This window comes from Lysinibacillus sp. FSL K6-1151 (genome assembly GCF_038630755.1).
GTDB classification, from domain to species: Bacteria; Bacillota; Bacilli; order Bacillales_A; family Planococcaceae; genus Lysinibacillus; species Lysinibacillus fusiformis_D.
In genome coordinates, this window is sequence record NZ_CP152040.1 from 3,061,246 (window position 1) to 3,176,588 (window position 115,343).

Annotated in this window: 112 protein-coding genes, 2 pseudogenes, 1 riboswitch and 1 other annotated feature (2 of these 116 only partly in view); of the genes and pseudogenes, 20 read left to right on the forward strand and 94 right to left on the reverse strand. The window is 38.2% G+C overall.

Annotated elements, in window-relative coordinates:
• Positions 1-15, reverse strand: the beginning of a protein-coding gene (locus MHI04_RS14750) for a hypothetical protein (protein ID WP_036120464.1). It extends 612 nt beyond the left edge of the window; 15 of the gene's 627 nt are visible here — the first part of the coding sequence; it begins with the start codon at positions 13-15; its stop codon lies beyond the left edge, outside the window.
• A 232-nt stretch (positions 16-247) separates the two neighbouring features.
• Between MHI04_RS14750 and MHI04_RS14755 the strand changes: the two genes are divergently transcribed.
• Positions 248-427: a hypothetical protein gene (locus MHI04_RS14755; RefSeq protein WP_036120467.1), complete on the forward strand. Its 180-nt coding sequence runs from the start codon at positions 248-250 to the stop codon at positions 425-427.
• A gap of 184 nt (positions 428-611) precedes the next feature.
• Here the strand turns inward: MHI04_RS14755 and MHI04_RS14760 are convergent, their stop codons facing one another.
• From MHI04_RS14760 to MHI04_RS14835, 16 genes are all read right to left on the reverse strand, one after another.
• Positions 612-1,937, reverse strand: coding sequence for a cytosine permease (locus tag MHI04_RS14760; protein WP_342534972.1), 1,326 nt, complete (start codon positions 1,935-1,937; stop codon positions 612-614).
• 58 nt (positions 1,938-1,995) lie between these two features.
• Positions 1,996-2,313 (reverse strand): cupin domain-containing protein, encoded by a 318-nt coding sequence (locus MHI04_RS14765; protein ID WP_036125397.1) that lies wholly within the window; start codon positions 2,311-2,313, stop codon positions 1,996-1,998.
• Positions 2,314-2,315: 2 nt separating this feature from the next.
• Positions 2,316-4,070 (reverse strand): hydantoinase B/oxoprolinase family protein, encoded by a 1,755-nt coding sequence (locus MHI04_RS14770; protein ID WP_036125401.1) that lies wholly within the window; start codon positions 4,068-4,070, stop codon positions 2,316-2,318.
• On the reverse strand, positions 4,070-6,112 hold the full coding sequence (locus MHI04_RS14775; RefSeq protein ID WP_036125405.1) for a hydantoinase/oxoprolinase family protein: 2,043 nt from the start codon (positions 6,110-6,112) through the stop codon (positions 4,070-4,072). Before MHI04_RS14775 ends, MHI04_RS14770 begins: the two co-directional genes overlap by 1 nt.
• A 25-nt stretch (positions 6,113-6,137) precedes the next feature.
• Entirely contained in the window at positions 6,138-6,683 is a 546-nt protein-coding gene (locus tag MHI04_RS14780) for an XRE family transcriptional regulator (protein WP_036125407.1), read from the reverse strand.
• 225 nt (positions 6,684-6,908) lie between these two features.
• Positions 6,909-7,448, reverse strand: coding sequence for an NADPH-dependent FMN reductase (locus MHI04_RS14785; RefSeq protein ID WP_036125410.1), 540 nt, complete (start codon positions 7,446-7,448; stop codon positions 6,909-6,911).
• Between the two features lie 187 nt (positions 7,449-7,635).
• Positions 7,636-7,884 (reverse strand): DUF2164 domain-containing protein, encoded by a 249-nt coding sequence (locus MHI04_RS14790; protein ID WP_036125412.1) that lies wholly within the window; start codon positions 7,882-7,884, stop codon positions 7,636-7,638.
• A gap of 113 nt (positions 7,885-7,997) precedes the next feature.
• Positions 7,998-8,222, reverse strand: coding sequence for a hypothetical protein (locus tag MHI04_RS14795; RefSeq protein ID WP_036120485.1), 225 nt, complete (start codon positions 8,220-8,222; stop codon positions 7,998-8,000).
• A 15-nt stretch (positions 8,223-8,237) separates the two neighbouring features.
• Positions 8,238-9,359, reverse strand: a complete 1,122-nt coding sequence (locus MHI04_RS14800; RefSeq protein ID WP_342534973.1) for a Nif3-like dinuclear metal center hexameric protein — start codon at positions 9,357-9,359, stop codon at positions 8,238-8,240.
• Between the two features lies 1 nt (position 9,360).
• The gene (locus tag MHI04_RS14805; protein ID WP_342534974.1) at positions 9,361-10,053 is read right to left on the reverse strand and encodes a tRNA (adenine(22)-N(1))-methyltransferase TrmK; all 693 of its coding nucleotides are present in this window, start codon (positions 10,051-10,053) and stop codon (positions 9,361-9,363) included.
• 163 nt (positions 10,054-10,216) lie between these two features.
• Positions 10,217-10,576 (reverse strand): cytochrome c550, encoded by a 360-nt coding sequence (gene cccA / locus MHI04_RS14810; RefSeq protein WP_036120495.1) that lies wholly within the window; start codon positions 10,574-10,576, stop codon positions 10,217-10,219.
• A gap of 340 nt (positions 10,577-10,916) precedes the next feature.
• Positions 10,917-11,483, reverse strand: a complete 567-nt coding sequence (locus tag MHI04_RS14815) for a hypothetical protein (protein WP_036120498.1) — start codon at positions 11,481-11,483, stop codon at positions 10,917-10,919.
• Between the two features lie 233 nt (positions 11,484-11,716).
• Positions 11,717-12,844, reverse strand: coding sequence for an RNA polymerase sigma factor RpoD (rpoD, locus tag MHI04_RS14820; RefSeq protein WP_342503596.1), 1,128 nt, complete (start codon positions 12,842-12,844; stop codon positions 11,717-11,719).
• Positions 12,845-12,876: 32 nt separating this feature from the next.
• On the reverse strand, positions 12,877-14,709 hold the full coding sequence (dnaG, locus tag MHI04_RS14825) for a DNA primase (RefSeq protein ID WP_080717049.1): 1,833 nt from the start codon (positions 14,707-14,709) through the stop codon (positions 12,877-12,879).
• Positions 14,710-14,914: 205 nt separating this feature from the next.
• A complete protein-coding gene (locus MHI04_RS14830; RefSeq protein ID WP_036120506.1) occupies positions 14,915-15,727 on the reverse strand; it encodes a pyruvate, water dikinase regulatory protein in 813 nt (270 codons plus the stop codon).
• A gap of 17 nt (positions 15,728-15,744) precedes the next feature.
• Positions 15,745-16,377 (reverse strand): helix-turn-helix transcriptional regulator, encoded by a 633-nt coding sequence (locus tag MHI04_RS14835; RefSeq protein WP_036120509.1) that lies wholly within the window; start codon positions 16,375-16,377, stop codon positions 15,745-15,747.
• A gap of 429 nt (positions 16,378-16,806) precedes the next feature.
• Between MHI04_RS14835 and MHI04_RS14840 the strand changes: the two genes are divergently transcribed.
• Positions 16,807-18,192, forward strand: coding sequence for a glycine--tRNA ligase (locus MHI04_RS14840; protein WP_036120515.1), 1,386 nt, complete (start codon positions 16,807-16,809; stop codon positions 18,190-18,192).
• Positions 18,193-18,242: 50 nt separating this feature from the next.
• Here MHI04_RS14840 and MHI04_RS14845 read toward each other — a convergent pair whose 3' ends face one another.
• Positions 18,243-19,961, reverse strand: a complete 1,719-nt coding sequence (locus tag MHI04_RS14845; RefSeq protein WP_089933549.1) for an HD domain-containing phosphohydrolase — start codon at positions 19,959-19,961, stop codon at positions 18,243-18,245.
• A gap of 1,055 nt (positions 19,962-21,016) precedes the next feature.
• On the opposite strand from MHI04_RS14845, the gene MHI04_RS14850 reads away from it, so the two are divergent.
• The gene (locus MHI04_RS14850) at positions 21,017-22,405 is read left to right on the forward strand and encodes an S-layer homology domain-containing protein (protein WP_342534975.1); all 1,389 of its coding nucleotides are present in this window, start codon (positions 21,017-21,019) and stop codon (positions 22,403-22,405) included.
• A gap of 36 nt (positions 22,406-22,441) precedes the next feature.
• Here the strand turns inward: MHI04_RS14850 and recO are convergent, their stop codons facing one another.
• From recO to MHI04_RS14985, 27 genes are all read right to left on the reverse strand, one after another.
• A complete protein-coding gene (recO, locus tag MHI04_RS14855) occupies positions 22,442-23,227 on the reverse strand; it encodes a DNA repair protein RecO (RefSeq protein WP_036120522.1) in 786 nt (261 codons plus the stop codon).
• 240 nt (positions 23,228-23,467) lie between these two features.
• Positions 23,468-24,385, reverse strand: a complete 918-nt coding sequence (gene era / locus MHI04_RS14860) for a GTPase Era (RefSeq protein ID WP_340834698.1) — start codon at positions 24,383-24,385, stop codon at positions 23,468-23,470.
• Complete coding sequence (locus tag MHI04_RS14865) at positions 24,372-24,785, reverse strand: cytidine deaminase (protein ID WP_080717050.1); 414 nt, start codon at positions 24,783-24,785, stop codon at positions 24,372-24,374. Before MHI04_RS14865 ends, era begins: the two co-directional genes overlap by 14 nt.
• Before the next feature lie 58 nt (positions 24,786-24,843).
• Positions 24,844-25,194 carry a diacylglycerol kinase family protein gene (locus MHI04_RS14870; protein ID WP_036120529.1) on the reverse strand — a complete coding sequence of 117 codons (351 nt, stop codon included), beginning with the start codon at positions 25,192-25,194 and terminating at the stop codon, positions 24,844-24,846.
• The gene (gene ybeY / locus MHI04_RS14875; protein ID WP_036120532.1) at positions 25,195-25,668 is read right to left on the reverse strand and encodes an rRNA maturation RNase YbeY; all 474 of its coding nucleotides are present in this window, start codon (positions 25,666-25,668) and stop codon (positions 25,195-25,197) included.
• 8 nt (positions 25,669-25,676) lie between these two features.
• Complete coding sequence (locus MHI04_RS14880; protein WP_058844758.1) at positions 25,677-27,797, reverse strand: HD family phosphohydrolase; 2,121 nt, start codon at positions 27,795-27,797, stop codon at positions 25,677-25,679.
• A 580-nt stretch (positions 27,798-28,377) separates the two neighbouring features.
• Positions 28,378-29,334 (reverse strand): PhoH family protein, encoded by a 957-nt coding sequence (locus MHI04_RS14885; protein ID WP_036121651.1) that lies wholly within the window; start codon positions 29,332-29,334, stop codon positions 28,378-28,380.
• A 2-nt stretch (positions 29,335-29,336) separates the two neighbouring features.
• Positions 29,337-30,449: a sporulation protein YqfD gene (locus MHI04_RS14890; protein WP_036121654.1), complete on the reverse strand. Its 1,113-nt coding sequence runs from the start codon at positions 30,447-30,449 to the stop codon at positions 29,337-29,339.
• Position 30,450: 1 nt separating this feature from the next.
• On the reverse strand, positions 30,451-30,699 hold the full coding sequence (locus tag MHI04_RS14895) for a hypothetical protein (protein ID WP_036121657.1): 249 nt from the start codon (positions 30,697-30,699) through the stop codon (positions 30,451-30,453).
• Positions 30,700-30,753: 54 nt separating this feature from the next.
• On the reverse strand, positions 30,754-31,233 hold the full coding sequence (locus MHI04_RS14900; protein WP_036121662.1) for a hypothetical protein: 480 nt from the start codon (positions 31,231-31,233) through the stop codon (positions 30,754-30,756).
• Positions 31,234-31,258: 25 nt separating this feature from the next.
• The gene (gene floA, locus MHI04_RS14905; protein WP_036121665.1) at positions 31,259-32,263 is read right to left on the reverse strand and encodes a flotillin-like protein FloA; all 1,005 of its coding nucleotides are present in this window, start codon (positions 32,261-32,263) and stop codon (positions 31,259-31,261) included.
• Positions 32,264-32,266: 3 nt separating this feature from the next.
• Positions 32,267-33,595 carry a nodulation protein NfeD gene (locus MHI04_RS14910; RefSeq protein ID WP_036121667.1) on the reverse strand — a complete coding sequence of 443 codons (1,329 nt, stop codon included), beginning with the start codon at positions 33,593-33,595 and terminating at the stop codon, positions 32,267-32,269.
• Positions 33,596-33,908: 313 nt separating this feature from the next.
• A complete protein-coding gene (gene rpsU, locus MHI04_RS14915) occupies positions 33,909-34,082 on the reverse strand; it encodes a 30S ribosomal protein S21 (RefSeq protein ID WP_004227078.1) in 174 nt (57 codons plus the stop codon).
• A 271-nt stretch (positions 34,083-34,353) separates the two neighbouring features.
• Positions 34,354-34,923 carry a manganese catalase family protein gene (locus MHI04_RS14920; protein WP_036121670.1) on the reverse strand — a complete coding sequence of 190 codons (570 nt, stop codon included), beginning with the start codon at positions 34,921-34,923 and terminating at the stop codon, positions 34,354-34,356.
• A gap of 25 nt (positions 34,924-34,948) precedes the next feature.
• On the reverse strand, positions 34,949-35,212 hold the full coding sequence (locus tag MHI04_RS14925) for a spore coat protein CotJB (protein WP_036121673.1): 264 nt from the start codon (positions 35,210-35,212) through the stop codon (positions 34,949-34,951).
• A complete protein-coding gene (locus MHI04_RS14930) occupies positions 35,209-35,433 on the reverse strand; it encodes a spore coat associated protein CotJA (RefSeq protein ID WP_101966494.1) in 225 nt (74 codons plus the stop codon). Before MHI04_RS14930 ends, MHI04_RS14925 begins: the two co-directional genes overlap by 4 nt.
• A gap of 125 nt (positions 35,434-35,558) precedes the next feature.
• The gene (gene deoC / locus MHI04_RS14935) at positions 35,559-36,230 is read right to left on the reverse strand and encodes a deoxyribose-phosphate aldolase (RefSeq protein ID WP_036121676.1); all 672 of its coding nucleotides are present in this window, start codon (positions 36,228-36,230) and stop codon (positions 35,559-35,561) included.
• Positions 36,231-36,581: 351 nt separating this feature from the next.
• Positions 36,582-37,916, reverse strand: coding sequence for a tRNA (N(6)-L-threonylcarbamoyladenosine(37)-C(2))-methylthiotransferase MtaB (mtaB, locus tag MHI04_RS14940; protein WP_036121680.1), 1,335 nt, complete (start codon positions 37,914-37,916; stop codon positions 36,582-36,584).
• 15 nt (positions 37,917-37,931) lie between these two features.
• On the reverse strand, positions 37,932-38,669 hold the full coding sequence (locus MHI04_RS14945; protein ID WP_271910445.1) for a 16S rRNA (uracil(1498)-N(3))-methyltransferase: 738 nt from the start codon (positions 38,667-38,669) through the stop codon (positions 37,932-37,934).
• Between the two features lie 81 nt (positions 38,670-38,750).
• The gene (gene prmA / locus MHI04_RS14950) at positions 38,751-39,692 is read right to left on the reverse strand and encodes a 50S ribosomal protein L11 methyltransferase (RefSeq protein ID WP_036121686.1); all 942 of its coding nucleotides are present in this window, start codon (positions 39,690-39,692) and stop codon (positions 38,751-38,753) included.
• Between the two features lie 22 nt (positions 39,693-39,714).
• Entirely contained in the window at positions 39,715-40,833 is a 1,119-nt protein-coding gene (dnaJ, locus tag MHI04_RS14955; protein ID WP_036121690.1) for a molecular chaperone DnaJ, read from the reverse strand.
• Between the two features lie 227 nt (positions 40,834-41,060).
• Positions 41,061-42,902 carry a molecular chaperone DnaK gene (gene dnaK, locus MHI04_RS14960; protein ID WP_036121693.1) on the reverse strand — a complete coding sequence of 614 codons (1,842 nt, stop codon included), beginning with the start codon at positions 42,900-42,902 and terminating at the stop codon, positions 41,061-41,063.
• A gap of 75 nt (positions 42,903-42,977) precedes the next feature.
• Entirely contained in the window at positions 42,978-43,550 is a 573-nt protein-coding gene (gene grpE / locus MHI04_RS14965) for a nucleotide exchange factor GrpE (RefSeq protein ID WP_340811712.1), read from the reverse strand.
• Positions 43,551-43,567: 17 nt separating this feature from the next.
• Positions 43,568-44,596 (reverse strand): heat-inducible transcriptional repressor HrcA, encoded by a 1,029-nt coding sequence (gene hrcA, locus MHI04_RS14970; RefSeq protein ID WP_058844752.1) that lies wholly within the window; start codon positions 44,594-44,596, stop codon positions 43,568-43,570.
• An 89-nt stretch (positions 44,597-44,685) separates the two neighbouring features.
• Positions 44,686-45,831 (reverse strand): radical SAM family heme chaperone HemW, encoded by a 1,146-nt coding sequence (hemW, locus tag MHI04_RS14975; RefSeq protein WP_342534976.1) that lies wholly within the window; start codon positions 45,829-45,831, stop codon positions 44,686-44,688.
• Positions 45,832-46,050: 219 nt separating this feature from the next.
• A complete protein-coding gene (locus MHI04_RS14980) occupies positions 46,051-46,899 on the reverse strand; it encodes a DUF4179 domain-containing protein (protein WP_271910448.1) in 849 nt (282 codons plus the stop codon).
• A gap of 115 nt (positions 46,900-47,014) precedes the next feature.
• Complete coding sequence (locus MHI04_RS14985) at positions 47,015-48,214, reverse strand: oligoribonuclease (protein ID WP_271910450.1); 1,200 nt, start codon at positions 48,212-48,214, stop codon at positions 47,015-47,017.
• Between the two features lie 156 nt (positions 48,215-48,370).
• Between MHI04_RS14985 and MHI04_RS14990 the strand changes: the two genes are divergently transcribed.
• The 3 genes from MHI04_RS14990 to MHI04_RS15000 all read left to right on the forward strand — a co-directional run bounded on the left by MHI04_RS14990 (position 48,371) and on the right by MHI04_RS15000 (position 52,756).
• The gene (locus MHI04_RS14990) at positions 48,371-49,075 is read left to right on the forward strand and encodes a polysaccharide deacetylase family protein (protein WP_036121717.1); all 705 of its coding nucleotides are present in this window, start codon (positions 48,371-48,373) and stop codon (positions 49,073-49,075) included.
• Between the two features lie 356 nt (positions 49,076-49,431).
• Positions 49,432-51,075 carry a pyridoxal-dependent decarboxylase gene (locus MHI04_RS14995; protein ID WP_089933511.1) on the forward strand — a complete coding sequence of 548 codons (1,644 nt, stop codon included), beginning with the start codon at positions 49,432-49,434 and terminating at the stop codon, positions 51,073-51,075.
• Positions 51,059-52,756: a methyl-accepting chemotaxis protein gene (locus MHI04_RS15000; protein ID WP_036121723.1), complete on the forward strand. Its 1,698-nt coding sequence runs from the start codon at positions 51,059-51,061 to the stop codon at positions 52,754-52,756. The genes MHI04_RS14995 and MHI04_RS15000 overlap by 17 nt, the downstream gene beginning before the upstream one ends.
• A gap of 80 nt (positions 52,757-52,836) precedes the next feature.
• On the opposite strand, the gene MHI04_RS15005 is transcribed toward MHI04_RS15000, so the two are convergent.
• From MHI04_RS15005 to MHI04_RS15025, 5 genes are all read right to left on the reverse strand, one after another.
• The gene (locus MHI04_RS15005) at positions 52,837-53,265 is read right to left on the reverse strand and encodes a GatB/YqeY domain-containing protein (RefSeq protein ID WP_089933508.1); all 429 of its coding nucleotides are present in this window, start codon (positions 53,263-53,265) and stop codon (positions 52,837-52,839) included.
• 76 nt (positions 53,266-53,341) lie between these two features.
• Positions 53,342-54,355 carry a DUF1835 domain-containing protein gene (locus MHI04_RS15010; protein ID WP_089933505.1) on the reverse strand — a complete coding sequence of 338 codons (1,014 nt, stop codon included), beginning with the start codon at positions 54,353-54,355 and terminating at the stop codon, positions 53,342-53,344.
• Between the two features lie 344 nt (positions 54,356-54,699).
• Entirely contained in the window at positions 54,700-55,689 is a 990-nt protein-coding gene (locus tag MHI04_RS15015) for a zinc-dependent alcohol dehydrogenase family protein (protein WP_058844225.1), read from the reverse strand.
• Between the two features lie 78 nt (positions 55,690-55,767).
• The gene (locus tag MHI04_RS15020; RefSeq protein WP_342534977.1) at positions 55,768-56,454 is read right to left on the reverse strand and encodes a VOC family protein; all 687 of its coding nucleotides are present in this window, start codon (positions 56,452-56,454) and stop codon (positions 55,768-55,770) included.
• Positions 56,455-56,588: 134 nt separating this feature from the next.
• The gene (locus MHI04_RS15025; protein WP_036121739.1) at positions 56,589-57,341 is read right to left on the reverse strand and encodes an SMI1/KNR4 family protein; all 753 of its coding nucleotides are present in this window, start codon (positions 57,339-57,341) and stop codon (positions 56,589-56,591) included.
• 425 nt (positions 57,342-57,766) lie between these two features.
• Between MHI04_RS15025 and MHI04_RS15030 the strand changes: the two genes are divergently transcribed.
• From MHI04_RS15030 to MHI04_RS15040, 3 genes and pseudogenes are all read left to right on the forward strand, one after another.
• The gene (locus MHI04_RS15030) at positions 57,767-58,318 is read left to right on the forward strand and encodes a GNAT family N-acetyltransferase (protein WP_342534978.1); all 552 of its coding nucleotides are present in this window, start codon (positions 57,767-57,769) and stop codon (positions 58,316-58,318) included.
• Positions 58,319-58,321: 3 nt separating this feature from the next.
• Positions 58,322-58,756, forward strand: a pseudogene (locus tag MHI04_RS15035) (GNAT family N-acetyltransferase).
• A 321-nt stretch (positions 58,757-59,077) separates the two neighbouring features.
• On the forward strand, positions 59,078-59,212 hold the full coding sequence (locus MHI04_RS15040; RefSeq protein ID WP_004226973.1) for a hypothetical protein: 135 nt from the start codon (positions 59,078-59,080) through the stop codon (positions 59,210-59,212).
• Between the two features lie 285 nt (positions 59,213-59,497).
• Here the strand turns inward: MHI04_RS15040 and lepA are convergent, their stop codons facing one another.
• From lepA to gpr, 4 genes are all read right to left on the reverse strand, one after another.
• A complete protein-coding gene (gene lepA / locus MHI04_RS15045) occupies positions 59,498-61,324 on the reverse strand; it encodes a translation elongation factor 4 (RefSeq protein ID WP_058844222.1) in 1,827 nt (608 codons plus the stop codon).
• A 247-nt stretch (positions 61,325-61,571) separates the two neighbouring features.
• Positions 61,572-63,467: an acyltransferase family protein gene (locus MHI04_RS15050; RefSeq protein WP_342534979.1), complete on the reverse strand. Its 1,896-nt coding sequence runs from the start codon at positions 63,465-63,467 to the stop codon at positions 61,572-61,574.
• A 465-nt stretch (positions 63,468-63,932) separates the two neighbouring features.
• Positions 63,933-64,787 (reverse strand): stage II sporulation protein P, encoded by an 855-nt coding sequence (gene spoIIP / locus MHI04_RS15055; protein WP_249646113.1) that lies wholly within the window; start codon positions 64,785-64,787, stop codon positions 63,933-63,935.
• Positions 64,788-64,906: 119 nt separating this feature from the next.
• Complete coding sequence (gpr, locus tag MHI04_RS15060) at positions 64,907-65,923, reverse strand: GPR endopeptidase (protein WP_036121869.1); 1,017 nt, start codon at positions 65,921-65,923, stop codon at positions 64,907-64,909.
• A 163-nt stretch (positions 65,924-66,086) separates the two neighbouring features.
• Between gpr and rpsT the strand changes: the two genes are divergently transcribed.
• Positions 66,087-66,335 (forward strand): 30S ribosomal protein S20, encoded by a 249-nt coding sequence (gene rpsT / locus MHI04_RS15065; protein ID WP_036121871.1) that lies wholly within the window; start codon positions 66,087-66,089, stop codon positions 66,333-66,335.
• A gap of 95 nt (positions 66,336-66,430) precedes the next feature.
• Here the strand turns inward: rpsT and holA are convergent, their stop codons facing one another.
• A complete protein-coding gene (gene holA, locus MHI04_RS15070; RefSeq protein WP_058844220.1) occupies positions 66,431-67,441 on the reverse strand; it encodes a DNA polymerase III subunit delta in 1,011 nt (336 codons plus the stop codon).
• Positions 67,442-67,606: 165 nt separating this feature from the next.
• On the opposite strand from holA, the gene MHI04_RS15075 reads away from it, so the two are divergent.
• On the forward strand, positions 67,607-67,744 hold the full coding sequence (locus MHI04_RS15075) for a YqzM family protein (protein ID WP_036121877.1): 138 nt from the start codon (positions 67,607-67,609) through the stop codon (positions 67,742-67,744).
• 28 nt (positions 67,745-67,772) lie between these two features.
• On the opposite strand, the gene MHI04_RS15080 is transcribed toward MHI04_RS15075, so the two are convergent.
• The 12 genes from MHI04_RS15080 to MHI04_RS15135 form a co-directional block, all read right to left on the reverse strand.
• On the reverse strand, positions 67,773-69,920 hold the full coding sequence (locus MHI04_RS15080) for a DNA internalization-related competence protein ComEC/Rec2 (RefSeq protein ID WP_342535777.1): 2,148 nt from the start codon (positions 69,918-69,920) through the stop codon (positions 67,773-67,775).
• Between the two features lie 143 nt (positions 69,921-70,063).
• Entirely contained in the window at positions 70,064-70,633 is a 570-nt protein-coding gene (locus tag MHI04_RS15085) for a ComE operon protein 2 (protein ID WP_036121883.1), read from the reverse strand.
• A 105-nt stretch (positions 70,634-70,738) separates the two neighbouring features.
• Positions 70,739-71,368, reverse strand: coding sequence for a helix-hairpin-helix domain-containing protein (locus MHI04_RS15090; RefSeq protein ID WP_058844218.1), 630 nt, complete (start codon positions 71,366-71,368; stop codon positions 70,739-70,741).
• 279 nt (positions 71,369-71,647) lie between these two features.
• Positions 71,648-72,388, reverse strand: a complete 741-nt coding sequence (locus MHI04_RS15095; RefSeq protein ID WP_036121889.1) for a class I SAM-dependent methyltransferase — start codon at positions 72,386-72,388, stop codon at positions 71,648-71,650.
• Between the two features lie 5 nt (positions 72,389-72,393).
• Positions 72,394-72,738 carry a ribosome silencing factor gene (gene rsfS, locus MHI04_RS15100; RefSeq protein WP_036121893.1) on the reverse strand — a complete coding sequence of 115 codons (345 nt, stop codon included), beginning with the start codon at positions 72,736-72,738 and terminating at the stop codon, positions 72,394-72,396.
• Positions 72,735-73,307, reverse strand: coding sequence for a bis(5'-nucleosyl)-tetraphosphatase (symmetrical) YqeK (gene yqeK / locus MHI04_RS15105; RefSeq protein WP_036121894.1), 573 nt, complete (start codon positions 73,305-73,307; stop codon positions 72,735-72,737). The genes rsfS and yqeK overlap by 4 nt, the downstream gene beginning before the upstream one ends.
• Positions 73,276-73,866 carry a nicotinate-nucleotide adenylyltransferase gene (locus tag MHI04_RS15110; protein ID WP_036121897.1) on the reverse strand — a complete coding sequence of 197 codons (591 nt, stop codon included), beginning with the start codon at positions 73,864-73,866 and terminating at the stop codon, positions 73,276-73,278. The genes yqeK and MHI04_RS15110 overlap by 32 nt, the downstream gene beginning before the upstream one ends.
• Positions 73,867-73,875: 9 nt before the next feature.
• Positions 73,876-74,178 (reverse strand): ribosome assembly RNA-binding protein YhbY, encoded by a 303-nt coding sequence (gene yhbY / locus MHI04_RS15115; RefSeq protein WP_036121900.1) that lies wholly within the window; start codon positions 74,176-74,178, stop codon positions 73,876-73,878.
• Between the two features lie 5 nt (positions 74,179-74,183).
• Positions 74,184-75,014: a shikimate dehydrogenase gene (aroE, locus tag MHI04_RS15120; RefSeq protein ID WP_036121902.1), complete on the reverse strand. Its 831-nt coding sequence runs from the start codon at positions 75,012-75,014 to the stop codon at positions 74,184-74,186.
• Positions 75,015-75,047: 33 nt separating this feature from the next.
• On the reverse strand, positions 75,048-76,151 hold the full coding sequence (gene yqeH / locus MHI04_RS15125; protein ID WP_036121905.1) for a ribosome biogenesis GTPase YqeH: 1,104 nt from the start codon (positions 76,149-76,151) through the stop codon (positions 75,048-75,050).
• Positions 76,148-76,669 (reverse strand): YqeG family HAD IIIA-type phosphatase, encoded by a 522-nt coding sequence (locus MHI04_RS15130; protein ID WP_249646111.1) that lies wholly within the window; start codon positions 76,667-76,669, stop codon positions 76,148-76,150. Before MHI04_RS15130 ends, yqeH begins: the two co-directional genes overlap by 4 nt.
• 36 nt (positions 76,670-76,705) lie before the next feature.
• A complete protein-coding gene (locus MHI04_RS15135) occupies positions 76,706-77,488 on the reverse strand; it encodes a phosphatidylserine decarboxylase (RefSeq protein WP_036121911.1) in 783 nt (260 codons plus the stop codon).
• A 136-nt stretch (positions 77,489-77,624) separates the two neighbouring features.
• Between MHI04_RS15135 and pssA the strand changes: the two genes are divergently transcribed.
• A complete protein-coding gene (pssA, locus tag MHI04_RS15140) occupies positions 77,625-78,125 on the forward strand; it encodes a CDP-diacylglycerol--serine O-phosphatidyltransferase (protein WP_051891644.1) in 501 nt (166 codons plus the stop codon).
• A gap of 86 nt (positions 78,126-78,211) precedes the next feature.
• Entirely contained in the window at positions 78,212-78,919 is a 708-nt protein-coding gene (gene sigK, locus MHI04_RS15145) for an RNA polymerase sporulation sigma factor SigK (protein ID WP_036121917.1), read from the forward strand.
• Between the two features lie 329 nt (positions 78,920-79,248).
• Here sigK and mtnN read toward each other — a convergent pair whose 3' ends face one another.
• The 22 genes from mtnN to MHI04_RS15255 form a co-directional block, all read right to left on the reverse strand.
• Positions 79,249-79,941, reverse strand: coding sequence for a 5'-methylthioadenosine/S-adenosylhomocysteine nucleosidase (mtnN, locus tag MHI04_RS15150; RefSeq protein WP_036121923.1), 693 nt, complete (start codon positions 79,939-79,941; stop codon positions 79,249-79,251).
• Positions 79,942-80,000: 59 nt separating this feature from the next.
• The gene (locus MHI04_RS15155; RefSeq protein WP_342534981.1) at positions 80,001-80,660 is read right to left on the reverse strand and encodes a DUF1510 family protein; all 660 of its coding nucleotides are present in this window, start codon (positions 80,658-80,660) and stop codon (positions 80,001-80,003) included.
• Between the two features lie 131 nt (positions 80,661-80,791).
• The gene (gene greA, locus MHI04_RS15160) at positions 80,792-81,280 is read right to left on the reverse strand and encodes a transcription elongation factor GreA (RefSeq protein ID WP_036121930.1); all 489 of its coding nucleotides are present in this window, start codon (positions 81,278-81,280) and stop codon (positions 80,792-80,794) included.
• 175 nt (positions 81,281-81,455) lie between these two features.
• Positions 81,456-82,094 (reverse strand): uridine kinase, encoded by a 639-nt coding sequence (gene udk / locus MHI04_RS15165; RefSeq protein WP_036121933.1) that lies wholly within the window; start codon positions 82,092-82,094, stop codon positions 81,456-81,458.
• Positions 82,094-83,374, reverse strand: coding sequence for a U32 family peptidase (locus MHI04_RS15170; protein WP_340811757.1), 1,281 nt, complete (start codon positions 83,372-83,374; stop codon positions 82,094-82,096). The genes udk and MHI04_RS15170 overlap by 1 nt, the downstream gene beginning before the upstream one ends.
• 13 nt (positions 83,375-83,387) lie before the next feature.
• Complete coding sequence (locus MHI04_RS15175; RefSeq protein ID WP_036121940.1) at positions 83,388-84,320, reverse strand: peptidase U32 family protein; 933 nt, start codon at positions 84,318-84,320, stop codon at positions 83,388-83,390.
• Positions 84,321-84,325: 5 nt separating this feature from the next.
• A complete protein-coding gene (locus tag MHI04_RS15180; RefSeq protein WP_036121943.1) occupies positions 84,326-84,958 on the reverse strand; it encodes an O-methyltransferase in 633 nt (210 codons plus the stop codon).
• Positions 84,959-85,243: 285 nt separating this feature from the next.
• Entirely contained in the window at positions 85,244-86,371 is a 1,128-nt protein-coding gene (gene mltG / locus MHI04_RS15185; RefSeq protein ID WP_036121947.1) for an endolytic transglycosylase MltG, read from the reverse strand.
• 171 nt (positions 86,372-86,542) lie between these two features.
• Complete coding sequence (locus MHI04_RS15190) at positions 86,543-87,730, reverse strand: acyl-CoA dehydrogenase family protein (protein ID WP_036121950.1); 1,188 nt, start codon at positions 87,728-87,730, stop codon at positions 86,543-86,545.
• On the reverse strand, positions 87,727-89,073 hold the full coding sequence (locus tag MHI04_RS15195) for an LLM class flavin-dependent oxidoreductase (RefSeq protein ID WP_342534982.1): 1,347 nt from the start codon (positions 89,071-89,073) through the stop codon (positions 87,727-87,729). Before MHI04_RS15195 ends, MHI04_RS15190 begins: the two co-directional genes overlap by 4 nt.
• Positions 89,074-89,087: 14 nt before the next feature.
• Positions 89,088-89,924 carry a MetQ/NlpA family ABC transporter substrate-binding protein gene (locus MHI04_RS15200; protein WP_036121957.1) on the reverse strand — a complete coding sequence of 279 codons (837 nt, stop codon included), beginning with the start codon at positions 89,922-89,924 and terminating at the stop codon, positions 89,088-89,090.
• A 14-nt stretch (positions 89,925-89,938) separates the two neighbouring features.
• Positions 89,939-90,541: a methionine ABC transporter permease gene (locus MHI04_RS15205; RefSeq protein ID WP_230593802.1), complete on the reverse strand. Its 603-nt coding sequence runs from the start codon at positions 90,539-90,541 to the stop codon at positions 89,939-89,941.
• Positions 90,534-91,613 carry an ATP-binding cassette domain-containing protein gene (locus MHI04_RS15210; RefSeq protein ID WP_036121963.1) on the reverse strand — a complete coding sequence of 360 codons (1,080 nt, stop codon included), beginning with the start codon at positions 91,611-91,613 and terminating at the stop codon, positions 90,534-90,536. Before MHI04_RS15210 ends, MHI04_RS15205 begins: the two co-directional genes overlap by 8 nt.
• 39 nt (positions 91,614-91,652) lie before the next feature.
• Positions 91,653-92,462 carry a MetQ/NlpA family ABC transporter substrate-binding protein gene (locus MHI04_RS15215; RefSeq protein WP_342534983.1) on the reverse strand — a complete coding sequence of 270 codons (810 nt, stop codon included), beginning with the start codon at positions 92,460-92,462 and terminating at the stop codon, positions 91,653-91,655.
• 810 nt (positions 92,463-93,272) lie between these two features.
• Positions 93,273-93,800 carry a DUF1292 domain-containing protein gene (locus MHI04_RS15220; RefSeq protein ID WP_036124330.1) on the reverse strand — a complete coding sequence of 176 codons (528 nt, stop codon included), beginning with the start codon at positions 93,798-93,800 and terminating at the stop codon, positions 93,273-93,275.
• Between the two features lie 287 nt (positions 93,801-94,087).
• The gene (locus MHI04_RS15225) at positions 94,088-94,396 is read right to left on the reverse strand and encodes a DUF1292 domain-containing protein (RefSeq protein ID WP_036124332.1); all 309 of its coding nucleotides are present in this window, start codon (positions 94,394-94,396) and stop codon (positions 94,088-94,090) included.
• A gap of 19 nt (positions 94,397-94,415) precedes the next feature.
• The gene (gene ruvX / locus MHI04_RS15230; RefSeq protein ID WP_036124334.1) at positions 94,416-94,832 is read right to left on the reverse strand and encodes a Holliday junction resolvase RuvX; all 417 of its coding nucleotides are present in this window, start codon (positions 94,830-94,832) and stop codon (positions 94,416-94,418) included.
• Positions 94,833-94,834: 2 nt separating this feature from the next.
• Positions 94,835-95,101, reverse strand: a complete 267-nt coding sequence (locus MHI04_RS15235; protein ID WP_004226839.1) for an IreB family regulatory phosphoprotein — start codon at positions 95,099-95,101, stop codon at positions 94,835-94,837.
• Between the two features lie 156 nt (positions 95,102-95,257).
• Complete coding sequence (alaS, locus tag MHI04_RS15240; protein WP_342534984.1) at positions 95,258-97,918, reverse strand: alanine--tRNA ligase; 2,661 nt, start codon at positions 97,916-97,918, stop codon at positions 95,258-95,260.
• 114 nt (positions 97,919-98,032) lie between these two features.
• Positions 98,033-98,250, reverse strand: a binding site (T-box leader).
• Positions 98,251-98,317: 67 nt separating this feature from the next.
• Complete coding sequence (locus MHI04_RS15245) at positions 98,318-99,283, reverse strand: magnesium transporter CorA family protein (protein WP_036124338.1); 966 nt, start codon at positions 99,281-99,283, stop codon at positions 98,318-98,320.
• 247 nt (positions 99,284-99,530) lie between these two features.
• Positions 99,531-99,696, reverse strand: a riboswitch (M-box (ykoK) riboswitch).
• 56 nt (positions 99,697-99,752) lie between these two features.
• Positions 99,753-101,186 carry a 4-hydroxyphenylacetate 3-monooxygenase, oxygenase component gene (hpaB, locus tag MHI04_RS15250; RefSeq protein WP_036124339.1) on the reverse strand — a complete coding sequence of 478 codons (1,434 nt, stop codon included), beginning with the start codon at positions 101,184-101,186 and terminating at the stop codon, positions 99,753-99,755.
• Between the two features lie 137 nt (positions 101,187-101,323).
• Positions 101,324-103,756 carry an ATP-dependent RecD-like DNA helicase gene (locus MHI04_RS15255; RefSeq protein WP_058844063.1) on the reverse strand — a complete coding sequence of 811 codons (2,433 nt, stop codon included), beginning with the start codon at positions 103,754-103,756 and terminating at the stop codon, positions 101,324-101,326.
• Positions 103,757-103,945: 189 nt separating this feature from the next.
• Between MHI04_RS15255 and hisA the strand changes: the two genes are divergently transcribed.
• The 4 genes from hisA (at position 103,946) to MHI04_RS15275 (ending at position 106,706) form a co-directional block, all read left to right on the forward strand.
• Positions 103,946-104,713: a phosphoribosylformimino-5-aminoimidazole carboxamide ribotide isomerase gene (gene hisA / locus MHI04_RS15260; RefSeq protein ID WP_342534985.1), complete on the forward strand. Its 768-nt coding sequence runs from the start codon at positions 103,946-103,948 to the stop codon at positions 104,711-104,713.
• Positions 104,710-104,997 (forward strand): hypothetical protein, encoded by a 288-nt coding sequence (locus tag MHI04_RS15265; protein ID WP_036124345.1) that lies wholly within the window; start codon positions 104,710-104,712, stop codon positions 104,995-104,997. The genes hisA and MHI04_RS15265 overlap by 4 nt, the downstream gene beginning before the upstream one ends.
• A 331-nt stretch (positions 104,998-105,328) precedes the next feature.
• Positions 105,329-105,967, forward strand: coding sequence for a hypothetical protein (locus MHI04_RS15270; RefSeq protein ID WP_342534986.1), 639 nt, complete (start codon positions 105,329-105,331; stop codon positions 105,965-105,967).
• 16 nt (positions 105,968-105,983) lie between these two features.
• Positions 105,984-106,706: a GTP pyrophosphokinase family protein gene (locus tag MHI04_RS15275; RefSeq protein ID WP_036124348.1), complete on the forward strand. Its 723-nt coding sequence runs from the start codon at positions 105,984-105,986 to the stop codon at positions 106,704-106,706.
• A 143-nt stretch (positions 106,707-106,849) separates the two neighbouring features.
• Here the strand turns inward: MHI04_RS15275 and MHI04_RS15280 are convergent, their stop codons facing one another.
• The 5 genes from MHI04_RS15280 to MHI04_RS15300 form a co-directional block, all read right to left on the reverse strand.
• Entirely contained in the window at positions 106,850-108,292 is a 1,443-nt protein-coding gene (locus MHI04_RS15280) for an MDR family MFS transporter (RefSeq protein WP_342534987.1), read from the reverse strand.
• A gap of 170 nt (positions 108,293-108,462) precedes the next feature.
• Positions 108,463-109,122 carry a tetratricopeptide repeat protein gene (locus tag MHI04_RS15285; protein ID WP_058844059.1) on the reverse strand — a complete coding sequence of 220 codons (660 nt, stop codon included), beginning with the start codon at positions 109,120-109,122 and terminating at the stop codon, positions 108,463-108,465.
• Between the two features lie 74 nt (positions 109,123-109,196).
• Positions 109,197-110,321, reverse strand: a complete 1,125-nt coding sequence (gene mnmA, locus MHI04_RS15290) for a tRNA 2-thiouridine(34) synthase MnmA (RefSeq protein WP_058844058.1) — start codon at positions 110,319-110,321, stop codon at positions 109,197-109,199.
• Between the two features lie 76 nt (positions 110,322-110,397).
• Positions 110,398-111,546: a cysteine desulfurase family protein gene (locus tag MHI04_RS15295; RefSeq protein WP_036124356.1), complete on the reverse strand. Its 1,149-nt coding sequence runs from the start codon at positions 111,544-111,546 to the stop codon at positions 110,398-110,400.
• A 402-nt stretch (positions 111,547-111,948) separates the two neighbouring features.
• Complete coding sequence (locus MHI04_RS15300) at positions 111,949-112,368, reverse strand: Rrf2 family transcriptional regulator (RefSeq protein WP_008181126.1); 420 nt, start codon at positions 112,366-112,368, stop codon at positions 111,949-111,951.
• Positions 112,369-112,572: 204 nt separating this feature from the next.
• On the opposite strand from MHI04_RS15300, the pseudogene MHI04_RS15305 reads away from it, so the two are divergent.
• The 3 genes and pseudogenes from MHI04_RS15305 to MHI04_RS15315 form a co-directional block, all read left to right on the forward strand.
• Positions 112,573-112,875: pseudogene (locus MHI04_RS15305) on the forward strand (AAA family ATPase); the annotation flags it as partial.
• A 129-nt stretch (positions 112,876-113,004) separates the two neighbouring features.
• On the forward strand, positions 113,005-114,318 hold the full coding sequence (locus tag MHI04_RS15310; protein WP_342534988.1) for a hypothetical protein: 1,314 nt from the start codon (positions 113,005-113,007) through the stop codon (positions 114,316-114,318).
• Positions 114,296-115,343: the beginning of a hypothetical protein gene (locus MHI04_RS15315; protein ID WP_342534990.1), read on the forward strand. The gene runs 1,757 nt beyond the window's last position; the window shows 1,048 of its 2,805 coding nt (coding positions 1-1,048); its start codon is at positions 114,296-114,298; its stop codon lies off the right edge, out of view. The genes MHI04_RS15310 and MHI04_RS15315 overlap by 23 nt, the downstream gene beginning before the upstream one ends.

The window sequence follows — 115,343 nt, forward strand, 5'->3', positions numbered from 1 at the left end:
AAACCGTTTGACCATTGAATCCCTCCTGTTACGAAGGTATGACCCCATTCAAAACAATATTCACTGTTTTCATGGTCCTGTTCTATCAAATTTATCTCATCGAATAGCTTGTCATTGGATTGCTTATTTTTACCCACATATTCCGGGACACGAAATAAATTTGCTTGTTTTTGTCCATTCTGTGTTACGCTTTTCAAAAAGGAGTACACTAAAGGGGTAGTAATTCTATCATTTTGGAGGGTTTTATATGGGGACAAAAGCAGCGGAAATTAAAAATATGCTAACATTGAATCTACTTATACAAATTTTAGAGGAACGTGGCATTATGACTGATAAAGAATTAAAGGAACGCCTCACAAATACAGTAAAACTATCTTCTATGGAGAATGATTTAAAAGAAAAAGTCATTGAAGAAATCAAACATTAATGGTAGCTGTCTCAACCAAAGGGCCACTTTCATGTTGATCGTATTACTGAAAGTGGCCGTTCTATTAATTTGAAACTCATAGGAAAAATCTCTACTCCTGTTACGATTTCCATTGTAAAGTTGCATTTTATTTTAATATGGAACTACCTTCAAAAATGATCCTCCAGTATCCTTTGATTAATCCCTAATCCGATAGATTATTTCCTGTAAATTGATCAGGGGCCACTTGTTTCTTTACTTTCATTGCGATTAAATAAACAACGATCGAAACAAATAAAGATAGTACTGCAGGTAAACCCATTGGATTTACATATTGGAAATAGTACCCAATCATAACAGCTGCAACGACAGCAATGGTAGCCATCCAATTCCATCCTTTTATTTCAACCCATTGTCTTTTACGGATTAAAAAGAAGTCAGCAAACATAACACCTGCTATTGCTGGATAGAGCAAAGCCGTTAAATACAGGAAGTCTGTAAAGTAATCTAGAATGCCCATTAACGCAATGATTATGGCAATTATGGTACCAATAAATGTGAGTAACGCACGTCCCTTACCTGATGTCACATTTAAAACATTAGCTAACGCTAATCCCATACTGTAATTGTTAACCAATTGAGATGTCCAAGTAGCTAACCATAAGATGAGAAAGCCCCAAACTGGAAAACCTAAATTCATCATAACATTCACGATATCAGGATCTCCCACACCCACAGACATGATGGCTCCTACAATAAATAGAGGGAATCCAATTAAAACTATCCCACTTGGAATAATAAAATTGTCTTTCCAAGTCGGCTTTGCGTAACGAGTGTAGTCAGAAGCAATTACCCATTGTGACACATTGACACCAATTACAAGGCTAATAGCTGCCATTATGGTCATCGATGGTTCAGGACTCCAAGTTGCAATTGTCTGCCAGCCCGTATTTTTTAATGCTAAATAAATACCACCAACAATTAACAATAAACCCGATGGGACAGCTAAATAATCTGTCCACTTCATTGAACCATAGCCAATAATTGAAGGTGCAGCAAAAAGAAGACCTGCCACTGTCGTGACTATTGCCCAAGCTAACCAGTCATGTTTATAGTCGATCCCAAACATAGCAGCAATGGCATTTCCAGCAACAGCCGTTTGTAATGCCCACCAGCCAAGTGAAACAATAAATATTGTCAATCCAACTATTAACTTAGCTTGAACCGTTCCAAAGCTTGTTTTGGCAATAACTGAAGAAGGTAGCCCTGTTTTTGCACCGATATATCCTTGTAATGCATTACCAAGCCATTGAAAAACAAATAAAGCAATGATCAATATTAAAAAAATCTTACCTAATCCGAAACTAGCCGATAAACTTGCTCCTACCATTAAAACGGGAATGGTAAATTCAAGCCCACCAAATATCATTGTTGGTGTCATCCAATGTTGACGATCTTTCTCTGGTATTGGCGTTAATGCAGGATCTTTCCCAAGCATAGATGTTTTTTCTGTGTTGACTTCATTTTTCATTTTACTTAACCCCCTTACTGTATGTGTTTATTCGTAGCTTGTTTTCTATTAAATCTCTTTATCTTATATCCAATAGCGCATAGACAAGTTCAACCACTTCATCACTATCATTTTTACACCAATGAGGTTCTCCAGCAGGAATATAGGAAGCTTCTCCTTGTGAAATTCGGTAATTTTCTCCACCGGATTCTCCAGTTAAAGTACCTTTTACAATAAAGGAGTACTCATTTTCTAAATGAGAAGTTGTCCCTTCTAATGGTAACCGCTCCCCTGGTTTTATTTGGACAAAGCCAAACTTTATTTGGCTATCGTTGTATTTGTCTTGAAATAGGTTCTGTTGAACAATATCTTTCTGTGATACTTCTTTAATAATCATAGTTATTCTCCCTTTACTACTCGATTTCTTTCTGGCATTTCTTTAAAGCTGTAGTCTGACTCATCTACAAGAACATGAAAAATAGCTTCTGCTTCTTTTCTTGAAAAATAGCCATTTTTCACATCATGTGCTACCTGTTCCGCTGGACGTTTAAGTGGATTGCCATAGCCTCCACCCGTGCCAGTCATTAATTGAACCACATCATTTTTATCTAGTTTATATCTTGGATAGACCCCGAATGGTCCATCTACCTGGCCATTCGCTTTTTTTACATAAAATTCATTCGGCGAACCTTCATGTCCATTGTCAATCCCCCATGGTAAAAACTTATTCCTACCAAAGGTCACTGTTACTGCTTGATTGTCCGTCATGGCTCTATAGGATCTGATTACTCCTTTGCCACCAATGTATTCTCCAGCCCCTGCTCCATTTCTATCTTCTCTTAAACAATATTCATCAATTAACACACCATAGCGAGTTTCCGCTACCTCAATTGGCACATTATACGTCTCACCATCCGAAAAACAGAATTGACCAGAGGCTCCATCAGCATCGTTTCCACCACCCCATCCACCTACTGATGGCTCAACAATTAAAAATGGCTCTCCTGTATCATGATGTGTACCACTTAACGTTACAGCACAAACGGATAAAAACTGACCAGCAGTTAATCGACTCGGTATATGTGGTGCCAAGGCTTTCCATACTAAATCTAAGCTGCCAAGCAAGGTTTCAAAATAATTGGACACAGGTACTGGTCTTTCCGCAGACATAATTGATTGAGGATCAACAATTATTTTTAGTGGTCTAAACACACCATCATTTACATCCTGCGCTGGATTTGTAATAGCTAAGAAGATTGCACGTACAGCTGATGCTAAACCTGTATAGGAACAATTCATTGGTCCAGGTACTTGAGGAGAACTCCCCCTAAAATCACAAATAAATTCATCATCTGATATTGTCACTTTCACTTTTATTGGAAATGGTCCGTTACCAATCCCATCTGTATCAATAAAATCTTCTGCGTAAAATTCTCCTTTAGGTAATCTAGCAAGCTCCTGCTTGGCCATCGCTTCGCCATGATCTAAATGATATTCAATTGCTGCCAATATGGTAGCTAATGTGTATTTATCACACAATTCCCTTACTCGTTTTTCTCCTGTTCGAAGAGCTGCAACTTGTGCAAACATATCTCCTAAAGATAGATCTGGGAACCGCACATTTGAACGTATTATTTCAACAAGTGCTTCATTCAATTTACCTTCGTCATAAAGTTTGATACATGAAAACTGTAGTCCCTCTTGAAATATGTCAACAGAATCGTTAGTAAATGAACCCGGATCCTTCCCTCCAACTTCAGTCCAATGAGCTTTATTAGCTGAAAAGGCAATTAATTGACCTTTATAAAAAATTGGCATTACGAGTCCAACATCTGAAAGGTGTGAACCGCCGCCTTGATAAGGATCATTAATTATAATGATATCTCCTTCTTTTAATTTATCTCCTGGATATTTTTTTAACGTTTCTTTTACCATAAAAGTGAGCATGCCGATAAAACCTGTCACACCATTACCCTGAGTTAATAAATTACCTTCTGAATCTGTTAAGCCACTCGCATAATCTAATACTTCATAAATAATGGGACTCATTGAAGTTCGTGCTAAAGCTACAAACATTTCATCTCCAGCAGATAGCAGTGCATCCTTCACAATTTCTAAAGTAAATGGATCAATTTGCGGATTGATTGCAGTCATTACGCTTCCTCCTTTTCAATAACAATATTTCCATAAGCATCTATATAGAGTGATTGCTTATGATAGATTACGGTAGCTGCAGCTCTTTCTTCCACAATAGCAGGACCACTTATCTTCATTTCAATAGGTAATAGCTCACGATCATATATATTTGTTCTCACCCAGCCATCATTTTCAAAATAAACATTGCGTTGTTCTATTAATGCGTCTTGTAAGCTAGTATGGCGCTCAATCGTTTTTAATTTAGGTTTACCAACCTTCCCAAAGGCCGTCACATGAATATTAACGATTTCTGTCTCTGCTTCTGGTAGTTTAAATGTAAAATTCTTTTCATGTAATAAATTAAAATCTGCAATCGCTTTATCTAACACTCGTTGATTCCATTCACCGCCCTCTACAGGTACCTTCACAGTATGCTCCTGGCCTAGATAACGCATATCTGCATAGCGTTGGAAAAATACATTATCTTTGTCCATACCTTCTTCTTGGAAATGTTGGAATGCCTGACGCTCAATATTTGCCCATATTGAGTTCATTTTTGTTAAATCAAGATTATTCATTCGTTTAATGTATGTTTGAATATAATCATGACGTAAATCTGTCATGAGCATCCCCCATGCGGAAAACACCGGTGATGCGATTGGAATAATAACCTTTTTAACACCTAATTCCAATGCTAACGCAGGTGCATGCATCGAACCTCCCCCACCAAATGCAATCAAGGTAAAGTCTTGAGGGTTATGACCTTTACGAATAGAAATCAACTTTAGAGCATTTAACATATTGGAATTGGCGATACGAATAATTCCAAGTGCCGCTTCTTCAGCAGACATATGAAAATGTTTCCCAATTTTTTCTTCAATTGCATTTTTCACATTGTTCAAATTCACCTCGTAATCAAAGTTCTTCGGTGATAATCTACCAGTTAATAAATTTGCATCCGTTGTGGTCGGCTCTGTTCCACCTTGACCATACGCAACTGGGCCTGGTCGAGCACCCGCTGACTGCGGCCCTACTTTTAATGAACCTGCACCATCAATCCATGCAATGGAACCACCACCGTTACCAATCTCAACAATATCAACAACTGGTGTTTTAATTGGATAACCTGCGCGTCGAGTATCTTTTTCGATATAGTAATCTGTAGAAACTTTTACTTCGCCATTTTCAATCAATGAACATTTTGCTGTTGTTCCACCAATGTCGAAAGCAATAATATTTTTTTCTCCTAGTAATTCACCGAGTACCGCTGCACCTAAAATACCAGCAACTGGGCCTGATTCTACCATATTAATTGGTAAACGCTTCGCATTATCAAATTTAGTGGTACCACCATTTGACTGCATAATATAACTTTGCTCTATATCAATAGTATCTTGTAATTTTTGCTCAAGTCGATCAATATAAGTTGTTGCAGTTGGTTGTACATAAGCATTTAAAACCGCTGTATTAGTGCGTTCATATTCACGCCACTCTTGTGTAATTTCACTGGAAGCGGTTACCTGAACTTCTGGCCACAATTCCTTTATTTTTTCTACAGCTGCTTTTTCATGCTCGTTATTAACATAGGAGTGTAAAAAAGAGATTGCAATGGCCTCAACCTGTTCCTTCTTGAAATATTCAACTATTTCTTCTAGTTCATTCATTTCCAGAGCTGCTAATACTTGTCCCTTATAATTAAGTCTTTCAGTTACTTCTCTGCGTAAATATCGTTCTACAAATGGCTGTGGTTTTTGATACTTAACATTAAATAAATCAGGTCGATTTCCACGAGCAATTTCCAACACATCCCTAAACCCCTTAGTTGTAATTAGACCCGTCTTTGCTCCTTTACGCTCAGTTAAAGCATTGATAATAACCGTTGTGCCATGGATAAACATTTCTAAATGCTGTTGATCCACTCCACTTTTCTTAATAACATCAATGACTCCTTGTTCAAAATTTGGAGGAGTTGTATTACTTTTTTCATAGCCGAAGTTTCCATGTTCATCAACATACACTAAATCTGTAAATGTACCCCCAATATCTGTTGCGACTCTCATTCCATCCACCCAACCTTCCTTTTTTTTAGAAAATCACTGGCGTTAACACACTTAAAACAATACTTTCTTCATTCAAAGGATTTTCCCATGAATGTGGAACTTCAGAAGGATAATGAATTGTTTCACCTTCTCTAAGAAAATATTCTTGCCCATCAACCTTAAATAGGACAGCACCCTTTAATACGTAATAAAACTCTTCCCCTGGATGACTCGATTCTTGATTTTTGTCCATTTGACCCGGGGCCAGCTTCACAAGCAACGGTTCAAGATTTCTTCCACTAAAATGTCCATTAAGTCGCGTATATTCTATCGAAGATGCTTCTAATTTAAATGGTTTGCGATCAGTTTCTTTTACGACATACGTATTATTTGAATCGGACTCAAAAAAGTAGGTGATCGGAACTCCAAATGCATCAGCTATTTTTTTTAGAGATGTAATAGCCAGTGAAGATGACCCCCTTTCTATTTGTGAAAGAAAACTAATCGATAAGTTTGTTTTTTCACTTAAATTCTTTAATGTCATGCCTTGATCAATCCTTGTTTTTTTTATGGTTTGATGAATATCTTCCAAATTGCCACCTCTTTTTTGATTACACTGTATTTTTTGAAGTATAACTATAATTTTTTTAATAGTATCATATTATTTTCTGAATTGAAAGAATATTTTTAAATATTAGTATTTTATTAAAAATAAAAAAACTCCATTCACCGTACTAGTGAATGAAGAAGAGTAATTTTATCAACACATTTAAATAAAAAAACAATATGCACATAGGGAGTGCATATTGCCATGAAATTATGATCGAATTGTTTTTAAAGCGGTTGCCCACGGTACGAGCTGATCTAACATTTGATGAACAGAATCTGCTTGCACCTCTTTTGGTTTAAAGACAGAGCCATTTTCAAAATCAGTAAATAAAGATAGTGCTGGATGCACACGGACATCGGCAACTAGTAATTCTCCAAGAATACCTCGTAAATGCTCAGCTGCACGAGCACCTCCAACAGAACCATAAGAAACGATTCCAGCAGCTTTATTATTCCATTCCACTCGTAAATAATCTAATGCATTTTTTAATGCACCTGTAATGGAGTGATTGTACTCAGCAACAATAAAGACAAAGCCGTCGCATGCTCCGACTTTTTCTGACCAGGCCGCTACTCCTGAAGCATCTCCGCCCGGCTCCCCTAAAAGCGGTAATTTAAAATCAGCGATATCAATTATTTCATATTCCGCATCACGACGTTTTTCTGCCACTTCCTTTACCCATGTGCCAACCTGTGGGCTTACACGACCCTCTCGCGTACTTCCTAAAATAATGCCGATTTTTAACATATGACGCCTCCTCTTTTTCATCCGTTCTTGTGACTCCATCATCGTTCATTGTACGCGATCGCCACTCGTAACCATTTTGGTCAGGAACATACCCCTTTATTCATCACTAATTTGTCAGCCTAGAATAATCAGAATTAAATTAACATAATTTTTTATTTTCTGTCAATTATTTAAACTAGAGGGGCGATTATTTCATTTTAATAGGTTGCTCCAATGCCTCCAATTCCTCCTCAATAGAGGCATATTGTCTTTCCACTACATATTTGGCATCGGATAGAGCGGCATTATAAATATGAGGAGCAATATGTTCCTTGATAAAATCGAATACACGCTCTGCTTCAAATTCACTAATATCTTCATCACGCTGATTATAGAAAAACCGTTGAATATCAGCCAGTATCATTTCTTGCTGATCTTTTGATAATCGAATAAACAAGTCAAATCTCCCCATTCCTATTCTTTGATTTCTCCTCCATCTTATCACTACCTATAGATTCTTTGCCTATTAAAAAGGCTGAATACTAGTTCCACTAGCATTCAGCCACCATCTTATTGTTTACATTCAAATGAATAGCTAGTGGATAAAAAGTTTTTTTCCTTTGATACAATCGCTTGTCCACCATCATTTTCACATTGCTGTGTCATCGCATCTATTTTCTTGTCATTGATCGTATTTGTCATCACCGTCATACCAATGCCAAAAACAGCAATGAATAAACCAATTATAATCCATAACTTACCCGTCTTATTGCCTCCAGGTCTATCATTCGCCACATTTGTTCCCCTCGCTTATACAAATAAAAATGGTTCTGTATTGATGGTTGATTGTACAAATTCAACATGGTATTTTTTATCCTCACATAGTTCAGCCATTTTTTTGGCTACCCCTGCAATCATCACCTTTTCTACATGATGACCCGGATCTACAATTTGCAAATCAATGGCTTGTGCGTCCTGTGCTGTATGGAAGTACATATCACCCGTTAAGAAAACATCTGCTCCAGCGCGTTTTGCCGCATAAATATATTTATTGCCGTCTCCACCAACAAGCGCCACTCTGTTAATCTTCGATTGTAAATCACCAACCACACGAACTGCTGGAACTTCTAACTGCTGCTTTACAAATTCTGCAAATTGTTGTAGCGTCATTTCTTGTGGCAAGTATCCTACTCGCCCCAACCCCATAACATTAGTTTGCTGCTCAAGACGTATCACATCATAAGCGGGTTCCTCATAAGGATGACTAGTAAGCATCGCCTTTAACACGCGGTTTTTGATGGATTCAGGAAATACGACCTCGACCTTTACCTCTTCCTCCACATGTAATTCATCAATAGTGCCAACGAATGGATTTGCTCCTGCTAATGCACGGAATCGTCCTTCTCCAGTCGTCGTATAACTGCATGCTTCATAGTCACCAATACGACCTGCCCCAGCCTTTGCAAGAGCCTCACGTAATACTTCTGCATTGGCAGTTGGTATAAAGACAGCTAGCTTGAACAGATTTTCGGCATACGTTTCTTCTAATATAGAACGATTTTTTAGCTGTAGGGCATCTGCTAGTAGATCATTGACCCCACCTTCAGCTACATCTAGATTTGTATGGGCCGCATAAACAGCGATATCGTGTTTAATCAGCTTTTCATATAGGCGTCCCGCTGGTTGATCTGTACGGATATTCGACAGACGTCTAAAGATTGGTGGATGGTGCGCGATAATCAGCTCACAGCCCTTTTCTATTGCCTCGTTTGCAACAGCATCATTAACATCTAACGTCACCAATACTCTATGGACAGGTTTATTGAGTGTCCCTATAGCTAACCCAATTGGATCATTGTCCATGCAAGCAAGTTTCTTGGGCGACCATGCTTCGAACACTTGAATGATTTCTTGACCATTCACGGTTTTCATCTTACAAAACTCCTTCCACTAAATGTATCAGAGCCATTAACTCTGCACGCTTTTCTTCAATTTCAGGTGTTTGTTCTGCCTCTTCAATGGATTGTAGCACTCGTTGCCAGTTGTCTTTTTCGCGTAACCATTTTTTCATAAATGCTGGTGATTTGCGTTGGCTTAATTTAGGACCAAATAAAATCTCTGCTGTAGATAGCTTCATTTGTCCTCTTTGCAATACAAGGATTTCATAGATTTTATCATCTTCCTCTAAGATCTCTTCATCCAGAATCGCCCACTGATGTGCTAACGCCCACTCACGAATGACCTTAGCATGAATATTGGGCTGTAAAATAAGACGTGTGACACCTTGAAGCTTTTCAGGATACTTATCTAGGATGGAAACAATCAAAGGTCCACCCATCCCAGCAATTGTGACTGTGTCCACATGGTCAGTCATTTCAATCGCTGCTAATCCATCTGCAAGACGTACGGTAATCTTCTCCCTTAAGCCTTCCTTTTGTACTTGTCCTACAGCTGATTCATAGGGTCCTTTTACAACCTCTCCTGCGATGGCACGAGAAGCAGTTCCCTGATGAATCAAATAGCATGGTAGATAGGCATGGTCACTACCGATATCTGCCATAATAGCTCCTGTGGGAACAAATTTTGCTACTGTTTCTAATCGTTTTGAAAGTTTTTGTGCGTTCATTTTATACCGCCTATCTTCAATAGAGTCCATTAATAGTATGGATGATGTCGTGAAAAAAAACAAATGGAGTTGCCCCACATTTTTTGTGGACAACCCCATTTTCATTATGTAGCTGAAGATAAAAGTAGCTGTACTATGTCAGTACAGCTACTTGTCAGTCATACTATTCTAAAGTAGAAATGTATTCAGCGATTGCTTTTGCTTCCTCTTCAGTTTTCATGTTCGGTTGCATTGGAGTACCTTCGATACCCTTTGTTAAAACTTCAACGATATGGGCTTCATCTAAGCCATGTAGGTTTGGACCCATACTACCACTTAAATCATTACCGTGACAACCGATACAAGATTGTACTAGTGCTGCACCATCATCGTTTGCATCTGTAGTTTCAGTAGTTTCGCCACCGCCCTCATGTTCAGCAGCAATTTCTTTCTTGTTATCTGCACCTTGTAAAGACATGAAGAAAATAAGACCAATACCAAATGCCAGAATTAAGATGTAAGGAACGACTGGATTGTTTTTCATAAGTTTCCCCTCCTCATTTTAAGTCTACTTCTATTATAATATAGAATCAGTCAACATCTAATATTGTACTTCATTAACAAAGAAACGAAAAGCCCTATTCGCTAAGTTTTCCTTTGTTTGTAACAAATTCGACATTTCTGTATCTATTGGATAAAATATGTCTTGCCAACCCCAAAATTTGGTCATATTTATCCTTTTCCATACCATTGTTTTCATTACGATTCTGTTGTTATCATACCCTTTGCACACGTACATATACCAAAAAATTAAAAAATCTGTATGTCTTGTATCAACATACAGATTCTCATGTAATAATAATTTCAATATAATATTTGCTGTATCAAGATAGATTTATGATATAATATCCAATCAGTGCTACTAACCCTAAAACACCTGAGACTGTGAAATATAGCAGTTTCATTTTAATACCCGACCAAAGCCAAATTATACAATTCGCTGCAATCAAACAAAACAAAACCGTATTATTTCCACTAAAATATGTAGTGCAAATACGAATAGACATACTAAATAGCAGAATGGCTGCCAGTACATGAAAAATAGGCGCCAGTAGATGTTTTTTTTGTGCCATTTGCCATGCAGCAATAAATAAGATGCATGCCCCTAATCCCACAACCACAGTTAATATCAAAGTCAAAGATTGCATTGTAAAATAGAGTGTCAAAACAGCCATGATGGCGATACATAGACCCACTACTAATAGGACCATTTTTCTTTTTTCTGATGGCAAAATCGCTTGTTTAGGATGTTGCACTGGCTCTAACTCCTCTATATCAGCCCCTTCTGTATAAAGAGCTGCTAAAAAGTCACAATAGTGCTCTGGTAAAAGTTTATTTTGCTTCCAAAATAAAATTTCATTAAGGATTATTTTCTTTCGAGGATTTGTCATAATGATAGCTCCAAACATTGCTTAATAATGGTTGTATTACAATTTTATCTCACAATTTTGGAAAACACATCTGTATAAAGTCGCAAATCTTTCATTTCCTTCATTCTAATTATCTATTATTGTCGAAAATAAGAAAGTCGAGTAGCGGGGCTTATTACCTTTTCAGTATATAAAAAAGGAGCTATCCCAACTAGGTATATTCACACTAGTCGGATAGCTCCATCTATTTAAATTTATTCTAAGAAATCTTTTAAACGTTTACTGCGAGAAGGATGACGTAATTTTCTTAATGCTTTCGCCTCGATTTGACGAATACGCTCACGAGTTACGCCAAAGACTTTTCCTACCTCTTCTAATGTACGTGTGCGACCATCATCTAATCCAAAACGTAAACGAAGTACGTTTTCTTCACGGTCTGTTAACGTATCTAGTACATCTTCTAATTGCTCTTTTAACAGTTCATAGGCTGCATGGTCAGATGGAGATTGTGCTTCAGAATCCTCAATAAAGTCTCCTAAATGTGAATCATCTTCTTCTCCAATTGGTGTTTCAAGAGATACTGGTTCTTGTGCAATTTTTAAAATTTCACGAACTTTTTCAGGTGTTAAATCCATTTCCTCTCCAATTTCTTCTGGAGAAGGCTCACGACCCAAATCTTGTAAAAGTTGACGTTGTACACGTATTAATTTATTAATGGTTTCGACCATATGAACAGGAATACGAATCGTACGAGCTTGGTCAGCAATCGCGCGTGTAATTGCCTGACGAATCCACCATGTAGCGTAAGTAGAGAATTTAAATCCTTTACGGTAATCGAATTTTTCAACAGCCTTAATCAGACCCATATTCCCTTCTTGGATTAAATCAAGGAATAGCATACCACGACCAACATAACGTTTTGCAATCGATACAACTAAACGTAAGTTCGCCTCTGCTAAACGTTTACGTGCTTCCTCGTCTCCTTGCTCAATACGCTCTGCAAGTGCAATTTCCTGCTCAGCAGATAGTAAATCTACTCGGCCAATTTCTTTTAAATACATACGTACAGGGTCATTTATTTTAACACCTGGTGGTACACTCAAATCGTTTAAGTCGAAAGTTTCTTCATTTGCTTCTTCTTTCATTAGACTTTCTTCTTCAAATTCTTCTTTTCCAATGATTTGAATGTCTTTATGCTTTTCAAGATCCTCAGCAAAATGGAAAATTTCTTCATTTTCCAATTCATAAGGTGTTAGTTTCTCTGAAATTTCTTTCATCGAAATTTCACCTTCTGTTTTCGCTTTTTCTTGTAGGATTTTTTTTGCATCATCTAATGTAATTTCTACTTCTATCTCTTTTGAACGTTCTGACTTGTCCGCCATAAACCTTCCTCCTTCTAAACAACCGAATCGGGTTAAATCGCCGATAACGATTTTCTTAAATGAATAATCTGTTGGGCGATTTCAAGTGCACGTGCATACTCATGCATCTTCTCCGCTTCCTTTGACTCATGCATCTTTTGATAAATTTCTTGCTCAATTCTATATTTTTGAAGCTGACGGATGGAGTCCATTACCTCTGCCTCTGCTTGATCAGGATCTCGCTCAACTAAAGCTGCTTCCATGACAATTTTTCGTAATTCAGCGTCATCCAAAATTTCCACAAAGCGTTGATAATCAGGATGACCATATTCCTCATAAAACCCTACTAAGCGAACAAAAACAGCCATATAAGCATCTCGTACAAATGGCTCCTTTTGCTCACTACGTAATACCCTGTCCACTACATCTATATTATGAAGCATATGAGCCAGTAATAAACGTTCGGCACGTTCGGCTGCGTCCATAGGCTTTTGCTGCTGCGTGACTGGCATTGAAGGCATCTGTGTAGGCATTTCTGATTTTGCAGAACGTACCTGATTAGCCTCCAACTTTCGGAATTGAGCATAAATGGCTTCTTCCGATATATTGGTTTCATTTGATAACTGTCGTATATACAAATCTCGTTCAACTGGTGAGGATCTCCCTACTAGTTGTTCAAGGACTTCTTGAATATACTGAAGCGTATCATTTTCAAATTGAAAGTTCTTATTGCGTCTAGCATGCATCATCATAAAAGCAATATACGCATGAGGATTTTCCAAAATTTGTTCCTTAAATGCTTGTCCACCTAAAGAGTGAATGTATTCATCAGGATCTAATTTTTCTGGCAATACAGCAATATCGACTTTCATGCGCTCCGTATGCAGTAATTGCGCCGCTCGTTTCGCTGCATCAAATCCAGCATTATCACCATCATAGCAAATCGTAATTTGCTCTACTAAGCGTTTTAGCTTTGTGATATGCTGATTTGTTAGCGAAGTTCCCATTGTCGCAACCACATTCATGACACCTACAGAGTTGGCCGCTAAAACATCCATAAAACCTTCCATCAATACTACTTGACGATTTTTTCTGATAGAAGTTCGTGCTTTATCTAGGTTATAAAGCACTTCACTTTTTTGAAATATTGGTGATTCTGGACTATTTAAATATTTCGCTTCTTCACCAGTTGATGTAAGTATTCGACCTGAGAAGGCAATAATTTTACCATTCTCATCTCGAATCGGAAACATAATACGTCCTCTAAAGCGATCAAAGTAGCGTTCTTCTCCCTCTCGCTTAATGATGAGGCCACTTTCCGCAATTTCTTGTAAGTTATAACCTTTTCTTTCAAGCAATATTGTTAATGCTTCAAAGCTTGGGAGAGACCAACCAATGTTATTAGATTCTATAAGTTCCCTTGTAAATCCTCTTTCTAGCAAATAATTTAAAGGTTCTTCGCCATCCTCTGTATTCAACAGTAGATGATGAAAAAAATCTGCTGCAAAAGCGTGTGCTTCTTTCATCCTTTCTTCTGCTTTAGATATCTTTTTTGTTCCCTCTGGAAAGCTTGGCTCAACATCTAAGTGTATGCCAGCACGTTCCCCAAGTTTCACAACGGCATCAGGAAAAGAAATGCCTTCTATATCCATTACAAAAGTAATAGCATTCCCCCCTGCACCACAACCAAAGCAATGAAAGATTTGCTTGTCTGTTGATACAGAAAAAGACGGTGTTTGCTCTCCATGAAATGGACAGAGGCCAAACCAATTTCGCCCACGCTTGGTCAGCTGCATGTATTCACTAATCACATCAACGATATCCGATTGTGTACGAATCTGTTCAATTACTTCTTCTGGAATCTTCCCTGCCAAATCCATCACCATCTTTAATATTTGCGTTCTAGAAACACAATTCGCTATTCGTTTTAAAATTCCTTTATTTCTCGACAAAAAATTAGGATTTTTCTCTTATAAATATTTTTACCACAATTTTATTATTATAAAACAAAAATTAGTTTTTATCTATACTATTTTCAAAATACACTCAAAAAAACCGCCTCTACTAACCGAGGTGGTTTAAATTTCCATCTTATTTACGAGTAAAAATATGTTCAATGATCGTATTTGCAGTCTCTTCGACAGCTTTATTAGTCACATCAATAACTTGACAACCTATTTTACCGACAATTTTTTCAAAATGTTGTATCTCATCTAAAATCCGTTCATGTTGTGCATAGATAGCATCATCATTTAATCCGAGTGACATTAATCTTTCTCTTCTGATAAAGTTTAACTTTTCAGGTGAAATGATTAAGCCAAAGCATTTTTTCGGATCTATTTGTAAAAGCTCTTCCGGTGGCTCTACCTCTGGTACTAAAGGAACATTTGCCACCTTATATTTTTTATGGGCTAAATACTGTGAAAGTGGTGTTTTGGATGTTCTTGATACACCTACGAGTACGATATCAGCCTGTAATAACCCACGTGGATCTCTGCCATCATCATATTTTACCGCAAATTCAATGGCTTCAATTTTTTTAAAATAATCATCATCCAACATATGAACAATCCCTGGCGTTTCTAATGGGTTTTCTTCCATAAAGGTTGCCATAGTTTGTAAGGCTGGTCCTAAAATATCTACTGCCTGAATTTTTTCTTGCTCACATAAATCATGTAATAATTTACGCATTTCTTGACGAACTAATGTATAGACGATAAATGCTCGTTGTTGGGCTGCAAGGAAAACAATTTTACGGATTAGCTCCTCGGACTGAATGTGAGGAAACCGACGAATCACAGTATTTTCTAAACCCGGTCGGAACTGGCTAATAACCGCTTTGGCAACTTGATCACCAGTTTCGCCGACAGAATCAGATACAACAAATACGCGTAGTTTTTTCATGCAGCTCTCCTTCTAATTTAGACGTTTTGTGCAAGAGATAAGAAAGCTCGTGTAATCGTTGTTTTTGTAAGACGACCTACTATGGTTAAACCACCCTCCTGTGGTTCAACTACTGGTAGCGAATCAACTTCTCGTTCAATAAGCTTGTTCGCTGCAACAACTAATGAATCTGATCTTTCACAGTACGAAATATTTGGCATACGTGTCATAATAATATGTACTGGAATTTTATTTAAATCCTGCGTACCAATACTTGTACGTAGTAAATCTTTGCGAGATAGTACGCCTGTCAAAAACTCATTCTTATCTACGACAAAGAGTGTACCAACATCTTCTGAAAACATAAAGCAAATTGCATCATAAACCGTCATTGTTTCCGGGACCACGACAGGACCTGAATGAAAGTCTTTCACTTTTAAATTGTGAATACTATCCAATAAATTAATGGATGTTTTTTTACCTGAATAAAAATAACCAACTCTTGGTCTCGCATCTAAAAATCCTGCCATCGTTAGAATCGCTAAATCTGGTCTTAAAGTTGCTCGTGTCAGATTGAGACGTTCCGCAATATGTTCCCCGGTAATAGGGCCATTTTCTTTCACAATCTGTAAAATGTCTTCCTGACGTTTATTGAGTTCGATTGGACTCACCGCCTCAAATCTAATAGTGTTATACTTATGCTCAATTATTATATACTATTTTAATAATTATTGCGAATTAAAGAACTGCATGCTACAATATTGACACATACGCTTGCTCTATCTGTATTTTCGAGCAAAATTGCGTTATACAGGCGATGATGGGAAAAAAGTATCTGTTCCATTCAATAGCGAGTAGAAGATGGTGAAAGTCTACACAGCAACAGAGAAAAGGCACTCCTTGAGCTAACTTTTTGAAAAGAGGTTTTAAACATTCGTTTAAAACAATCAGGGTGGAACCGCGGGTCTTAGCACTCGTCCCTGGGCATGCATTGTGCCCGGAGACGGGTGCTATTTTCATTTAGTTACTACTAGATGAAATAACTTTAGCGTTTTACCGCTAAAAGAACAATAAGAAAAACTTAGAAGGAGGCTATTTTTATGGCTAACAAATCAATGGAAACCATCGTATCATTAGCAAAACATCGAGGCTTTGTCTTCCCTGGTTCTGAAATCTATGGTGGTTTAGCAAACACTTGGGATTACGGTCCACTAGGTGTCGAATTAAAAAACAATATTAAAAAAGCATGGTGGCAAAAATTCGTTCAAGAATCAGAACACAATGTAGGTATTGATGCTGCGATCTTAATGAACCCAAAAGCATGGGTTGCTTCTGGTCATGTTGGTAACTTCAACGACCCAATGATCGACTGTAAATCATGTAAGGCTCGTCATCGCGCAGATAAAATTATCGAGGATGCTGCATTAGCAAAAGGCGATGAAATCATTGTGGATGGTATGACATTCGATCAAATGAAAGAAACAATGATTAAATATGACGTAGTATGTCCGGATTGCGGAAAAGCGGATTTTACAGATATTCGTCAATTCAACCTAATGTTTAAAACGTTCCAAGGTGTAACGGAATCTTCTACAAACGAAATTTATTTACGTCCCGAAACGGCACAAGGTATTTTCGTGAACTTCAAAAACGTTCAACGTTCTATGCGTAAACGTACACCATTTGGTATCGCACAAATCGGTAAATCTTTCCGTAACGAAATTACACCTGGTAACTTCACATTCCGTACACGTGAATTCGAGCAAATGGAGCTAGAATTCTTCTGCAAACCTGGTGAAGATCTCCAATGGCACGCCTATTGGAAAGAATTCTGTAAAAATTGGTTACTAAACTTAGGCATGAAAGAAGAATCTATGCGTCTTCGTGACCATGAAGATGATGAGCTATCTCACTACTCAAATGCTACAACAGATATCGAATTCAAATTCCCATTCGGTTGGGGAGAGCTTTGGGGCGTAGCTGATCGTACAGATTATGACTTAAAACAACATATGGAACACTCAGGTGAAGATTTCACTTATATCGATCCTGTATCAAACGAACGTTATGTTCCTTATTGTATTGAGCCATCTTTAGGGGCTGACCGTGTCACATTAGCATTCCTATGTGATGCCTATGATGAAGAAGAGCTAGAAGGTGACGATAAACGTACAGTTTTACGTTTCCACCCTGCACTAGCACCATTTAAAGCTGCTGTTCTACCGCTTTCTAAAAAATTATCTGATGAAGCGGCAGATGTTTGGGCAGAGCTCCGCAAAGCGTTCCCTGTTGATTTTGATGAATCACAATCAATCGGTAAACGTTACCGCCGTCAGGATGAAATTGGTACACCATTCTGTATCACATACGATTTTGACTCAAAAGAGGATGGCCAAGTAACAGTACGTCATCGCGATTCTATGACGCAAGTTCGTATGCCAATTGCAGAAGTAAAAGCATATATCGAAAAACATCTTCAATTCTAATCGTTTTGCTGAACAAAAGAGGGAGTAGCCAGTCTGGCAACTCCCTCTTTTTATGCTTTATATGTGGAAAATAAGCGCTCTTGCATTTTTTCCTCGAATGAAAACTTTTTCATGCTCATCCCTACTAAGCTCACTAGTATCTCTTCAATATCAGCTAATGAATAATAAAGAAAGGCACCTTCTCGCATTGGACGAACTCGTTTGTCAACAGTTTGTTCCTCTTCAATAAAATAGGCGACATTGACATCACAATGCCCCATCAATTGTGTAATACGTTGATCATCACCTGGATTGATAAAGAAAGGTACTATTTTATCGATATACAAAATACTTTGCACAAGTTTAATGAAGAAATTTTCACGTAAGGAAGACTCCACCACTAAAATGGTCGTTTGTTCATGCTGATAATCCATATATAATACATTTAATTGCTCTTCTAATAGCTTTTTTAAGATACTAATAGAATTTCTATATTTCGTCATATCTGTTTGTATTTCTCGTGTTAGCAAACGTAGTATACGAAACGCTGGTAAGAAAATTTTTAAGACAATTTCTTTAGGATGTAAATGATCAATTAATTTACTAAAATGAATTCTCAGATTATTCTCATCACAGCGGATTAATTGCTCCACAAATAAGTTAAAAATCTCTTCGAAGCTATTCGCCCTGTAGTCAATCATCTTCGTAATTTTCACACTATAGTTTAAAGGCAAGTTCATAGATTTTTGCTCATCTAGCAACCTCACCTTTGGTAATGTCGGAAATAAATCATAAACTAGCTCTACTTGTGCACTACGATTATCCGATAGCATAACAACCGAGTTGACTGGGTAAATGCCTAAACATTCAACAAACTTATGCATAAAGTTCTCATTATATAAATGACGATCCCTGTATAAAACAGCTAATGCATCTGTAGCACCGTAGCCAACATGGTAGACCCTTTTCGATGTCATGGCTGAATACACATCAATAATTTGTAATAATTGCACACCGTCACTCATTTCATCTGCACAAAGTTGATTTGGATAGCCCTTCCCTGCAAAGCGTTCATGATGATCTCTCGCTAAATAGGCAATGTCTTCCTCCTGATATTCTATTAGTAAGTCATAACCTTTTGTTGTATGTGTTTTGACGATTTCAAACTCATCTTCAGAGAGTTTACGCTTTAAATTTAATATTTCCTGCGGTATAAAGACCTTCCCAATATCGTGGAATAAATAACCTCTTGCTAATGTTTCGATATCCGTTAAACCTAGATATCTAGCAAAGATTGTCCCTAACACAAATACATCAAATGAGTGGACAAATGAATATTCATCCCATTCCTTTAAGCGCATAAGTAGCTCATAGCGATGTTTTTTTTCTAAAATTTTTTCAAAAACACCTCGTACATAAGCCGTATCTTGCATGCTTTTCAGTATTTGTCCATATCGTAATTCATGCACAACATTCTCCAACGTTGTCATAAAAAGCTGACTTACCGTTTCTTTATATTCATCTACTGGTTCAGTTTTTTCAATTAATGGAGCAAATAAATCTTCATATTCTCTTGTTCGTTGAATACTTAAATCATGAACAACTCGAACTGAATCAGATGGTAAATAGACTGACAATTCATCTACTTTTCGAAGTTTAAGTAAGGCAATAATTCGCTCCGTTAAAACTAAATCTTTTTTAGCTAATAGACGATAGTCTGAGAAAATATCTTCAGCTAATATATCATTCGCTTCAACTTCCTGAATACTTAAGGTTACTTTTCGTAGCATATTTTCTGCCACATACGCAATGTACTAAGCACTATGTGACTCCCTCCTTCTTCCATAGGACTGCGTTATTCTGATAACGTATCAATGACTCCTCGCTTTCGCACAGATGAATATGTCCTGATTTTTCCAAGCTTGCTTGAAAAGCTTCTTTTTTAAAACCGTGACATCTAGCGGAGGCTTTATCTTGATTCAGCCAGTGTTTAAACACCCGTTAAAAAAAGCAAAACAAGCATTTATTTTTCCCTATAGAGAGGGAGGCTTTTGTACCTAATGTTGTGCTTTTGATACAAAAAAACATTTGCTGAATCAAGATAAAATACGTTTTGCTGATAGAGGCTTCCATTTCATAGGCATGTCTAAATTGATCTAGCGTACATTTGTGTCGATGGGGATGAAACGACTAAATTATATTTTTAAAATATAAATACGATTATCTATATTTATTACAATATCATAGGTTAAAATACCTTTTCAACTAGTATATGGGACTCAAGTGATCGGTTTCTACTATTAATATATTGAAAACTAAAGAAAAACACAAAACCTTTTACCTATTATTTTTCATTTATCATCGAAATAAAAATTAATAAAAAGTCAAATAGACCCTTTACTCAAATTTCACAATCATAACTTTATTATATAAAACTAATTTTCTATAATCATTTTAATTTGTAAAAATTGAAATTTTATTCATTTACAATCCGCCTCTCATTCCCTTAAAGTATAACCAACGATGCTACTATTGACCTATCCAACTCTCTCCATATAGATGTATAGTTCAAGAGGCAAATCAAGTTTTTTCGTTGCTGTTAAACATTTAATTACCAGTAATGTCACGCTCAAGGATGATATTTCCTCTATTCGCAGTTCCAATTTTTTGGTATAAATAAGGTATTATAGTTAGTATTAGCTGTTAAATAATGAATAATTAACATGCTAAAGACACACCCCTTTTTAACATTCAATCGTCCGGAAGTTTGAACTGATACATAGGAAGGTCTGAACGAAACATTCATACTATAAAATTTTATATTGTACTATTTGGAGGAATTCAATTGAAGTCTCAACGTTTATTTCAACTAGCCATGGCATCTGCCTTAGCAACAAGTGCGATTGTTATCGCACCACCAGCATATGCAGCATTTTTTCCTGATGTTAATCCATCCACTGAAGAAGGAAAAGCTATCATTCAGTTAGCAGAGCGTGGCATTATTTCTGGCTATATGGACGGAACGTTTAAACCTGCAAACCCCATTACACGCACACAGGCTGCGAAAATTTTAGCAGGTATTTTAAAGTTAGATACAGTTCATGTAAAAAATCCTCAATTTAAGGACATTAAACCTGGCGATGAAAATTACGGAGCGATTGCCGCATTAGCCAATGCAGGAATAATTAATGGGGCAAATGGTTACTTCTACCCAAATCAAAATATTACACGCGAACAAATGTCAAAAATGATTGCTAAGGGCTTTGGATTAACGAGTCCAAGTAATACACAATTGCCATTTACAGATGTCAAAAAAGGAACTGAATTCGAGCCTCATATTAAAGCTTTATTTGCCAATGGCATTACAAAAGGAACGTCAGCCACTACATACGGTCCAAAGAGTCCTGTGAAGCGTTCCCAATTGGCTGCCTTCGTTGTACGTGCTGAAAAAATGTTAAGCAATGCAACCGTTTATGCAAGTCAATTTAAACAGGACTATATCTTTGCGTCTTATGGTGGTCTTGAGCCAGCAGAGGATATTTTCACATGGACTGAAGAGGAAGATATGACAGAGTCTATCACGATTACCCCTATAAAAGAAGGTACGGGCAAATTAGTGATTACTGGATTTACTGATGATTCAGAGGACTTTACAACTATTTTTTATTTAGTTCATGTGAAAAATGTCAATGGAAAGCTGAAGGTAACGCTTGAGGAAGTAAAGGAAGAGGATTATACAGAAAATTCACCACTTGATTTAGCAGAAAGTAATTTACCATTCGTGCCAACTGAGGTAACAGTTCAAAATATGAACGGGCAGGCACTTGCATCGAATTTATACAGCTTTAATCAGGATGATCAAACATTAACTATCTCGAAAAATGGACAGTTCATTGTTACATTTTCAGATGGGACACAGCAACAAAAGATGGCGGCTGATGTATATGCCTATGACTTTGTTCGCGGTATTGATTTGTACCATTTAACTGACGAATTAACACTATCAACGCCAGTATTACCTTTCGAGCCAGCTAGTGTAGCTCTTGAAGTTTTTGACTTTGAGCCAGCGCCTGTAAAAGCAACTATTCTTAATGGACAACTACATGTTACACCAAAAACAGAAGGTATTGCCATTCTTCATCTAACAGGTAAAAACGAGGAAACAGTCTATCTCTATGTGGAAAGTAAAAAAATTGCTGGACAATGGGCTTTTCTATATGAATTTGATATCTGAAATAATTTTTTAATAGCACAAAATGCCAGAAGAACATTATGAGTCTTCTGGCATTTCATTTTTAGATCGTATTTGCAATTCAGGCGTTCGCTCTAGTTGCTCAATAAATTTTTTCGTCTTAAAGCGGATACCTGTTTGTTCTTCATAGATGGTTGTAATAATTTTTTTGATGAAATATTTTGTTTCTTTTTTTAGCTCTATTTTTCCGATTTGATCGATTGGAACAGTATAAAACATACGTATAAGCTTCAGTTGTGTTGGTGTTAAACGAATGATATAGGGGTCATACTGATAACAGCGATGACATAAAAACCCTCCTTGTGCAAAGGAAAAAGCAAATTCCCCATCGACAGCACCACACGCAGCACAGGCATGTAAAATAGGTTGCACACCTGTATAGGGTAACATTTTCCACTCAACAAATAGTGTGATAGCTTCGGGATCATAGCCTTCCTCAATTGCTTGTAATGCGTGTAATAATACATCAAAAGCAAATGGCTCTGGTTTCCCTTCTTCCACGACACGTTCCACCAGTTCCATGATATAGCTAGCATAGGCAGTGGCCATAATATCTTCACGAATATGACGCATCGAGTTCAAATGCTCTCCTTGTTGTAATGTCCCCATACCAGTATGATGTTGCACCATAAACATGCCATAGGTAAAGGGTTGTGTGACGGACGCCAATCGACTAGAAGGCTTTTTTGCCCCCCTAGCCATTGTAGCCACTTTGCCAGCTTCTCGTGTTAGCAGAGTGACAATTTTATTGGATTCCCCATAAGCACGTACCTTTAATACAATGCCTTCCCATTTATGAAGCATAGTTCTCCTCCTTTCCTAAAAGAGCTATCCAAGAAAAGAGAGCTATCCAAAATGCTTTGGACAGCTCAAAGTAATACCTCTCAATTACACTCAGATTTTACTGAGCAGACGATTTGAAAAAAGACCTCCAGGAGGCAATCTATAACATCTGCTGAAGTCTATATTTTTAATTCAGCAGGCGTTTGAACATCTGCTAAGAAATTCACCCGATAAACACTGCTGGATTAGGATCACAACAGCTTAATATTCATCATCACGGAATCCAAAATCGCGTAAATGTGTAGATTTATTACGCCAATCTTTTTGTACCTTAACCCATAGCTCTAAATAGACTTTTGAGCCTAACAGCATTTCAATATCCTTTCGTGCACGTGTCCCTACTTCTTTCAGCAAGGCTCCACGTTTCCCAATGACAATGCCTTTTTGAGAATCGCGCTCCACAATAATCGTCGCGGCCACATGAATTTTGTCAGCATTTTCTTCATCACGGCGAATTTTATCAATCACCACTGCAATCGAGTGGGGAATTTCTTCACGTGTTAAATGTAAAACTTTTTCGCGTATCAGCTCTGAGATGATAAATCGCTCAGGATGATCCGTCACTTGATCTGCTGGGTAATATTGTGGTCCTTCTGGTAAATATTTTGCTAACGTCGCTAATAAATTTTCTACATTATTCCCTTGTAGTGCTGAAATCGGTACAATTTCTGCAAAATTATAGCGCTCTTTATAGTTCTCAATAATCCCTATTAATTCGTCTGGATGAATGGCATCAATTTTATTGATGACCAAAAAGACAGGCGTCGGATTCCCCGCCAACAATTCTAAAATGAATTCATCGCCTTTACCAAGTTTTTGCTCAGCATTGACCATAAACATAATAACATCCACTTCACGCAATGTATTTTTAGAAACTTTCAGCATGAAATCGCCTAGTTTATGTTTTGGTTTGTGAATACCTGGTGTATCAATAAAAATCATTTGGCTATCATCTGTTGTCAGTACACCTTGTACTTTATTTCGTGTTGTTTGTGGCTTATCACTCATGATCGCAATTTTTTGGCCAATGACACGATTTAAAAATGTCGATTTTCCTACATTTGGACGACCAATAATGGAGATAAAGCCTGACTTGTAGCCATTGTTAGTTTCCTGCATTCTCTAAATCCTCCGTCGTAAATGCAAACGGTAGTAATTCGCCTACCGACGTTACCGTCACATCACCTTTTAAGTTCGTTAAATAAACAGGCATAGTTGGTGCACAAAACTCCATCATTACCTGACGACATGCTCCACACGGTGCGCATGGCCCGTCCGTATCAGCAACAATGGCAATGGCTTCGAATTCATAAATGCCCTCTGATACAGCTTTAAAGAACGCTGTACGCTCCGCACAATTCGTCATACTATAGCCTGCATTTTCAATATTGCAGCCGTGAATGACCTCTCCCTCTTTTGTTAAAAGAGCTGCACCTACTTTAAATTTCGAGTATGGAACATAGGCTTTTTCACGTGCTTTTTTTGATTCCTCTAATAATCCTTGCATATCCACTGTCATCTATACAAATTCTCCCTCACATTATGGTTTATTTTCATTAAGAAGACACTCATTTCCATTAAAACCATTTTGGCAGAAAGATGAGTAATCCGATTATAGCACTGAATAGCGCAAATACAAGCACTGCACCTGCCGCAATATCTTTCGCCTGCTTAGCAAGTGGATGTATCTCTGGGGAAGCTAAATCAACCGCCCGTTCGATAGCTGTATTGATCATTTCCAGCGCAAACATTAGTGCTATTAATAGTAGCACAATATACCATTCCATACGAGATAAACCTGTCCAATAACCAGCCATTATAACAATGATTGCACTAATTATATGTGATTTTAAATTTTGTTCTTTACTTGCTGTGATAATGCCTTCCAATGCATAGCCAAAAGATCGCAAGTATTTGCGCAAATCCATTTAGTCTCGCCCTAAGCCGAAAGTTTGTAAAATTTCATCTTGCTTTGTAAACATTTTTTTCTCTTCTTCTGGCTCCATATGGTCATAACCAAGCAAATGTAAAAAGCCATGTACAGCTAAAAAACCTAATTCTCGTTCAAAGGAATGATTGTATTCCTCAGCCTGCTCTTTGGCACGGTCTGTAGAAATGATAATATCACCTAGTACACGTGGCATTCCTTCAAAAGTTACCTCGATTTCCCCTTCCCCTAGCTCCTCTAACGCAAAGGAAATGACATCTGTAGGCTGATCCTTGCCACGATACTCACGGTTAATATCTTGAATCGTCTCATTCGTTACAAACGTCACTGAAACCTCAGTTTCTGGCTCAATATTTTCAATACTCGCTGCATGCTGTAAAAGCTTTTCAACAAGCTCTGTATGTGGTGTAGCCACTTCATTTGTTTCATCTGTAAAATCAATTGTTAAAATCATAGATCCTCCTACTTATCTGCCTTTGGATATTCAATACGTGAGTGGAAAATACCATTCAACGTTTCACAAAGAACTCTCTCTATACATTTTAACTCTTTTATCGAAATATCGCATTCATCAAACTGATTATCCTGTACACGATCATCAATGATCGCTCGTACTAGCTTATGGATTTTTTCAGCATTTGGCTCTTTCATTGAACGAACTGCTGCCTCAACACTGTCAGCAACACTAATAACCGCTGCTTCCTTAGTTTGTGGTTTTGGACCTGGATAACGGAGCTTTGCCTCATCAATGCTTTTTCCTTGTTCCTTCGCTTTAAACAAGAAGAACTTTAATAAACTTGTACCATGATGTTGTAAAGCGATATCGATAATTTCTTGCGGCATTTTATAGCGTTTTAACATGTCGGCTCCATCTGTTGTATGGGCGATAATAATTTCTGCACTTGTCTCAGGCGGTAAAGAATCATGCGGATTAATACCTGACATTTGATTTTCAATGAAAAAGGCAGGACGCTTTGTTTTACCTATATCATGATAATAACAACCAACACGCGCTAGTAAACCATCTGCACCAATTTCTTCACAGGCAGCTTCTGCTAAATTCGCTACCATTACACTATGATGATATGTCCCTGGTGCTTCCATTAGTAATTTTTTTAATAAAGGATGATTAGGATTGGATAGCTCAATTAAACGCAGCGACGATAATAAGCTAAATGCTGACTCAAAGAATGGTAGAAGTCCCATTGTTAATGCCCCTGAAAGCAAGGCAGATAACATAGCTGCAATCAAGTAAAACACTAATTCTGGTAAGCCGTAGGATGATTGTGTCATGAGTAAATAAAAGGCGATAAATGCCATGTTGACAAGGGAAATCACACCAACTGCATGTAAAATATGTGAGCGTTTTTCCACACTACGCAAAAAGAACAGGCTTGCAAGCCCTCCAAAAATAATATACAACGTAATTTCCATTTGCATAACAGATGAATAGCCTTCTTGAAAAATAACACCTGCTGAGGCTGCGGTCATAACGGTAATGAGCACAGCTGCTCGTTCATCCGCTAATAATCGTACAAGCATTGTAGCTAATGCCGTCGGGAACAGAAAGGCAATCGTTACATCAAAGCCACCAGATACTAAGCTAATAAATTTCATGAGCAGGATAGACAATGTATAAACAATCACTGTCACTAATAAGGCATTGCGTTTTTTTCGTTCGTCAGCATCCCAACGCTCAAATAAAATATACATAAACATCATTTGCAGTAGCGTTAAAATAATAAGTCCAGCAATTGGCTTCAAGGATGCTTTATTACTTACCATACCCAATAGCTCTAATTGTCGGTAAGCCTCATTATCAATAATTTGACCTTCCTGCACAATGATTTGTCCTTGTAAGATTCGTGTCGGCTCGACGCTTTCCTTCGCCTGCTCTTTGCGAATTTTCGTTTGGTCTTCGTTAATCGTTTCATTTTCAATAATACTTGTACGCCCTATTAACACGACTGTATTGAATATTTTATCAGGATACCCTCGTTGCCCTCGAATCTTTGTCTCAAAATCATTTTGAGCAACAAAGACATTTTCAGGTCGGATAGACTTTTGTAAATAGTCCTCTACAAATTTGGATAATTGCGTACTAGTTCTGTTTAAATCTTCATCACTTTGCACTAACAGACCTTCCAGCTGTGAATCTGTAAAGATTAATGGCATCTGGTCTTCATCTATAGATTCGAATTTTTTGCGAAGCTGTGCAACTTGATCGGCAATAGGTATAGGTTCCTTACTGTTTGCAACATCCTTTTTCACTTCTAGTACATAATCAAACAATGATGTTACAATCGCTGCTCTTTGCTTGGCGACATCCTCCGAAAATTGATAGACTGAATCCACTGCATTGGCGGCTTTTTCCCGCTCTAGCTGCGTCTTATAAGTGTCTTCAATCGTTTTGGTAGATCGTACGGTTTCAGGCGCAAGCTGTAGTGGTTTGAAATCATATGTAACTCCCTTAACATTGCCATACATAAACGCAAACTGTAGGCCGCCTGTTAAAATGAGAATGATGATAATAAAGTAGCGAAAACCGATAAGCTCTGTAAATTTTCGAAGTTGTTTCTCCATTTGGCACCTCCTCTATCTACCTACTATCATACCAATTCAACATACATTTTTCTCGAAAAATGTATAAGAAAGCAAAAAACAGCTATACAATTTTGCATAGCCGTCACATTTTTTCCCATATTTTGATTAATTTCGTAGTTTAGCTATTTGCTTTGTAATGATGATTTTAAAACACTATCACATCTGTCGCTTCACTTTCCGGGCAGACTTTTTAAACCTCGTTGCCCCTGGCGCTTCGCTTGCCGGGCAGATTTTTTAAACCTCGTTGCCCCTGACGCTTCGCTTGCCGGGCAGACTTTTTAAACCTTGTTGCCCCTGACGCTTCGCTTGCCGGGCAGACTTTTTAAACCTTGTTGCCCCTGGCGCTTCGCTTGCCGGGCAGACTTTTTAAACCTCGTTGCCCCTGACGCTTCGCTTACGGGGCAGACTTTTTAAACCTCGTTGCCCCTGACGCTTCGCTTGCGGGGCAGACTTTTTAAACCTCGTTGCCCCTGACGCTTCGCTTACGGGGCAGACTTTTTAAACCTCGTTGCCCCTGACGCTTCGCTTACGGGGCAGACTTTAGAATTGCTTCGCAATTCTAAAGTTGCTGTTCTTCGTAGGCTTGGATGATTTTGGCTACGATTGGGTGGCGTACGACATCGCCTTGTTCTAATACTTGGAAATGTATAGATTTTACATATTTTAATGTACGCTCTGCTACAATCAAGCCAGATTCCGTATTTTTAGGTAGGTCAATTTGCGTTTTATCACCTGTAATGACCATTTTAGAACCGAAGCCTAGACGTGTTAAAAACATTTTCATTTGCTGATGTGTTGTATTTTGAGCCTCATCCAAAATAACAAAGGCATCATCTAATGTACGACCACGCATATAAGCTAATGGCGCGATTTCTATTGTTCCGCGTTCAATCAGTCTTTGTGTTTGTTCAGCCCCGTAAATGTCGTTTAAAGCGTCGTAGAGAGGTCTAAGATAAGGATCTACCTTTTCCTTTAAATCTCCTGGCAGAAATCCTAGAGACTCTCCTGCTTCAACAGCAGGGCGAGTTAAAATAATTCGCTTTACATGCCCATTTTTAAGTGCCTGTGTTGCCATGACTACCGCTAAATACGTTTTCCCAGTACCGGCTGGACCAATACCAAAAACAACGTCTTTATGACGGATTGCTTGTATGTATTCTCGTTGACCAATTGTTTTTGCACGGATTGGCTTGCCTTTCGTCGTGCGTGCTATTTCTTCATCATAAAGTTCTGCAAAATATTCAATCGTGCCTTTTTGTATCATTTCAATCGCTGTTGTAACATCCCGTTGATCAATATTAATTCCTTTGCGAATGACCTTCAATAGTGCATGCAGAAGTAAGGTTGCCTGCTCCTTAGCATTTTCTTCACCAGCCAGCTGAATTTGCTCACCGCGCGTAATGATATGAACATTTAGTGCTTCTTCGACTAATTTCATATTTGCATCTGAAATACCGAGTAGCATAACCGCTTCGTTTGGATTATCCACCTGTAATACAGTTAACTGTTCTGACATAATCATTCTCCTTGTAGGCCTTGTATTGGACTTGCAATGTTTTCATTGACTAAAAATAGAACTTTCCCTTCAACTGTACCATTCCCCCACTTTGCCTGTAAAAGGTTTTCTTTCTTGATCATTGTTTTTGCAGGTAACGAACGTAACACTTTTTCATGCAGTAGAGGGATTAGCAATGACTCTATTTTCGATTCATCAAGCTCCACTTGCATCGTATTTGTCTGTTGTTCCTCTACAATCGAAACATAGGGGTCTAACCAATTCGGTAAATCCTTCTTTTGTACATAATCTACTTTTTCTTTGTGTATCCCCTTTAGCAATACTCGCCACTGCTTTTGCTGCACAGTTTCCATTGTAATCGTTGTTGGGATTTTGAACGAGCATTCAAGCCAATAGTCTGCAAATACCTCTCCCTTAGCCCCAACATAAACTTGATCTGTACCACTTTCAATAACACCACTCACAAGGACGTCTCCCTCATAGGCTGTATCATTTATTGAAATCTTCCGTTCACCATTTTGTATATTAAAATGAGTAATGACACCACTTTTCGTTGCGACTAAATGCGAAGCTAATTTGTCATTCGATTGCTCTGTTTGCTTCGGTGATTCCTGAGGTCTCAGTATTACTCGTCCGCCGTGTTTATCAATATGCACCCATGATAGCTCTCGATGTTGCTCTAACAGCTTTTGACGTATGATGGTATTGGAAGGTAAACTTTTTTTAGAGAGCGGTGTTTCTAGTTGAAAGGTCTCTTGAAAGGTTTTGCCTAGCCGCTGCTCCAGTTCGGGTGTCGCTGCCTCAATGTCCACTCGCCAAATGACTTGTGCGCAGATAATAGGAATGACAATCATCAAGGTTAAGCCAAGCAAAGTCCAAAGCTGTGCTCGGAAAACTTGCAGCTCATCTGCATAAAAAACAGCCATTTTCAAACGAAACTGTCTTCGAGCACGGCGAATTTTTGGTAAGTAATGCATAGTTGTTTCAAAGGAAACTTCTTGCTCACGAAAGACTACACGCTTTAACGGAACATGCTGGGCGTGCAATGCTTGAATAAAAGGATGAACATTTTCATGGCGCTTTATACGTATAATGATAGGCCGATTATTCCACATTTTAGCTCACATCCATATTCTTTGCCTTTTTCATCTGAAGCTCCTGTAGATTATCAACAGAGAGATGAAGCATTTCTTCTTTTAGAGCATTAATCTTCACGGAATCTGCATTGACAGTAATATGATAATCTGCATAAACAAACGAACAGGTCGTAGCATCTGCATGGATAAACCGATAAGGTCCAATAATTTTTAATGATTCGTATTCTAACAATTCGAGTAGTGGCGTTAATTGAAATAATTTTTTCATAAAAAATGCCTCCTTCTTCGGCAATATATGCATCGAAAAAGGAGGACATGCTAGTTATTTTCTTTTTGCTTTAGGTGGTCCTAATATTTCAGCCATTACGATCGCTTGCATGAGATCGTTTTTCGATTGAGGTAATTGAAAAGTCGATGGCGCACCGACTGTTTGCACCTCTTTTTTCCCAGCAGCTAGACGTCCTCTACTTTCTCGAATAGAAGTACGACTAGGAACATCCGTTGGCATAACTGGCGGGGCCATATAGCTTGGTATTTCCTGCTTCACCTGTTCTTCGACCAACTTTTTAGGCTCTTCGGCTTTCTCATTTTCAGGAATCCAATCACCAATAAACTCTCGTGCAAAATCTTCAAAACTTTGCGCTCTCCCTGCACGATGCGGCGTTGTTTCCGCCATAACTGGAGGCTCTGCCGCTGTATCTTCATTAAAAGGAGGCATCTGTTTCTGAGGCTTTTTATTTTTTGATTTTCCGAAAATAGAGCTGGCTATGGCAATTAAGGCAAGAATTATTAATTGTTCCATATGTTAGTTCCGCTCCTTTCCGTTTTTAAGCATTTGGATCATTCGTGTCTGGCTTATCAGTGCTTACTTTTGAAATCGAGTCGCGCATCGCCGTATCCGCTTGAATGTTACGATAATTCATGTAATCCATAATGCCAAGATTACCAGAACGTAATGCTTCAGCCATAGCCTGTGGTACTTCTGCTTCAGCCTCTACTACTTTCGCCTTCATTTCTTGAACACGGGCAATCATTTCCTGCTCATTCGCTACAGCCATTGCACGGCGTTCTTCAGCTTTTGCCTGAGCAATGTTTTTATCCGCCTGTGCTTGTTCAATCTGTAATTCTGCACCGATGTTTTTACCGATATCTACGTCGGCAATATCAATGGATAAGATTTCAAAGGCTGTTCCTGAGTCCAAACCTTTTGATAATACTGTTTGTGAAATCATATCAGGATTTTCTAATACTTCTGTATGGTGCACAGCCGAACCGATTGTCGAAACAATCCCTTCACCAACACGGGCAATAACTGTTTCTTCACCAGCACCACCGACTAAACGCTCGATATTTGCACGCACTGTAATACGTGCCTTTGCTTTAACTTCAATCCCGTTCATTGCTACACCTGAAATAAATGGTGTTTCAATAACTTTTGGATTAACAGACATTTGAACCGCTTCTAATACATCTCGACCAGCTAAATCAATCGCTGCACAACGTTCAAAAGATAGTTCAATATTGGCACGGTGAGCTGCAATTAATGCATTGACAACACGGTCAACATTACCACCTGCTAAATAGTGACTCTCTAACTGATTAATCGTAACAGGTAAACCTGCTTTATGTGCTTTAATCAACGGATTGACAATTCGAGAAGGGATAACTCGACGTAAACGCATCCCAATTAATGTGAAAATACTAACACGAACGCCTGCTGCTAATGCAGAAATCCACAGTGCTACCGGTACAAAGGTAAAGAATACCGCAAGAACAATGAATAAAATAACCAGTCCAGCAATTGGACCAATTAAAGCTAAATCAAAACCCATTTTCTATTCCTCCATCTCTTTATCTGTTTGTCTCACAACAATACGTGAGCCTTCAACTTTAATAATTTCTACATGTTGATTGGCATCGATATAGCCACCTTCTGATACAATATCAATGCGTTCACTACCAAGTACCATTGTACCTGATGGACGTAGTGGTGTAAGCGTTTTCCCAATTTTTCCTAACAGTTCTGTGCGATTGACATTGGACACATACCCTTCTTCTGTCGTAGTTGCATCCATTAACACGAGCCTGTTTAAGACATGCATTTTTTTTCCGAAAAATTTCATCAGAATCACCATTCCTATCATCGCTATCACAAGCGCAATGAGAATTGCTACTATCATTTGCATCATATTTGCACCTGCCAGTATCAGACTTAGTAATATGAGCACGCCACCTAAAATTCCCACAATTCCTCCGGGGACAAAAAACTCTGCAATTACAAGGGCTAAACCAACTATAAATAACAATAATGTTTCATAACCAGCGAAGCCTGCAACCATATGTCCAAAGAAAAATAAACCAAGAGCTGATAGCCCCATTATACCTGGAACGCCAAATCCTGGCGAATATAGCTCCATCACCAGCCCTAAACTTGCGATAGACAATAAAATGGGTACAATGATTGGATTTGTAATAAAACGAGCCAATTTTTCAGAAAATGTTGGTTCGATGGGAACAATATCACTACTCTTTAGATTTGTTTTCGCTAAAAGCTCCTGAAAATTTTTAACCGTTCCTTCAGAATAGCGAACCTCCAATGCCTCTGAAGCAGATAAGGTTAACAAATTCTTTCCGCCAGCACGGTATTCTGGTAGTTCATAGTTGGTATCTGCCATTGCTAATGCATACTTAGGATCGCGACCTGACGTTTCTGCCGCTGCCTGCATTTGAGCAAGCCAAGCACTATTAGCTTTTAAATCTGCTGCATTACCTGCTGAATCAATGACCGCTGCTGCACCGATTGTTCCATTCGGCACCATGTAAATCTCATCCGCATGTAAGGCTAAAAAAGCACCAGCTGAATGCGCATCCTTATTAATATAAGCAATTGTACGTATCTCCGTTGCATCCATAAGCATGGCGATATCACTTGCAGCATTCACAAATCCGCCAGGCGTATGTATATCTAAGATAATCGCCTCTGCATAGTTTTCTTCAGCCTCTTTAAAAGCTCGTTCTAAAAATGCATGAAGCCCTCGCTCTACTTCATTATGAATTGGAACATGGTAGACCTTACTACTTGCAAAAGCTGACGTTAATGGAAACGCTAACAAAAAAGTCATCCATATTACTAGTAAATAGCTGAGGATTCTCCGTCTTCGCATCTTTTTCCCTCCCTTCTAACATGCTTCTCCCTTGTATATACGGTCAATCATGCGAAAAGTTTCACAAATCTTAAAATTTTTTAAGTTTATTTAAGATTCATTTCCTTTGAATGATTGACACTTAGTATGCTACAAAAAAAGCCGAATGAATCAATAAGATATCATTCGGCTTTTTCATATGTACGTAAGCGTGAGCAATGTAAAATACCTGAAATCAATCCTCCATGTGATTAATTTCAGGTATAATTTTGTCTGCTCAGTGAATCATACAATTGCGTGTTATGAACGTAGGGATTTTTAATGGGAAATTAAATTACCACTTACGTTTACGTGCAGCTTCTGATTTCTTTTTACGTTTTACGCTAGGTTTTTCGTAGAACTCGCGCTTTCTAACTTCTTGAATTGTACCACTTTTTGATACAGTACGTTTGAAGCGGCGAAGAGCATCTTCAAGCGATTCGTTTTTGCGAACGACAGTTTTTGACATCTCTCTTTCCCTCCCTCCGAACACACGTCAATACACAATTAGGCAAATTACCTTCTGTTGTGTACTAAAAAATTATATCGTATTGTCTAATAATGGTCAATAGAAAGTGTGCGAAATTATCAAGTGAATTTTTGGTTTTATTTTTGTTAACTTATTCAAATTGTATTTAGCTAGCAATATATCCAATATTTATTCTTCCTTCTAGTAAAACATGATTTATTGACAAACAAAAAGGCTGTTTCAAGTCCCCCTTGATCCAGCCAGCCACTTTTTAGAAAACTTTCTTCTGATCTCTATCATCTTTTAAAATTTCAACAGCCTCTCTAAAACGCTGGGAATGGACAATTTCCCGTTCACGTAAAAACTTTAAGCTATCATTTAAATCTGTGTCATCTGATAAATCAATAATCCATTGATAGGTGGCACGCGCCTTTTCCTCAGCAGCTATATCCTCATACAAATCTGCAATAGGATCACCCTTAGCCTGAATATAGGATGCTGTAAATGGTACCCCTGAAGCATTCTGATAAAATAAAGCACGATCATGATTTACATAATGGTCGCCTAGACCAGCCTCCTTGAGCATTTCAGGTGTCGCATCTTTTGTTAGCTTATAGATCATCGTGGCAATCATTTCTAAATGTGAAAATTCCTCCGTTGCTATATCAGTTAAGAGCCCTACCACTTTGTCTGGTATGGTATAGCGCTGATTCATATAGCGAAGGGCTGCTGCCAGTTCCCCATCTGCTCCTCCATATTGCTCAATTAAAAACTTAGCAAGCATTGGATTGCATGTACTAACTTTTACCGGATACTGGAGCTTTTTTTCGTAATACCACAAAGATTATTCCTCCTAGTTCTTTTGATTAGACCTGCCATGGCCACGGCGTATCAATCCAATTAAACGGATAATTCGAATAGCTTCTTCCAAAATTCATGAGCGGTCCATATTTCTGTTCGAAATCAACTTTAAGCTTCATGCTTTTCTCTGTATTTTCATTAAATTGCTGGATGGCATCATAATCGTGTGGATGGGTGTCTAAATAGAGGTTTAATTCCACGATGACGAAATCAATTGCCTGTATTTCTTCTAATTGCTGATAAAATTCAGGCGGCATCTTTTTAGTCATGCTTCACCCCTCCTTTTTAGGGGAAATGGATACGGGCTAAATAACTGTGGCCAAAGTGTTCCTGCCATTAGAGCTTCTCGTGGGGTTGGGAATTGTGGTAGTCCAGGTGGTTGAAAACCCATATATAATTGTGGTGGTGTAGCAAAGTATTTTACTTCGATAGGCTTACAAGGATCAAAAGGGCTAATATACGGTCTCCAAGCCTTATACTGTGTAAACATGGCATCCTCCTTTCTGTCTTCACATTCATCAGTGGAGTATATGTGCGGAAAAAAATATTATGTTTATTCGACACAAAGAAGCCATAAGCTCATGCAAATCTGTGCAAGAGCTTATGGCTTTAAAATTAGTAATTGGAATCTGCAATTAAGCCATTCATAATGGCAACACCAGAGCTTGCTCCAATACGTGTAGCACCAGCTTCTACCATTTTTTTCATATCCTCTAGGCTACGAACGCCACCTGAAGCTTTTACGCCCAATTCAGGACCTACTGTTTTTCGCATAAGAGCAATATCTTCTGCTGTTGCACCACCAGTTGAAAAACCTGTTGATGTTTTCACATAGTCAGCACCTGCTGCCACAGCTAGCTCACATGCCTTCACTTTCTCTTCATCTGTTAATAAACATGCTTCAATAATCACTTTCACAAGTGCGCTGCCTTTAGCCGCTTCTACAACTGCTGCAATATCAGCTTGTACATGCTCATAGTTTTTATCTTTTAATGCACCGATATTAATAACCATATCTACTTCTTTTGCACCGTTAGCAATCGCATCTTTTGCTTCAAATGCTTTCACTGCTGGTGTATTGGCACCGAGTGGGAAGCCAATAACCGTACAAACTAAAACATCTGACCCTTGCAATAATTCGCTACTACGCTTCACCCATGTTGGATTGACACATACTGAAGCAAAGTTAAATTGCTTAGCTTCTGCACATAATTTTTCAATTTGTTCCTTTGTTGCCTCAGCCTTTAATAATGTATGATCAATCATACGCGCAAAATTTTGTTCCATTGTTAAACGCTCCTTCATTAAGCAAGATGTACGTACCTCTTCGAATCATACCATTTTTTCTCGTTGCCGTCTAATTTCTTTCTTAGCCAATTATTCATTAAATGCTATGTCATTGTTTTTTGAAACTCTACTAAATGAAAATCCGCAGTGAATGGCTTTTCTGACCCTTCCTTATGCCAGTCGTGATAAACGCTCAGTAAGCTTATAAATGACTGATATATCCTCTTCTATTTCTTCTCTCGTCACATTCATTTCTACTCTCTCAGTTTGATTTTCTTCATTATAACAAGAAAAGTGGAATATTCATCCAATAAAAAAGGATTGCCTCAAAAGCAGGCAACCCTTTGCATATTAATTAACTGTTTCTAAAACACGTACAAATTGTCCTTGTGAGTGTGGATAGCCTGCTTGTGTAATTTTTACTTTTACAAGCTGTCCAATCAGACTTTCTGGACCTTCAAATACGATTTTCAAGTAATTATCAGTATAACCTGTTAGAAGACCTTGCTCTTCACTGCCATCATGCACAAATTCTTCAGGAATCACTTCTAATACTTGATCTTCAAAACGAGATGCATATTCTTTTGCCAGTTGATCATTTAAAGAGATCAGACGGTGTACACGCTCATTTTTAATGTCTTCATCAATTTGATCCTCCATGCGGGCAGCTGGTGTGCCTGTACGTGGAGAGAATGGGAAGACATGTAGTTCAGAGAATTTATGATCACGAATAAAGTTGAACGTTTCCATGAACTCTTCCTCTGTCTCACCTGGGAAGCCAACAATAACATCAGATGTTACAGCTAAATCTGGTAAAGCTTCATGTAATTTCGTTAAACGTTCCCCGAAAAATTCCATTGTATATTTACGACGCATACGTTTTAACACCGTATCAGAACCCGATTGGATTGGAATGTGTAAATGATTAACGACAATCTTCGACTCACGAAGGACTTCGATGACTTCATCCGTCAATTGACTAGCTTCAATGGACGAAATACGAAGACGCTTTAAGCCTTTTACATTAGCCTCTAAATCACGTAGTAACTGAGCAAGATTATAATCTTTTAAGTCTTGTCCATAGCCACCCGTATGAATACCCGTTAAAACAATTTCAAGATAGCCAGCCTCAACTAATTGCTGGGCTTGATGTAATACTTCTTGTGGATCACGAGAACGCATTAAGCCACGTGCCCACGGGATAATACAAAATGTACAGAAGTTGTTACAGCCTTCTTGTATTTTTAAGGATGCACGAGTACGGTCTGTAAATGCTGGTACATCTAATTCCTCATAAACGCGATTTTTCATAATATTACGTACGGCATTAATCGGTTGTCGTTCTGAACGATATTGATCGATATAGCCTAATAATTTCGTACGATCCTGTGTTCCTACAACAATATCTACGCCAGGAATCGCCATAATTTCAGCTGGGGATGTCTGTGCATAGCATCCCGTTACACAAATAACAGCATCAGGATTTTGTCGAACTGCGCGACGAATCACCTGACGAGATTTCTTATCTCCAGTATTGGTAACTGTACATGTATTAATGACATAAACGTCTGCTTGATGATCAAACTCTGTACGATCATAGCCATCTTCTTTGAACAGTTGCCAGATTGCTTCTGTTTCGTAATGATTTACTTTACAGCCAAGTGTGTGAAAAGCCACTTTTGACAAGGCTGAACACCTCTTTCATTCAAATTCATAGGATATGGCAGACAGTGCGTATAATGGCGCTGTTTCTGCTCGTAAAATTCTTGGTCCTAATGACATAGTTTGAGCGCCTGCATGTAACAGCGCTTCTGACTCTTGACGAGAAATGCCCCCCTCTGGACCAAAGATTATAAGCATTGATTTCGACTTCTTATCATACACGTTTTTTAGCTTCTCCGCAAACCTTGTGCGCTTTTCAGCCTTTGCATCCTCTTCATCTGCAATAAAAACGGCATCGAATTGATCTATTTGTTGTAGGAGCTGTTTAAAGGTAATTGGTTCAAAAACTTCTGGGATATGTGTACGATGGGCTTGTTCTGCGGCCTCTTTAGCAATTTTTTGTAATCTTTCTTGCTTTTTTGCCCCTTTTTTCTTGTCCCATTTCACAATGGAACGTTCAGCTTCAAATGGCTGTAATGCAAACATCCCAAGCTCCGTCGCTTTTTGTGTAATTAGCTCTAGCTTATCGCCCTTTGGCAAGCCACAAGCTACTGTTACATAAATAGGTAGCTCTGGTGAAGGTATTGTTTGACCAGTCGCTTCAATCACGACCTCATCCCCTTCAAACCCTTCGATTGTACATATATGAGCGGTGTTTTGTGCAACAACAACGATTTTGTCGCCCTGCTTCATCCGCATTACTCGCTCAATATGGCGTGCATCTTCTCCGCTAATACGTGCATTTTCTATGGCTGTTTCAATAAAATAACGTTGCATGCTACACAGTCCTTTCTAGCAAGACAGGAAAACGCCAAATCACAAGCACACGGCTTACGATTTGGCGCTTCTTCAGTCAGGTTATAGCGGTCGACGAGCAATAATAGCTACCCAATCTTCCATTAATAATACTTCTTCAATCACAAAGCCTGAAGCTTCTAGTGCTGCTTTGACATCATCACGTTTTGCCCCGATAATGCCTGAAGTGACATATAATCCACCTGGTTTCACAATTGTAAATGCGTCGTCAGTGAAAGACATAATGATTTCGGCCAAAATATTAGCCACCACCACGTCTGCTGGTTCTTTGACAGTATCTAATAAGTTACCATGGAATACCTCTACCTTATCTTCTACTTTATTCAACGCCACATTTTCTTGTGCCGAACGTACAGCTACCTCGTCTAAATCGAGAGCATGCACACTTTTAGCACCAAGTAATGCTGCACCAATAGATAATACACCGGATCCTGTACCGATATCGACAACTGTATCCTCTTCTTTAATGACCTTTTCAAGTCCTTGTAAACACATCACCGTCGTTGGATGTGTACCTGTACCAAAAGCCATACCAGGATCTAATTCAATAATCAGTTCATCTGTTGAAACAGGTGTATAATCCTCCCATGTTGGTACGATTGTAAAGCGTTCAGAAATTTTGACAGGATGGTAGTATTGCTTCCAGGCAGTTGCCCAATCTTCCTCATTGACTTCAACAATGGAGACAACATTTTCACCGATATCAATGTTAAAGTTCGTCAAGTTTGTGATGGCTGCTTTAATTTCTTCGACCGTTTCATTTAAAAAACTAGACTCTGATAAATAAGCTTTGACAATGACGCCATCTTTCGGAAAATCATCTTCATTTAGCGCATAAATTTCACCATATTGATCTTCACGTGGCTTCGCAAATTCTGCAGAATCTTCGATGACAACACCACTTGCACCTGCTTCATGCAAAATATTCGAAATTGCTTCTACCGCTTCATTTTTTGTATGAATGGATAATTCAGACCACTTCACGTAGCTCTTCAGCTCCCTCTAATTATTCACCTTGGAATTTTTTCTTAATTTTATCGAATAGTGAACTACCTTGTTCTTCAGGGATATCGCCACTAATTTCAGCAAATTCTCGTAGTAATTGCTTTTGCTTTTCTGTTAATTTCTCAGGTGTCATGACTTTGACCGTTACATACTGATTCCCCATACCATAGCCATGAACATTTTTAACGCCTTTATCTTTAAGACGGAATTGGGCGCCTGACTGTGTGCCAGCTGGGATACGTAATTTGACTTTACCATGCACTGTAGGCACTTCAATTTCATCTCCAAGTGCGGCTTGAGGGAATGTCAACTTCAACTCGAAGTAAATATCGTCCCCATCACGTTCAAATTCTTTATGCCCTTGAACACGGAACATAATATATAAATCCCCTGCAGGACCACCGTTAATACCTGGTTCACCTTGACCCGATACACGAATTTGTTGTCCATCATCCACACCTGCTGGAATCGTCACTTTAATTTTCTTGCGTTTTTGAACTTTTCCTTCTCCACGACAAGTTGAACATTTTTCTTTAATGATTTTACCTGTACCATGGCAAGTCGTACATGCACGACGGTTCATCATGCGACCAAACGGTGTATCCACTGCTTGGTTGATTTGTCCAGCCCCATTACATGTCGAACATGTTTCTGGCTGTGTGCCTGGCTTCGCTCCTGAGCCATGACATGTTTCACACGTTTCATCTTTCGGAATTTCTATTTCTGTTTCTTTCCCAAAAATAGCTTCCTCAAATTTAATATTCATGCGATATTGTAGATCATCGCCTTTACGTGGCGCATTTGGGTCTTGACGGCGACCACTACCACCGAAGAAAGAGCTGAAAATATCCTCGAAGCCGCCAAAGCCGCCGCCTCCAAAGCCACCACCAAAGCCCGCATTCGGGTCTTCATGACCAAATTGGTCGTAGCGTGCTTTTTTCTGGTCGTCGCTTAATACTTCATATGCTTCAGCGATTTCTTTGAATTTTTCATCTGCACCCGGCTCTTTATTAAGATCAGGGTGATATTGTTTTGATAATTTACGGTATGCTTTTTTAATTTCATCTTTAGAAGCTGATTTTGTTAAACCAAGCACCTCGTAATAATCGCGTTTCTCCATGATTCACACTCCGCTCTGTTTGCATAAAATCTATTGTAACATGCAGTTGTTAAAACTGCCTTATTTTTTCGATTAATCATCCCATAAAATTGAGGTTTTCACTTCCTAGCAGCTAACGTATGCAACTATTCCATAAATGGTGTCATTTACGTGAAGCGATCACAACATCATGACAAAAGCCAAAGCCGCAAGCGGTCTTTGGCTTTTTCACTTAACTGTGTTACTTCCTATTTATCATCTTTTACTTCTTCGAAATCAGCGTCTACAACACCGTCATCTTTTTTACCAGCGCCAGTGTCTGCACCTGCGTCGCCACCTTGAGCCGCTTGAGCTGCCGCTGCCGCTTGCTCATAAACTTTCATCACTAGTGGCTGTAATACGCCTTCTAATTTTTCTTTTGCTGCTTTAATGCCTTCTAATTCACCAGCTTCAAGCGCTTTTTTCAATTCATCACGAGCGTCTTCAACAGATTTTTTCTCATCTTCTGTAATTTGCTCGCCTAAGTCAGCAATTGTTTTATCCACTTGGAATACTAATTGGTCTGCTTCGTTGCGAAGATCTGCTTCTTCTTTACGTTTAGCATCCGCTTCAGCATTAGACTCTGCGTCTTTTACCATGCGTTCAATTTCTTCCTCTGATAGACCAGAATCAGATTGAATCACAATTGTTTGCTCTTTGTTTGTACCAAGGTCTTTCGCTTTGACAGATACGATACCGTTTTTATCAATATCGAATGTTACTTCGATTTGAGGTACACCACGTGGTGCTGGTGGAATATCTGCTAATTGGAAGCGACCTAATGTTTTATTGTCAGCTGCCATTGAACGCTCACCTTGTAGAACATGAATATCTACTGCTGGTTGGTTATCAGCTGCTGTAGAGAATACTTGTGATTTAGAAGTAGGAATTGTTGTGTTACGGTCGATTAATTTTGTGAACACGCCACCCATTGTTTCAATACCAAGTGAAAGTGGTGTTACGTCAAGTAATACTACGTCTTTTACATCACCTGTTAATACGCCACCTTGTACAGCAGCACCCATAGCTACTACTTCGTCAGGGTTTACACCACGGTGAGGCTCTTTACCAGTTTCTTTACGTACCGCTTCTTGTACTGCTGGAATACGCGTAGAACCACCAACTAAAATAACTTGGTCGATTTCAGAAGTTGAAAGACCTGCATCAGACAATGCTTGACGTACTGGTCCAACTGTACGATTTACTAATGGTAATGTAATTTCGTCAAATTTTGCACGAGTTAAAGAAATTTCTAAGTGTAAAGGACCTGCTTCACCAGCTGTAATGAATGGTAAAGAGATTTGTGTTGATGTTACACCAGATAAATCTTTTTTCGCTTTTTCAGCGGCATCTTTTAAACGTTGCATCGCCATTTTATCTTTTGATAAATCAATACCGTTTTCTTTTTTGAATTCAGCTACTAGATATTCAATAACCGCGTCATCGAAATCATCCCCACCCAGTTTGTTATCACCAGCTGTAGCTAATACTTCAAAGACACCGTCACCTAACTCAAGGATAGATACGTCAAACGTACCGCCACCAAGGTCAAATACTAATACTTTTTGGTCTTGGTCTTGTTTGTCTAAACCATAAGCAAGTGCAGCAGCAGTTGGTTCGTTGATGATACGCTCTACTTCTAGACCTGCGATTTTACCAGCATCTTTTGTAGCTTGGCGTTGTGCATCATTAAAGTAAGCAGGAACTGTAATAACTGCTTTTGTTACTTTTTCCCCTAAGTAATCTTCTGCATAACCTTTTAAGTATTGAAGAATCATAGCCGATACTTCTTGTGGTGTGTAATCTTTATCTTCTACTGTTACTTTATCAGCTGTACCCATTTTTGATTTAATAGACATAATTGTATTAGGGTTTGTTACAGATTGACGTTTCGCTACTTCACCAACTTGACGTTCACCATTTTTAAATGCAACAACAGATGGTGTCGTACGGTTACCTTCTGGATTTGGAATTACTTTTGGTTCTCCACCTTCAAGTACAGAAACGCAAGAGTTTGTTGTTCCTAAGTCAATACCAATAATTTTGCTCATTAAAATTTCCTCCTATTATGTCAACGCAAGGGATGCGTTTTCTAACTAATTTTAATTGACTAAATAGTACAAGGACTATTCGTTCACAGATACCATTGTTGGGCGTAAAACACGATCCTTTAAGATATACCCTTTTTGGAGCTCGCGTAAGACAACACCCGTCTCTTTTTCACTATCTTGTTCTTGCATAACAGCTTGGTGAATAGTTGGATCAAATTGCTCACCTTCAGCTTTAATGACTTGTAGACCTTCTTTTTCTGTCGCTTCAATTAAAGAGCGGTACACCATTTCAATCCCTTTAATGATGGATGCAGTTTCTTCAGAAGTTGTCTCTACTTGTAGAGCACGCTCAAAATTATCAAGAACTGGCAATAAGTCAGATAGTAGGTTTTGCGCACGGTACTTCTCAGCAGCCTCACTGTCTAACTGATGACGACGACGCATATTATCGAAGTCAGCACGTAGACGTAGGTGACGATTTTCCTCGTCATCTAGCTTTGCTTGTAGCTCAGCCAGCTTCGCCTCATACTGTTCTTCAATAGATAATTCTACTGCTTCTTGAACTTCTGATTGTGTTACTTCCTCTGCTGTCGTTTCAGCTTGTACATCTTCTTGTACTAAATCTTTGTTTTCCGTTGTTTCCGTCACTTGAATCCTCCTCATTATCATTCACTACGATTTTTCATAAAGGCTTGTGTTAAATCCAAGCGCATTATGTCTAATAAAGCCACGACACGCTTATAATCCATACGTGTTGGGCCAATGATAGCAATGGCTCCCTGTTGGTCATCACCAATGGAATAGGTAGTGGTAATGACACTGCAATTTTCCATTTCTAATTGTTTATTTTCTGAGCCTATCCGAATATGAATACCTGATTCGTTCGGATGGAAAAGGGACTGCACTTGGCTAGTCGTCTCCATCAAGTCCAAAATCATGCGAACCTTATTTAAATCATGGAATTCTGGTTGGTTGAACATATTCGTTTTCCCACCATAGAAAATTTTACTTTCTGAATTATGCATTGTTGCTGTTACGAGCGCGCGAATAAAATCATCCGCTGATCTAATATGTTGCTGTAACACGGCTAGCACTTCAGCTTCAAGGCTTTTATGGAGATCTTCTAAGGATACACCAATCAGGCGATCATTTAAGATATTGACCATTTTCTCTAAATCAGAAGCGGTAAAATCTGGCGGTAAGTTGAACATGCGATTTTCAACATGCCCATTATTCGTTACGATAATTGCTACTGCTGTATCGCTAGAAAGAGGGACAATTGAAAATCGTTTGACACGATGCCTTTGAACATCAGGTCCTAAAAGTATGGAAGTATACGATGTCAGCTCCGATAGAATGTTGGCTGACTTTCGGATAATATGCTCTACTTCTACTAGTCGATCATTAAAAATTGATTGGATTTGTTGAATGTCCTTCGAATTAATGCCTTGAGGACTCAACAAATGATCTACATAAAATCTGTAACCCTTTTCTGAAGGCACTCGACCAGAGGAAGTATGTGTTTTCTCTAAGAAGCCTAATTCCTCTAAATCCGCCATTTCATTTCGAATAGTGGCTGGACTAAATGTAATCCCTTGTTTTTTGGAGATTTGGCGAGAACCTACCGGCTGTGCAGACACAATAAAGTCGTCTACAATGACTTGCAATATCTGTAACTGCCGATTTGTTAGCATGATTATCACCTCTGTTAGCACTCGACTAAGAGGAGTGCTAATACTATTATTAAGTTATCAAATCCCACATTTTATGTCAACGATATCGCTCAATCTTCTAGCAAAAATTGTTGAAAAACTTCATTGCCCACAAAACGTCCTTTTCTAGTTAGACGAACACCCACCTTATCTTGTTCTAAAAGATCTTTTGAAACTAAATCTTTTATAACAGTCTCATAATGAGCAGCCATTGGTGTTTTAAATTTTTCTTCATATATAGTGTGCATAACCCCCGCTGTTTTTCGCAGCCCTAAAAACATTTGTTCTTCTCTTTTTTCCGCTTGAGATACTTCATGTTCATGAACAATAGGTAGCTCATTTACAAAAACAGCATCCATATATTTTCTTAATGGACCATGATTGGAGTAACGTATGCCCTTTAAATAACCATGGGCACCCGCCCCAAACCCTGCATATTCATCATTATCCCAATAAATTTTGTTATGCTCTGAATGGAAGCCTGGTTTTGCAAAATTACTAATTTCGTATTGTTGAAGTCCATGTAAAGCCATTTGCTGCATCAACACATCATACATATCTGCTTCGAGATCTTCCGTTGGTAAATACAACTTGCCTTTTGTGTATTGATTATAAAAAATCGTTTTTGGCTCTACAATAAGAGAGTAGGCAGAGAAATGGGGCAAATCAAGGGCAAAAGCTTTGTCTAATGAGTCCTTCCATTGAGCCATCGTTTGCCCAGGTAAACCATACATTAAATCAATGCTAATGTTTTGAAAGCCAATTTTTCTAGCCAAAGCGATTGTTTCATAAACATGGTCATTACTATGAGTGCGTCCAATCTTCTGTAACAGCCCTTGGTCAAAAGATTGCACACCCATGCTTAGACGATTGACACCACCATCAAACAACACTCGCAATTTTGCCGCAGACAATTCATCCGGATTAGCCTCTGATGTAAATTCTGTCACACTCTCCATCGGAATATACGTATGAATATACGTTAGTAGTTTGTCCAATTGCTCCGGTGATAAAGCAGTTGGTGTCCCACCTCCAAGAAAAATCGTTTCGATATTACGAAAATTGTCCGGATATTTTTGTGTGGCAAGAGCCATCTCTTTACCAAGTGCTTCTATATATTCATCCACTGGTTGGTTTTTAAAGTAAAATTTATTGAAATCACAATAATTACAAATTTGATGACAGAAAGGAATATGAATGTAAACACCTCGTGCCATAGCAATCCCTTCTTTCTCGTTAAGTCTTTTCCATTTCTACATTATAACGAATCAATAGAAGGAACGCTATGAAACCATCTAGCGAGTTTTCCATACATATCTGCAAGGGTAGCTTCCTTGTCATTTAGTTCTAGAAAAAAACAAACTGCACTCCGATTGTTAGCCCGTTTCTAACAAATCGGAAGTGCAGTTTTTCATATATAACAAATGACTACAACTTTATTCTTTTTTTATTTTGATGCCGTCAGCAACTTTACTGCCATCCTTCTTGACAGGAATTAATGTATAATTTTTTTCTGTTAAATAAAGTGCATCTACGCGACTTCCCCACTTTGTCCCCTCTTTATTTAATGGATAGGGTGTAGCAAAGTTCCATGATTGTCCTGCCTTTGATTGGATTTTAAAATAAACTGCATCATTGACAATGCTTTGATCGGCATGAAAATAAATCGTTGTTGAGATGGGTGTGGAGACAACTTTATCAATCGTTATTTCCTGTTGATCGACATGATTGACTTTTTTATTAATCACAAAGATTTTTCGATCTTCTTGTAATTGTTCCTGAGAAGCCTCTACCTGAAATTCCCAAGGTTTATCAATCGGTGTTTCTACATTCCAATCTTTATAACGAATAGCTAATGCTAAATCTTCGTCTGACGGAAAATCATCCATTTTGATACTATTGTATATGGTATATACATTTTTAGACTGGACAATGGATTGACCTCCATTACGAACCATATAATCTTTCCCATTGACGAGTATTTGAGGGAAGAAAAATATTTGGTGTTTTGGTGTAAATGCTTTCACAGGCTCAAAGGTAGCATTCAGTAAAATTTGATTGTCATCAATAATCACTTCATTTAACGTTAAACGCCCTAAGCTATTGCTTGCTGTCTTCCCCACCTCTGTTTTATAGGCTTCGAAATCCACATCTCGATTCCACCACAAATACAGCAATGATCCACTAACGACCATCAATAAAAAGATAACAACTATTCCTCGTTTTTTTCTGCGTCCTCGATTTTCCTTATCCAAATCCACTACTCGCAGTATATCATTGGACAACCGTACACCTCATTTTTATAAATATCGTTATAATTCATTGTAGTTTGTAACAAAGCATTATATAACCTTGTTTAAAAGCAAGACAGGACGAATCCATTATGTATAAAAGGAATTTTTACATTCCTTTATGCTGATGACGAACTTTGTTGGCCATTTGCATTAAATAGTCCACAAAGAGATCATCTCTTACTAACCACACCTCATAATTTCGCTTTAAAAACCACTCCGCTTCATGAAAGCTAGCAAAGTTTTGCGCTAATGGCGTGTTATTCTTTTCAATCCCCCAGTCAATATCGTCGCTTGAAAAAAGAATAAACACATCCTCTTGCTGATTTTTATAAAATGTTCCAAATGAAGAAGCCTTTAAATTATAACGATTCCTTTTGGCATCCTCTGGAATAGGCTCTATGTGGAAGGTTGCCAATACAAACTGTTTGTAGGCTTCCATCGTTAAAGAGCAGCCCGCAGCCTTTTGATGTCCGCCTCCACCATAAACAGCGGCAATAGCTGACACATCTATATGGTCATGAACCGTTCGAAAGGATATTCTTTTACTGCCCATATTGATCATCGCAATATAATCAAGATGCATGTTTTCCTTACCTAATTCATTACCAAGCTCAGAATGATAGGATTCTGCATAAACAACGCCAGCATAAAAGTCGCCCAAATTGGTTTGCACAAGTTCTCGTTTCTTCCGCCGAATATAACGCTCTATTTTTTCTTCTTCCATGCTTAAAATTTTCTTTTCAAATTCATCAAAATCAAAGCGATCACTTGTTTTTAAACGATCCAGCATTTTCTCTTCAAATTCTTCAATGGATACTAGAAAAAACAGTGCATTTAATCGTTGCGCTTGAAAATTGCCGTTCTTTTCCCATTCCCATGTATCATATTGTCTTACTAACTCTACGAATTCTGAAATGGCGGCTGTTTTTTCTAATAAACCATGGGTCACCAAGTACTGATACAATAAAGAAGTAGCGGACGTTAAATAGCCATGCTCATCTTCAATTAAAACCTTTCCCCATTCATACTGATTGAAATGCAGCGCTGTTTTATGATGATCCAGCAATTGTACATTCCCAGTTGCCTGATAATAGTCCTGAATCCTTTTTTCATTTTCTTCGTTTGGAGAAAGATCTGTAATAAACAAAAATGTTTTCTGTTGATCATTCTCCAAAAAGAATTCTATTTCACGGTCAAGTGCCGTAATAGAATTGTAGCGTATCCTTACCTTATCGTTAAAAGCAAGCTTTGCTAAAATCCCACACCCTACTCCATCTAAATCATTATGTGATAATAATTTATACATCTCTTCACCTCCCATGTAGTATGGTTATTTTTTTGTGATTCAAACAGAAAGTGGTAGCTAAAAATTGCAGTACGGACAAAGCGTCATTGAAATTGGATTCAAGTTAACATACATTTAAAACATGATATCGATCTGGACAAAGAGAGGAGTCTGTTCATGAAACGGAAACTAATTACTATTGGCATAGTTCTTCTACTAATGTGTGCTTTCGCATTTTCAGCTTATAAACTAATGAACGCTCGTAACTATCAATTGTTTGGCAATATTACTTCTCATGTTGACACACAGGAAAAGGTGGCTGCCCTGACATTCGATGATGGACCAACTGACAAGACAGACGCTATTTTAGCGTTACTAGAAGACTACCAAGTAAAAGCAACGTTTTTTCTAATTGGACAGGATATTGAGAAGCATCCAGAAGAAGCAAAGAAAATTGCAGTAGCAGGCCATCAAATTGGCAACCATACGTATTCGCATAAGCGTATGGTATTGAAAAGCCCTTCCTTTATTAAAAATGAAATAGAAAAAACAGATGCACTCATTGCTAGCATTGGCTATCAACAAACACCTTTCGTCAGACCACCCTATGGTAAAAAACTAATCGGCTTTCCCCATTATTTACATAAACATCAACGTGAGACCATTACATGGAACTTAGAGCCCGATACGTTCTTTACAAAGGCAGAGGAAAAAATAAATTATGTGAAAGAAAATATTCAACCAGGTTCTATTATTTTAATGCACCCTATGTACGACCATACAGACAATGAATTACAGGCAATAGAAGGCATTCTTCAAACGCTTATTGATGAAGGCTATACATTTGTTACGATAGAAGAACTTTTACAATATCAAAAATAATCACCCCTGTTGCCAAGAATCTGCATCACCTTTCATGCAGATTTTTTTAGTTAGAAAGGATTAGATTCCCTCTCTTTTTCTATGACCTAAACATTATCTAATTTATAATTTCTAATCTTCCTCTCAATCTCCATATCCAATAGCATGTTCAGCTTATAAACCCCATGGCATAAAGGAAAACAACTTATTTAGAATCTATAAATTGAAGTTGGATTTTTCAGAAATGTTAATAAATATTTTTTCAGTAAAATATAATCACCATCTCTGCTAAAATATGCTATTATACCTTTAGTATAATGTCCTATTTTTATTATATTAAAAATAGAGGAAATATGAACTATAAAAGGATGATGATTATGCAAAATATCCAACAATTATTCCAGAGCGAAGATGGAAATATCCAACAAAGAGAGAATTTTTTATCCCTATTAGAGAAAATTGTTTCCTCATTAGATGAATTAAAAAATCCACATAAGACAACACTTGGTCCAATGAAAGAGCGTTCTGCTAATTTCTATCAAGAGCTGATGCAAGAACATCAAGTGCCAACTACAGGGGTTGGGCTCGATCAAGTTGTAAAAGAAATGACACAATTAATGCAAGGACATCCTTATCATACACGTAACTTTGTAACCAATGTTTTACCAATGGCAAGCATCCCAGGTGTATTAGGTCAATTTACAAATGCCCTACTAAATGGCAACAATTTATGGGATGTTTATGGTCCTGCTGCCGCTGAGTGTGAGGTCAAAGTAGTGGCTATGATGTCTAAATTAGTTGGCTATGATTATACGAAGAGCTTTGGTTATACAACATGGGGTGGACAAGGTGCCGTTTTCAGTGGACTTCGCCTTGCCATCGCCAAACAATTTCCACATGCCAAAGAAGATGGTGTTCCGAATAACTTATATTGCTTTGCTTCAGAAAACGCACATTATAGCCTTTTAAAATCTGTTGAGGCCGTGGGCATTGGCAGTAAACATTTAGTACGTGTAAAAGCTGGCAAAGACCACTCAATGGATGTGGAAGACCTACGTATTCGTATGACAGAAGTAATCGAAAATGGCGGTATCCCTGTCTATGTAGTGGCTACTACAGGAGCGACTGATCAATTTGGTATTGATGATATACAAGCTATTAAAGAGGTTACTACAACGCTTGAGAAGAAGTACAATTTACAGCCAGTACATATTCATGCTGATTCGGCTTTAGGTGGTTTTTATGCCTTCTTCAATGATTATGATTTCGAAAAAAACCCTCTACAATTTGAAGGCGATGTCGTACAAGGCTTACGACATATCCATGACCGCATGCAACATCTAGCTATGGCAGATAGCCTTTGCTTTGACTTCCAAAAGCTTGGACAAACACCTTATTTAACTAGCTTATTCTTAATTAAAGAAGGTAACAGTTTACAGCTATTAGATATTGAGGACTTCGATACACCTTATGTGGGCAATCGTGGTTACGGTTCATACCATACTGGTTATACATTAGAGTGCTCTCGTATGGGTAGCTCCATTGCTATTTTTGCTGCTCTCCAAGCATTCGGTAAGGAAGGTTATCAGCAACTATTAGCCAACTATGTACGTGTGAATTTAGCGTTCCGCACACAATTAGCTGTGAAAACACCAATGCTACAGGTCGTTAATGACACAAATATTGGTCCAGTTACAGCCTTTCGCTTGTATCCTGATGGCTTCAATTGGCAGGCTGAACAAGCTGGTCATTATACACAGGATCAAATCGAACACATTAATGGCATCAATGCATCATTCTTTGAAATTATAGGTGAAGGTCGTGATGATGTATTCTTCGGTGATACAACACGGGTTTGTACGGTTAGCACGAGTGATACAACACAGCATGTTCCCGTTGCAGCGGCAAAATTCTTCTCTATTTCACCATACACAGAGACAGATCATATCCCAAACATGATTCATTTCTTACAGCAAAAGCTAACAGTATTGGAGGCGTCTCACATTGCGTATCGTCACTAAATTTAAAAGTTCTTTACTCTATAAATATATAGCCAGTTTCACCATTCCAATAGCCATTATTTCATTGCTATTTAGTGTTGTTTTATTCGCGGTTTCTTACCGTATTATCGACAATTTTGTCATTAAACAATTCGAAACTACTTTAGAGATCACATCGAATACGATTTTTGAAGATCTTGAGAAAAATGATGTAAAAGCGGCGGATAACGGTAGCTCTGACAATTATAAAAAACTATTAGATCAATTAAACGCTACGGTTAAAAAGTTTGATATAGAAAACGCCTATGTGCTTTCAAAAGCCAATGGTAAGGAGCATATCGTGGCATTAAGTAATACTGACAATCATCAGCAAGACTATGAATTTAGTGATGAAATGCGAAAAGCCGTCGACACACAAACCATTCAAACAAGTGATATATACAAAGATGAATATGGTATCCATAAATCTATTTTCATCCCATTTAAAGATACTGATATTATTTTTGGTTTAGATATGGATGCTTCCTTCATTTCTAAGCTACAAACAGAAACACTTTGGATTTGTATTATTCTAACCGTTGTTTTTGTGATTTTTGGTATTATCGTTGCTTACTTTATTAGTGTAGGTATTACGAAACCAATTAAAAAAATGACTCGCTATGTCGGTCAGGTTGCACAGGGAGATTTAGCCGTCGAGCCTCTCCAAATAAAAGGTTCCAATGAAATTGCCCAGCTATCATCAGGCATTGAAAATATGACGGAAGATTTACGTACATTAATTCAGCAAATAGCTCAAAATGCTGAACAAGTGGCGGCCATGTCAGAGGAATTAACTGCAAGCTCCGAGCAAACAAGTGCTTCCATACAGCAAATTACATCTTCTATGCAAGAGGTTGCAGTGGGCTCAGAAAAACAAACCTCTTCGATTGAAGAAGTGGAAAGCCATATTACAACCATCTCTAGCAAAATGACAGAGGTTGTCACAAGCGTAACTGGTGTGACAGAAAAGGCATTCCAGGCATCTGCGATCTCAGAAAAAGGCAATACAACGATTCAAGATGCTACAGAAAAAATGGCCGTAACATCCCAAGCCATTCAAGAATCAGCAACTGTCGTTGAACGTTTAAGCACATACACGAATGAAATCGGGGATATTGTAGCATTGATTACCCAAATAACGGATCAAACCAACTTACTTGCGTTAAATGCTTCCATTGAAGCAGCGCGTGCAGGTGAGCATGGCAAAGGCTTTGCAGTAGTAGCTGAGGAAGTACGTAAGCTGGCCGATCAATCTTTAGATGCTACAAACAGTATTCGAACACGTATCGAAACCATTAAGGAAGAATCGGCTCAAGCCGTAAAATCGATGGCTATTAGCAGCAGTAATCTTGCGGAAAGCTCCACAACATTTAATGCATCAGGAGAAGCATTTGCTGACATCTATAGCCACGTCACATCACTTACGCAGGAAATGGACCATGTCAATAACATAATGTCCAATATCAATGAAGGCGTGAGCAGCATCGCGATCTCTGTTGAACAAGTGGGCGTAGTAGCTGTGCAAGCCTCAGGCAATATTCAAAACGTTGCTGCTGCTTCTGAGGAGCAATCTGCAAGTATCGAGGAAATCACAGCTTCTTCGAATAACTTAGCAGAAATGGCTCAACAGCTTCGCAATATCACTCAAAAATTTAAGTTATAAAATTAAGAATCCGCTATGCTCCTTTTCGGCATAGCGGATTTTTCTCTGCATAAAAAATCTCCTACCAAAATGGTAGAAGATTAGGCAATAATATTTTTCACAACTTTTGAGATAACTGCACCTTCCGCTTGGCCTGTAAGCAATGGCTTCGCAATTTTCATGGCTTCTCCCATGTTCATTCCTTTACCAACACCTGCCGCTACTAATTTCTCAGCAATCGCTTCTTCGGATAATTGCTTCGGTAAGAAAGATTTCAAAAGTGTCAATTTGGCTTCCTCTTTTTCAATCAAATCTACTCGTCCAGCCGTCTGTGCGCCTTCTAACGCTTGATTCGTTTGTTTGACCTCTCGATGAATAATGGCTATCTCTTCTTCAGCGATTAATGCTGCTCCCTTTTCTTTTTCAGCAGAATCTAAAGCTGATTTCAAAAGAGATAATACACCCTTTGCTAAAGTATCTTTCTCTCTCATTGCCGTTTTTAATTGTTCAAATACTTCTGTTTTTAACAATGATCTCACTCCTTCAAGCCATCTATATTAGAAAACATTATACCATAAAATACCTCAGAACATGACAGTCAGTGCCTCAGTCAAGCAAATAAGCATCTGCTAATTTTACTTGATAATGCAACATCCCTTTTAACTCACCTCGATAAGAAAAGACCCCTTGCTGAATTAATTGACGCAGGCGATATTCAATCCATTCCGCTTCTCTATACTGTTCCATATGCCCTAGCACTTCCCCAATGAGTCTAGCCGCCATTAGATATGGAGCTTCTTCTTGGTCTTCATGTAATCGTTTAGCACAGGCAATGATCCAGTCATCATCTACATTTTCATTGTGATGACTCCAAAGTTCATTGTATTCCCAGGTATGTATACAGTAGTCATCCATTAACATCTTTAATCCTTCTTTAGATAAAGCCTGCTGTACTGATTTTTTTAATGGGCGTCCCTGGTATTGCTCATAAATATGAAGTACATTCTCTACACTGACCTCTCCAGAGGATCTTGGATAATTGTCCTCTGCTAACTGGGGGAATATATGCAACTCATGGAATAACTGAAAAGTATCTAATACATAGATATCATTTGGTTTCTTTTCTAGCATCGCTAAGACAAGTCGAAGCCCTATTTGTTCATGGGCATTTTGACAAGTCCATATGATTATATCTTGATGTGGCGGAATAGATTTTATTTTCTCTACGGCTTCCTTCACCTCGCGCTCAAAAATGGCCAATCCATCGTCTTCTATAAAATAGCGCTCTTGTAGCCATTGAAAACGAGCTTCAATCCCTTCACATAGATGTAAATCTTTCAAAGGACCAACAGAAAAATTACCAGGCATAACGATGATTTCTTCCGTTTTCACGTAGTTACTATTGCGAAATGCAGCCTTCAAACTCCCTCCAGGTGAATGACCAAACACAATATGAACCGTTTCGATCGTTGAAACATCCTGCTCCTCATTTTGCTGCAATAAAAACTGTACCATATCGTCCTTCGACTGTTCATTCATTAAAGTCAAAAAGAGCATAGACTTCGCATCAGCCTCACTCATTCGCTTTATCGCCTTTTTTAATTTGTTGACATGTTCCATTATCTAAACTCCTTTGCACAATGGCCTGTATCTTAAATTCCCTTTCCATAAAAACAGTTACTTCCATCATACCGCAATTTCCGATTACCTTAAATTACTAATTTAGTTTTTTATGAAGATGAAAGATAAAGAATTGCTCTATTTATGTAAAGGTTCTATTCTTTTAAGCGAGGGAGACTTCTTTAGGTAGATTATTTACTTGTTGGAGCGAGGTCATCCTCTTTATGAGCGGATTAACGACTTTCTCATTGTTGGAGCGCATTCCCCCTCAATAGAAAGAAAAAAACTACTACCATCAATAAGAGCTTACAATAAGTTCTTTAACACTGAAGGTAGTAGGGTTCTTAATCAAAATTCGTTAAAAAAATCTTTCCTTTATTAGTAGCTTCAACGGCAGCTATTGCCTGGTGTATGTTCACTAGTGGGAAATGGTCCTGTACCTGCATCATTTTTAACGAATCCGTATGTACCATATTGACGAGCTGTTGCATAGTTTGCTGCCATTTTTCGATTGGTGTTTGGCGTTGCCAGTGGCGCAAATGAAACATCATCGCTTGTACCTTTGCTTCCCTTACAATGTTTGTCCAATTTACCTGTATTCCCGATAAAAGACCGATGGCTAAAAATTTCCCACCAGGCTTCACACAGTATGCAAGTTGATTGCCCGCCTCCCCACCAATCGAATCAATCGCTGCATCAGCACCTCTGCCATTTGTTAAAGCCATTATCGTTTCATGAAGTGGCATCTTAGAAGTATCTATGACAAAGCGGGCCCCAAGCCGCTGTAATTCGTCTGTATGCTGATGACTTCGTGTGACAGCAATAAGCTGAAAACCTAGTAATTTGGCAAATTGAGCATAGATATGTCCAATAGCAGAGCCACATGCATTCACTACTAGTACATCATTTGATTGTAATTTGAGAACTTCTGTACAGGTGACGAAGGCTGTTATCGGATTAATATACATTTGTGCTGCAGTAAAATGATCCATCGTAGAAGGAATAGCTACAGCAAAGTCCGCCTGAGTCTTCACCATTTCCTGCCACGTGCCCTCTCCTCGTAGTGGCAAGACTCGCTGACCAATGAGCTTTGAAGAGATAAGTGGTCCAACATCTTCAACGATTCCAACGCCCTCATAACCCGGAACAGTTGGTAAAGTGATTCGGTGGGCATATTTTCCCCAAATCGGTATTAAATCCGAAGGGTTGATGGGTCTTGCTAGCATACGCACAAGAATTTCTTGACCTTGTGGAGGTGTAATCGTTTTATTTTCAATCCTTAACACCTCATGTGGATTTCCAAATTCATATAGTTTAAGGCATTTTGCTTTCAACGATTCTTGCTCCTTTTTCTGATTAATTCTAGCTCTGTATAATCGTTCTGATACTCTCTCCACTTAGGTATGCCCATCTTATCTTTTTTGACTGATGGTCAATTGACCTTTTTCATCTACAAATAATTGTAACATATCGTTTATTTCGATACAGATTGGACTGATTACTGCTTTCTTATCAGAGAAATACCAAAGTCGTTCACTTGGTCCTAATAGAATATTGGCTCCATCTTCGTAGTTACCTAAAAAATGAAGAGCATCTGGTTGGATTTTCTGATCATTAATAGGTTTAATAGCATATTCATTTAATTTTCTAGCGGCTGCTAGAATGTCGTCGGTCGTTACATTGATTTCACCAATCTTTAGCACTTGCTCCATAGAAAAATAGGCTGTATCCTGTTCTGGATTTACTTCCTGCCTCGCAATAAATTCTAGTATATTGCCTTCAGGATCGTAAAAATAACAAGAGTAAGCTTTTAAAAAATCAAAATACACTTCATCCTGCCCCTCTGAAGTAAGCAAGCCAACACGTTCTTTGGCCCAAATTTTTGCCTGATAAAATAAATTTCTTGGAATATTTAATGCAATATGATATTGCTTTTGAATCGTAGTGGGCACTTTTTCAAAAGTCATCTTACTTTCACCAACTGCTATTGTAAAATAGTCACCTGTACTTTCTAATAAGGCAAAGCCTAGCTGGTCGCTATAAAATTTCTGCATCTTTTGTAAATCGTGAACAAATAGTTGAACCTTCGTAATTTTCATCTTCAAGCACCCCTTTGCTACTCCCCACTATACAAGCAAATATATGATATGGCGTCATGCAAAAGAATGAAGTTCCCTTCGGTCCATTTTAAGTAATTCGTTATCCCTATTATTTACAAAAATCATGTAATGGTTCATTCGATAAATTCAGCTAAGCTAATTTTCTTTTTTTGATAGTTTGCACGAATATGCTGGAGCTCGTCTTCTAACCTTAAAGCACCCGCTTCAACTCCTCTATAAATTAATAGTGGAGGCTGTTCTAACATCTCTCTTGCTCGCGAATAATCACAAGAGAATATTTTCTTAAGTAACAATAATGTCTTTAGCTTATTTTCCCCATCTCCTGTTATAGTCAGTTCATAGTAAGTAGTAGAGTTGTCTTCAGGCAACATCTCCTCTAAACCAGGCGGAATTAGCACACTCTCAAGAAACATGATTAGATTGTCATAGGCCATTGTGAAATCCCAACAGCCTGTCCCATGAAGAGCAGAAAAAATTGCCGTATCCCCTCTTGATAAATCCAAACAATATGGATCTCCTTCATCTGTTGCGATGACCAAATAATTGTGCGGCCAATCCAGAATCACCTCTTCTGTCACTGGATTATAATGATAGCCTTCCTGCCCACGCATTAAATCTCTTGCTCCATAGATCTGTAGATTTATATAATCACCCGTATTCCATGTAACTCTTTCAACGACATAACGCCTTAAAAAATAGACATATTCCGTTGGTAATGACCACTGACTGTCTACAAATTGGCTAATATCCTCCTCGATTTGATTGTGAAAAAACATAGGGTAAGCTGAATCCCTCTCTTGAATATCTTGGATAAAACTGCGCATTTGCTCTAATACTGCATCTAGTTTCTCCTGCAACTCTTTCAACTGCATTCCCTCCTTTCGTTACCTAGTGTCTTTCTTTATATTTTAACATATTCCATCATTAACCAATTAAGGTGAACATGTTATAATCATTAAAATAGACTGGTAGTATGCATAACGTGCTCAACAATAACGGATGGGGGCTATCTGTCATGTCACAATATGCGAACGAACAGACAGTACAATAAACCAAGGTGGCACAAGGAGAACAATGTCTGAAAAAATTAGCTCATCTGGTGAATATCCAACCCTCTATTTGCTATAGAGAGTTGCTTTGGCATACTGAAAAATATGATGCCTCCTATTATTGGCTACAAGCTTGCACTTGATCGATTAACCGCAGTAAAGGCAGATATAGATGTTGACGTGCAAAGAGCTCATACCTTATTAAGCCAAAAATCACCAAATACGAAGGAGCGTAAGAAAATTTGAAATTACTCATAAGACGTCCCGAACAATCGGACATACAAACATTACATCAATTCTTTTTCCACGTCATTCAAGATACTTATGCAAAAGAAGGGATTGCCGAGCTAGTGGACGATCAACAGCGTGAATGGGCAATGAAAAAGCAGTATGTCGCAATAGACTTAGAGAGCCAAGGCAAAAAAAGATTTTTCTGGGTAGCTATGGACGAAGCAACAAATGACATAATAGGAACGATCGAATATGGGGAAGCCAACGAGATCATTCAACAAACGATTAAAGGAGATCTTTCCCATTGTCCAGAAATCGGTACCGTATTTGTTCATCCGGACTATCAAAATCGTGGTATTGGCACCATGCTATTACAGAAAATGCTAACAACGTTGGAAAAACAAAAGGTGCATAGCTTTTGTTTAGATAGTGGATATAAACAGGCACAAGTCATCTGGCAGAAAAAATTTGGACAGCCTGACTATATACTTGAGCACTTTTGGGGAACGAATAGCCATCATATGATTTGGCAACGAGTACTACCATTGCGAGAAAAGAAGTAAAAGATGTCTTATCAAATCACACAAGAACGACATAAGAAGAACAAAGCTTATGTCAATAACATGCTTTATGAATACAATGTAAAACACTTTCCAAAAGATTTACAAGGTCGATATCAGGAAATTAATTTATTTCTAACTGATAGCAATGGTCACGTTTATGGTGGCATACTGGGTGAAATTTGCTGGAATTGGTTAGAAATACACACGCTAATGGTAGACAAAAAGCTTCGTGGGTTAGGGTATGAATCAAAGTTGTAGCAAACAATTGAACAAATTGCCTTCAACCATGAATGTGATTTCATTAAAGTTGACACGCTTAGCTTTCAAGCGTTAACATTTTATGAAAATCATCATTATGAAATTTACGGGACTCTCGACCATGTTGGCAGAGATTTTAAACATGATTATTTAAAAAAGACGCTACGATCTGATCTTTAAAGGGGAGATATTATGAAGGTCCATCAACAATTATTATGGATTAGTATTTTACTACCTGTATCTCTCTATTTTTCGTGACCTATCAACAGACAACTTTTGGAGGACCGATTCCATGGGTACGTTATATCGGAGAAGAAGAAGTCGCAGCCCTTTCCTATTTCAACCCCGCCGTCCTAGTCCAAAGCCATTATCATATGTTTCATTTTTTATGAATGTCTGTATAATCTATCTCACTTTAGCTTTAGGTAAAGATTTTCTGCAATCCGTTAAAGAATAAATCGTTTGTAGTGCCCATACTTATTATGTTTGGAGGGAAATGAAATGTTAAAATTCATTGATGATTTAGCTGGTGCGGTTTTCGATGTTTTTATGTTATTTTGTTATTTCTTTGCAGGCGTAATAATTGTAGGAGTCCCTATTTTTTTATTGGCTAAGTTCTTCCTATTGTTTCATTAAATTGCCTACAAAGAGTATTACAATAAAAGGGATCTCTATTTCAATAGCGATTCCTTTTATTGTTTATGGCGCTTCAGCTTTCTCAGCAGACAATAAAAATGGTCAGGATTTTTTTAAAATGTAGAAAATCTATTTATCTTTTACTAAAATTTTCTCAAAATGTACATGATAGCTACAAAATATAAAAATCGCCAAGAAGCAAACTACTTAGGTGCAGTTTAACTAGAGAAAAAAACAGGGAATGCTACAAAAAAATAGCATTCCCTGTTTTTGAATAGTTGTGTCTTACTTCGAATCATCCATCTTCAGCACAGCCATGAATGCCTCTTGAGGGACTTCGACGGAGCCTACTTGTTTCATACGTTTTTTACCTTCTTTTTGTTTATCAAGAAGTTTGCGCTTACGAGAAATATCCCCACCGTAACATTTCGCTAAAACGTTTTTACGGATGGCTTTAATTGTTGAACGTGCCACAATTTTTTGACCAACTGCTGCTTGAATTGGTACTTCAAATTGTTGGCGTGGAATTAATTCTTTTAATTTTTCTACGATGATTTTGCCTCGATCATAGGCAAAGTCACGGTGTACGATAAAGCTTAGTGCATCGACCTGCTCACCATTTAGTAAAATATCCATTTTCACTAATTTCGATGGCTGGTAACCGATAAGTTCATAGTCGAAGGATGCATAGCCCTTCGTATTTGATTTTAAATAGTCAAAGAAATCATAGACAATTTCGGATAAAGGCATTTCATAAATAATGCTTACACGGGATGTATCAATATAATCCATCGTCATGAAATTACCACGCTTCAATTGACAAAGCTCCATAACCGCTCCCACATAATCATTTGGCACCATAATGGTTGCCTTTACATAAGGTTCCTCAACACGCTCGATTTTTTGTGGGTCTGGCATAAAGGATGGGTTATCTACTTTAATATCAGTGCCATCTGTCATATGAACATTGTAAATTACAGAAGGTGCTGTTGTAATTAAATCAATATTAAATTCACGCTCAATACGCTCCTGAATAATTTCCATATGGAGTAATCCTAAGAAACCGCAGCGGAAACCAAAGCCAAGTGCTTGAGATGTCTCTGGCTCATATTGTAGAGCAGAGTCATTTAGCTCTAGTTTTTCTAACGCTTCACGTAAATCATTGTATTTCGCTGTATCAATTGGGTATAAACCACAATAAACCATTGGGTTCAAGCGACGATAACCTGCTAATGGCTCGGCTGCTGGACGATTTGCATAGGTTACAGTATCACCTACGCGTGTGTCACCTACGTTTTTAATAGATGCTGTTAAATAACCTACATCACCAACTGTTAATTCAGCCTGTGGCACAACCTTTGGTGTATGTACCCCAACTTCAATAACCTCGAATTCCGCACCTGTTGCCATCATACGGATTTTGTCGCCAGGCTTGACAGTCCCGTTGATTACACGAATTGAAATGATAACACCTTTATAGGCATCATACACAGAGTCAAAAATTAAAGCTTGTAGTGGAGCATCAGGATCACCCGTTGGTGCTGGTACCTTCTCCACGATTTGCTCTAAAATATCCTCAATACCAATACCTGCTTTCGCAGAAGCTAATACCGCTTCAGATGCATCCAGCCCGATGACATCCTCTACTTCTTGACGCACACGCTCAGGATCAGCTGCAGGTAAGTCAATTTTATTAATAACAGGTAAAATTTCTAAATCATTATCAAGTGCTAAGTAAACATTTGCTAGTGTTTGCGCTTCAATACCTTGTGCGGCGTCCACAACTAAAATGGCACCCTCACAAGCAGCTAAACTACGGGATACTTCATATGTGAAATCGACGTGTCCTGGTGTGTCGATTAAATGGAATGTATACACTTCGCCGTCTTTTGCTTCGTACTTTAATTGAACTGCATTTAATTTAATCGTTATCCCTCGCTCACGCTCTAAATCCATTGAGTCGAGGAGCTGTGCTTTCATTTCACGGGAAGTTAAAGATTTTGTTTGCTCTAAAATACGGTCAGCAAGCGTTGATTTCCCATGGTCAATATGTGCAATAATAGAGAAATTTCGTATATTCTCTTGTCGTTTTAAACGTGCATCTCGGTTCATCTTTTCCACTCCTAATTAAACTATAATGAATTATACTATGAACATAACGCAAAGTACAACAGCAACTAGACTAGAAAGCCTATAATATCAATACTTTCAGTGTTTAATGCTGTTTTTAGATTTTACAGTATTAAGTATATAAATGCAGAGAAATTAAGGGCGCATTTGTCCAAATTCAACTTTAGCCCATATATTTGCACAGAAAAAGTCAGTCAACAGACAAAGCTGTGTAGACTGACTTTTTTCATTAATTTTTCTTGTTTAAGGATTGTTGAATCAGGTTTGTTAAAACTTCTACCCCTTTTTTCTCTAAATGAACGCCATCTGGGGCGAAGTATTCTGGATGATTGAGTGCTGCAGCATGCCAGTCAATGAGTGTAATATGTTCATGCTCCTGGGCTTTTTGCTGTAATGCTTCATTCACTTTTGCCTCCCATGAACGGGGCACACGTGTATTCACTAAATAAATATCAGCATTTGAAAAAGCGGCAAGGAGTGTGTCCATTTGGTCATTTGTAAAATAACCATTTGTCCCCAATTGAAGAATGACTGCATGATTGGGTTGATTAAAACTTGCATAATTTGGTGCTAGTTTGACAGCTTGTGAAACTTGACGACCTATTTTTCCATCGATTGTAATAGTTGGGTAAATAGTATGTAAGCTCGGGCCAATATCAATCATAAGTGAATCACCAATCGCTACTATTCCACGATAAAACTCATCCCGTTCAGGCACTTTATTTACATCATTTTCTTCTTGCTTTGGTGTTTCTATCTGCTGAACATCCTCCACTTTCTCTTCCTTGGAAGGTTCGTTAGTTGGTAGCTCTGATTGCTGGTCATGCTCGTTTAAATTAGTTGTAGGTTCATCACCATTAATTTTGATGTTTGTTGGATATGAACTCGAAGTGCTTTGCTGACCTTCCCCTACTACTCCTGTCATTCCTGTGAAAAACATAAGAAGGAAAAGTGGAGCCATTACCGTTGAAATTTTTCGTGAGAATGAAAGACTCCCCCATTTATTTTTGTTAAAGACAAAGTATTTCCCATAATAGGCTCGGAATCCTTCTTTACGGATAGGCATTTCAATGAAGCGATAGGATAGCTCTGCTATCATAACAATAAGTATGATTTGAAGTGCAACCCGCCAATAAGATGGGTTGCCAATTTCATGAATAGGTGTACCTAGTACCATGACAGGATAATGCCATAGATATATGCCGTAGGATCGAGAGCCAATCCAACAAAGCGGCCTCCATGCTAGTAGTTTTCCTAAAATGCTGACGGGGTGACAGATACATGCAATCAAAACTGCTGCATTTAAGCAAAATAAGAACATGCCACCTCTATAAAGGAAGGGTTGATATTCATCTACATAAACAATACTAACTAGAAAAATCATAAGCGTAATGAAACTCAAACTATTTAGTTTCTTCACATGGTTTGTTGATAATTTTTGTGCAGATAGCCTTTTCATTGGCCAAACAAGAGCTAGCCAACAGCCAATTAATAGTTCAAAACAGCGTGTGTCCGTTCCATAATAGATACGGCTTGGATCTGCACCTGGCTCATAAAGAATCGCCATTACTAGAGCCGAACAAACCGCTCCGATAAAGACAACTTTAGCCAGTTTACTTTGTTTTTGAAAAATATAAAGGCCAATCATTAAGAGCAAGGGCCAAATCAGATAAAATTGTTCTTCAATAGCTAGCGACCATAAATTTTTTAAAGGTGACGGGGAGCCAAAACTATCAAAATAAGAAAGTTTATGAAAAATGAACCACCAATTACTTGAATAAAAAATAGAGGACAACGCATCTCCACGTAATGTATGAAGAAGTTCTTTATGAAAGAGCGTTGCCCAGACAAATGATATAACAATCATCACGTAGGCCGCTGGTAGTAACCGCCTAAATCGTCCAACCCAAAATTTCTTTAGACTGACTGTTAATTGATTGCCCTTTACAGGCAAAATGGTAGAGGTGATTAAATAGCCTGATAATACAAAAAAGATATCTACTCCTAAAAAGCCACCTCTAGCCCAATTGAAGTTAAAATGATAAGCAATAACTGCTAATACGGCTAATGCTCGAATCCCGTCTAGTCCAGGAATATAACGATGATTTAATGACTTGCCTGACATACTATTCCTTCCTTCAATAATCTATCAATTTCCTTTTGCATAATGGCCTTATAGCTACTATATCAAGATAAAACCTGTTATCCCTTAATAGCACCTGTGATTTGAACATCATCTCCTCTTTATACTTTTTCATTTGTGCACTTATATGTTTGACGTTTGAAATACGATAAAAGTTTTAGAGAAAAATGAAACGTGATCACTCTTTGTCTTTTTAAAATTCATATGTATGTTTGCTATTGTCTTAAAAGGCATTCCCAAAAATGGTAGATGCTTCAAAAGCACATTTTGCCTTACTTGCATATGCCTTCATTAACGTTTTATCATGAAAATCGAAAGCCAACTTGAAAATTATAAGACAAGAATGAAGCAATGGAAAGACAAATAATTAGATTTTGTTCTGGAAATTTTTATGCTAGAATAGCAAAAAAGTGAGCCTGTAACAGACTCACTTTTTTCATCCTTGTTCTATTGTTTTGAATCATTTACAAATGCTTTTGATATGGCCTTGCCAATTACAGCAATCGTACGATTAACCTCTTCCTCCGTATTGCCAATTCCACCAACCTCAACAATCATCATTTGCTTTGCCAAATCCTGATTATATCGCCCATCAACACCATCACCACTTTTGGAAATAACACCTTTTGATATTTTTGGAACGATGGCATTTAATGTGGAGGATAAACTTTCTGCATACGCTGTATTCCAGCGGTAATTTGCATGCTCTGCACCAACCACAATAGCAATTTTTGCATAGTTTTCCCCATTATATGAGATCGTTGTAAGATCATGTTTTAATGAGTCACGATGTAAATCTAGTATTAAATCATAATTATTTGTTTCTAAATGCTTACTTAAATAAGGTCTCATGACATTATAGGATTCATGATATCCCTTACCCTCAGCTTGTAATTTCTTCATAATATCTACATCGAGGATATTTGTCTTCAAGCCATTTACATTAAAATGATTCACAATCTTATCCTTTAGACTCATAATATTGACTGTTTCATGAGAAGTCGCTACCTTACCACTCACAGCTTTCACCATTGGTTCGTATGCTTCATGTGAATGAGTAAATAACACTAACACTTTAAATGGGTCCGGGTCTAGGGCTTGATCTGGTTCAGGCTCTTTCGTTTGTTCCAGTACACTTTGTTCAGCTAAATTGGTAGCGGCAAACACGACTTGCTTATCTTCTGATTGTTTAATCGGAGTCGATGCTTGCTTGTTGAACGGAAGTTGCCCAGCAATGACAGGTAATACGAAAAAGAACAATAATATACCAAATGACCATTGTAGTTTTTTTAGCAAAGTCACACCCTCCTCCCCATATCGTATGGAGAGGGGGTGTCATTTAGAACGAAAATAATTTTCTTGTTTTACGCATAAATCTGAGTGTTTTAGAAGGTCTATCAAGAACATTTTTTTAGCCTTTATTATAAATCACTTGCCCAGTTCATTAGCATGGAAGCCACTAGTTTTGCATAGCGATCAATCCAATAGTCTGCTTCCTTTGGTGTAACCATCAATTGTGTATGTGAGCCAGCGAAGGTTTCTTCAAACAGCTGCTGACGTTCCTCCTTCGTCCATGTCGCCCATTCTCCAAAAATAGGTTGTACTAACGTCATATCAAGCTCTTTATTGATATCGGGTTGCCAAGAGGACAATGAGAGCTTCGATGATGGTTTACTGCGCTCAGCTACACGAGCAGCTATCGAGCGAAGCATCGTTTCTACCGCATCAGCAATTAATACAGGTGCATCTACTACTGTTGGGATACCAATTGCCGTTACAGGAATCCCTAGCATCTCATAGGAAATTTCTTGCCGTTGATTGCCTACACCTGAGCCAGGATGGATGCCCGTATCTGTTAATTGAATTGTTTTACAAAGACGATTACTCGCCCTTGTAGCAAGCGCATCAACCACAATAATTAATTTTGGTTGTAGACGCTCAGCAATCGCAGCCACAAACTCCCCTGTTTCATAGCCCGTTTGCCCTGTAACACCTGGCGCATACATGACAAACTTTTCATCTATCACATCTAAGCTATGCAGATGATCAATTAAATAAGGACCTATGGCATCAGGTGTAATGGTACGATTGCCCAAACCAACAATTAAAATTTTATCATCTTCTTGCCAAGAAAGTGATTCATGCATGTTTTTAAAATTCACAAGTAATTCTTGCTCAAGCTGTGCAAAGCCATCTTGGTCTTCTAATGTCAGTGTTGGGACAGAAAGTGTAATATACTGCCCTTCTTTTTTGCCAATTTGCTTTTCACCCTCAGCATCTACAAGGACATCTGTAATTTTCACTCGACCAGCATTCCGATCTTCTATTTGAACGCCACTCGATTGTTCTAGCTTTTCTTTTTGTTCTTTGGTCTGATGGACAACTACCTCTTCAGATTCATCGATTAAATCTGTTCGTTGCCAATTAAAATTTTGCATACAGTTCACCTCAAGCTGTAGTTTGTTCAAACTGTCAAGTAAATATTCTTTGCATTTATCTATTGCAATTTGGTCAAGCGTTTGTTAAAATGATTTTTGTTGTATTAACACAAGAAATCAATGAGAAGATATCATCTCGTACCTAATTTAGGAGGTGAAATATATGCCAAACATTAAATCTGCGATTAAACGCGTAAAAGTTAACGAAAAAGCAAACATTGCTAATTCTCAAGCTAAATCTGCAATGCGTACTACAGTGAAAAAAGCTGAAAACGCTGTTGTTGCAAACGCTGAAAACAAACAAGAACTTTTACAAGCAGCTTTCAAATCATTAGATAAAGCAGCTTCAAAAGGACTTATCCACAAAAACGCGGCGGCTCGTAAAAAGTCTCGCCTTGCTAAAAAAGCGTAATTGTTTAAAGGATCAGATACTCTATTAGGAGTAGCTGATCTTTTTCATTTTGATAGATAACACAAAAGCTGCCCTTTATTGGACAGCTTTTTATGTTACAGTTGACGTAATAGAAATAATTCTAAATGTCTCTCTCGATTACCACCAGTCGATTTCAGCTGTAAATCAACCTCAGCTAGTTGATATAATGCTCTCAATAAACTTTCTTCTGATGGGCGATGATGCTGCTCAGTCATGAGTTTGACACGATACGGGTGAATTTTTAAATTTTTGGCGATTTGTTGTGGATGATATCCTTTCTTCAACAAATAAAAAACATTGGACATGGTACGAACATTGGATGCAAGCAAGCCAACTAACATAATAGGCTCTTGTTTTTGTCGTAATAAATCATGATAAATGGACAAAGCGCTGACCGAATCATTAGCCAAATAAGCATTGAGCATTTTAAATGCATCTTGCTCCAATGTTTTTGCTACTAGATCCTCCACTAACGAAGCTGTAATTTCTCCACCCTCACCTAAATAGAGGGTAAGCTTGTCAATTTCCATCTGCAATTGCAGCATGTTGGCGCCCACCATCGTTACAAGCAGCTCAATAGCCTCTTGTGTGATGCTGTTGCCCTGTGCCTTGACAACGCCTTGAATCCATACGGCTAAATCCTGCTCTTTTGGGGTTTCGGCTTGTACAAGTAATGCATGCTCTTTGAGCATTTTGGTCACTTTTTTACGTTCATCTAATTTTTCATAAGGGGCAATAAAAACCGTTACGGAGAAATCAGATGGATTCGATAACCACGTTTCCAAACGTTTTACATCATGATCGATTTTTTCTTTCCCTTTCTCAGTTGCTTTTAAAAACGAAGCGTTTTTAGCAATAATAAGCTTACGTTCTGAGAAAAAAGGAATCGTATCTGCTTCATCCATAACCACATCTACTGGCACCTCTTCTAAATCAAATGCGGTCATTTCCAGCTCTTCTTCTGACCCCATCGCTTCTTTTAAACGTTTAATGGTTTCATCTATAAAATAGCTTTCTTCACCAACAAGTAAATAAACCGGTGCCAGCTCACCTTTTTTTATTGTATTCCAAACCTTTGAAATCATAATTTTCCCTCCATCTAGCAATACTATTAGTATACATGATTTCATGGTCCTTTGTGACTTTGACCGAATTGTGTCTATTCCTTGCCAGACTGGGAATTCTCCTTTTCGATATAGCTTTTATGACCATGTTGTCTTATAATAAATAACAGAATTGGAGGGATAACAATGAATCCATTTGAAGGAAAGAACATACAATGTCGACGTAACGATGCCATCGATTCTGGTGTTGGCTTCGGTGTATCATTTGGCGTTTTCACAATTATGTTTATTATTGCAACTATAGTAGAATTCGTATCACAGTAATTGGACTTATGCAGGAAAAAGGCCTTGGTCATTGGACAAGGCCTTTTTCATTTACTGCAGCAGACCAACCATTAGCACGAATACGTATTTCAATGGTTCCATCCACCCCTGTTGTCAAAGTCGCTAAATTGCGACTGACAAAACGTTGTACTACTTCTTCATGTGGATGACCATAGCGATTATGGAGACCTGCACTGAAAACCGTTAATTCGGGCTGGAGCAGCTCAACAAAGGCTTCTGAACTAGATGTCTTACTGCCATGATGTCCCGCTTTCAGCAATGTTAGATTGGCTAATAGATGCCCATAACGCTTGATTAGCTGTTGTTCACCATATTGTTCCAAGTCACCTGTAAATAACGCTGTAAAGTCGTTCTGTTGCATGTACAATACGAGGGAATCATCGTTCCCTTCATAAAGGGTGTCATCAGGCGATAAATAATAAAAATTTGTCCCACCACTATGCCATGCTGTCCCCATCATCTTTTCTTTAACAGGTACATTGTGCTTATTTGCTTCTAGCAATAATTCTTGCATTAAAGGCTGCTGTAAAGAACTTGGTGTCACGTGTATTTCCTTCATCTTAATTTCTTGTAAAACCTCTTCGGCACCTTCTATATGATCTGCATCCGCATGGGTGGCGATAAAAATATCGATGGTGCGTATTCCTTTAGCTTTTAAAAATGGCACTACAACTTGCTTCCCTACCTCATAAGGACTATCTGCTTTTTTCCACTGCTCCTGTTCAAAGCGTAGTATCCCACCCGCATCAATGACATAGACAGCTTTTCTAAAAGGCAATTCAATAACGATACTATCTCCCTGTCCTACATTTAAAAATGTGATCTGTGTTTCGTTAGACAGCATGGGTGACAGATGAATCCAAATGGCGGGAATAACAAGTGCGACAATAGCCTTCCTGAACCTTCTCGTTTCTAAGTAATATAAGCTTGCTAAAACACTTAGCAGTGCTACACAGCTAAGCCAGATCATTGGCTTACCCGGTGACCATAATTGAAATGGTAGCTCCTGCATCTCCATAATCATATGGGTCAGTCCATTACGTAGCGGTTCGTAGCCAGCAAATAGCATATTGGCAAGCGGTAAGGAAATATAGGATAACATAAACACTACAATATTAAATGGTAATATAACAAAGGAAAACAATGGAACAAACAGAATATTGACAAAAAACGAGGACATAGATAATTCATAAAAATGATGAAGTAATAGAGGATAAACGAGCAGCTGGCAGACAAATGTGACGAAAAAAGAACGACTGAGCCAATTCTCCGTCTGTTTGAAAATGATACCTGAATAAACCAAACTAGCGGCAGCTAAATAGGACAGTTGAAAGCCAATTTGAAAAATGACACCTGGTTCAAGCATAACGAAGCCTATAAAGCTGATGGCTAGTGCATCATCTATTGAAAGAGTCCACTTCAAAAAGCGCAGTAACATCATTAGTTCAACTACAGAGACTGCACGCCAAACAGAAGGTGCACCTCCTGCAATGACCCCATAAACGGGTAAAAGGATCAGTAGTGCAGCCGTAGCCATTTCTTTGCGTATGCCTATTCGAAGTAAGCCTTCAAAGAATAACCAAGACACGAGTGCGACATGTAGGCCAGAAATCGCAAACAAATGGGTGATACCAAGCTTTTGATAGGCACGCTGCAGTTCACCCTCCATTTGATCTTGTGCCCCTATCAGAAGTGCTTGTGCCTCTGCTACAAGGGCTTTTGGAAAGGTTCTTTCTATATGTTTTTTCATACTGTGTCTTATTTCAGCCAAAAAGGTGAAGATGGAAGACTGCTTTTCGACATAACGCCAGCTAGCGATTTCCACAATGCCTGTTGCTCCCTTGCTTGTTAAATAGTCAGTCATTGAAAATGCATAAGCATGCGCAGATGGAGACGGTGCTACAAGCTCACCCCTGGCAAGATATGTTTTGCCTGCTAATGAAGTATTTTCATACAAACTTTTTTCTTGCTCTGATGAAAAGGTATATATCACATAAAGCTTTTGACGATTTGTAGTTGTAGCAAAACCACGGAGTTTTTGGCCGTTTATTTTATAATCGTTTGACCAGGTTATAGGGAAGGTTTTTGGTAAGGGGGAAGGTTCCGTCAGTTGATAGGTAGAAAGAAAAAAATAAGCGAATAAAGCACTTATCATTACAAACGTCACAAGAAAACATGACTCACCTTTTAAGATGAGCCACAGGGCTAAAAGCAATAAAAAAGTGAGTAGCCATGCTGACGAGTGTGCTGCAATAGCCGCTATAAGTACAGCAAGAGCTACAAAGATCCATTTATGCTTTAAAGCTCGATGCCAAATAATGCACTCACCTTCTGTTCATATGGGAGCAACTTTTCGGCTGGCACGCCACTCTCGCGAAGCTCATGAAGCATTTCTGTGTACAAGGCTAGTTTTTCATCTCGTAAAAAATCGATTTTACGGTCATCAAAGGGTACATGGACAACTTCCACGCCCGCTTTTGCAAATAATTCCTGGGCATAGGGATTATTTTTATAATCTGTTGCGTAATAGACACGTTCAATGCCCGCTTGAATAATGGATTTTGTACATGGTAGACATGGGAAATGTGTTACATACAAATCAGCACCTTTTGTCGGTGTTCCATATTTAGCACATTGCAGCAAGGCATTCATTTCAGCATGCACCGTACGCACACAATGGTTGTCAACTACATAGCATCCTTGTTCAATACAATGTTCGTCTCCTATAATGGAACCGTTATAACCGCCTGCAATGATGCGTTTTTCACGCACAACAGTTGCTCCTACTGCTAGTCTTGTACATGTACTACGTAATGCGAGTAAATGGCTCTGTGCCATAAAAAATTGATCCCAAGTAATTCGCTCCATATGATTACCTCCAAAAATTGGCTTACAAATTATATTTCTCTTGCTTTTCTACTATAGTGTATCCCTTATAGAAAAGAGGCGTCAATATTACATCCTGTAAAACGTTTACTTTACAGTAATCGCATCTTTTAGCTTCTCAAATGTTTTATCACCAATACCACTTACATTTTTTAAGTCTTCGATCGCTTGAAAGTGTCCGTGTTCCTCTCGATACGTAAGAATACTTTGCGCTTTCGAGGGGCCGATTCCTGGTAAGGTTGCTAGAATTGCTATATCGGCTTGATTAATATTAATCTTCTGCTCTTTAGGAGCACTTTCAGTAGGTATTGTTAAAAGAGTTGTAGCTCCATCTTCTAGCTGTTCACCCTTTGTGGGAATATAAATCACCATTTCATCCTGCACTTTTTGCGCATGATTCATGCGCTGTGTGTCAGCTTGCTCTGTATAGCCACCTGCAAGCTCGACAGCATCTTTTATGCGTTGGTCTTGCTGAAGCTCATAAACGCCTGGATACATCACAGCACCCTTTATATCAACAAATATCTGCTGAATCACCGCTTCTTCAGCAGTTTCACTATGATTTTTTTCTTCAAACGATTGGATTGTCTCGATGAGCTCTTCTTGGGGAGGTGAAGAGTCAAAACTCGAAAAATAGAAGTAACAAAGTCCACTGACTACCAGTATGCTGGGGAATAACATACTTTTTTTATACTTTTGCCATAAAGATTGGAGCATAGCACCCATCCTTTCCTTGCAAAAGGTCATCATATGGAGTTATCTACATCATACACTATGACTTGTTGATTGAAAATAATAATAAATATCAGGAGATTCTATTGACCTGCTTAAGAGAGCTATTCTTCGCTTTCGCCTTGCTATCCACCGATTTAAGCTTGCTATCCTTCGCTTTCGCTTTTCTATCCACTGATTTAAGCACGCTATCCTTCACTTTAGCCTTTCTATCCACCAAAAGAGCCACACTGCCCATTGGGGGACAGTGTGGCTCCGTTTTCTTTATTTCACCGCACGAATAAAAATGCGTTCGCTTTCATATTCAGGTGCTTCATCCGTAAAATCAGCTGTGATTTCCACATCATGAAAACCAATGGCGCGCAGCCAAGCCATATACTGCTCTATTGAGAAAGTACGTTGTAAATGCTCTTCATCAAAACGTTCATATAACTCACTTGCGATATCTCGCACATAAAAGGTCATTTGATGTGTAACAGAATGCTCGAAATCAGCTGGCGCTGTATGCCATACATAACTAATGTCCCCATCATCATACGTAAACGGTCCGTCTAAAAAAATCTCATTCATCTTAAATAATGAATGAACATCAAAAAACAGCTGTCCTCCATCACGTAAAGCATGATAAATACGTTCTAATGTTGTATAGACGGCTTGCTCCTCTACAACATAATTAAGGGAGTCAATGGTAATCGTCACAACATCTAACGCCTCAAAGCCATCTAATTCGTCCATCGACATACAATATAACGGAGCTTGGTAGCCTGCATCAGCAAAGCGTTTTGCTGCGATGGACAGCATCTCTTCTGATAAGTCGACTCCGCTGACCTTATAACCAGCATGGGCGAATAACAAGCTAAGCACACCTGTACCACAACCAATATCTAAAAGTGTGGGGTATTGGCTGCATGGTGCATGCTGTACAACCCAATCTACATAAAGATTGTAAGGAATATCCGTTTGTAGCTCATCATAGACATGGGCAAAGCGTTCGTAACTACTCACTTAGCTTAGGCCTCTGGCATGTCTAGCTGCGGTGCATCGCCCCATAGACGTTCTAAATTATAATAAGCACGCTCATCCTTATGGAATACGTGCGCCACTACATCTCCAAGGTCAACAAGTACCCAACGAGCTGCATCGAAACCTTCGACACGACGAATTTCATAGCCTTGTTGTTCTGCTATATCCTGTAACTCACGCGCGATTGCTTGCACTTGGCGGTCAGAGTTACCATGGGCGATGATAAAATAATCTGCTAAAAGGGAAATTCCTTGCATATTTAAAACGACAATATCCTCACCATGTTTGTCGTCAATTGCTTTGTACGCTGCTTGTAATAAAGTTGAAGTCATCCTTCACTATCCTCTCTGTTCATCGTATCGTTATAACATTCTATTGATAAAGGATAAATTGGTTGCTTTGTGTCTATTAAAAATGCCAAAGTATGGCGTACACATGCACTCATCGCCTTATCCAAATTTTTTTGCGCCTTCTTTCGCAGACGCTCCACACCATCAAATCGACGGTTTGGCTCAATCATATCTGCGACAAAAATGATTTTTTCTAAACGACTCATCCCAACGCGTCCTGTTGTATGGAAACGAATCGCATTTAACAACTCATCGTCTGTGATGCCAAACTCACTTTGCGCTATATAGGCACCGACTGGGCCGTGGAGTAATTCACTGCCCCAGCCAATTAATTGTGGATCTAAATTTTCATCACGAACGATATTCTCCATCCATTCAATGTCTTCATATTTAGCAATATCATGGAGGATTGCTGCTATTTCAGCTTTTTTAACATCCTCGCCATATTTTTGTGCTAAATCGATGGCTGTTTCCATTACACCGATTGTATGAATATAACGTTTTTCAGGCATTCTTGGCTTAATCGCCGCTAAATACTGTTCGCGTTCCATAAAGACCTTCCTCTCGTATGAACGTCTCTACCGCTTCTGGTAATAAAAATGTTACCGTTCCCCCAGTCGCAAGGCGTTCACGAATCAGTGTGGACGATAAATCGATTTGAGGCACTTCCACCATACTTATAGGGTACTCTGTTGTCGCCGCTGTTCCTGGACGCTTTACTCCGACAAACCGCACGATTTTTACTAAATCATCAATACAATGCCATGTATGTAGCGAATCAATCATATCGCCACCGATGATAAAGTAAAATTTCACATCCGGTTCTCTTCTACACAAGGCAGAAAGTGTCTCATAGGAATAGGATACGCCACCCTTCTCAACCTCATACGACTCTACTGAAAAATAAGGAAATGGACGAATTGCACGCTTCACCATTTCGAGTCGTTCGACATTACTAGCATCAAATCGTGCCTGCTTATGTGGTGGTATAGCATTTGGCATAAAACGGATTTCATCAAGCTCTAGCGCATGAAAAACCTCATTAGCCATCATGAGATGCCCTATATGTGGTGGGTTAAATGTGCCACCTAGTAAACCGACCTTTTTCATCGTCTCACCTTATTTCGTTGCTTTTGGTAATACAATCTTTTTATGATTGCGTGACTCTTTATATAAAACAACTGTCAGACCGATTAATTGGACAAGCTCCGCACGAGCACCTGTTGCCAGTGATTCAGCAACTTCATGTTTGTCCTCTTCACAGTTATCTAAAATACGCACTTTAATCAGTTCACGTACTTCTAGTGCCTCACGAATTTGCTTTGTCATTTCGTCATTAACTCCACCTTTTCCTACTTGGAAAATAGGTGTTAAATGATGTGCCTCTGCACGTAAAAAACGTTTCTGTTTACCTGTTAACATAAAAATTAGTTTCCTCCTAATTGCGCCTTAAGCTGCGCAATCATTGAATTTGTGTTTGGATAGTTTCCTAACCAGTGTTCAAAAGCAATGGCTCCTTGATGGACAAACATCCCTAAGCCTGTGACAATCGTTGCTCCTTTTTCTTCAGCCGCTTGTAAAAAAGGCGTCATTAATGGATTATACACAATATCCGCAACAATTGCTCCTTTCGCAAGTCGATCTAATGAAAATGGCATAGAAAAATTGCCCGTAGCAAGGCCAGCCGATGTCATTTGCACAATAATGCCGAAATCAGCTAATGTTTCTTCTGCTTCTTGTAATGACATCGCACGACCCATATCCATTTCATCAATTATCGCTTGGGCATTTGCCACCGTACGATTGGCGATAGTTAAATGGTGATAGCCTTGTTGCTGCATAGCAAAGGCAATACCACGAGCAGCGCCACCAGCACCAACAAGTAATACAGGCTTGTCCTTTCGAGATACACCAACGGCTTCTTCTAGTGAGCGAACAAAGCCAATCCCATCTGTATTATAGCCCTTCAGCTTTCCCTCTTTTGTTCGTACGACTGTATTCACTGCGCCCATTTTTTGCGCCAGCTCATCTAGCTCATCTAAATATGGAATGATTGCTGTCTTATGAGGAATTGTCACGTTCCAGCCACTCGCCCCTAATGTTTTCAAACCAGCAACTGCTGATTCTAATTGATCAGAAGGTACATGCAAAGGAATATATGTCGCATCTATTGACATGTCCTCAAACCAAGCATTGTGCATGGCTGGTGATTTTGAATGTTCAATTGGATCACCCATAACTGCAAACCATTTCTTCATTTTCTAGTCCCTCTCTCTACTACATCCTTCTGTTTAGATCAGTGAAGGACGAATTGAAACTTGTACACCTTTTGGCGCGTAGGCTGCTACGACTACATTAGCATGCTGTACTGTAATCCAGCCTAGGCCAGAAAATACAACGTCTGTTTTCGCTTCTTTGATGGAAAACTCATGACGTACCAATGGTGGAAGTTGGTCGATAAAATCTGCAGTTGGAGGTGCCAGAAGCTCGCCTTTATGTTCTGCATATAATGTATCGGCCTTCTCAAGCTTTGTACGGTGAATCGGTAGATCGTTTGCCACATGGATTGTAAAGGCTGAACGCTCTCCCTGGATAAAGTCAAATCTCGCCAATGCCCCAATAAATAGGGACTGTCCAGGATTTTGCTGGTAGACTTTCGGTTTAATTTCCTTTTTCGGCATAATATATTTTAATTCACTTGAATCAATATGATGAGCCATTTGATGATGATTAATAATACCAGGCGTATCATATAATGCACTACCATCATCCAGTGGAATGTCAATCATGTCTAAAGTAGTACCAGGGAAGTGTGACGTTGTAATGACTTCCCCTTCTCCTGTAGCCTGTTTAATAATACGGTTAATGAATGTAGATTTCCCAACATTTGTACAACCTACAACATAGACATTTTGTCCGTTACGGTACTCGTCGATGGCCTCCATTGCTTCCGCCATTCCCTTGCCTTTATGGGCACTGACTAATAGAACATCGATAGGCTGAAGTCCTAGTGCCTTTGCCTCGCGTTTAAGCCAATTGATTACTTTTTTCGGTTTCACTGATTTTGGTAATAAATCTGCTTTGTTGGCAATCAAAAGAACAGGATTCTTCCCTACAAAACGGTGAAGCCCAGGTAGCCAGCTCCCATTGAAATCAAATATATCAACAATTTTTACGATTAAGCCCTGCTGTGTTCCAAGGCCGTTTAAAATACGTAAAAAGTCGTCATCTGTTAATGACACGGGTTGAATTTCATTGTAATTTTTCAAACGGAAGCAGCGCTGGCAAATGACCACATCCTTTTCTAATGATGATGGGGGTGCATACCCAACTGCTGTTTTATCTTCTGTTTGAATTGTTGTACCACAGCCAATACAATTTGGCATTTCAATCATTCTTGTTCCTCCCAAGTTATTATTCCTTTACGTTTCAAATCATTAAATACTCGACGCTCAATGAAACGATTCAATTTTGTTACCAGCCCATCTGATTGTGCAACAGGCTTTACTAACACTGTATGCAAGCCTAAACGATTTGCGCCCATCACATCAGTCAGGAGTTGATCTCCAACCATGACTACTTCATTTGGGCGTAAACCTAGTTGAATCAGTGCATTATAAAAAGCATTACGAAGTGGTTTTTTTGCCTTGTGAATATACGGGATATCTAATGGCTCAGCAAAATGCTTCACACGCGCTTCATTGTTATTCGATGCAATAATAACTCGAATACCTGATTCTTTCATAATACGTAACCAAATAATCAGCTCTTCTGTTGCGTCTGGGCGATCCCATTCAACAAGCGTATTATCTAAATCCGTAATGATGCCTCTAATCCCTAATTCTTGTAACTTTTCCGGCGTAATTTCAAAAATATTCGTCACAAATTCGTTCGGTAATAAAAAATTATACAAAATAGCGACCCCTAATCTTAACGTATTATTCGACCATTATAGCATATTTGCAAAAGCTTCACCCATTCGAATTGGGCTTCCCTGTACAACATTATCCGTAAATTCAACCGTATCCTTTTCAAACAGCATAACCACTGTGGAACCAAATGAAAAATATCCAACTTCCTGACCTTTACGCCATTTCGTTGTCGTATTCGTAAGCACAATGGAATTAACAAAAGTCGCACCAACTTTAATAAAGGCTACATGCTGTTGATTGGCTGCTTTCAGCTCTGTCACTAAACGATAATTATGAGAAATTGGTTTTTTACCGTATGTAAGACCTAGCTGATTCACGGGATAAGATTTCTGACCAAGTGTATATTGTCGTACTACTTCCCCATCTATCGGACTATGGATACGATGATAATCAGCAGGACTTAAATAAAATACGATAAAATGACCATCTGCATATTGTGCGGCTCTCTCTGTATTACCTAGTAAATCTTGTAATGCATAGGGCTTACCCTTAACTAGAAATGTCATATCCCATTCAATGCGACCAAAAGATTCCACCTTGGCATCTACTGGGCTAACATAAATCGTTGGATTTTTTTCAATAGGTCGAGCTTCTTCTAGAAGTTCTCTTGTGAAAAAATCATGTAAACTTGAAAATTGTTGTTGTTTTTTTGAAACTTCTTCAATGTTAATATCGTATAACTTCATGTAGCTTGGAATTATACGTTTACTCCACTTCGCTTTTGCAATTACCTGCAAAAGATGGGAAGATTGCTTACCATTCGTTAGTTCTATCAAGCGTTGATATAGTTTTTCTTTCATACAGTAAAACCCCTATCCATTAATTTAGACTGTCAATTTTTTCGCATTCGAAGTATAATGGTACAATATCTTAAGTGCAAAGGAGTGATCCCCCTTGTTTTTTTATCACAAGTTGGTGGATACCACGGTTAAGAAAATGAAATCGCACGCAGCTAACTTCATCACAATTAGTAATATGTCCTTTGGAGGCGCGGCTATTATGGCCACTTTACATGAATACTATAGCTATAGTGTCTTGTTTATCTTTATTGCAGCCCTTCTTGATCGCTACGATGGTAAGGTAGCGAGAGCACTCGGACAAGTGTCTGAGTTAGGTAAACAATTAGATTCTATGAGTGATATTATATCATTTGGTGTGGCACCTGCATTATTAATGTATGAAGTTGTTCTAGTTGATTTTGGTTTTGCCGGCATGATGATGGCCGTATTATTTATCGTCTGTGGCGCGATGCGTTTAGCTCGCTTCAATATTAGTGAAGCGAATGGTTATTTCACAGGTTTACCAATTACAGCTGCAGGTACGTTCTTAACTTTAACGTATTTCGCAGCCAATGCGTTCCATCCGGCATTTTATCTTTTCCTTTTTCCCATCTTAGCTTTACTCATGATTAGTACATTTACGTTAAAAAAAGTGTAACAGCACATTTGCTGTTGCACTTTTTTCATTTCCCACAGCTTTTAAACATATACTGTCGAAAAATGGGGAAAGGATGAAATCATTCAATGAGCGGAATTTTTACATCAATGTTGCAGTTATGGCTTGAAATCCCTGCGTTGCTTGGCTACTTAAAGGGGCAAACATTCCATAAACCCTTTTCAAAAGAAGAGGAAGCTGCTTGTATTGAACGATTTTTAGGTGGCGATGAGCAAGCACGTCTTGACTTAATCGAACGCAATATGAGGCTTGTCGCGCACGTCGTAAAAAAATTCCATCCAAAACATGAACAACTAGATGATTATATTTCCATCGGAACAATCGGTCTAATGAAAGCTGTCGAGAGCTATACCCCTGACAAAAAAACTAGACTTGCCACATATGCAGCCCGTTGTATTGAAAATGAAATTTTAATGCATCTGCGCACACAAAAAAAAGTGCAGAAAGACGTATCACTGTTTGAGCCTATTGGGACTGATAAAGATGGTAATGCACTGCAAATTCGTGATTTACTTCAGTGTGACGAAGAAAGCGCCACAGAAAAACTAGAGCATAAAGAACATGTGGCACAGTTATATCACTATTTGCATATGCTTGATGAACGTGAGCTCGAAATTGTGACACTACGCTATGGTTTAAACCAACAGGATGCCCTTACACAAAAGGAAATTGCTGCTCGTTTAAATATCTCACGCAGCTATGTATCTCGCATTGAAAAGCGAGCACTTATTAAACTCTATCAACTATACAAACGAGACCAAAAGTCTATTGAATAATATATTGTAAAATGGACAGTAGAAAAATTCAATGCATCATTGGCGGAAGATGTGCCTATTTCATGGCATATAAAAAGCTCCCCTGCGACATGACTATGTCGCAAAGGAGCTTTCCCGTCATACTAATGCGCTGACTCCGATAGTTCTGCTGAAATCAACGTGCCTATTAAAGTTGTAATAATGACTACACCCGCTGTTAAAAATAACATCATGAATGCCTCCCATTCTATTATGAAGAGATTTATTACTGTCAGTGTAGCATTTGTCCATTGCTTTAACTGTGATTTTTCTCACAGAATGACACGCACATTTTGACCATTTTGTGTAGTTTATAGAGAGGCAATTGCTTTTAAAACGACTTGTGTCGAATGCTTTGCAGCAACTGGTAAAAACTCATCGAAGCTAATATTCGATTCTTTCCCAGCAATATCTGATAAAGCACGAATGACAACAAAAGGTGTAGCAAATTGATAACATACTTGAGCAACCGCAGCCGCTTCCATTTCTACAGCCTTCATTTGAGGGAAATGACGACGAACCGCTTCTACACGTTCAGGATCATTCATAAAAGCATCTCCAGAGCAAATTAAACCGATGCCATACTGATGCTCTCCAACCGCCTTGACGGCCTCCTCAGCGACTTTCATCAATTTCTCATCTGATTTATAAGCTGCTGGCATCCCAGCCATCTGTCCGATTTCATAGCCAAAAATTGTGACATCTACATCATGGTGGCGAACTTCATCAGAAATGACGATAGCGCCTACCTCAAGTGCCTCGTCATATCCACCTGCAGAGCCTGTATTCATAACAACATCTGGCTTAAACTCATGTAAAAGGATTGTCGTAGACATAGCAGCATTCACCTTACCAATACCACTTTTTAATAACACGACTTCCTTGCCTTCATAAGTCCCTGTTGTATACTCACTGCCTGCAATCATTGTACTTTGTGCATCGTTTAATGCTGCTCTTAGAAGCTCTACTTCCTCTTCCATTGCGCCAATTACTGCTATTTTCATGTACTGTTACTTCCCTTCTTTATCAACTCTATTAAAAATAATCAAAAGAGTGATTTTCGTCAATAGGCGCCTTCTAATGTGTTAAGTTGCTCTAACTTCACGGGCTTCCATCCTTCATTTTCAACCCATTCCATACTGACACGGTACATCTGAGATTTATCATTCGTTGAAACTGTCGCAACGGATGAATTAGGACCACCATTATTTTGCATACGCCAAATAATCATATTGCTTTGTTCGATGCCTGTCACAGTCGAAACAGTGGCTACCTTCTCAGCCCAGTCTACAGACTTGTCATCATATGAAGACACATGCTGACCTGTTTGAGTGGTAGGTGTTGGCTGCCAATTTTTATTCGTGATAACCTTGTCAACAATTGGATTATCCGATGTCGACTCTTCTGACGTACCTTGCTCTTCCTGAGATGTATCATGCTCCGATTCTTCCTCGGAAGTTTTGTCTTCTTCAACAGCGAGATCTTTATCCTGTTCTTTCGCAGGTTCTTTATCTACTTCTTTTTCGTTATCACCGCTCTTTTCCTCTTGAGCTGGTTCATCTTTCACTGCTTGATCTGCATCATCTTGCCATTTAAACACATAGGTTGCTGTAATAATAATAAGTACAACCACAACACCTATTAAAACATTCAATAGTTTATCTAGCTTTTTATTACGAGATGGCTGCAAATGACGACTACTTCGAGTTTGTCGTTCACTCATAATGTCTCCCCCTCTCTAGCAAATATTCTATCAAGTTCGACAGCTCTTGCAAAATAATTATACTCACTATTTTATTGCCAAAGAATGTTAAAAGCAGCCAGCCTAAGGCTAACTGCTTGTACACTTACACATTATTTAATGGAAATAATTTTCACTTTCATTTCGCCACCAGGTGTTTGTACGGCAACTTCTTCACCTTCAGCACGACCAAGTAGACCCTTTGCAATTGGCGATTCATTTGAAATGCGGAATTCCATTGGATCTGCCTCAGCAGAACCAACAATTGTATACGATTCTTCATCTGATGACGGTTTACCATTAATGATTTCAACAAATGTAACCGTTTTCCCAAGTGATACAACACTGTTATCTGTCTCATCCTCAGAAATAATCACTGCGTTACGAATCATTGATTTTAATGTAGAAATACGACCTTCTAAAAAGGCTTGCTCTTCTTTTGCTGAATCATACTCAGCATTTTCAGATAGATCTCCAAAATCACGTGCTATTTTAATACGTTCAACGATTTCTTTACGTGTTTCTGTTTCTAATTTTACTAATTCTTCTTCTAATTTACGTTTTCCCTCAGCTGTCATAGGGTACTGTTTTTCATTTGCCAAAGTCCTTCACTCCTTGTTTCTTCAATATAAAAACATAAAACTCGACTAAATGCACGGAAGATGCATTTAATCGAATTTTATTATTTTTAAACTTTTTCAAATTACGCTTTGACCTAATAGTATGCATGCTTTTTTTAAATATGCATGAAAATATTGTCAATACCACTCTATCTTATTACAATACGTTGTCGGTTTCAAGAATAGTTTTAATTTTCGTTACCATTAAATCAATTGCTACCTCATTATCCCCACCTTCTGGAATAATGATATCAGCATAACGTTTCGTTGGTTCAATAAATAAATTATGCATAGGTCGAACCGCTGCTAAATACTGCTCAATAACCGAATCAGTTGTACGACCACGCTCTTTAATATCACGCATGATACGACGAATAATTCGTAAATCTGAGTCTGTGTCTACGAATAATTTAATATCCATTAAATCACGTAAATCAGCATCTTCTAGCACTAGAATACCTTCTAGGATAATAACATCTACTGGTTCAACATGGATCACTTCTTCTGCTCTCGTATGCTGCACATAGTCATAAACAGGTTTTTCAATTGGTTGACGCACTAACAATTTTTTTATGTGCTCAATTAATAAATCATTATCAAAAGCCAACGGATGATCGTAGTTTGTACCTAAGCGTTCTTCAAATGTTAAATGACTTTGATCTTTATAATAAAAATCTTGTTCAATCACCACAACGGAATGCTCACGGAAAACTTCATAAATGGCGCGCGTCACACTCGTTTTTCCAGAGCATGAGCCACCAGCGATTCCGATGACAACTGGTCGCTTTGCTGCCATTAGTTATTCTCCTTTCGCATCATATTATGCGGTTTTAATGGTGTGTCACATTTAAATTTCACAATTTGTAATGGATGACGAGCAGCATCTAGGCTATTGCCATCCTCGTCCCAAATTTCGCCCATTGTTAAACGGAAATTTTCAATTTCAGGACCAAAGAATTCTACTTCATCACCAGGTTTAAAATAATTTCGTTGTTGCATCGTCACTATTTTTGTTTCTGGATCATGATCTAAAATAAGACCCGCAAATTCATACGTTGTTTTACGACCATGTACTCCAAACATTTGCTCCTCGAAGCCAGGTGCATCATGGAAGAATGCTTCAGCCGTATCACGGTTGGCGCATTTATCCAATTCTTCGAGCCACTCGCGTTTAATTTTAAAGTTTGCCGGATCTGCACAGTAAGCATCAATCACTTTACGGTACACTGAAACAACTGTCGCAACATAATGAATGGATTTCATACGACCTTCAACTTTTAACGAATCGATCCCAAGCTCAATCATATGAGGAATTGCTTCGATTAATTTTAAATCTTTTGGACTCATCGCAAAAGATGCGTGCTTGTCATCGAACAGTGCTTTTTCTTCACCATCTTCTAATTCATATAAATCATAGTCCCAACGGCATGATTGACAGCAACCACCGCGGTTAGAGTCACGAGCAGTCATATGATTGGACAGAACACAACGACCAGAGTAGGCGATACACATTGCACCATGAACGAAAGCCTCGATTTCAATATCAACCTTTTCCTTCATCAGCTTCATTTCTTCTCCGCCTACTTCACGTGCTAAAACGACACGATGTAAGCCTTCTTCTTTCCAGTACTGAACAGCCTTCCAATTGGACAGTGATTGCTGTGTAGAAAGATGAATTTCAAGCTTAGGTGCTGCTGTACGACATGTTTCAATAATCAGTGGGTCTGCAACGATAATTCCTGTTACGCCTGCTGATTCAATATCCTTTAAGTAACGCTCTAAGCCATCCATATTTTCATTGTGAGCAAAAATATTTGTCGTGACATAAATTTTTGCCCCATATTGTTTGGCAAATTCGACACCTTCACGCATCTCTTCAATCGAGAAGTTGTCTGCATTGGAACGTAGTCCAAATTCTCGTCCACCAATAAATACCGCATCTGCTCCATAATGAACAGCTACTTTTAATTTCTCTAAGCTACCTGCTGGGGCAAGTAGCTCTGGTTTTTTAGTAATGACACGTTTACCGTCGACAATCTCACGGATTTTGTCATTTTGTTCTAATGCTAATGCCATGGTATTGCCCCTCCTAGTAAACTGTTTCCTTGAAGATAAAGCCTGTATCTAATGGTCTAATGGCTGGTTGAATATCTTCAATTCGTGCTAATAAATCATCTTTTATCTCTTCATACGCGTTTTCTGATTCATCAAAATACGTATCGATGGCTTTGCGATAGATTTCTGTAACCGTTACTACATAGTCTGGTGTTTGTAGAACACCCTCGATTTTCAGGGCATCAATGCCACCTTCGAATAATTCACCAAGCTCATCAATTATACACATATCATTTGGACTGAAAATATGTGTCCCATTGACATCTTCATAAATAGGATATTTATTATTTCGCTCATCGTCATGTAGGAACATATTACGATTTTCTTGACGGTTTTCAATGGCCATCACCTTATCTTGATATAAGAAATAATGACCAAGTAATGGGCGTTTCGATTGGAACATACACGTCATGCCATGTACTTGTACCTCAATCTCCATCTCAGTATTTTCTTTAATTTCTAATACTTCATCAAGAGAAAGTTCACGTGCTAATACGGCACGCTTTGCACCACGTTTCCCCCAGTAATTCGCTGTAAACCAGTTTGTAGCAGTCGTTTCTGGATTCCAATGTAATGGAATCGTCACGGCTTGCTCGCGGCGAATAATAAGTACCGCTGGATCACCATAAATTAAACGATCCACTCCGATACGTTGCATTTCTTTTAAATAGTCTGCCAGTGCCTCCAGTTTCTCATTATGAAAAAGTGCATTGACCGCAACATAAACCTTTTTACCTGCTGCGTGAATTAGCTTCGTCGCTTCTTCCACCTCTTCAACAGAGAACTCTCCAGCTAGACGTAGACCAAATTGTTGCTCACCAATAACAAAAGCATCTGCTCCAGCTTCTAAAAGTGCTTTTATATGTTCTACTGATTGTGGTGTCACAAGCAATTCTGGTTTTTTCATAGTAGTCACCTCTTCAAACATAGTAATAAACCGTCACCGACTGGCAAAAAAGCACTTGTATAATCTGGGTGCTGCATAATCCAATCTGTGAAGTTTTTTAAATTGCGAATCATTGTCCGCTTACGACGTGGCACATCCTTCAGCTCTAAATCAGACAGGCCATGCATGTACATATTATCGATATACAAAACCCCACCTGAATTCACTAAAGGGGCGTATTTTTCAAAAAAGCGTTGATACTGTCCCTTTGCGGCATCGATAAAGACCGCATCGAAAGTCGTATCAATAGCCTCGTCGTTCACCTCTAAAGCGTCACCCTCAATGACCGTAATTCGATCTGATACAGTAGAACGTCGAATATAGGCTTTCGCCCTTGTTACACGCTCTTGATCACGTTCAATTGTAACAATTTGGACATTGGGCAATGCCTCTGCCATTCGAATAGCAGAATAGCCAATTGCTGTGCCTATCTCTAAAATTTTTGACGGATTTTGAATACGTAACAGTTGATTTAATGCATCAATACCTGCTAATTGCATAATCGGTACATGATTCTCCTCCGCGTATGCTTCCATCTCTAAAAGCAATTCATTACGTGGCTGTATAAATGATTGTATATATGCATCTGATAATTCCATTGTTTCACCCTCATTTAAAAGGCAACGGGCGTTTGCCGTTGTCTGTACTTCATCATTTATCAACAAAAAGAAAAAGACCAAACGTGATGTCTTGGTACTTTGCCATACAAAAATGAGCAATTGTTTAGATATGCTCCAACAATTGCTACCACGCATATTTGTCCCGCATAAATGAACGGATTGATCAAAAATCACACTTTATAATAGCATGAAAATAGAAGGAAAGCTATTTTTCTTTCCTTCTATCCATCTGTTTGCTATATACTTTTTGCTCTTCCTAAACGCTTATTCTTCTTTTTGTAAATATTTTGCTATTTTCTGTAAATGCTCATCATATGTTTTCGAGAAGTGATTAACACCCTCTTTATCTGCTAAGAAATAGAAATAGTCGGTTTGACTTGGATTTAATGTTGCCTCAATAGAAGTTTTACCAGCACCAGCGATTGGTCCAGGTGGTAAGCCTTTATTTTTATAAGTGTTATAAGCATTATCCACTTCTAAATCTTCAAAAAGCACACGATCTTTATGATCACCAAGTGCATATAACACGGTCGGGTCTGTCTGTAATGGCATGCCTTCATTTATTCGATTATAGAAGACACTTGCGATTGTCTCTCGATCTGTTTGAGCTGTCGCTTCTTCTTCTAATAATGAAGCAAATGTTAACAACTGATGCACCGACATTTGTTTTTCTGCTAAAACATCACTATAGTTCTTCACCACATTATTCATCGCCGCTATCATCTCTTCTACAATTCCCTGTAATGATGGTTTTTCTTCATAGTAAGAGTAAGTGGCTGGGTAAAGATAGCCCTCTAAATCATAGCGAATATTATCCGCTAACACAGCCTCCGTGACAAGTTCAGGATAATTGGCCATCATTTGCTGAACAAATGTATCACTCGTCACAAGATCCATAAATTCCTGTTTTGTGTATGGTGTTTTCTTTTCAATCACATTCCCAATTTGTTCAAGTGTTAAGCCCTCCGGAACTGTCATTGTAAAGACAGGCTTACGGTAGACTTTCCCTGTTTTCAAGCTTTCGATCAGTTCATCGAATGTCATCGCCTGTGTTAGATCATAATTTCCTGCTTGGAATTGAGATTCATTTTTAAATTTTGCATAGTATTTAAAAACACGTGCATCTTTAATGACGTCTTTTTTCTCTAGCAGCGTGGAAATGGATGATAAACTAGAACCAATAGGTACTTCCACAGCAATGGTCTTCGTCGCATTAGGATCGAGTGGCTTTAATGCACCCTTGACATAGTTGTACCCAAGGATACCAACAACACCGATTATAAGCACGAAAACAATCGCAATAATTGCAACGATTTTTCTCACGATTTTTACCTCAGATTTTCTTTCCTGCATTTTTGAAAACATTTCTTGTTTTTTAGAACCGTTATCCACGGGTTTCCCCCCTATCACTAATCAATATCATACTAGAAATCAACTTTCACGACAAACAGAAATCGACAATTCAGGAGAAATTGTATATGTAAAAAAAATCTGCCAGCTATTTTTACTGGCAGATCCTCTCTCTATAAAATCTTGCACGGTTCAAAATCTTCATTATATAAACTATAATTGAAAAGTTACTTGCTTCTTATCCGCAAGTAACTCCATAGCAAGTTGAGCTATCACCACATCATCTGCTGGTGGATTAAAGCGACTACATTGAACATCTCTAAATAGACGCTGGATTTTGTTTTCTTTAGATAAACTTCGTCCCCCTACAACTTGCATGGCTTTTGTTACTATATCGATGGCGTAATTACAAATTACATACTTTGCGATACTAACAGACTCTGATAGTTGCTCCTTAAGAGCTGGATTTTGTTCTACCTGTGTTGCAATACTATACAATGTTCTTCGTGCAGTTTGATAAAGTACTTCTATTTCACCAATCCTTTGTTGGACATGACTAGCATGAGCGATTGTATTTTCTAAGCTATGTGAATACGTATTTTTGGCAAAATCAATTGCATAATCTCTTGCTGCTCCTGCCACTCCTAAATAAACGGCTGGAATCTCTAACGAATAGACTCGACCATCAGCTAAAAAACGATTAACTCCATTTGGATGATGTCTGTAAAGCAACGCTGCCTCTGGTACAAACGTATCATGAAAAATAATATCATGACTACCTGTTGCCCTCATGCCCATTGCATCCCATGTTTCAACAATTTCCACCTGTTCGTTTTTCGTTATTAGAAATTCCGCTGTTAGGTTTTCTTCTTCCAGATAAGCAATAATGGTGAATTGTTTTAAAATCGGCGCTAATGAAGCAAATGCTTTTTCACCAGTAATGCAATATCCCCCTGGCACCTTTTTAGCAATTGTACCAGGTAAACTCCCCCGAGAAATATTCCCCTTTCCACGTTCACTGCTAATAATATTCAAAAGTGAGCCTTCCTCAACTGCTTTTCGGCATAATTCTGCAAAGATAGGTTCCGGCCATGTTTTTGCCTCACGAACATTCAAAAACGTCAATAAATGCCAGCCAACAGACAAGGCAGTGGAAGCATCGCCTCTAGCTAATTGTTCCTGCACTAATAACATCTCGTATAAAGAAATTTCTTCTCCTCCATATTTTTGAGGCACTGTTAGTCGAAAATAGCCTGCATCTTCTAAAATTTTAAAATGCTCAAACGGAAATTTTCCACTCTCATCATATTGGTTAGCTGTCTTCTCAATTTGTTGCGCTAAATTCTGAGCATATTGAACAAGCCTTTGCTCTCGTTCATTTCGAATAAAAATATCCATCATTCCTGATTCACCTTACTTTTAGCAAAACGATTCAGCGGCTTTTTCAAGCCTAAATGTTCTCTTAATGTTGTGCCCGTATAATCTTTACGATAAATACCTCGCTCCTGCAAAATCGGTACAACCTTGTCAACAAAATCTTCTAAATCACGTGGTAATAACGGAAACTGTAGCATAAAGCCATCTGCTGCTTGCTCTATTATCCAACGCTCCATCTCATCCGCTATTTGTGTTGGTGTTCCGACAAAAGCATCGCGCTTTGCAGGTCCAAAAAGGCGTGCATACAAATCACCAACTTTTAAATTTTCCTTCTTAATAATCTCTAAGTGTTCATAGAAGTGACTTTGAATACTATTAACTTCTGGGAATTCCACTTCAATAGCAGGTGTATCGAGGGGATACTTTGAAAAGTCAACATTCCCCATGTACCCCGAAACAAATTTTAAGCTTTCGTATGGATCAATCAATGACTGTAATTCATTAAATTTACGAATTGCCTCCTCCTCTGTATCACCTACTATTGGGGAAATTCCTTGTAAAACAAGGAGCTCCTCCTCCTTACGTCCAAAGGGAGGAAGCTGTGCCTTTAATTGCCGATAGTGTTCTTTCGATTTTTCAATATCATCCCAATGGACAAATACAACTTCCGCTGTACGTGCAGCTAATTGTTGGCCTGGTTTAGATGCACCAGCCTGCACAATAACAGGCTGCCCCTGTACAGAACGAGCAATATTTAATGGACCTTTGACAGATAAATAGTTGCCCTTAAATGATGTTTCATGCACTTTAAGACGATCATAAAATAGATTATTATCTCGATCATAGAGAAAAGCATCGTCTTCCCATGAATCCCATAGTGATTGAACAACATCGATAAATTCCTCTGCACGTTCATAGCGATGATCATGCTCCCAATGCTTATCGCGGCTAAAATTTAATGCCGTTTCTCCTGTGGCATCTGCTGTGGTTACTAAGTTCCAAGCAACTCTCCCATTGCTTATATGATCGATGGACATTAACTGTCTTGCCAGCACATATGGCTCACTGTATGTGGTTGAAGCTGTTGCACCCAGTCCAATTTTAGTTGTTGCCGACGCTAAAGCCGTAATTTGAATTAATGGATCAAAGCGATTTAAAATATGTGGATGTGACTCATGATTAATGGCTAAACTGTCGGCAACAAAAGCTATATCAAACTTTCCTCTTTCCGCAATCTGAGCTACTTTTTGTAATGCCTGAATATCGATGCTTGCATTTGCTTGGGCAGATGGGTGCCTCCATGCAGCAACATGCATACCTGCTCCTATTAAATACAAGGCTAGCTTTATTTCTTTTTTACTAGTCATTGTTATCACCCTTCCTAATATGAATAGAAATCTTTCCATGTTGCTAATTCATCCAGTGGTAGCTCCACTGGAATATAGTTACCATTTGACACTTCTTTAATAAACTTCCCCGTTTCATCTCGCTGATAAATTTCCACGATTTTCTTCAATATGTCATTATTTTTGTCTTCTGCCTTTGCCACGATAACATTAATAAATGGCTTAGCTGTTTCACTTTCGTGAATGATGGCATCCTTCAATAAAAGACCAGCTTCTACAGCAACTCCATTATTAATAATGGCAAAATCAGCATCCTCCATCACACGTGGCGTTGTTGCACCATCAACAGGCAAAATGATTAAGTTTTTGGGATTATCCTTAATACGGTCTTCTCCACCGTTACCATCAAAATCATCCGTTACTGTTAGTAGTCCATGCTCCTGAAGCAGTAGCAAAGCTCTACCCCAGTTGGAAGGATCATTTGGTACAGCAATTTTTGCACCTTCTTTTATATCATCTAGCGATTTATATTTGTTTGAATATAAGCCAATTGGTGCCATTATTGTTGTGCCAATTGCCTGTAAATCCGAGTTATTGTTCGTATTAAATAAATTTAAATATGCAACATGTTGAAAAGCATTAATATCTACTTCTCCCTCTGCCAATGCTTGATTTGGGTCATATTGAGCAGAGAATGTTACTAATTCCAAGTTAATACCTTCCTCACTAGCCTGTTCTTTTATATACGCCCATGTTTTCAATTCCGAGCTACGGATACCCACTTTCACAGTATCTTTTTCATCCGCCTCTGCACATGCCATTAGTAACAATAGTAATGTAAAAAGCCCTATTAAATATTTCAGTTTTTTCATGCTCACATTCTCCCCTAAGACACCCTACGTATTTTTCGTTCAAGACTGTTGCCAATGCTTTGAATAATTTGCACAAGTACAACTAAAATGACTACTGTAACCAAAATCGTTGTATTATCAAAGCGTTGATATCCGTAAGTAATGGCAACATCACCTAAACCACCACCTCCAACAGCTCCAGCCATGGCCGTCGCACCAACAAGCCCAATCGTTGCAGTTGTGACACTTAAGATTAACGATGGGAAGGCTTCAGGTAACAAAAATTTTCGAATAATCTGAAATGGAGAGGCTCCCATTGCTTTGGCTGCTTCAATGATGCCTTCATCCACCTCTAATAATGAATTTTCTATTAATCTTGAAATATATGGTCCAATATGCAAGATTAGCGGCACAATGGCAGCAGTCGTACCAATGGCAGTGCCAACGAGTAATCTTGTGAATGGAATAATTGCAACAAGTAAAATAATGAATGGAATGGAGCGCAATGTATTGACGATCGGATTGACAACCGAGAAGATTAATTTATTTTCAAGAATATGCCCTTTTCTCGTCACAACTAAGATTACCCCTAAAATAAAGCCTAAAATAGCGCCAAAAAATAAGGAAATGCTAACCATGTACAACGTATCTAGAACCGCGTCGATAATGATTTGTGTACTCACTTTCACGTGCAACAACCTCCTCTATTTGAATATTTTTAGCCTGAATAAAAAGAAATGCTTTTTGTATATCTTTTTCAGAACCAACGAGCTCCACGATTAAATGGCCGAATGGAATTCCTTGTAATTCTGTGATATTGCCGAATAAAACATTGACATCTACAGCAAACTTTTTCGCCACCTGTGAGACAATCGGCTGCCCAACGTCTACTCCTATGAATTTTAAATTGTAAATTTTTTTAGAAGCATCTATACTTTTTAGCTGCTCATAAACAGAAGGTGGAACTTCATCACGAACAACCGATTGGACAAAATTTTTAGTTGTCTCTTCTCTTGGTGAGGAGAAAATTTCAAGTACATTGCCTGTTTCAATAATTCTTCCATTTTCCATGACAGCGACACGATTACAAATATCCCGAATAACCTCCATTTCATGAGTAATCATTAAAATTGTAATACCGTACTCGATATTGACCTTCTTCAGTAAGGCTAAAATCGATTTGGTCGTTTGTGGGTCGAGAGCCGAAGTTGCTTCATCGCATAAAAGGATAGTTGGTTTTGTCACTAATGCTCTTGCAATGCCGACTCTTTGTTTTTGCCCGCCTGATAGCTCATCAATATAGCGATCCGTTTTGTCTGCTAAACCAACAAATGCTAAAACCTCTTTTACTTGACCTTCCAAATTTGATTTTTTTACTCCACTTATGATTAAAGGCATTGCTACATTTTCAAATACTGTTTTAGAATGCAGGAGATTAAAGTGTTGAAAAATCATGCCGATATTTTTCTTCTCCTCTCGAAGCTGCCTTTTAGTGAGCGTGGTTAATTCTTTGCCATTCACAAGTACTTGCCCAGATGTTGGCTCCTCCAGTAAATTTACTGTCCGAATCAGTGTGCTCTTACCAGCACCACTAAAACCGATAACACCAAAAATATCCCCCCTCTGAATTGTTAAATTGATTTTATTTAGAGCCGTTACAGTCGAAGTACCGACCTGGAATTCTTTTGTTGTCTCAATAAACTCAATCATGCACGTCTACCTCCTTAGCATTTATGTGATTGCACAGCTTTAAAATGCTGGGACAACAGCACCTTTATATTGATCTTCAAAGAACGAACGTGCCTTTTCACTTGTTAACCACTTAACAATTGTTTGTATAGCTGGATCATCCTTTTTTTCATTTGTCGAGGCTATTATATTGACATAAGGTGATTCTGAATCTTCTATAATCAGTGCATCCTTCACAGGATTATAGCCCCCTTCTAATGCGTAATTTGTATTGATAGCAGCTGCTTCTACATCATCTAATGAACGAACAAGTAGTGGAGAATCAACACCTATAAATTGAATATTCTTCTCATTTTTCGCAATATCTTCGACTGTATAATCACCTTTCTTCGTTTTATCTAATTCAATCAAACCATTATTTTGAAACAGTAGTAACGCTCTTGAGAAATTGACAACATCATTAGGTACAGCAACCTTTGCATTTTGTGGCAAATCACTAATTTTTTTTATTTTTTTTGAGTACACACCAAATGGCTCAATATGAATTCCTTTTACACTGACTAAATCTAAATGACTTTCTTTATTCGACTGTTCTAAAAAAGGGACATGTTGAAAATAGTTAAAATCCAACTCACCATCTGCCGTTTGTTGGTTCGCTTGCACAGCATCTTTTATAATGGTAATGTCTAGTTTCACTCCATCTTTTTCAATATCTTTTGCTAAATACTCCAATACTTCCGCATGAGGAACATTGGCTGCCCCTACTTTTAATGTTACAATCTCCTCTTTAGTAGCCTCTTCTTTGTTTGTGCAACCAGCCAACAAGCCTATTACCAATGCACCGATAAGCCATTTCCAACCTAGTCTCATCACATTACCTCCTTAGTTAATAAATTTACTTGGTTTAATTTAAAACAAATCTTATCTATTTACTAAGAATTGGTCAATGCTCCTTTTGTTCCATTTATTAAAAAATTCAGAAAATTTAAAGTTAAAATGCATATTTTTTCTCGAAAATTCATTAAATTTAATCGAAAATGCAAAAATTCCATTTGCAGATAGAATATTTTTAGACCCTTGATAGAAAATTTCTATTAATAAAACAAAAACCTCTGAGTGGCTAACAACCACTCAGAGGTTTCATAGTATTGAAAAACAAAACGATTCACAGCATTTTTGCGAAAGGTAAAAAAGGATTTCCGTTGCAGGCTACTTGCTTTCCTGTGGGCGAGCGCCGAGCCGCTTCCTCTGCTACCGCTCCGTTTAGAGGCTCGCCTGTCTCGCTATCCCACGGGAGTCAAGTAGCCTTCCACTCCAACCCACAAAAATATTGCCTTTTTTAGCAAAGGTCTTTACTACTCTTTATGGAGGGGTGTTGTCACACATCACTTCTCCACATTGAAAGTAAGAGGCTATTCTCTCTTATAATATAAATAATGGGCTATTTTGTTCAGGAAAAGACACTTTTGCAGAATGGTTGATTGGAGTGGATTTAGCGTCACAGAGGAGACCCTGGAGCGAACGCAGTAAGTGAAGTGGCTCATCGGACACCCCCTGGAAAGGACGCTGGTGGAACGGAAATCAACCCCTCGCCTTGCTAAAGGTTCTTTTTCTGCTATTGACATCACCTTTTTTCAACAACATAAAAAACTGTGAGTGGCTAACAACCACTCACAGTTTTTACAATTCGTTTAATACATCCTCAACAAAGGCCCATTCTTCATCCGTTTCAATTGGTAATAATTCTTCTATAGAACCGTCATTTCCAGACAAATATTGAGCTGCAAAAATATCACGTTCTTCCATAGGTTCATCCGTCGCTGGAACATATAAAACATACGATTTACCAAATTGCTCAGATGAAAAAGTATGAATAACCTCACAAATTTGATCTGTTCCATCTTCATTGGTCACAGTAATAAGCTGGGGCTCTGCATCGAATTCATCAAGAAGTGTCAACACTACCTCATTAATCATTTCCCATTCGGCATCCGTTTCAACTGGCTGTAAATTGGCCATTTCACCCGTATTGTCATCATAATCAAAGGTCATCGCTGAAATATCCCCCGGGATTTCTTGCCCCTTGTCATCTACAAGTGAAAATAACACATAAGACTTGTCCTCTGCATCAAATGTAAAGACCACACGGCATTTTTGCTCTTTGCCACCTTCGACTATTATCGTAAATTCTTGTGTTTCTTCATTCATTTGGGTTCCTCCTTTATACCTTTGCTGTCATTTATTAAGTGGATTTTATTTACCCCCACGCTATTATTGTTGAGTATTTTATTAGCGGGCTCTTGAGTAGTTCCAGTCATTTGATGAGTGCTGTCACCCTACTTTTGAGCGGTTTCTCTCACTTTACGAACGATTTTACAACACTCTTGAGCGAAACCCACATGTATCTCCACAATTCAACTACTAGACAGAGGCTCAATAAAAAAGGAACAAGGAATGCAAGCTGCGATCCTTGTTCCAAGCTTTGAGTTAGAAGATTATTCTTCGTTTTCATCCTCTAAAGCATTTAAAACGTCCTCTACCATATCCCACTCTGCTTCAGTTTCGATTGGTGTTAATTCACCATCTTCACCATTTTCAGATGGTACAAATGAAGATACGAAGATTTCAACTGAGCCATCTTCATCTTCTTCTGCGCCTACCATTGAGTAAAACACATATGATTTGCCAAACTCTGGAGATTCATGAACGTGAATCACTTCACAAAGCTGCTCGTTTCCGTTTTCGTCAATCACTGTAATGTGTTGAACATGTAGTTCTTCTTCATGGTTATGCTCGTGTGTCATGCCTAAGTCACCTCATCAATTAATTTTTGCTATCTAAGTAGCCTTGTAAAATCATCACAGCCGCCATTTTATCAATGACCTGCTTGCGCTTTTTGCGACTCACGTCCGCTTCGATTAGCATACGTTCTGCAGCCATCGTCGTTAAACGTTCATCCCATAACTTAACCGGTAGTGAAAATGTTTCTTCCAACAACTTTTTATAGTCCTCAGATGCTTCTCCACGCGGTCCTACCGTATTATTCATGTTTTTCGGATATCCTACAACAAATTCTGTTATAGCATATTCCTTTACTAGCTCGGCGATGCGGTCAATACCGAACTCTCCGTTAGCCTCATCAATTTTTACGGTTTCAATACCTTGGGCAGTCCACCCGAGTGCATCACTAACAGCAACCCCAACAGTTTTCGACCCAACGTCTAATCCCATAATTCTCATTTCTAGTCCTCGTTATTCTTTTTAATATAAAATTTAACAAGCTCCTCTAGAATTTCGTCACGCTCAAGCTTGCGAATTAAATTACGAGCATCCTGATGGCGAGGAATATACGCCGGATCACCAGAAAGTAAGTAACCAACAATCTGATTGATAGGGTTATATCCCTTTTCCTCTAATGAAGAATGTACTTTCAACATTACTTGCTTGACTTCCTGTTCCATTGATTCTTCTGGAAAATTAAATTTCATCGTTTGATCAAATGAACTCATGACCAGCACCTCGCTTTCAGAAATAAGGAGATGTGCAGACAAGCTCATCTCCAATTTCTCTTTATTATAACATGTTTTGGCGTATTATCAATTATACCTCGGCATAATTACGTTCGAAATCAGCCAGAGGCTTTCACTTCTTTTCGTTGAAAGAAGTTAAATGGATTTAATATAATCATACACAGAAACTAGTGCTTCATCAAGTTTTGAGGCATCCTTTGCACCTGCCATCGCCATATCTGGGCGACCGCCACCTTTACCGCCACAAGCTTCTGCAACCATTTTCACAATATTCCCCGCATGGTAATTACCACCAACTAATTCTTTGGAAACCCCAGCGCATAACATAACTTTTTCGCCATCAACCGCTCCAAGAACAATAACTGCTTTTGGCATTTTCACTTTTAAGTCGTCCATCATTTGACGCAGTTGATTATTATCCTTCGCCTCTACTTTTGTCGATAGAACTGTCACATCGCCAATTGTTTGTGCTGCATCAACGATAGCTCCTGCCTGTGCATTTGCGATTTTTTGGGATAAGGCTTCATTTTCTCGTTGTAACTCTTTATAGTCAGCCTGCAATGCCTGCACTTTTGTCACGATATCTTTAGGGTTTGCTTTTAATAATGCTGCTGCCTCATTTAATAAAGCTTCTTCCTCTTTTACTGCTTCATAGGCAACCTTACCTGTCACAGCTTCAATACGGCGAGTACCTGCACCAATACCACCTTCTGAAACAATTTTGAAGAAGCCAATTTCAGAAGAACGTTTGACATGGATACCACCACATAGCTCAATCGAATAATCTCCGATTGAGACGACACGAACTACATCGCCATATTTTTCACCGAACAATGCCATTGCACCCATCGCTTTCGCTTCGTCAATGCCTTTTTCTTCAATAACGACCTCTATATCATCCCACACTTTCTCATTTACAATACGCTCGATTTGCTGTAATTCTTCTTTTGTAACTTGACCAAAATGAGAGAAGTCAAAACGTAATCGGTCAGGACCTACATATGAACCAGCTTGATTAACATGATCACCTAGCACATCTTTTAATGCACGTTGCATAATATGTGTCGCTGTATGGTTTTTAATAATTAAGTTACGGTCATCACGATTGACCACTGCTTGCACTGCATCTTCTACATGCATTTCACCAGATTCAACTACTACTGTATGAAGCGGTTGACCATTCGGTGCTTTTTGAACATCTTTTACGATAGCCGTAAAACGATCATTTGAAATAGTACCGCTATCAGCAATTTGACCACCCATTTCTGCATAGAATGGTGTCTTCGCTAAAATAACGAATGCTTCTTGTCCTTCAGAAGCAACTTTTGCTACTTGACCATTGACGATCATTGCAGCGATTTCAGTAGAAACCGTTAACGTATCATAGCCAACAAATTCACTTGCAACTGTTAAGTTTGCTAATACTTCATTTTGTACTTGCATAGAATCAACATCTTGACGAGCTGCACGAGCACGTTCCCGCTGTTCTTCCATCGCTGCCTCGAAGCCCTCATGATCAACCTTCATGCCCACTTCTTCTGCATATTCCTCTGTTAATTCGATTGGGAAGCCATACGTATCGTATAAACGGAAGGCATCTGCACCAGGAATATAATCGTGGCCAGCTGTTTTTTGCGATTCCACTACTGCATTAAAGATTGCTAAACCACCGTCCAATGTTTCATGGAAACGAATTTCTTCATTTTTAATGACACGTTGAATAAATTCACATTTCTCCGTTACTTCTGGATAGAAGTCTTCCATGATTTTCCCTACAGTTGGTACCAGTTCAAACATAAATGGCTTCTCAATGCCAATTTGTTTAGCATAACGAACAGCACGGCGTAATAAACGACGCAATACATAACCACGTCCTTCGTTTGAAGGAAGAGCACCATCGCCAATGGCAAAAGCTACTGTACGAATATGGTCTGCAATAACTTTAAACGGTGTATTAATATCCTCTTCTGAGCCGAAAATTTCATTTAAATCTACTTCGCTAGGACGCTTATATTTACGGTTGGCAAATTCCTCGATTTTTTCAATGATTGGCATGAATAAATCTGTATCGAAGTTTGTTGGTACATTTTGAACAACAGATACAATACGCTCTAAGCCCATACCTGTATCAATATTTTGCTTTGGTAGGGGTGTGTATGTACCATCAGGATTATGGTTGAATTGCGAGAACACAAGGTTCCAAATTTCGAGATAACGTTCGTTCTCCCCACCTGGATACATTTCAGGATCATTTTCATCTGAGCCATATTCTACACCACGATCATAAAAAATCTCTGAGTTAGGACCAGATGGACCTTCTCCAATATCCCAGAAGTTTCCTTCTAAACGGATTAAACGCTCTTCAGGAATACCGATTTCTTGATGCCAAACATCATATGCTTCCTGATCTTCAGGGTGAATTGTGATAGATAATAACGCTGGATCAAAGCCCATCCATTTTTTATCCGTTAAAAACTCCCAAGCATAATGGATTGCTTCTTTTTTGAAGTAGTCACCAATGGAGAAGTTTCCTAACATTTCAAAGAATGTATGGTGACGAGCTGTTTTCCCAACGTTCTCAATATCATTGGTACGAATCGATTTTTGTGCATTCGTAATACGTGGATTGTCAGGAATAACACGACCATCAAAATATGGTTTAAGAGTGGCAACACCTGAGTTAATCCATAGTAGTGATGGGTCATTTATTGGCACAAGTGGCGCTGATGGCTCATGATGATGTCCCTTTTCTTTAAAAAATTCCAAATACATACGGCGAATATCTACTGCTTTCATTGGATAAATTCCTCCTATTTTATATTGTAAAATCACGATAAGAATCCTGCGATCTACATGAATTACACTTTGGAGAGTACTATCGAAGAAAATAAAAAAAGCCCTCATCCCCAAAAAAGGGACGAGGACTTGTCATTTGTCTCGCGGTACCACCCTAGTTGTAAGTAAAAAATGCTTACTTACCTCTTTAGCACTTGTAACGTCAGTGAACGGCAGGGATTAGCTGCACTCTGGAGTAGCTTTCGGCATTTGCTGTCGTGAGGATTTTTCCAGCCTAGAAATCCCTTTCTTGTACACGCACAAATACGTACTTTTTCCATCATCGTTTTTACTTTTTCTAACGAAATTATAAAAAAAATCTATTGTGCTGTCAATTAGTACTACTATGACTAATGCTATCTAAGCAATCATTTTTTTAAAATATACCCACATACCCCAAGTAAAGAGCACTAGAAAAGCACTGATTGCAATCGTTGCAATAGGTGAATCCTGATAAGGTAACGGCACATTCATACCAAAAAAGCTAGTGATCACAGATAATGGTAACATTATTGTAGAAATAACTGTTAGTAAATTCAGCTTTTCAATGGATTTACCACTATTAATTGAAAAATATGTGTCGAGCGTACTGTTAACTAAATCGCGGTATGTCTCTGTAGAGTCAACAATACGTTCTAGATGGTCATTTAAATCTTTATAGAATGGGATATTTTCTTCCTGTATCTCAAATTTCCACTGACCATTGATTGTTGAAAAAATTCTTCTTTGCGGCATGATGGCCTGGCGAATTAAAATAATGGCCCGCTTTAGTGCAAGAAATTCCTCAGTCACTACTTTAGGTTGATACTCATAAATTTCTTCTTCTAGTTCATCTATGCGAGTTCGAATTCGCTCTAATACTGGAAAATATTCATCTGTAATGCCATCTATAATAGTATGCAATAAAAAATCAGTACCCTTTTCCATATATTCGGAACGATTAACACAAACATTTTCCATGTGACCTAGCCATTGCAATTTCCGTTTGTGTACAGTGACAACATAGTTTGGACCCATAAAAATATTGAGCTCAACGGTTGTAATTTCATTATTACTTTTTTCATTATAAATGGGTGCATGGAAAACAAAAAATTTATAATCGCCATAATTGTCCATTTTCGGACGGGAGCCTTCATGTAAGCAATCTTCAACTGCTAATGGATGAAAGCCAAATACATCTGCTATATTATTCAATTCATTATAACTATACGCATATAAATCTACCCATAATAAATCTTCATTATGAATAGGTAGTTGTAAATCCTTCATGTTGAAATCATGTTGGACTGTCTTGTTGCTGCTATTAAAATAGTGGATTTTAATCATTGCACTTCACCTCATGTTTTGTTATTGAGGGAAACAAAAGGTCATCCTTTATCGCCTTTTGTCTGCGTTGGTGATCCGAAATGGATGCCTTTTATTTGTTTCCGTTTGCCTAGAATGATACTTATTCGGTTCAGGACTACTATCCATTTCTCATCACCTTCCTTTCATAACAAAAACACGCCTTCTACGAATGAAGGCGTGTTGAATACACATATCAAAAAAGAGCAATAAAAAATCGTTGCATGCGTGTTACCTTCAAACGTTGAGTTTTAGCACTATGCGGCATAGGAATATGTCCAGCTACGTTAAAAAACACCTTATTTCGATGATTTCTGTTGACCCATTGGCGTCTCTCGACATTTTTGGGTAGTAGCGTATCTCCAGCATAGGAGCCTCACCTAACGAAGGGATGTTATTCTTTTATTCCTATAAATCATAGCCGATTGAATTCAAACTGTCAAACTGTAAATCATTCATTTTTCAAAAAGTCTTCTACTCTTTGCACGAATTGGTCCCGTTTATACGATTGATAGAGCAGGCTAGATAAACGCACTGGATCACCAAAGAAAAAGCGTTCATACAGTGTTTGCCTTGTGCCAAAACTACTCATTGTTAAATCCCAAGCTAAACGAAATTTTTTCACTCGCTCTTCGCCTTTATCTTGGAATGATTGCAAATAGTGATCAAGATCTCCTTCATCTGCTGCAAATGCTTTGGCACTTGGTATGGACATTAAGCCGCTTGCCCCAAGTTGTTGGATGATTTCCGTAAAAGTCGGATATACTCTCGGGAAAATTTGAATGGCTACTTGCAAAGTTGAGAGGTCTGGTCGAAGAAAGCCGAACATATCTCGCTGTGCATCTATTTCTGATTTTACGAGCATTGCCTTCATCGTTTCTAGTGTCACAATTACATCCACTACTTTTTGTTGTACATGTTGATAATCACCGATATTAATGGTGTCCACAATCGACTGCACAACACCTAATACAAATTCAGTCTTCGCAATTTGCCGAGAAAGTACTTGATGTAAACTGTATGCTTGGAAGCCACTAACATTCATAAATTGATTGGCAACATCTACATTTTCGTAATAAAAAACCCGTTCCCAAGGGACAACTACATCATCAAAAACAACAATCGCATCCATTTCTTCAAAACGAGAGCTTAATGGATAATCAAATGAGGAATCTCCACCTACAAAAGATTGGCGACATAAAAACTTTAAGCCCTTTGTATTACTCGGTATCGAAAAGCCGAAACCTTTTCCTTCATCATAACCATTTGTTGATAAAACGAGCAGTTCATCCGTTATGCCGCCCTGTGTTGCTAGTAATCTCGCCCCTTTAATGATTAAACCTTCACTCGTCTTGTCAATAATTTTGGCAGCAATCGTCACTTCTTCATCCTCATAGTAATAGCGCTTACGGTTTACCTGTGGTTCGATAAAGGTATGGGTCATAGTAATATCATTCTCACGAGCATACTCATAAAACTTCAGTAAATGCTCTGGAAAACAATTTGGCTTATCTTTTAAAAAGTCTGACGCTGAAGCTAAGGCCATTAAGGTCGTATTCATATAATCTGGGCTTCTCCCCATAAAACCATGGGAAGATAATGCCCATTCCCTTGCCGCATGGCGCCTTTTCACAAGATCTTCTGGCGTCATTACTTGAAGAAAAGACATGCCAACTCTCTGCTTGCTAGTTGGCGATTCATAGGTCATTTTTTCAAGAAGAGCCCCTTGATGTTGTAAGTCAAAAAGTTTTGCTTGACTCTGCATAATTCCCTTAAATGCAGGATGTTCTGACACCTTTCCTGTCACGACTTCCCCATCAATCGAAATATACGTTTTTAAAGCATCTATACGTTCAATATACTGTTGCCCTGTCATTATTGGCATGCTGTCACCCCTATACATTCCCTATGTTTTTGTACTCACATAGTATATGAAATGTCCAAATATTAGGTGACGATGGGCTAAATAGAAAAGCCCGACTAGACAGTCTAATCGGGCATATACAGCACATAGTAATTATTTTAGTCATTTAAAAAATCATAAGGGGAGATATCATTCATCCCAATCATTGGATGAATATATGGTGCTGTTTCTACTGTTAGCTTTTGTGCTATGGAGACAGGATTGTTCAACTCCTGCTCCTCTATTGACATAGCCTCCACTTCCACAATTTCTTCATTGATATCCATCGGATTAAGTCTTGCACGTAAAGAAGTGAAACGCTGTAGGTCATCTGTACGCTGTAAGCCATCTGCAAGTACATCAGGTTCACCACATAAAATCAAAAAGTTTTTAGCACGAGTAATCCCTGTGTATAAGAGATTACGCCGTAGCATTTTTGAATATCCTCTGACAACTGGCATAATAACTGTTTGAAACTCAGAGCCTTGAGATTTATGAATAGAGCAGCAATAGGCTAGTGTCAATTGGTTCAAATCACTGCGTTGATAGGTTACCTCGATACCATCAAAGGATACGATCAGTAAGTCCTGTTTTTCGATCGTTTCTTTTGCTTTAATAATACTGATGACCTCGCCCATATCCCCGTTAAAAACATTGCTCTCAGGTTGATTGACCAGCTGAAGTACTTTATCTTTTATGCGATAAGTCACATCACCAAAGACCAGCTCTTTTCTTGTTCCCGTATCATTTGGATTAATGAGCTCTTGAATCATTTTATTTAAATTATCAATACCAGCCGTACCTTTATACATGGGTGCTAGCACCTGGATATTGCGAATTTCCTGTCCTTTGGCTACTGCACTTTTGACAACCTGCGTGACAACATTGGCAACTTGATCGGCTGAAGCCTTTATAAACGAACGATCAGATGTTTTAGCTGTTAAATCATTTGGAATCGTTCCCTTTTTAATTTGATGGGCAAGCTCAATAATTGTAGAGCCCTCTGCTTGTCGGTAAACATCTGTTAGTTCAACAGTTGGCAGCTGCTTTGATGCTAATAAATCCTTTAACACCTGTCCTGGCCCTACTGGTGGAAGCTGGTCCTGGTCCCCTACAAAAACAACCTGGACATCTTCATGTAAAGCTTTTAATAACTGATGGGCAAGCCATGTATCCACCATAGACATTTCATCCACAATGATGAGCTTTCCTGTTACCTCACGCTCTGTTTCTTCCTCTTTTTCTTGCCCTGTAAAGCCAAGTAGACGATGAATGGTCATTGCAGGAAGCTCAGTTGATTCAGCTAACCGCTTGGCAGCACGTCCAGTTGGTGCACAAAGGATGATAGGAAATGGTTCTTCTTTTTGAGCATATTCTTTTGGATTTAATGATAAACCATGTAGCTTTGCATAAACTTCAACCACTCCACGTACAACCGTTGTTTTCCCAGTACCCGGTCCACCTGTCAAAATCATGACGGCTGAATTTAAAGCCTGTTCAATAGCATTTGCTTGTGTCTCAGCGTAGGTGACATTGAGTAGCTCCTCTGTTTCTCCAATGGCTTTTCTAATTTCGTCCTTACTAAAATGCTCAGCCTTATTATTTCGCTCAATGAGCGATACGATTTTAGAGGCAATCCCTACTTCAGAAAAATAAAGGGATGGTAAATATAATCTAGTTTCTTCACCACAAATTTTACCTTCTTCACGTAGCTCAATACAGGCTTTAGAAATGTCCTCAAACGGGATCTCCTGCCGCTGACTTTGTTGAAGCATATCCTTTACAAGCGGTAGGACATGCTCCGCATCTAAATAGACGTGTCCATCTGATAAAGCAGCTGTATTTAACACATGAAATATCGCTGCTTTGACACGATCAGGATGTTTACCAGTAATTCCTAGTTTAGCCCCTAATTCGTCAGCCCGAAAGAAACCAACGCCTTCAACATCTTCGATCAAGCGATATGGATTTTCAGTTAGTAATTCTATGGCTTCAGTTCGATAGGTTTGATAGATTTTCATACCGAGCTGTGGACCAAAGCCCCACTCATTCAGTTGAATCATCACACGTTCTAGGCCTAGATTTTGTTCGATGGTGCGATGAATAACTTCTTTTTTTTCAGTGGATAAGCGTGGAACGGCGTCAAGTGCACTAGGATCTTCTAAAATAACACGAAGAGCATTAGCCCCTAGTTTTTCTACAATCGTTTCAGCCGTTTTTTTCCCAATTCCTACAAATAAGTCACTAGATAAATAATGAATAATCCCTTGCTCAGTTGCAGGAACCTCTTTCGTAAATGTCTCGATTTGAAATTGAGCACCATATTTAGGATGCTGTTTTAAGATACCCGTAAAACGATATTGTTCATCCATTTGTAATGGTGGAAAATAACCAACAACGATAATTTCTTTATCTTCATATTGTAAGTTCGTCTCTTGTATTTTCACACGTACAATCGAATACATATTTTGTGCATTATGAAAGATAGAGACGATTGGACGTCCGAGTATAAAGAATTTATTGAGTTCAAATAAATCTAGATGATCGGTCATGTTCGGTCCGTCCTTTCTTATTGTCTTCAATCTTTTTATTTTACCATAGCCTCATCAAAATATCGTAGATAAAAATGTATTCTCTACTTTATTTTTACATTATTGCGACAAATGACAATTCTCTGCCTTTATCTCTTATTCCATGCTATGATAAATAAGAATTAGTCGCACGGAAGGATTGTGAAGTTAGTGGAATTTAGACCTTGCATCGATTTACATGATGGCAAAGTAAAACAAATTGTAGGAAGTACTTTGGGTTATGCAAATCAAGCTGTCGTAGAAAATTTTATTTCTACACATGACGCTAGCTACTATGCACAAATGTTTGCAAAAGATCGCCTAACAGGTGGACATGTTATCATGCTTGGTTCTGGGAATGAAGAAGCCGCCTTAGCCGCTTTAGCAGCCTATCCTCAGGGCTTACAAATTGGTGGCGGCATCACGGCTGATAATGCACAAAAATGTATTGAAGCAGGCGCTTCGCATATTATCGTGACATCCTATATTTTTCATGATGGACAGCTAGACCTAGCACGTTTAAAGCGTTTAAACCAACTGATAGGTAAAGAACGTCTAGTCATTGATCTTAGCTGCAAGATGCGTGATGGAAAGTGGTTTGTCATGACAGATAAATGGACTACATATAGTCACTTCGAAGTCAATGCAGCATCTATTGCCTATCTAGAAGATTTTTGTGATGAACTTTTAATTCATGCCGTCGATGTTGAAGGAAAAAAGGAGGGAATGCAGGAAAGCCTAGTAAGGGATTTGGCTGCCTGGACTTCTATTCCTACTACCTATGCAGGTGGTGTTCGTTCGCTGGAGGATTTAGAAAAATTTAATCAATTAGCCAACGGAAAATTGCATGTAACCATTGGCAGTGCCCTCTCTATTTTTGGTGGGAAGTTACCTTATACAGATGTAGTAAACTATTGTGAAAGAGGTGGGATCTTGTGAAGCTAATTTATAAAGATTATGTTTTTCCATTTCAAGAAACAAATTTAGAGAGAATCATAGATGGTAAATATTTTAAAGTAAATAAAAAAGATCATTCTCTTGCGATTCACGTGCAACTGGACAACGAACAAATGTTACTAGAGTTTTCAAAATCATTGAAGGCAACTTGTGGCTTGTTACGCGATCAAGAAACAGAACCGTATATCGGAACATATATTGATTTACAGGTTTTTGTCGATGAGTTTAATAAGCGCTATAACTTAAATGCTGAAATTATTACTTAAACCGAAGGGGCACTAGCTCCTTTTTTTCATTTTCTCACCTCCGTCTCCTCTATTCCTTTCAACAATTTCTGAAACCTTTTGTTTGTCATATGAGTTATATATTGTATAGCATTACGTATAAGGGGGTCACATGACTAAACTCCATATTAAACATATACTACCTTATTTTTTTATGCTTCCCGCACTTCTTATAGGAACGATCGCTATGATCTTCTACGGTGTAGACATAAGTATTTAGATACAAAATATATTCATCTGGATGTTAGGCGTTTGTTTTTGCTATGTCATTTTAAATAAAACACCCCTAATAGAACTACATAAGAACCCTCTTTTGGTCACATCTATTTTAACTATTTTACTTATTCTGCCCTTTTGGTTTAATGGCTTAGAGGGTGTCCACCGATGGGTAACTTTGGGTCCATTCAATTTTTATATGGCCAGTATTATTTTACCTATGCTCATTGTTTATTTGTGGAGGCTATCAAAAAGTAATTATTTACCATATGTTATAGGATTCATGATTCTCATAGGTGGTATTTTACTATTGCAACCAGATGCAGGGCAAATTACTGCTTTTGCTTGTGCCTCCACCATTATTTTATGGCGAGCTATAGAAAACCCTAAATGGCAGTATATTACGCTAATCATACTAACCCTATATGTCTTTACACCCTGGATTTACATCGATCATTTAGCTCCTGTACCATATGTAGAGCAAATAATATTTTTAGTAGCAGATATGGGAAGTATGTTACTTATTTTAGGAGTTGGAGCCCTTCTATTGTTAGTCTATCCATTCTTTATCACATGGAAAAAAGATATATTAGGACTCTATTTCTTGATGACAATTCTTGTCACTTTCTTTGGCCATTTTCCAATGCCTATTATGGGCTATGGAATTTCACCCATTATTGGCTATCTCATTGCGATGACAGCCACACAGAAAATAAAAATGGCACAAACCAACTAGAAAGGATTTACAAACTATGAAAACTGGACTAGAGGTAAACTCTTTAAAAACATTCCAAACAGAATTAACACGTTTCTTTTTAGCCTACAAATTTGCTCTACAGGAAGTAGAAACGAAAATAAATATATTGCAAGAAGAATTTAAGTTGATTCATGAATACAATCCAATTGAGCATATTTCCACTCGTGTAAAATCACCGAAAAGTATTTTAGCGAAGATGATGAAAAAAGAGCTTCCCCCATCCATGGAGGCTGTTCGTGAAAATATTCGTGATATAGCAGGCGCTCGCATCACCTGCTCTTTCGTGGAAGATATTTACAAGGTTAGTGCCATGTTACAGGCACAGCATGACATTGAGGTTGTTGAAGTGAAGGATTATATTGCTTATCCAAAAGAAAATGGCTACCAAAGCTTACATCTCATTATTAAAATTCCTATCTTTATGTCAGACCATATGGAAAAGGTTTACACAGAGATCCAAATTCGTACAATAGCAATGGATTTTTGGGCAAGCTTGGAGCACAAAATTTATTATAAGTATAACAAAGATGTACCCGAGCATATTCGTATTGAATTAAAAGAAGCCGCACTACAAGCAGCCGAATTAGATCGAAAAATGGAGCGTTTGAATAAAGAGATCAATATTTTAAAAGAAAATGAAGCAGAGCCATCATTACTAGACAGTACCCCTATTTCACATTTAGCGAAATACTTAACAGAACTACCTAACAATCAATGACACTCCGTTGTCATTATGACCAAAACTAAATGAACATAAAAATCCACCTAGCTTTCGGTGAGAAAAGCAAAAGACCCAATTGTCCAATGTTCTTTTTCACAGAGAGTGAGGTGGATTTTTACAGTTTTAAAGCTTTGTAATGATTATGCCTGCTCCTTGGATTTCGTCGCTACAAAGAAGGAGAAAATAAGGGCACAAATGGCAAAAACAAAGGTAGCGACATAAACATAGCTTACGCCATTCGCAATAGTTTCTTTTAAAAAGCTTACTTCTTCTAGACTAAAGCCACCTCTTGCAAATTCACCATTTAATTGAATTTCACCTTTTCCTAATGAAGCCATTTTTTCACTCGTTGCTAAGTTAAAAATCATCCCAAATAGTGCTGCCCCAATCGCTTGACTAAATGTATTTGTAAAGGAGTTTAAACCAATTGAGATGCCAAGCTGCTTCGGATTTGCCACCTTTTGAATGGAAATCATCAACATTGGCATGATAAAGCCCATTCCTAGACCAACTAATGATGAAGCGAAATAAGCATTGAAATCGCTAGAACCTGAAGATAGTCTTGCCAGTAATAGAGTACCCGTAACCAGTAAAATTGTCCCCATTTGAATAATTCTTTTATTCGTTAAACGCCCGATTAAATAACCTGCCATAATGGAGTTTACCGTCCAGAAAATAGACATCGGTGTTAATAATAAGCCTGCTTGTGTTGCATTTTTACCAAGAACACTTTGGGCAAATATCGGAATATAAACCGTTACACCAATCACAATAGACATCCCGCTTAATGTTAAGGCATTTATGACCATTAGTCGCCCATTTTTAAACAGTGCTAACGGAATAATTGGCTCTTCAGCTCGTAATTCCACCCAAATAAAAATACTAAGGAAGACAACCGCAATTAGATACATTAGCAATGATTGACCTGATAACCAAGCCTGCGTTTTACTGTTTTCGATAATCACAAATAACAACGCCACCATGCCAATTGTAAATAGTACAGCACCTAGGTAGTCAATTTTACGCTTCACCGCTTCTATTTGCTCTTTATAATGTTTCGCAATTAAATAAATAGATGCTAAACCAAATGGTACATTAATGAAAAAAATAAAGTGCCATGACACTTGGTCTACAATAAAACCTCCAAATAATGGACCAACTACGCCAGACACGCCCCATACCATACTTAAATAGCTTTGTCCTTTGGCACGCGCTTTTTCAGTCTTATACAGCTCCCCAACCATTGTTAATGTGATGGGTAAAATTGAACCTGCACCAATACCTTGGATTGCACGAAAGACAATTAATTGCTCCATCGATTGGGCTAAACCACATAACATCGAGCCTACTAAAAAAATAATAATCCCTGTAATAATCATCCGCTTGCGTCCAAATAAATCAGCTAGCTTGCCAAAAATAATCGCAGCAATAGCAGAAGCTAGTAAATAAGCGGAATAAATCCAGCTAATTAAGTCTACGCCTAATAAATCAGCTGTAATACTTGGAATAGCCGTACTTACAATTGTTCCTTCAATTGCGGCAAGTGCTGTTACAAGTAATAGTGCAATAAATACTTTATTCATCCTGTCACCTTTTCCTTTCCTGCATAACAAACATTACCAAGTTTGAACGAAAAATAAAAGAGGAAGGAATTCATTTGCTGAAAAATAATAAATGATATTTATAGATTGCTTTGCATTTTGATAGAAAAAAGCAGCAAGTTCATCAATTGACACTTGCTGCTAATCACCTATCAGTTAAATCGTTGGGCAATCATATCATATATATATCGTGCTTGGTCATATTCAGGTTGTAATGTAAAGGCTTGTTTCAAATGATACATTGCATCTTCCGTTTGTTCTGTGGAAACGGCATAGAGCACGCCTAAATTATAATGTGCATCTGCATTATTCCAATCCTGCTCGATTAAGAGATCCAGTTCCCTCTTCCCTTCCTCAAACATTTCTAGCGCACATAGCACAATCGCATAGGTTAAACGAATTTGTGTATCTTCTGGCGCAATTTCTACGGCACGTTGTAAATAGGGCAATGCCAGTTTTGAGTTCTCCATACGCTCAAAGCATTTCCCCATCATATAATAAACATCTGCCCCTTCAATCTGATGTTTAAGTGCTTGTTCATACAGTTTTGCAGCTTCCGCATAGCGTTCCGCATTATAATATAAATTGGCTAAACCGTAATAAGCTGTCGCTGCAGTTTCATCTACAGTAATCGCCTTTTGGAAGAAACGTTCTGCACGTTCTGTATCCTCTAACACAGCTAACAAATTGCCGAAATTCACATAACCAATGGCATTTTCGGGCTCTGCTTCAATTGCTTTTGTAAATAGTTGGGCAGCATCCTCATAACGTTTTTCTTGAAATGCTTGAATGCCCTGTTCATTATAATTCATTCGTTCTTCACCTCTATGTAGCGAAAGACTGCTTCTAGAAAGCCGAGAGGCAGTAAGAGCAGTCTTAACGCAAGTTATCCAACATATGTTAGTTTTTCATTACTTTTAAAGACTTCGTCAATCGTACCGCCACCCATACATTCATCACCATTGTACAGCACTACGGCTTGACCTGGTGTAATCGCACGTACAGGCTCTGCAAATGTAATGTGTGCACGACCATCTGGTAAAATTTCAACTTCTACTGGTGTATCTGTTTGACGATAGCGGAATTTCGCTGTGCAAGAAAATTTCCCAGGCAATTTTTTTGTCGAAGTATAGTTCATTTTCACAGCAGTCAATGATGTAGAGTATGAAAACTCATTGTCAAAGCCTTGTCCAACAAGCAACACATTACGCTCTAAATCTTTCCCTAGCACAAACCAAGGCTCACCGTCTCCACCAATACCAAGACCATGTCGTTGCCCAAGTGTATAGTACATTAAACCATCATGTTGTCCCATTACAACGCCATCCATTGTTTCCATTTTGCCAGGTTGAGCTGGTAAATATTGACTTAAAAACTCCTTGAAGTTACGTTCTCCGATAAAACAAATACCTGTTGAATCCTTTTTCTTGGCAGTGGCAAGTCCAGCTTCCTCTGCAATTTTACGCACTTCTTTCTTCTCAATATCGCCAATTGGGAACATCACATGGGCTAATTGCTCCTGTGATAGTTGATTTAAAAAGTATGTTTGATCTTTGTTATCATCAACGCCACGTAACATTTTCACTTCACCATCAACACTTCGATCAATACGTGCATAGTGTCCTGTCGCTAAGTAATCGGCGCCTAGGTTCATGGCATGCTCCAAAAATGCTTTAAATTTAATTTCTTTATTGCACATCACGTCAGGGTTTGGTGTACGCCCTGCTTTATATTCTTCTAAAAAGTATGTGAAAACTTTATCCCAATATTGTTTCTCGAAATTGACAGCATAGTATGGGATACCGATTTGATTGCACACTTTAATCACATCATCATAATCTTCAGTCGCTGTACAAACACCGTTTTCATCCGTATCATCCCAGTTTTTCATGAAGATCCCGATTACTTCATACCCTTGTTGTTTTAACAAGTATGCAGCCACCGATGAATCTACCCCACCTGACATGCCGACGACAACGCGAATTTGTGAGGGGTCACGTGTTTCTTTCATTGTGGTCACCTTTTCTTTTATCTAATTACAGTTGATGCTTCAAAAGTTATAGAAACATAACGTCGTATTGCGCAAATTATTTGGTAGCTAGTTTTTTCACAATTTGAGCTGTTTTTTCCGCTGCATCGCGTATATCGTTTTCCGTTAAATCTTGCCCAAAGCTAAATCGGATGGAGTTTCGTAATTCCTCTGCTCCTTGCCCGAACATCGCTACTAACACATGCGATGGATCAATCGAACCAGCGGTACATGCTGAACCACTTGATACACAAATACCTGCCATATCAAGATTCACTAGAAACGATTCTACTTCCATCCCTTTAAAGCTAATATTTAGTACATGAGGCAATGAATGCTTTTCTTCACCATTCACATGGAACGCTAGCTTTTCCTGTGTAAAAACTTCGAGCATAATTTGCTTAAAGTGATTGTATAGTGAACGCTTTTCTTCACGCAACTTATTTGCAACTTGCACAGCAGTCGCAAAACCAATAATGGCTGGAATATTTTCAGTACCTGCGCGACGTTTTTTCTCTTGTGCGCCCCCAAGAGCAAAGCTCGCTAACGGTGTTCCTGTCTTTTGGTAAAGGAATCCAACACCTTTAGGACCATTGATTTTATGTGCAGATACACTCAATAAATCCACCTGTAATTGGTTTACATCTATTTTCTCCAAGCCGTAAGCTTGAACTGCATCTGTATGGAATGTGGCATGATGCTCACGCAATAGCTCACCAATTTCAGCAATAGGCTGAATTGTACCTACTTCATTATTACCATACATAATCGTCACTAAAATAGTATCTTCGCGAAGGGCTTCTTGAACATCCTCAACCGCTACACGTCCCAATTGATCTACTGGTAAATAGGTCACCTCAAAGCCATCGCGTTCAAGTTTTTCACAAGTATGTAACACCGCATGATGCTCTACTTGTGTTGTAATGATGTGTTTCCCTTCGTTCGCACGGGCATAGACAGTGCCTAAAATGGCTGTATTATCAGCTTCCGTGCCGCCGCTTGTGAAAATAATTTCCCCTGCTTGGGCACCGATGGATTTCGCTAATAACTCACGTGCATTGTCTAAATATTTTCGTGCTTCTCGACCTGCGCCATGAATACTTGATGCGTTGCCAAAAACCTGCTGCATAGCAGTCGTCATCGCTTCTATTACTTGGCCATTCATCGGAGATGTAGCCGCATGATCGAGATAAATATATGAATTCATGTTGAAAACTCCTTTTTGATCAATTACGCCTCGACGTAATTGTCGCTGACACTTCACTTTCGCGCAGATAAACAATACGTCCATTCTTTTCAAACTAATGAGTAACAGTTAGCCTACTCTCGTCACATTCTGTGACAACGGTAACTGACCTGCATCATGCAGACCTCTCTTCAAAATCTGTGACTTTCGCCAGAGACTATATCTTGATTCAGTGATCGTTTGAACACTCACTGAAAAAATCAGCACCGCATTCAGCTCACCCTTCATAAGTGGAGTCCTCTCCTGAATCAAGATCAGAAGCGCAAAAACCCACATCACTCATCGTAAAAATAGCCATTGCGATAAGACTATTTCACAAAATGAATGAGATTGATGCGGGCGTAGCACTTTAGCTCGAACATTTTAAATATAGAACATGTAACCTTCCGCTACATTTTCTTCTGTATATTGTGCTAGGTCTTCAATTGTCGTTGTATCTAACACATTTTTTACTGCATCGCGAATACGTAGCCATAACTCTCGTTGTGGCGCTTCCTCATTTTCAATACCCTCTACTGGTTGAATAGGCCCTTCTAGCACACTAATAACATGGGCTGCTGAAATTTCGCTAGGTGGATTCGCTAGCATATAACCTCCATAAGCACCACGTACACTTTTTACTAAGCCTGAATTACGAAGCGGAGACACTAATTGCTCTAAATATGCTTCAGAAAGCTCCTTTTCCGCAGCAATTTTACGCAATGGAATCGGCCCTTCACCATAATGCTTTGCTAATTCAATCATAATCGTAAGCCCGTAACGGCCCTTTGTTGAAATTTTCATTTTATCACCCTCAATTAGTCTAGTCAAAATACTACAAACAGTATATCATAATCTCCTCTTGATGAACTCGGAAATACACCTAGAAGGATGTGATATACTAATAAATGCGATTCAAAATCGTTCAAAAATAACAATCAGCGCTTTATTTTAGCGTATAAACATGGTCGAAGCAAAAAATGACAACGACTGAAAGGGGGAACTAAATTGCATAATGAACCACTCGCTTTTCGAATGCGTCCTTTAACCCTTGATGAAATAGTTGGGCATCAGGATTTCATTGGTCCCAATACAGCCCTGTATAAAATGATTCAAAATGAACATGTACCTTCCATGTTGCTATACGGAGAACCTGGAATCGGTAAAACTTCTATTGCCAATGCCATTGCAGGAAGCTCCAAGCTCCCTTTCTTTGCACTCAATGCAACGCGAGCTGGCAAAAAAGATGTGGAGGATATTGTACAAGAAGCCAGAATCTCCGGAAAAGTACTTCTTTTTTTGGATGAAATTCTTGTATAACGTAAATTAGATATAATATCGAATACACCTCTTAAAACTTTTAAAACCATTGGGATTAAAAGTTTTTTATTTTATCCGATAAATAAGAATATTGGATAAAATTATAGAGGAGAGACAAGTATGTTTCAACCAAACTTAAAATTTTTGCCAAAAAAATTCAAATTACCAATAAGTATGAATGGATCAGTAATATATGATGAGGTTTATGGTATTGGTCTCTACAACGAAACCTTAGATATAATATTACCAACTCCTCTTTCTACATATATAAGAACTACATACAGAGGTAAAAGTGGGTCCCTTAGTTCTCAGAAGAGTGGAGCATATGAATTAACTAAATTCCTAAACTTTATCCTAGAGAAAATTGAGAAAGGAGATAGCGATTACGTAGATTTAACAGATGAAGGATTATCTGGTTTAAGGCTTATTCATGGTTCAGAATATATTACAAAATACACTGAGCTTACTCTTGAAGATAGTCATAGAAGCCCAAACTATGTATATACAATAGAAAATTATCTTATTAATTTTTATAACTGGCTTAAGAAAAATTCTTTGATTCAATTCGAATCCACTTATAACAATTCTCCTTTTAACGATTATGAATTAGGAACAAGATACCCAACTAAAGATGAACGTATAAATATTAACCTATCTGATTTTGGAAGCAACAGATTAAACCTTGTTTTAAAATTTATAGACATTTCTCTGAAAATTGCTCCAGAAATATCATTAGGGATATGCTTTCAATTTTTTGGAGGCTTACGTATTGGAGAAGTTGTTAATTTAACTAAAGAGGCTATTACCAAACCACTTTATTGGTCAAATGATAATGGGAGTAATCAATTTATTTTAGAAATAAGAGACCGACAAAACTTATTATTCGGTCATAAGAAAAATTGGACACATGAGCAAGTTAAACGTCCTCGAAATCAAGCTGTAATGGTTAGCGGTCTACTATCAAACATATATACTGAGCACAAAAAATACTTAGCTTCAGCAGAAAATAGTACCTCAGTTAAAGAGGCATTATTTATCTCACCTAGGGGGCACCTACCTATGTCCGGGAAAAATTATATAGATAAATTCAATAAAGTTAAAAAGGCTTTTTTAACTTATTTAAGCCAAAATGAGCAGGTTGAAGATTATTTATTTTTAACAGCTAAACCTTGGTCTACACATATTTGTAGAGGTGTATTCACTAATATTCTTTTATCATCCGGAATGCATCCTATTGAGGTAGCAATTGCGAGAGGAGATAAAAACACCAATACAATTATGAAATATATTGAAGAACTTAATTCTATACAAGAAGTAACCATAGCGTTAAACAAATTATACAAAGACCTAGAATATAACCTTTTTGATTCGAGAAGTATACCAATTACATTAGAAGAAATGGAGAAAAAGTATGCTTCTAAATATTACACTTGACGAAGCCATAAATTTAATAAAACCAAATATTAATTATTCACTTTCAAATATTGAAAAAGATAAGGACATATATCTTAACTACAATGCATTATGTAATAAGTTTCCTAACATAATGCAAGACCTTGGCAAGAAGTTATTAAAACGTAGGATTGAAACTGGAGATATACAGTATAGATTAACTGATAATAATATTATCGAATATTCACTGTATTCAATTCAAAAATATAATTATGATTTAGCAATCTTTAAAGAAAGTTTTATTGACGTCAAAACTGCAATTATAGAAATGGGTTATTCGAAACAAATTTTTAAAGCAAACCCGCAAAACAGATTGAATATTTTAGATGAAAAGAATTTAATTATACTTATCAAGTTACATGCACCAATAAATCATAGACAAACTTTTTTTGTAAGTAAATCAGATTTAAATAATTTCTTAAATACTTATATAAGTTTTACTGATGCAGCAAACTCTCTCAATGTAAGCTTAAAAACTCTTAAACAATATTGGCTACCAAAATATACTGATGAACAGATAAATCTAATAACAACAGAACCCAACTTGTGTTATGTAAACAAAAAAAACTGGTTAAAGTTTGCAAAAGAAAAAAACAAATCCAATATAATAAGCGCTAACCAATTTGCAAAAAAGCTAAAAGTATCTAATACAACTTTTAATTTAATTGTTGATGAATACAAATTAAAGGGAGAAAAATTTGAATTCAACATTAAATCTAGTACTTATTATAAAGATTCTGATTTAGAATTCTTATTAAATGAACAAGATAAGTTATTATCATATTTTAGTGAGAACTTTTATACAACTAAAGAAACATTGAATATATTCGGTTTAACTCAAAATAATCTTCATAGAGAACTATACACATCCCAAATCGAGACAATTAAAGTCCCCCCACTTATGTATATAGATACTGAACGGTTCGAATTTCGCAGATCAAATAATAAAAATTTATATAATAAAGTAGATGTAAATAAATTAAAAGAGAAAAGGGATTTTGCACAAC

Excerpts from the sequence above, each read along its gene's own strand:
- MHI04_RS14995 (WP_089933511.1), top strand. The coding sequence starts at position 49,432 with ATGCAAAATATCCAACAATTATTCCAGAGCGAAGATGGAAATATCCAA.
- MHI04_RS15225 (WP_036124332.1), bottom strand. The coding sequence starts at position 94,396 with ATGACACACGAGCATAACCATGAAGAAGAACTACATGTTCAACACATT.
- MHI04_RS15090 (WP_058844218.1), bottom strand. The coding sequence starts at position 71,368 with ATGCTCCAATCTTTATGGCAAAAGTATAAAAAAAGTATGTTATTCCCC.
- yqeK (WP_036121894.1), bottom strand. The coding sequence starts at position 73,307 with ATGGAACGCGAACAGTATTTAGCGGCGATTAAGCCAAGAATGCCTGAA.
- udk (WP_036121933.1), bottom strand. The coding sequence starts at position 82,094 with ATGGCAGCAAAGCGACCAGTTGTCATCGGAATCGCTGGTGGCTCATGC.
- MHI04_RS14765 (WP_036125397.1), bottom strand. The coding sequence starts at position 2,313 with ATGATTATTAAAGAAGTATCACAGAAAGATATTGTTCAACAGAACCTA.
- MHI04_RS15180 (WP_036121943.1), bottom strand. The coding sequence starts at position 84,958 with ATGGAATTATCAGATGCATATATACAATCATTTATACAGCCACGTAAT.
- rsfS (WP_036121893.1), bottom strand. The coding sequence starts at position 72,738 with ATGACTTCAACTTTATTACAAGCAGCGTACAAAGCAATTGACGACAAA.
- MHI04_RS15245 (WP_036124338.1), bottom strand. The coding sequence starts at position 99,283 with ATGATTAAAATCCACTATTTTAATAGCAGCAACAAGACAGTCCAACAT.
- pssA (WP_051891644.1), top strand. The coding sequence starts at position 77,625 with ATGAAATCGCACGCAGCTAACTTCATCACAATTAGTAATATGTCCTTT.
- MHI04_RS14885 (WP_036121651.1), bottom strand. The coding sequence starts at position 29,334 with ATGTCAGAACAGTTAACTGTATTACAGGTGGATAATCCAAACGAAGCG.
- MHI04_RS14865 (WP_080717050.1), bottom strand. The coding sequence starts at position 24,785 with ATGACAGTGGATATGCAAGGATTATTAGAGGAATCAAAAAAAGCACGT.
- MHI04_RS14930 (WP_101966494.1), bottom strand. The coding sequence starts at position 35,433 with ATGTTTACACAGTATAAGGCTTGGAGACCGTATATTAGCCCTTTTGAT.
- cccA (WP_036120495.1), bottom strand. The coding sequence starts at position 10,576 with ATGAAAAACAATCCAGTCGTTCCTTACATCTTAATTCTGGCATTTGGT.
- aroE (WP_036121902.1), bottom strand. The coding sequence starts at position 75,014 with ATGAAGAAATGGTTTGCAGTTATGGGTGATCCAATTGAACATTCAAAA.
- ybeY (WP_036120532.1), bottom strand. The coding sequence starts at position 25,668 with ATGATTTTAACAATTGATTTTACAGATGAAACAAATGAAGTGGCTACA.
- MHI04_RS14910 (WP_036121667.1), bottom strand. The coding sequence starts at position 33,595 with ATGCGAAGACGGAGAATCCTCAGCTATTTACTAGTAATATGGATGACT.
- MHI04_RS15210 (WP_036121963.1), bottom strand. The coding sequence starts at position 91,613 with ATGATTGAGTTTATTGAGACAACAAAAGAATTCCAGGTCGGTACTTCG.
- MHI04_RS14845 (WP_089933549.1), bottom strand. The coding sequence starts at position 19,961 with ATGCTACGAAAAGTAACCTTAAGTATTCAGGAAGTTGAAGCGAATGAT.
- MHI04_RS15080 (WP_342535777.1), bottom strand. The coding sequence starts at position 69,920 with ATGATAAGTGCTTTATTCGCTTATTTTTTTCTTTCTACCTATCAACTG.
- MHI04_RS14760 (WP_342534972.1), bottom strand. The coding sequence starts at position 1,937 with ATGAAAAATGAAGTCAACACAGAAAAAACATCTATGCTTGGGAAAGAT.
- MHI04_RS14990 (WP_036121717.1), top strand. The coding sequence starts at position 48,371 with ATGAAACGGAAACTAATTACTATTGGCATAGTTCTTCTACTAATGTGT.
- MHI04_RS15195 (WP_342534982.1), bottom strand. The coding sequence starts at position 89,073 with ATGACTAGTAAAAAAGAAATAAAGCTAGCCTTGTATTTAATAGGAGCA.
- lepA (WP_058844222.1), bottom strand. The coding sequence starts at position 61,324 with ATGAACCGAGATGCACGTTTAAAACGACAAGAGAATATACGAAATTTC.
- MHI04_RS15300 (WP_008181126.1), bottom strand. The coding sequence starts at position 112,368 with ATGAAAATTTCAACAAAGGGCCGTTACGGGCTTACGATTATGATTGAA.
- MHI04_RS14830 (WP_036120506.1), bottom strand. The coding sequence starts at position 15,727 with ATGAAAAAACTACGCGTATTTGTTGTATCTGATTCTGTCGGCGAAACT.
- hemW (WP_342534976.1), bottom strand. The coding sequence starts at position 45,831 with ATGGCACGAGGTGTTTACATTCATATTCCTTTCTGTCATCAAATTTGT.
- deoC (WP_036121676.1), bottom strand. The coding sequence starts at position 36,230 with ATGGAACAAAATTTTGCGCGTATGATTGATCATACATTATTAAAGGCT.
- MHI04_RS15285 (WP_058844059.1), bottom strand. The coding sequence starts at position 109,122 with ATGAATTATAATGAACAGGGCATTCAAGCATTTCAAGAAAAACGTTAT.
- MHI04_RS14840 (WP_036120515.1), top strand. The coding sequence starts at position 16,807 with ATGGCTAACAAATCAATGGAAACCATCGTATCATTAGCAAAACATCGA.
- yhbY (WP_036121900.1), bottom strand. The coding sequence starts at position 74,178 with ATGTTAACAGGTAAACAGAAACGTTTTTTACGTGCAGAGGCACATCAT.
- dnaG (WP_080717049.1), bottom strand. The coding sequence starts at position 14,709 with ATGGTGATGGATTTGGCAGGGAAGATTCCAGAAGAAGTAATTGAACAG.
- floA (WP_036121665.1), bottom strand. The coding sequence starts at position 32,263 with ATGGGTTTTGATTTAGCTTTAATTGGTCCAATTGCTGGACTGGTTATT.
- ruvX (WP_036124334.1), bottom strand. The coding sequence starts at position 94,832 with ATGAGAATTATGGGATTAGACGTTGGGTCGAAAACTGTTGGGGTTGCT.
- MHI04_RS15255 (WP_058844063.1), bottom strand. The coding sequence starts at position 103,756 with ATGACCGATCATCTAGATTTATTTGAACTCAATAAATTCTTTATACTC.
- MHI04_RS15040 (WP_004226973.1), top strand. The coding sequence starts at position 59,078 with ATGTTAAAATTCATTGATGATTTAGCTGGTGCGGTTTTCGATGTTTTT.
- era (WP_340834698.1), bottom strand. The coding sequence starts at position 24,385 with ATGCAGGAAACTAACAATGGCTACAAGTCAGGCTTTATCTCCATTATT.
- MHI04_RS14945 (WP_271910445.1), bottom strand. The coding sequence starts at position 38,669 with ATGCAACGTTATTTTATTGAAACAGCCATAGAAAATGCACGTATTAGC.
- rpsT (WP_036121871.1), top strand. The coding sequence starts at position 66,087 with ATGCCAAACATTAAATCTGCGATTAAACGCGTAAAAGTTAACGAAAAA.
- MHI04_RS15295 (WP_036124356.1), bottom strand. The coding sequence starts at position 111,546 with ATGAATTCATATATTTATCTCGATCATGCGGCTACATCTCCGATGAAT.
- mtnN (WP_036121923.1), bottom strand. The coding sequence starts at position 79,941 with ATGAAAATAGCAGTAATTGGCGCAATGGAAGAGGAAGTAGAGCTTCTA.
- MHI04_RS15110 (WP_036121897.1), bottom strand. The coding sequence starts at position 73,866 with ATGAAAAAGGTCGGTTTACTAGGTGGCACATTTAACCCACCACATATA.
- MHI04_RS15220 (WP_036124330.1), bottom strand. The coding sequence starts at position 93,800 with ATGAATGAAGAAACACAAGAATTTACGATAATAGTCGAAGGTGGCAAA.
- MHI04_RS14815 (WP_036120498.1), bottom strand. The coding sequence starts at position 11,483 with ATGACAAATCCTCGAAAGAAAATAATCCTTAATGAAATTTTATTTTGG.
- MHI04_RS14880 (WP_058844758.1), bottom strand. The coding sequence starts at position 27,797 with ATGGAGAAACAACTTCGAAAATTTACAGAGCTTATCGGTTTTCGCTAC.
- MHI04_RS14985 (WP_271910450.1), bottom strand. The coding sequence starts at position 48,214 with ATGTATAAATTATTATCACATAATGATTTAGATGGAGTAGGGTGTGGG.
- MHI04_RS14900 (WP_036121662.1), bottom strand. The coding sequence starts at position 31,233 with ATGGAACAATTAATAATTCTTGCCTTAATTGCCATAGCCAGCTCTATT.
- recO (WP_036120522.1), bottom strand. The coding sequence starts at position 23,227 with ATGCTTCATAAATGGGAAGGCATTGTATTAAAGGTACGTGCTTATGGG.
- alaS (WP_342534984.1), bottom strand. The coding sequence starts at position 97,918 with ATGAAAGCAGTAGATATTCGCCGTATGTATTTGGAATTTTTTAAAGAA.
- MHI04_RS15215 (WP_342534983.1), bottom strand. The coding sequence starts at position 92,462 with ATGAGACTAGGTTGGAAATGGCTTATCGGTGCATTGGTAATAGGCTTG.
- MHI04_RS15170 (WP_340811757.1), bottom strand. The coding sequence starts at position 83,374 with ATGGCATTAGCATTAGAACAAAATGACAAAATCCGTGAGATTGTCGAC.
- MHI04_RS15075 (WP_036121877.1), top strand. The coding sequence starts at position 67,607 with ATGAATCCATTTGAAGGAAAGAACATACAATGTCGACGTAACGATGCC.
- MHI04_RS14785 (WP_036125410.1), bottom strand. The coding sequence starts at position 7,448 with ATGTTAAAAATCGGCATTATTTTAGGAAGTACGCGAGAGGGTCGTGTA.
- MHI04_RS15275 (WP_036124348.1), top strand. The coding sequence starts at position 105,984 with ATGAAAACTGGACTAGAGGTAAACTCTTTAAAAACATTCCAAACAGAA.
- MHI04_RS14755 (WP_036120467.1), top strand. The coding sequence starts at position 248 with ATGGGGACAAAAGCAGCGGAAATTAAAAATATGCTAACATTGAATCTA.
- dnaK (WP_036121693.1), bottom strand. The coding sequence starts at position 42,902 with ATGAGCAAAATTATTGGTATTGACTTAGGAACAACAAACTCTTGCGTT.
- MHI04_RS15155 (WP_342534981.1), bottom strand. The coding sequence starts at position 80,660 with ATGAGTGAACGACAAACTCGAAGTAGTCGTCATTTGCAGCCATCTCGT.
- rpoD (WP_342503596.1), bottom strand. The coding sequence starts at position 12,844 with ATGGCGGACAAGTCAGAACGTTCAAAAGAGATAGAAGTAGAAATTACA.
- dnaJ (WP_036121690.1), bottom strand. The coding sequence starts at position 40,833 with ATGGAGAAACGCGATTATTACGAGGTGCTTGGTTTAACAAAATCAGCT.
- MHI04_RS15135 (WP_036121911.1), bottom strand. The coding sequence starts at position 77,488 with ATGAAAGAAAAACTATATCAACGCTTGATAGAACTAACGAATGGTAAG.
- MHI04_RS14800 (WP_342534973.1), bottom strand. The coding sequence starts at position 9,359 with ATGAAAACCGTGAATGGTCAAGAAATCATTCAAGTGTTCGAAGCATGG.
- MHI04_RS15235 (WP_004226839.1), bottom strand. The coding sequence starts at position 95,101 with ATGAGTTCATTTGATCAAACGATGAAATTTAATTTTCCAGAAGAATCA.
- MHI04_RS15310 (WP_342534988.1), top strand. The coding sequence starts at position 113,005 with ATGTTTCAACCAAACTTAAAATTTTTGCCAAAAAAATTCAAATTACCA.
- MHI04_RS14870 (WP_036120529.1), bottom strand. The coding sequence starts at position 25,194 with ATGGATTTGCGCAAATACTTGCGATCTTTTGGCTATGCATTGGAAGGC.
- MHI04_RS15050 (WP_342534979.1), bottom strand. The coding sequence starts at position 63,467 with ATGTCAGGCAAGTCATTAAATCATCGTTATATTCCTGGACTAGACGGG.
- MHI04_RS15175 (WP_036121940.1), bottom strand. The coding sequence starts at position 84,320 with ATGAAAAAACCAGAATTGCTTGTGACACCACAATCAGTAGAACATATA.
- rpsU (WP_004227078.1), bottom strand. The coding sequence starts at position 34,082 with ATGTCAAAAACTGTCGTTCGCAAAAACGAATCGCTTGAAGATGCTCTT.
- mnmA (WP_058844058.1), bottom strand. The coding sequence starts at position 110,321 with ATGAAAGAAACACGTGACCCCTCACAAATTCGCGTTGTCGTCGGCATG.
- MHI04_RS15200 (WP_036121957.1), bottom strand. The coding sequence starts at position 89,924 with ATGAAAAAACTGAAATATTTAATAGGGCTTTTTACATTACTATTGTTA.
- yqeH (WP_036121905.1), bottom strand. The coding sequence starts at position 76,151 with ATGATTGAAATGCCAAATTGTATTGGCTGTGGTACAACAATTCAAACA.
- MHI04_RS14770 (WP_036125401.1), bottom strand. The coding sequence starts at position 4,070 with ATGACTGCAATCAATCCGCAAATTGATCCATTTACTTTAGAAATTGTG.
- MHI04_RS15280 (WP_342534987.1), bottom strand. The coding sequence starts at position 108,292 with ATGAATAAAGTATTTATTGCACTATTACTTGTAACAGCACTTGCCGCA.
- hrcA (WP_058844752.1), bottom strand. The coding sequence starts at position 44,596 with ATGCTAACAAATCGGCAGTTACAGATATTGCAAGTCATTGTAGACGAC.
- MHI04_RS15085 (WP_036121883.1), bottom strand. The coding sequence starts at position 70,633 with ATGGAGCGAATTACTTGGGATCAATTTTTTATGGCACAGAGCCATTTA.
- MHI04_RS14925 (WP_036121673.1), bottom strand. The coding sequence starts at position 35,212 with ATGACTAAAAAGATGCCGCCTGAATTTTATCAGCAATTAGAAGAAATA.
- MHI04_RS15205 (WP_230593802.1), bottom strand. The coding sequence starts at position 90,541 with ATGGTTAGCATTTCCTTATTTTTTGGCGCTATTTTAGGCTTTATTTTA.
- gpr (WP_036121869.1), bottom strand. The coding sequence starts at position 65,923 with ATGCAAAATTTTAATTGGCAACGAACAGATTTAATCGATGAATCTGAA.
- MHI04_RS14805 (WP_342534974.1), bottom strand. The coding sequence starts at position 10,053 with ATGAACGCACAAAAACTTTCAAAACGATTAGAAACAGTAGCAAAATTT.
- MHI04_RS15010 (WP_089933505.1), bottom strand. The coding sequence starts at position 54,355 with ATGGAACATGTCAACAAATTAAAAAAGGCGATAAAGCGAATGAGTGAG.
- MHI04_RS15190 (WP_036121950.1), bottom strand. The coding sequence starts at position 87,730 with ATGATGGATATTTTTATTCGAAATGAACGAGAGCAAAGGCTTGTTCAA.
- hpaB (WP_036124339.1), bottom strand. The coding sequence starts at position 101,186 with ATGCCAATAATGACAGGGCAACAGTATATTGAACGTATAGATGCTTTA.
- MHI04_RS14775 (WP_036125405.1), bottom strand. The coding sequence starts at position 6,112 with ATGAGAGTCGCAACAGATATTGGGGGTACATTTACAGATTTAGTGTAT.
- MHI04_RS15020 (WP_342534977.1), bottom strand. The coding sequence starts at position 56,454 with ATGAAAATTACGAAGGTTCAACTATTTGTTCACGATTTACAAAAGATG.
- MHI04_RS14890 (WP_036121654.1), bottom strand. The coding sequence starts at position 30,449 with ATGTGGAATAATCGGCCTATCATTATACGTATAAAGCGCCATGAAAAT.
- MHI04_RS14895 (WP_036121657.1), bottom strand. The coding sequence starts at position 30,699 with ATGAAAAAATTATTTCAATTAACGCCACTACTCGAATTGTTAGAATAC.
- sigK (WP_036121917.1), top strand. The coding sequence starts at position 78,212 with ATGAGCGGAATTTTTACATCAATGTTGCAGTTATGGCTTGAAATCCCT.
- holA (WP_058844220.1), bottom strand. The coding sequence starts at position 67,441 with ATGATTTCAAAGGTTTGGAATACAATAAAAAAAGGTGAGCTGGCACCG.